Here is a 113784-nt window from a genome sequence, read left to right as displayed (position 1 = left end):
ATCGGGCCGATGCTGACATACACTTTCTGGCCGCCCAGACCGCCGGTTTCGCTGGATTTGGGCGCGCCTTCTCCGGGCTTGGCGACGGTCTTCTTTTTTTCGGCGGCAAAAGCCGGTTGCGCCAGCAACAGCACAAGCGCGCATGCGGCAATCCAGGCGAGCGTCTTATTTTTATCTTTTATCAACACGTTCGGCCCCGATGCCTGAATAAGGTTTATGCACTTTAACCGATCCGGTTGAAGGAATGCTTAACAGCCGCGCCAATCTCCATCGCAATCTTCTAACGCGTCCCCTTGACCCACATACCCCCATGGGGTATCATAGCGGCATGTATCCCACAGCAGACAAGAAGACCGTCACCCAGCTCCGCCGCATCGAGGGGCAAGTGCGCGGCATCCTCGGCATGGTCGAGGAAGGCCGTTACTGCATCGACGTGCTGACGCAGATTGCCGCTGTCCGAGCCTCCCTGCACCGGGTAGAGAAGGATATCCTGAAAAACCATATATCCTGCTGCGTCGGCGACGCTTTCCGGCATGGCAATGCCCGCGAGCAGCGCGGCAAGATCGACGAACTGGTGACAACCCTCGCGAAGCTGAGCAAATGACCGACATGACAAGCCACGCCTACAAGATCGAAGGCATGCATTGCGCGTCCTGCGCCGCGATCATTGAAAAGACTCTCGCGAAAATTCCCGGCGTCGCCCGCGCCGAGGTCAATTACGCGACCAGCGGTGCTAAAGTGGAATTCGACGGCGGCCAGACCGGCCCCAAAGCCATGGAGGCCGCCATCGCGCCGCTCGGCTATCATCTGGTCGTCGAGAAAACTGAAAAGACCGCAAACGACACAGCGGCGGAGCCGGACATGCCGCCGGAAGTCGCGGCGCTGCGCGGCAACGTGATTGCCGTCATGCCGCTTGCCGCCATCAGCATTTTCATCATGACGTGGGAAATGCTGGGGGAAGCAAATCCATCCTTCGCGATGTCAGCAACGATCAAATATTTTTTCCATCATCTGTTGCCGGTTATGGCGACCTACGCGCTGTTCGCGGTAGGGAAGCCCTATCTCGCCGGAGTTTACCGTTTCATTCGCTACGGCGCGGCCAATATGGATACGCTGATCGGCCTCGGCACCGGGGTCGCCTATATCTACAGCTTTATCGTTACCGCGTTCGAGGAATCGCTGCGTCCCTATATCAATGTCGAGCATAATTATTACGACGCCGCCATCGTGGTGATCGCCTTCATCACGCTGGGTAAATATCTCGAAGCCCGTGCCAGGCTGAAAACCGGCTATGCGATCCGGCAATTGCTCGATCTGCAAGCCAAGACCGCGCGTGTCCTGCGCCAGGGCGTGGAGACGGAAATCCCCGTCGAGCAAGTCCTCGTCGGCGACGTCATCGTCGTCAAGCCGGGCGCGAAGCTTCCGGTCGATGGAATTGTGCTCGAAGGATCATCACATATCGATGAATCGATGATAACCGGCGAACCCGATCCGGCCGCGAAGAAACCCGGAGACACCGTCACCGGCGGCACGATCAACGGCACGGGCAGCTTTACGTTCCGCGCGACGAAGGTCGGCGCCGATACCATGCTGGCCGCCATCGTGCGCATGGTCGAAAACGCGCAGAACAGCAAAGCGCCGATTCAGGCCTTAGCCGATAAGATTGCCGGCATATTCGTTCCGATCGTTCTGGTTCTGGCTCTGCTGTCTTTTGCGGGTTGGCTGATTTTCGGCATTCCCGCGCTGGGTTTCGCGCAGGCTTTCTCCTATGCCGTGACCGCCATGGTCAGCGTCCTGGTCATCGCCTGCCCCTGCGCGCTGGGACTCGCCACGCCCACGGCCATCATCGTCGGCGTCGGCAAGGGCGCACGCGAGGGCATTCTCATCAAAGACGCGGCAACGCTGGAGCGGCTGCAAAAGGCCGACATCATCGTCTTCGACAAGACCGGCACGATCACGAAGGGCAAGCCTGAGCTGGTCAACATTAAAAACTTCACGGCGCAGAAGGACGAAGCCTATCTGCTTGCCATCCTTGCCGCGCTGGAAAATAAATCGGAACACCCCTTGGCGCATGCGATCATGGTCTATGCCGCGGCGCACGGGATCACGCCCTCGACGGTCGAAGACTTTGCCGCCATCGAGGGCAAGGGCATTAAGGGCAAGATCGGCGGCGCGGAATATTTCGCCGGGAACGCGAAATTGATGGAGGATTTGCATCTTGCCGTCGAGGAAGACGCCATCGCCGCCGGAACGCGGCAGGGGAAAACGCCGGTTTTCCTTGCCACGCATGAAAAAATCCTCGGCGTTTTCCTGATCGCCGATACCGTCAGGCCGGAAGCGGCGGCGGCGATCGTCAATCTCAAGCGGCTGGGCATGACCCCGGTCATGCTGACGGGAGACGATGGCAATACCGCCCGGCATATCGCCTCGCAGGTCGGCATCAGCGAAGTCGTCGCCGAAGTTCTGCCGCAAGGCAAGCTGGCGAAGATTCAGGAATTGAAAAGCCAAGGCCATATCGTCGCCATGGCGGGCGACGGCATCAACGACGCGCCCGCGCTGGCCGAGGCCGATATCGGCATCGCCATGGGCACCGGCTCGGATATCGCCATCGAAACCGCCGGACTTACGCTGCTGAATGGCGATTTGACTAAGCTCGTCAAGGCGGCGCGGCTTTCCCGCATGGTAATGCGCGGCGTGAAGCAGAATTTATTCTGGGCCTTCATATATAATCTCGCCGGAATTCCGCTTGCCGCGGGCGTATTTTATCCGCTCTTCGGCTCGATGCTGTCGCCAGCCTTCGCCGGAATAGCCATGGCCTTTTCCAGTGTCTCGGTCGTCGCCAATTCCCTGCGGTTGAAGGCCATGCGGCTATGAGCAGCCCGGCCACCCATCTTTTCCACGTCACGGGCATGCATTGCAAAGCCTGCGTCATGCTGATCGAAAGCGATCTCGGCGATGCGCCCGGCGTCGAACGGGCCAAGGCGTCGCTGCGGCTGCATCAAATCGAAGTCACGGGAGATTTTCACGGCCATGAGCGCGCCGAACTTGTCCATTCATTAAACGCCTATATCGAGAAACACGGCTATCGCCTGTTCCTGGAAAAACAGAAGAAACACATCGCATGGCGCGAAGTCGCCATAGCCGCGCCGCTGGCCGCCGGATTTCTCGGCCTGTTCATCCTGCTGCAAAAATCTGGAATCATGAACCTAGCGGGAATGGAAAACGTCAATTACGCGAGCGCTTTCATTATCGGGATTATCGCGTCGCTTTCCACCTGCATGGCCGTGGTCGGCGGCCTGACGCTTTCGATCTCGGCCAATTTTGCCAAAACCGGCGACAAGATCGCGCCGCAATTGCTGTTCCATGCCGCCAGGCTTGCCGCGTTTTTCGCGCTCGGCGGCATCATCGGCGTCATCGGCGCGGAATTTCCGCTGGGACTGACCGGCATGATGGTCTTGAATATCATGACGGCGCTCGTAATGCTGATCCTCGGCGTCAATTTGCTCGACGTCATGCCGTGGGCCGATAAATTCCAGCCCGCGCTGCCGCGCTTCATCACCGGACATTTGCTGGAATGGAAACAGATCAACCACACGCTGACCCCTGCCCTACTCGGCGCGGCGACGTTTTTCCTGCCTTGCGGCTTCACGCAATCGATGCAGATTTACGCATTATCGACCGGCCATTTCTGGGCGGGAGCCGCGATCATGCTGAGTTTCGCGCTCGGCACGCTGCCGGTTCTCGGCTTGCTCAGCTTCGCTTCGCTAGGCATCCACGGCAAAAAGATGTCCGGCATATTCTTCAAAACCGCCGGATTGGTCGTGATCGGCTTCGCGGCCTACAATCTGGCGAACGCGCTGGCGGTCGCCGGACTCATCAAGCCTATAAGGATATGACGATGAAAAAAACGAAATGCGCGCTGCTTGCCCTTGCCCTCGCCGGAATGACGGCATTCCTTGTCGCGCCCTCCATAGCCTATAGTGAAAATATCCCGGCGGCTCCAGAGAAGCAGCAAACGATCACCATCAGCGCCAAGAACGGCTATGAGCCAGAAACCTCCACGGCCAAGGCGAATGAGCGGCTCAAACTGCGCGTCGTCACGGAGGCGACCTTCGATTGCTCGACCACGCTGGTCATTCCAAGTCTCGGTTACAAAGCGCGCCTGCCATCGACCGGTTTGACCGAGATCGACGTTCCGCCGCAGAAACCCGGCACGGAACTCACCGGCCTGTGCGGCATGGGAATGTATAGTTTTACGGTCAAGTTTGTGGAGTAGGAAGCGCCCGTCGCAGCCAATGGCGCAGGATCCGCCACGTGAAATGCGCCGCCACATACAAGTAGGAAAGCGGCGCGGCGCGGCACATAAAGCGGCGCTTGATCGCCATCCTGTGGGCGTCGGCGTCGCGCGCGGCTTTGATGGCGTCCGTGTAGAAAGAATTGATTTTCGCCGCTTCCATGCCCGGCGTTTTCAGCCAGTCGGAAACATGCTCGCGGAGTTGCACGACGTCGGACAAAGCGCAGCTCAGGCCCGTTCCCACCGACGGGCAGGAAATCCTAAAGGCGTCGCCGATGAGAACGACGCCATCGCGAACGGCATCGTCGTTCCTGGAAAGCTCGACGCCAAGCACAGCAGCCTTTCCGATCCATTCGCAGCCGTCCAGCCAACGCCGCAGGCCGGGCTGGATGTCGAGCAAGGCCGGCAATCCCCGGCCGCGCAAATCATCAAGGCGAGGATCGCGGATATCCGAGAACATGAAAAGATTCCCGCGCATCGTCCCGTCGTCTAGAGGAAACAGCGTCAAATAATCGACGCCGTCGCCGAAGCGTTCGCCGTAAGCGATGAGTCCGGGAAAGCGGAATCCCGCAGCCGGGGGCCGAAGTGAAAATCCGACGCAAATCGTATCTTGAGGATGCAGCTGGCGGCGCTGAAACCCAAGCTTGCGGCAAAGCGCCTCACCCTGTCCGGTCGCCAGCACCACCAGGCGCGCGCGGATCGTCTCGCCGTCCGTCAGAACGACTCGTTGCCTATCGCCGCTCAATTCGATATCCGCGATGCGTCCCTGCTTGAAAACCCCGGCAGGCATATGCGCGCGCAACAGGTCAATCATATCGGGATAGAGTAAGCCATATTCCTCGACCTTGCTGCGATCGATGACATGTCCGCCCCTGGTATTGATGAATTCCGGGATCCGCACGGACGCAGCCTTAAAGACGTCAAGCATGCCGAGCTTTTCGAGCAAATCGACCTGGTCGCCGGATAATTTTTCCGCGCGGAACAGCGTGCGGGGGCTTGCGGCGTGAATATCGACGAGCATGACCTTATGGCCCGCGCGTCCAAGCGCGATGGCGGCCAGAGACCCAGCGAAACCGGCGCCGACGATCAGAACGTCCACCGCATCCGTTTCCGCCGCCATGGCGTCATTCTGGACCTCAATTGAGTCGTGCCCCATACTTGGCTCCCTGGCAAAATGAAAGCGGCGCTATGCCGTTTCCGGCGCGCGCAAGCGCCAACGAGAGCCATCGCGCTGAAGATATTGCTTGGCCATCTTTTTGAGGCGCATATAACACGTCAGGGCCAGAGCGGCGGCCCAGCCGACCGCGTCAGCGGCTCGAAGGCGTAATAAAGATTGCTTGGCGCCGTGCCAAAATCCTTCTTATAGGCCTCGTCGCCTATCGTAATATCGAAAAAGCCGATCCCATGATCGAAGCAATATTTGACCGACTCTCGTATGACGAGGCTTCCCAGAGAATATCTCTGCCACTGGGTGCCCAGATATGTCGGCAGAATGACGTAAAACACGCCTCCATGAATAAGGGCGAGCATGGTGCCGATGACCGTGCCGCCGATCCTCACCGCGCCAAGATTGAGGAATTCTCTCGGAGCCTCGTCCACGACGGACTCGTAATACCGGCGATAGACGGGATCGGCCATAGTGTTGGACCAGCCGGTTACGTCGCAGCGCGCCTGTCTTTGTTGAGCCAGAATGTCGAATACGGCGCGCTTTTCGTCCTGGGTCTGCGCGGCGGCATATCCGATTTCGCCATGCTTCGCCAGGCGGCGTACTTTCTTTTCAAGGGATCGCATGAAATCGGGAGAGGCGACATGCGCGTCGTATTCGGCAAGCGTCGGAGGCAAAGGGGTGCCCCAGGCCGCGACATCCATGACCGTCGCGTTCATGCATTGAAGCAGCGGGTTCGGAAAACCGGCGATGAGATGCGGCATTTTTATAAGCCTTAGCATGGATCCTTGTCCAAGCGCCGCCTTGACGGCGCGCCAAAGCTCCCGCCATTCGGAAGCGCCAGGATCGAAGCCTTTGGCAATGAGGGGAGCGTTATAGTCGCTAATGCCGCCATCGGCGAATTCGATGACGGTGAGTCCATAAAGCCGCCGCGAGCATAACGGCAGCAGCATCACGGGAAGACCGCTGGATTTGTCGCGGACAAGCACGAAAACAGGCGTCGCATTCAGGTGCGGCGCCAGAATCTTGTAAAAGGGCAGCAACCACGCTCGCGTTTGAAACGCCGTCAACAAGCCTTTTGATTCAAGATGCTCCCAATCGCCTTGCACGGCGTCGATATCGCTGGACACCTCAATGCTGAAGTCGGCGGACGGCAATGAAATACCTGCGAGGATGGAAGAAGACCAGAACCGCGCAAAATAATAAAACTTATTCAAAAAGATATCGTTAATAAATGATCGCAAGCTAGGGTGCGGCACCTATTCAATATGCCGAAGCGGCGAGCCGGATTTTCCGTCATTGCAAAATATGCGCCTTCCACAAGAGGGAGAGCATCGCTCAGTCAACTTAACGGAAATGATTGGAAAGTCTTCTTGGTCGCGGGACAGCGCTGCCTCAACCAGTCCCCCTTCGCTCCGCTTCGCGGAGCTTCGGTGGGACACTCGGTTTTTCTAATCTCGCTATGCTCGATAAGAAAAACCGGTGGTGGAGCTGATGAGGATCGAACTCACGACCTCGTCATTGCGAACGACGCGCTCTCCCAGCTGAGCTACAGCCCCACCGCATGGAAGTGCATGAATTATGAGCCGACACCCCCTCTTGTCAAGCGGCAAAGCCGGGAAAATGCTTCATATCGACGCTTAATCAACGGCTTGCCAGTTTCCTTGCCTGGGGCTAACCTTGCCCGAACCCGAAACTGAGGCGCCGCCATGATATCCCTGTTTATCATTATCGATATGGTTATCGGCCTTTATATGTGGGTGCTGATCATCAGCGCCATCCTGAGCTGGCTGATCGCCTTCAATATCGTCAATACGCGCAACCAGTTCGTGCTTGGGATCGCGGATTTCCTCGCGCGCGTCACCGAACCGGCCCTGCGGCCAATCCGCAAGATGGTTCCGCTGATGAACGGGATCGATCTGTCGCCGCTGGTGCTGTATTTCGCGCTCATGTTCCTGCGGCTGCTGATCCGGAACAACCTTCCCATGATGGGCATTTATTGATGCCTGCCGCCATCATCGACGGCAAAGCGAAAGCCGCCGCCCTGCGCGGCGAGGTGGCGCAGGCGACCCTGAAATTGAAAGCGGCGCATGGTTTCGCACCAGGACTTGCCGTCGTTCTGGTGGGCGACGATGCCGCCAGCCAGGTCTATGTGCGCAACAAGGAAAAAGCGGTCGCCGAAGCGGGCATGAATTCATTCCCGCATTATCTGCCCGCCAACACTTCGCAAGCCGAACTGCTTAAGCTTATCGAGAAACTGAACGCCGATCCGCTGGTGCATGGCATTCTGGTGCAGCTGCCTCTGCCCGCCGCTATCGACGAACGCGCCGTCATCGAGGCCGTCGATCCGGCCAAGGACGTGGATGGCTTTCATCCGATCAATGCCGGGCGACTGATGGCGGGCATTCCCGGCCTCGTGCCGTGCACGCCGCTGGGATGCCTGATATTGCTGAAAGCAGTGCATGAAAAAATGGCCGGCCTTCACGCCGTGGTGGTCGGCAGATCGAATATCGTCGGCAAGCCGGTGGCGCAGTTGTTATTGCAGGCCGATTGCACCGTAACCGTGGCGCATTCGCGGACGAAAGACTTGCCTTCGCTGTGCCGCATGGCGGATGTTCTGGTCGCCGCCGCGGGAAAGCCGGAAATGATCCGCGGCGACTGGATCAAGCCGGGCGCGGCCGTGATCGATGTCGGGATCAACCGTATCATGCAGGATAATGGCAAGGTCAGGCTGGTTGGTGACGTGGCATATGAAGAGGCGCTCCAGCATGCCGGCGCGATTACCCCCGTGCCGGGCGGCGTCGGGCCGATGACGATCGCCTGCCTGCTGCGCAACACGTTACAGGCCGCCTGCGCACAACGGCATATCGATTTTCCGCGGAGCCTCGCCGCATGATTACCGCCTATTACCGCCAGGACGGCAAAATCGAAGCCCGGCAAATTGCGGCGGCCGATCCGCTGCCTCATGATTTATGCTGGCTCGACCTGCATACGCCCGACGACGAGGAACGCGCCGCCGTATCCCGCGCCCTTAACATCGACGTCCCGACGCGGGCGGACACGGAAGAAATCGAAGCGTCCAGCCGTCTTTACGTCGATAACGGCGTCATTTATCTAACCACGGCGGTTCTGGTCGGCACGGACACGTCCGATCATGAGATGGCCGACCTCACGCTGATCGTGACGAAACAGCATCTGGTCATCCTGCATTTCTCCGAGCCGAAATCGGTCGCCATTTTCGCGGCGCGCGCGCGGCGCGATCCGTCGCTGGTCGCCAATCCCAACAATGCCGTTCTGGCCTTCATGGACGCGCTCGCCGACCGTACCGCCGACATGCTGGAGCTGACCGGACGGCGCGTCGACGCGCTCTCGCGGCAGATTTTCAAGCGCCCGGCCGCGCGCGCCCATGGCACGGCGCGATTGATGCGGCGCCATAACGATAACAGTGGGCCGAGCGAACAGCTTTATGGCTCCAGCCTCAAGGAAATTCTGCACGGCGTGGGCGGCACCGGCGACATCCTGCATCTCAGCTACCATTCCATCAACGGCATGATCCGCATGTCGGCGTTCCTGGCGCAATCGCTCGTCGAGCATTTAAGTCCGGAACAGATGACGCTCATGCGCACGCTACAGGGCGATTTGAGGTCGCTGCACGACCATTCCCAGTTCCTGATTCAGGAGACAACCTTTCTGCTCGACGCCACGCTGGGTCATATCAATAACGAGCAGAACGACATCTTCCGCCTGCTGTCGATGGCCTCGGTGGTGCTCATGCCCTCCAATCTTCTGGCGGGCATCTATGGCATGAATTTCTCCAGCATCCCCGGCCTTCACGGCGAGGCCAGTGTCTGGATCGTGATTGGGATGATGGTCCTGTCGATCGTCACGGCGCTGGTTTATTTCAAGCGCCGCGGGTGGTGGTAACGCTTTCGGGATTCCGGATTCACGCCCGAGGGCACGATCCGGAATGACAGTCTTAACTGTGAGGTACGGCCATGCAGACTTTTGCTTATCCGTTGAGCGGGATCGTTTCTCTCTTCGCGCTCAGCGTCTACTTCGTCGTGACGCTCAACGTCGCGCGGGCGAGGGTGACGTATAACGTCCCCGCGCCGCAGACCAGCGGGCCCGACGAGTTCTTGCGCTATTTCCGGGTGCATATGAACACGCTCGAACAGATGGCCCTGTTCCTGCCGCTGCTGTGGCTCGCGGCGACGAGCGTCAATGACGGCTTGGCGGCGGCGGTCGGCATATGCTGGCCGGTCGGAAGGATCATCTACGCGCGGGCCTATTACCGCGATCCCGCCAAGCGCGCGCCGGGATTCATCGTCGGCATGGCGACGTGCTTCATCCTGGCCGCCCTCGCCGTGACGGGCGTCCTTAGCGCCTTTATCGGCAGTTTTTACTGAAACGCGGTTTCGACGAAGCTGCGGAGCTTGCGGCTGTGCAGGCTTTCGAGACCCTGGTCGCGCAGGATTTCCATCGCCCGGACGCCGATCTGCAAATGCTGGTCGACCTGCTGCCGGTAGAATTTATTCGCCATGCCGGGCAGCTTGATTTCGCCATGCAGCGGCTTGTCGGACACGCATAGCAAGGTGCCGTAGGGCACGCGGAAGCGGAATCCGTTCCCCGCCACCACCGAAGATTCCATATCGAGCGCGATGGCGCGGCTCTGGCTGAAGCGTTCGACCAGGCTGCGATAGCCATGCAGTTCCCAGTTGCGGTTGTCGGTCGTGACCACCGTGCCGGTGCGCATCAGCGATTTCATGTCATAGCCGCTCTTGCCGGTCACGTCGGCGACGGCGGATTCCAGGGCGCGCTGCACTTCGGCAAGCGCGGGCACCGGCACCCAGGGCGGCAAGTCGGCGTCCAGCACATGATCGTCGCGCACATAGGCGTGGGCCAGCACATAATCGCCGAGTTTCTGCGAATCCCGCAATCCCGCGCAATGGCCCAGCATGATCCATGCGTGAGGCCGCAATACGGCGAGGTGGTCGGTCATGGTCTTGGCATTCGCGGGGCCGACACCGATATTGATGATCGTGATGCCGCACGCATTCTCGCCGACAAGATGATAGGCGGGCATTTGCGGCAGGCGTGTCAGTCGCTCTCCGGATGGGGCGGCGTCGCCGAGATTGCGGTTCGGCGTGATGTAGTCGCCCGGCTCGACCAGATATTTGTACTGGCTGCGATAGGCCCGCTGCGCGGGATCGTCGGTCGGCTCCATGATCGCTTGGGCCAGGCGGACGAACTCTTCGACGTAGAACTGGTAGTTGGTCAGAATGACGAAATTCTGGAAATACCCCGGCGAGGTGCCGCTATAGTGCCGCAAGCGGTGCAGCGAATAATCGACGCGCGGCGCGGGGAACATGCCGAGCGGCATGATCCCGTCCGGCCCCGGCGTGAACGTGCCGTTGGCGATGGCGTCATCCATGTCCGCGAGATGCGGCAGGTGGAAATGCTCCGCGAGTCTGCCGATGCGTTCCGGCATCAGGTCGCCTTCGACGTGAACCCCGTCGGGAAAGGCGAAATGAATCGGGATCGGCGTATAGCTGACCCCGATTTCGATGGGCGCATTATGGTTCTTGAGCAGCAAGCGGAACTGCTCGCGGTAATAGCGCGCGAATAATTCCGGGCGCGTCAGGGTGATCTGATACCGCCCCGGCCCGGCGATAAATCCGTAAGCGAGCCGCTGATCGACATACGGCCTGTCCTCGATGGTCATGGCGGCATAAGGATAGGCGATCATGGGGCGGCGCGGCGTGTCTCCGCCCTTGGCATACACCGCGAAAAGCTCCCTTAAATAGGCAGTATTGGCGGCGTAAATCTCAGCCGCGCGCGCGACCGCCTTGTCTGGATCGGTGAAAAATTCGCGTTCGTTGGATGCTGGATTGGTCATGGCTATCGTGACTTCCCATAATCGGCCCCGAAGCTTAAAAGAGTGTTACTATCCTTCAAGACCCAGCAGCGCCCTGGCGAAATCGTCTGCCGAAAAGGGGCGCAGGTCGTCCGCGCCCTCGCCGACGCCGATGGCGTGAACCGGCAGCTTGGTCTTCTCCGCCAGCGCGACCAGCATGCCGCCCTTGGCCGAACCGTCGAGCTTAGTGACGATCAGGCCGGTGACATTCGCCATTTCCCGGAAAGTCCCGGCCTGCGCCAGCGCGTTCTGCCCCGTCGTCGCATCCAGCACCAGCAGCACCGCATGCGGCGCGTCCGGATCAAGCTTTTTGATCACGCGAATGACTTTCGCCAGCTCTTCCATCAGGCCGGTCTTGTTATGCAAGCGCCCCGCCGTGTCGATCAGCAGCAGATCGCTGCCTTCCGCCCGCGCCCGCTCGCAGGCGGTATAGGCCAGACTCGCGGCGTCGCTGCCCTCCGGCATGGTGACGACCGGACTATTGGTGCGCTCGCCCCAGATTTTCAGCTGGCCGACAGCAGCGGCGCGGAACGTATCACCGGCGGCCATCATGACCTTCAGCCCCTGCCCCGCATAATGCTGCGCCAACTTGCCGATGGTGGTGGTCTTGCCCGCGCCGTTGACGCCGATGACCAGCGCCACAAACGGCTTGCGGGTTCTGTCGATGGCAAGCGGCACGGCATAGGGCCGCAGAATTTCCGCGATCTGCGCCGCGAGCGCCTCGCGCACTTCCTGGTCGCCGACTTCCTTGCCGAAGCGCGTCTTGCCGAAATCCGCAGCGAGCCGCGCCGCGAGCTGCGGCCCAAGATCGGCGGCGATCAGCAATTCCTCAAGCTCCAGCAGCGCCGCGTCGTCCAGCTTGCGCTTGGTGAAGATGCCGGTGATGCCGTCCGACAGTTTGCCGGTGGATTGGCGCAGCCCGGACTTGAGACGGCCGAACCACCCCTCGCCCTGAGGGGCAGCTTTTTTTCCGAAGATATTCATGGAGAGCACAACCGGGTGAAGAATAGAACTGGCGGCAGGATTTTAGCCCGGCTTGGCCTGAAGCAAAATGCCTTTGATGGTGTTGTTGCTCTGCTGGAAAACATGGACAACATCCCAACCGGCCTGCCGCGCTTCATCAGTGACTCGACCTTCCGAGCATTTGACAGAAATGCCTCCCAGATAAGCTTGATCGGCCATAATTCTCTGAGGCTCATCCCGAGAAAGCCTTCCATTCAAAATGATCGCCTGGTTTACTTCCGTACGGTAAACATGGCCGACAGCGGAGAATTCCTCATTCCACGTGGCGCGATAGAACATCCTAGCCGGGTCGAACGTTCTGCCATTTTGCGGATTATTCGCAAGTTTGGCGGCCATATGCCAGACATTCTGCGTAAAATCCTCAACGAGCTGTCCGCGATAGGTTTCCACCGCGCGCCGGGGGTCTTTTTCGGTATCGACGGTAAACAGCATATAGCCGTCATGATCGACGCGCTCCTTCATATAGCCCAGCAATGTCTTCAAAGAAATACGCCCCTCCCTGTGGGGCGCTCCAATAATTGTCGATTTTGCTGGTCCATCCGTCGAAGTCGACAAAGGAAACTGGCCGGCCGTGATTCCATACATGACGATGAGGCTGCGGCCCCAATTATTCTTGCGGTTCGTGCGGTCTATGAATCTTCCCTGCTGAGCGAAATCGGCGGCTACCGGACCCGGCCGAACATGGCGTGGAAAATAGCTGCATACCGCGCTGGTGGCATGAAGGGCGATAGGCTGATGCATATCGACAGCCACGTAAGACATGCGATCTTTTTCGGGTATATCTAAAGCTAAATCTTTTTTCAAAAGCGCGCGCAATGTCGGCATGGTTTTCTGGCTTAGCGAATCCAGCAGACCCGGACCCGCGTCGATAAAGCAGCCTACATCTTCAACATAATTCGCAAGGTGCGGAGCAATCGTTTCCGTAATAAGCAGTTTTTCATTCTGCGATATTTTATACGTACTGGAAGCGCCAAGGGCAGCGAGCTTCTCCCATAGGGCGGAGCCGTCCGCCTCTCCTTCCGAAGAATTCGAAGGTGTGATGTAAGCATAGTCGATGACGTTAAGAGCACGCCTGGTTGCAAGCAATTCCTCGCACGCGCTCAAAAAATTCATCTCTACGGATGTCGGCTTCCATTTCATCAATTTCATCTCTCATGGAAATTAAATTACGATAATAGTTCGATGACGAAGTTCCCCGAAAATAAAATCAAGTTTTCCATCGGGCGGTTAGTAAAATACTCTTTCAAACTTCACTTTATACTTCTTAAAGAAGCATCCCGGCTCTGAGAAGGATTATCTCCAGCCATTTAAAATCTCAACCCAAGATAGTTTCGGTATAATAACGACACTTATTTGACATGCATAGCAGCATACTGGATAGTGACCTGCCTTATGAAAACTTTTCGTTTTATTAGAAGCCTCTGTAATCCATGCAAACTTGCTATATAAATCAACCACATGGCCAAATTCCAAAAAATAATGAGCTCACCCTCCGCTCCCGACCATGAGGCTTGGCCCGCGAGCCAGGGCCCGCTCGCAGCTTTGATCAGGGAGTATGATTGGGCCAATACCAGCCTCGGCCCCATCGACGGCTGGTCTGACACGATGAAATCAGCCATCGATCTGGCCTTATGCTCGCCCGTCCCCATCTCCACCCTATGGGGGCCGGAAAGCCTTAGAATTTACAATGACGCGTATGCGGCGTTCGCGGGAGAACGGCATCCTCGGCTGCTCGGCTCGCCGGTGCATGAGGGCTGGGAAGAAGTCGCCGATTTCAATACCAGCGTCGTGAACGCCGTCATGAGCGGACGCACGCTGACCTATCGCGATCAGCATCTCACGCTGTCGCGTCATGGAGTTCCGGAAGACGCGTGGCTCGATCTTTATTACAGCCCCATTCCCGACAAGCACGGCAAGCCGGAAGGCGTGCTCACCATCCTCGTGGAAACCACGCAGCGCATGCTCGCCAACCGGCAGCAGAAAGCGAGCGAAAAGCTGCTGGAGCGAGCGGTGGTCGAGGCGCATGAGGCCAATATGGCCAAGACGGAATTCCTGGCCAATATGAGCCATGAGATCCGCACGCCGATGAACGCCATCATCGGCCTGTCGCACATCCTGGCTACGAGTCCCCCCCTCACCCAGCGGCAGAAGGATTGCGTCAGCACCTTGCAATCGAGCGCGGATGCCCTGCTTGCGCTTATCAACGATCTTTTGGACATATCGAAGATAGAGGCGCGGGCGCTCGAAATCGAGAAAGTCCCCTTCGATCTGCTGCTCATCGTCCGGGAAGTCATCAACATGATGGACGTCCTGGCGAGGCAGAAGGGCCTGTATCTGACCATGAATGCGGATGGGATAGAGGGCAAAATTTTCCAGGGAGACCCCGCCCGCCTTCGGCAGATCCTGATCAACTTGTGCAGCAACGCGATTAAATTCACCCATACCGGCGGCGTGAATATATCCTTACAGGGCTTGCCCGGCGCTGCCGAGAATTCGCAGAAACTGCGCATCGCCATTCTCGACACCGGCATCGGCATTCCTGCCGACCAGGCGAAAAAGATTTTCGACAAATTCGTGCAGGCCGACAGTTCCATCAACCGCAAATATGGCGGCACCGGGCTTGGGCTGGCCATCACGCGCGCGCTGGTCACGGCCATGGGCGGCGCGATCAGCGTCACCAGCAAAGTCGGCGAAGGAACGACCTTTCTCCTGGACATGGAATTCCCCCTGGTCGAGCATCTGACCCCCAAGAGGATCATGTCCGACCAACAACAGGAAGCCGCTCTCGCGGCCCGGCGCTCGAAAGAACGCATACTCGTCGTGGACGACCAGATGTCGAATATTCTGGTGACCTGTTCGCTTCTCGATGAATTCGGCTATTCCTACGATGTCGCCCGGAACGGCAGGGAAGCGTTCGAGCGGATACAGGCCACCCGCTATGCCGCCATCGTCATGGATGTGCAGATGCATGGCATGAACGGCCTGGAAGCGACGCAGATGATCAGACAGCACGAAACGGCCAACGACATTAAGCGTCATCATATTATCGGCATGACCGCCTACGCTTTCGCGGGAGATCGCGAACGCTGTTTCTCTGCCGGCATGGACGATTATATCTCCAAACCTTTCAGTCCGCATGAATTGAAGGGCAAGCTTGCCGCTATCGGACTAAAGTCTTGATCTGCGGCTTGCGCCCCGCCATGCGGTCGGGACGGCGCGGCGCTTCTTCTTTGCCGTTGTCGTGTCCTCCGTTCCCGCTTTCATTCTTCTTGCCATTGCCGTTCTTTGCCAGCGATACCGCCGCCGCGCCATAGGCTTCCTGCGGCGACAGCCCCGCGATCGCGGCGATATGCAGAGCCGTCATCGGCAAATAGGGTTTCGCCATCATGTCTTTCTTGGCCGAGAAAAACGCCGACAGGATGGCGCCCGCGCTATTCAGATTTTTGGAATAGCCATGAGCGACCATTGCGTCGGTAAGATCTTTCTGCGTACGAATGCCCTTATTCGCCAGACGAATGGTAAGTTCGGCGGCAGCCTTTTTGAAGAAAGGAATATCGGTCAGGGGCTTGGTTCTACCAACTTTTGGCCCAGGCGCGGATTCATTCTTAGGCTTAGGCTGAGATTGAGGCTGGGGCTTATTTTTGAGAGGCGGCGTCTTGGGCGGCAAAGCTGCCGGTCGTTTCGCGATATAAGACGCGTAGGCGATTTCCGGCGCAATCCCGGCCATGGCCGCAATATTGGAAGCGGCATTATAAAAAGAGAGCGCTACGCTTCGCTTTTTGACAGGACCGGTTCTGTACAATGCGCAAATAATGGGCGCGGCGCTATCGATATCCTTATACACCCCTCGGCTAATCGCGGCTTTGGAAAGCTCGGATTGCGTCCGGATGCCCTGCCGTTCAAGTCCCTCGAGAAGCGCGGGGGCTTCTTTGAAGAAAGCCATATCGGCGAGCCGGCGCGAAGAACGTCTTGTCCTGTGCCGCTTGGCCGCCTCTTTCTCCATCCGCCGCGCCGTTCTGGCTTCTTGGCGTGCAGCCTTCTCTTGCGCCTTGGCCGCCTCGCGCTCCGCCTTGATCTTCGCCTTCGCCTCTGCGCGAGCGGCTTTGACCAGCATGAGAGCTTCTGCCTGCGCCGTCCTATCTTTCTCCTTGGCTTCCTTCCGCAGTTCATTTTCCTGCGCCTTGGCCGTTTCGCGCCCTGCCTTGATCTTCGCCTGCGCCTCTTTGCGCGCCGCCTTCTCCCGCGCTGCAATTTCTGCCCGCGCCGCCCTGGTTTCCTCGCGCGCCATCTGCTTTTGCGCCTTGGCCGCTTCGTGCTCCGCCTTGATCTTCGCCTTCGCCTCTGCGCGAGCGGCTTGAGCGAGCGCCTTAGCGGCCTCGTGCTCCGCCCTGGCCCCGGCTTTGGCTTTTTCTTTCTCCGCCGATGCTTCGCGCTCGGCCCTCTTTCTCTCATGAGAGGACAAGATTTCGGCAGGTTGCGTGATGCGCGAACTGTCTAATGTCCGGGAGGCCACGAGGGCTTCCATTTCCCGGGGCGTGGCTTTCCATAGTTTCTGCGGAATTCCCGAAGGGCTGGCAGGAGACGGCGGCGGCGCGTCGTTTTTAGCGGCAGGCATGGAGACGCGGGAAACTCCCGCGATATCCTCGATCATCGCCAATATCGCCGCCGGATAGGCCGCCGGCCGCGTTTGCAGCTTCATCAATTCTTGCGTGCAGATGCGCACGGCGTTAATGGCGGTGTCGTGCTTGATTCCCTTCGGAGAAAACTTCTCGGCCAGAGCGTATTCCGTATGGATGCCACGCTGCTGCAGGGCAGCGAGAAGGTCGGGTCTTTTCTGGGCCAGGAAGACGTTATCGCTTAAGGAAGGCGAACTGGCCGCGGAGACGCGGATGGTTTCCTTTTTCTCCTTCTTTATTTTCTCTTTCTTTATTCTTTCCTTCTTTATTTTTTCCTTCTTTACCGGCGCGATCTCGCCTCCTTCGAAGGCCGCGATCTGCCGCGCGTAGGCGACTTCCGGAGTGATGTCGGCAATGCCCGCGACATGACAGGCAATGAGCGTGGGGGACGACAAAGTCCGGCTAATAACATGTCCCGCCAGCAATCCATCAAGGAGGGGCCGGACCGTTTCGACATTTGGATAAAGCTCGCTTTCGACCAGGATGCTGATGAGATCGGCCTTGGTGCTGGCCGTGTTCTTCTGAAGCCCCTCAAGAAGTTCCGGAGCGTTGGCGAAAAACGGAATTTCACGCAGCGGCTGGCTCCTGCCGTCCTCCGCGCCCGTCGCTTTCTCGGACATAGACGGCTTCTCCTTTTGCTTTCCGGTCTCAGGACTCTGTTTCGCCTTGGCTGCATCATGCGCGGCGATTTGCGACGCATAGGCGACCTCGAGCGAAATTCCGGCAATGGCGGCAATATGCGCGGCGGCAGGACTTACGGGAGAATTCCGCCCGTCTATTATTCCTGTTTTAAGAGTCGAATCGATGCAGATTAAAGCGCTTCGGGCGTTTTTATAAAAACCCGCGGCGGTCAGAGCCCCAGTAAGCTTGGAGCGGGTATCGATCCCTTTTTCCTGCAACGCGGCGAGAAGTTCGAGGTTTCCGGCGAAGAACTTGGTCTCGGCCAGTAGGTGAGATGGGCGCTCTTTAGCGCCAATGATCGTCGGCTGGTTGCCCTTGATGGCCTTGAATGCGGCGATTTGCCGCGCATAGGCGGCTTCGACAGGCATTCCGGCAATCTCGGCAACGCGCGCCGCAACGACACTGACATGCGCGCGCGCGGCCTTATTTTTTCTGCGGAGAGGCCCATTTTCGTACAAACCGCGAAGAGCGGCACTAGCGTCGTAAATCGTCCCCTGTGGCGTCATGCCACCGAGGATTCTGGCGAGTTGAGAATCCATTTCGATGCCGCGCTCCGTGAGCGCGTTGCAAAGCTCGGGGTTCTCGCTGAAAAAGGGCATGGCCTGCAGCGGACGGTCTTGATGCCGGGTCTTATGCGCGCGCCGAGGATTATTATTGGTCAATTTTATAATTCTGGTTTCATAGGCCGCGATTTGTTTCGCGTAAGCCGTTTCCACCGGAATTCCCGCAATCTCGGCGATATGCGCGGCGATAAGATTTACGGGAGACGTCCTCGTACTGACAATCTCATCTTGCAGCATTCTATGAATATTGACGGCGGCGCTCTTTGCGTTTTTATAAAATCCGGCAGCAACCATGGTTTCAACAAGTTTAGGCCGGGTATCAATCCCCTTCGCCTTCAGCGCGGCGAGAAGTTCCTGTTTGTCTCTGAAGAAAACTGCGCTCTGGAGGGGGGCGCTATGCCCCTGCCGCCCGCGTTTTTGCGCGGTGCCGGAAGAATTTCTGGCCTCCTTGCGCGCGGCCTTCTCTCGGACTTTGGCCTCTTTACGGGCCGCCTCGGCTTGCGCTCTGGCCTCGGCGCGCGCCGCTTGGGTTTGCGCGCGCATGGCTATGGCCTGCTCGAAATCATCGGCCGACGGCACGAAAGCGCCGGGATCGGCAGGTTTCGAGACATGCATGCGGAAGGGCTTCGGCGCGTTGCCGGTTTTATTCTTCCCCGGCGCGGCCTCCGGCAAAGCGATGGGTTCCGGCTCATCCTTCAAACGGGCAAGAACGGTGTTCGGATCAATGCCAGCAATTGTAATGATTGCCGATGCCGTCGATGTTAATCGCGATTTTTTCGCTTGGTAAATTCGGCCCGCCGCAAATCGCTCTATCGAGGCATGCGCGGCCGGCAATGAGATATTTTGATGCCCCGTGAGTTTTTCGGCCAATGCGTGAGACGTAAGAATGCCCTGCCGCGCAAGGCCATCCAGAACTTCCGGCACTTTCTCGGTAAAGAAAGGAAGCGTATTGAGATCGACATCGGCGGCGATTTCTTTTTGCCGTCCTACGGCTTTATTGTCTTGAGCCTGTTTAAACGCTGCGATTTGCCGCGCATAGGCGGCTTCGACGGGCATTTCGGCAATGGCGGCGACGTGCCGGGCGACGGCAAAAAGCGAACCAGTGTGTTGATTGAGAACCTTCCCATTAGACATGGTATAAATCGCCCCATGGGCGATCATAATGTCTTTAATAAACCCACTTTTGAGCAATGCATTGGCAAGCTTAGGCTTAGTATCGATTTCTTTCTTTGCAAGCGCCTCAAGAAGCTCTGGCACCTCGTTGGCGAAAAACGGCGTGTCCTGCAAGATTTTCGTGGACTCGCGGGTTTTTGTTATGGATTCACTGGGCCTGGTTTCCTCATAATCCTTCAACCCAAGGGCTTTTGCCTGCTCCCTCAATTTTCTGAGGGCTTTGGCCTCGATCTGACGAATTCGCTCGCGGGTAAGGTCAAATTTGTCGCCGACCTCCTGCAAAGTCATTTCGTCGTCATCGTCCGGGCCCATCCCAAATCGCATGCGAAGCACGCGCTCTTCCTTCGAGGTAAGTGAAATAAGCGCCGCCGCAAGGCGTTCTTTCAGTTCGGTACTGATAACATGTTGCGAAGGTGTGGGGGTGGTTTGATCCACGACCGAATCGCCTAAGCGCTTATCTTGATCTGTTCCCGTCGGCGTTTCGAGACTGATGGGATCCTTGGCGAGGTTAAGAACCGTCTCGATCTTTTTAAGCGACGCTCCGGTTTTCATCGCCAGTTCTTCCGGAGTCGCTTCGCGACCGAATTCTTCCCGCAACTGTGAGGCGGCACGGTTAACCTGGCGCGCCGATTCAAACAGATGAACGGGCGTGCGTATCATATGCCCCTGCTCGATATCCGCACGACCCATATTTTGGCGCAGCCACCATGTGGCATAGGTGCTGAATTTAGTGCCGAGCCGGTGATCGAACTTCCCGGCGGCCTTCATCAAGCCCATATTACCTTCTTGAACCAGATCCTCCAGCTCCAGGCGGCTCCTTCCGACGCGCTTGAGAGCCCATGAAACAACCAGGCGCATATTGGCCTCGACCAGTTCTTCTTGCGCCTTGCGCAGATCGCGCGCTCCCTCCTGCGCCTCGCCGATGGCATGCTGCACATGAAGCGGCTCTCCGGCTTTCGTCTCGGCAAGCCGCATGACGAGGTTCCCGAGCCATAAATCCGGCGGCCTTGCGTCATTCACCAAATCGACGATTTCGGATTTTCTTTCCTGGAATTTTTTTTCTTCCGTTTCATCCGGAAATTTTCCGCCGGCTCCGGCTTCGAGACGCCGATTCAAATCCCGGGCATGATGGCCCATCAATTCGGCAATGCGGCGGAATACGCCAATATCGATATTCTCCGGCTGCCCATTATTTTGCATGGGCCTTTCGGCATCCGCCTCGCCTTCATTGGCGGGATCGGCGCTTTTCTCATCCATGCCGTCTTGCACAAAAACCGCGGAGGGGGATTGGCCCGCGGCGGCATCATAGGCCGCCCGGATCGTTTCAAAAGGGGAAGGAATTTCCAGCAGCGCGACGACGATTTTCTTGCGCCCATTCTCCATGCGCTCGCCCAGCCTGAACTCTTCCGCGCGGGACAGAATTTCGACGTCCGGCGCTATGCGGGCGGAAAAACGTCGGGGACTGTAAAACGATCGTCCAGCCATATATCTAACGCTTTAATTAATGGAAATATCACGATCGAAGTCTGGCAGCGGAACAATATAAGGTCAACGGACTTGTCGAGTTGACGTATATCCAATTGAGAAATCAAAAGAACATCATTATTAAGTTGCATTATCCGAGATAATCATTATACATTCCCGTCAAGTCTAGATGTAACTCTGCGCTTCTGCTTTGTGCTGTTAACCAGCATTCGTATCCAGGCGTCACTGCCTTGATACCGTATAAAGTGGCTTCCAGCCGTTTTTCCCTGCGTTTGTCAAAGAGTTTAATTGGGACTGGTCCGAAAGGCCCAGCCCCATCGCTATGCTCATAGCCCTGCCAGGTGGCAGGGAAATCAACGACAAACACAAGGACTAAAAACATGGCTACCGGTAAAGTAAAGTGGTTCAACGCCACCAAGGGTTTCGGCTTCATTCAACCCGACGCGGGCGGTTCGGACGTATTCGTTCATATCAGCGCCGTTGAAGCCGCGGGACTGCGCGACCTTAAAGAAGGCCAGGCAGTCAGCTACGAGCTGACCAGCAGCAAGGGCAAGACATCAGCGGGCGACTTGAAGCTCGTCGACGCTGCCTAAAAGCCGCTTAAGACATACATATAACTATAACTATCGCGGACAAGTAGGCAGGCCGCTTGGCGACTCGCGGCCCTTACGGGCTGAAGTTGCCGGGCGTGGCCTGCCGATCTTGAACGGCGATAGCACAACTTAACCTTTTTGTATCTGGCCGGTCATATGCACCCGCTAGAGCGGAGACATGACATGACAGATTTTACGACTTTTGGCCTTCCGGCTAAATTGCTGCAGGCCCTCGCCCGCATGCAGTTCACGACTCCGACCCCGATTCAGGCGCAGGCGATCCCGCTCGTGCTTGCGGGGCGCGACATTCTCGGTTCGGCGGAAACCGGCACCGGCAAGACCGGCGCGTTCGGCATTCCCGTGATGGCCAAACTCATGGAAAACCCGCAAGCTTTCGTGCTGGTTCTGACCCCGACGCGCGAACTGGCGACGCAAGTCCGCGCTACCTTGCAGCAATTGATCCCGATTCAGGAGATCAAGACCGCGCTGCTGATCGGCGGCGAATCCCTGCCCAAGCAATTCCAGCAATTGACGCAGCGGCCGCAAATCGTCGTCGGTACGCCGGGACGGGTCAACGACCATTTGCAGCGCGGCACGCTCAAGCTCAACAATACGAAATTCCTCATCCTGGACGAAACCGACCGCATGCTCGACATGGGCTTCGGCGTGCAGATCGACAGGATCGTGCAGAACCTGCCCAAGGATCGGCAGACGCTCATGTTCTCGGCGACCATGCCCGCGGATATCGTGCGGCTTTCCGCCAAATATCTGCGCGATCCGGAACGCATCGCCATCGGCTCGACGATCAAGCCCACGGCCCGCATCAAGCAGGAGATGATCCAGACCACCGTCATCGAAAAGCACCAGCGGCTGTTGCAGGAACTCGACCAGCGTTCCGGCTCGATCATCGTTTTCGTCAAGACCAAGCATGGCAGCAAGCGCCTCGCCGAAAAGCTGAACAGCGCCGATTACAAGGCCGACGCGATTCACGGCAATCTGCAGCAGAACAAGCGCGACAAGGTAATCCAGAATTTCCGCGACAAGAAATACCGCATTCTCGTGGCTACCGACGTGGCGGCGCGCGGACTCGACATTCCGCATATCGAGCATGTCATCAATTACGATCTTCCCCAATGCCCGGAAGATTACATTCACCGCATCGGGCGGACGGGACGCGCCGGAGCCGAAGGTTCCGCGATCAATCTCGTGACGCCGGACGATCAAGCGAAATGGGCGGCGATTCATAACCTGATGAATCCCCACAAGACGATCCCGGTTCCGCGCAAACCAGGCAGCAAGCCTAATGGCGGACAGAACCGGCATAAGCGCGGACGCTCCTTCGGCGGCAAAAGCCGGGGCGGCAGGCCGGAAGGCAGCGGCGGACGTCAGTTCGCGGCGGCGGGTCGGTAGGATCGTTTCCGCGTTCTAGAAGAGGCGCGCGGCTAGCCGGCCCTAGCCTTTGGATCGGCTAAAGAATGCCACGAGCCGGGGAATGACCTGGCCCGGCACTTCTTCCATCAGCCAATGGCCGGAATTGGGAATGACCACGCCATCGACATTCGTGTCGACAAGCTTCGCCTGTTCGATCAGGAACGTTCCCGAAGCCTTTTCTCCGGTCAGCACAAGCATCGGCGCCGACAAAGGGGTTTCGGCAAAACGGGCAAAGTCGTCGGCATCCTGCTGGAAAGCGCGGAAATATTCGAATCCCGCGCGCATGTGATTGGGCTGCGCATAAGCTTTGGCGTAAAATACGCGGTCGGCTTCGGGCACCGAATGAGCCGGATCGGCGGCGAAATCGTTCCAGAAATGCTCGAAATAAATGCGTTCGCGGCCCTTCACGAGCGCCAGCGGCGTCTTGCCGTAAAAATGGAAATGCCAAAGATCGCGCATCAGCCATACATTCTTCCAGTCGCCTATGCCCGGCAGGAATGCATCCATGAGCGCAATGCGATCGACTTCGGTGCGATATTGCGCGGCGTAAGCATAGGCAACCATCAACCCGATATCATGTCCGACAATGCCGATATGGTCGTAGCCCAGCTTCTGGACGAGGGCGTGAATATCCTGCGCCATCGCGGCTTTCGTATATCCGTCGGGCGGGGCGGAAGACTGGCCCGCGCCGCGCAAATCCGGGGCAATGACCGTATGGGTCTTGGCAAGTTCCGCCATAAGCGGCAGCCACATATGGCTCGTTTCCGCATAGCCATGCAAAAGCACGACCGGGTCGCCCTTGCCTTCGATCAGGTAATGCAACCGGACGCCGTTGACTTCGACGAAACGGCTTGCGGGATTAGCCGCAACAACCGGGCTAGAGAAGCCTAAGACGGCAAGCGCGACAGCGAAAAACGCCAATGACAGATGTTTCATGGGATGACCTTGCCGGAAATCAGGTGGGGTGACTACTAGAAAAGATCGGGACGGCGAAAGGGTGCATTCAGGCAGCCAGTCCGCCGTCGCTCTGCTACGCGGAGCTATGGCGGACACTCGGTTTTTCTAAGCTCGCTGCGCTCGCTAAGAAAAACCGGTGGTGGGTGCGACAGGGATTGAACCTGTGACCCCTACCGTGTGAAGGTAATGCTCTCCCGCTGAGCTACGCACCCGCTACCGAATGGCTCTTTTACCCGATTACAGGGGCAAGGCTCAAGGTTTTTTGCGTCCCGGCGACGATCTTGTTAAGAATAAGCCATGGAACCCTCTCTCGCCGCCAAACAGCCGCTTGGGCAAATGCCGCATATCCTGGTGGTGGATGACGATATCCGCCTGCGCGAATTGCTGCGCCGCTATCTGGCCGACCATGAATTCGTCGTGACGACCGCCGCCCATGCCGCCGAAGCGCGGTCGATGCTGGAACTGCTGGCTTTCGACCTGATGATCCTCGACGTCATGATGCCGGGCGAAAGCGGCCTCGATCTGGCGAAGCATCTGCGCGGCCGGGAAGACCCGGCCCGCGCCCTACCGATCCTGCTGCTGACGGCGCGCGGCGAGCCGAGCGACCGGATCACCGGCTTCGAGGTCGGCGCCGACGATTATCTCGGCAAGCCCTTCGAGCCCCGCGAACTGCTGCTGCGCATCCATGCGATCCTGCGGCGGGTGCCGAAGCCCGCGGCACGCGAAAATGCTCCGGAAATCCGCCTGGGCAAATGGCGATTCGACAGTTCGCGGGACGAGCTTCGCACCGACAATGAATTCGTGCGCCTCACCGAAATGGAAGCCAGCCTGCTGCGCATCATGGCGGCGGAGCCGGGCATCGCGATCAGCCGCGAACAGCTGGCGGAACGCAGCAAGACCACCGTGAACGACCGCACCATCGACGTGCAGATCACCCGCCTGCGCCGCAAGATCGAAGGCGACGCCAAGGCGCCCCGGTATATCGTCACCGTGCGCGGCGAGGGCTATATGTTGATTCCGGACGGTGGCGCATGATCGGGGCGAAGCTGCTGAAACGGATGATGCCGCGCACGCTGTTCGCGCGCACGCTCGTCATTATCGTGACGCCGGTCATCCTGGCGCAATCCTTGGCATTATTCGTTTTCTTCGACCGGCACTGGTCGACGATGACCCACCGACTCAGCTATGCCCTCGCGGGCGATGTCGGCATAGTGACGGAAATCGTGCAAGCCGATCACAGCCCGGCCCGCGTGAAAAAGCTCGCCGAACGCGTTCAGCGGCACATGGATTTATCCATCGAGTTTCTGCCGGGCAAAAAACTGCCGGAGAAAGGCCCGGAATGGTCGGGGCCGGTGCGGGTTTATCTGGAGCGCGCCCTCGACGACCGCCTGCAATATCCCTACCGGGTAAAAATGAAGGCGGGGCCGGAGCAAATCGGCATCGATGTCGCGCTACCGGACGGCGTGCTGGCGATCCGGTCGCCCGAGAGCCGCATCTATACGCCGACCACGGAAATCTTCATCGGCTGGATGATCGGCTCGTCCATCCTGCTGTCGGTCATCGCGCTCGTATTCATGCGCAACCAGATACGCCCGATCCGGCGGCTGGCTTCGGCTGCCGGAGAATTCGGCAAGGGCCGCGACGTATCGGGATTCAAGCCCGAGGGCGCAATCGAGGTGCGCCAGGCTGCCACAGCGCTGCTGGTCATGCGCGACCGGCTGCGCCGCCAGATCACCCAACGCACGACGATGCTGGCGGGGGTATCGCATGATCTACGCACCCCCCTCACCCGCATGAAACTGCAATTGGCGCTGATGCCGGAAAACGCGGCCAGCATCGAGCTGAAAATGGACATCGCCGAGATGGAGTCGATGGTCGAAGCCTATCTCGCTTTCGCGCGCGGCGAGGAAGGCGAAGCGGTGGAGCATGTGGAGCTTATCCCGCTGCTGCAGGAAGTCGTGGCGGGAGCGCGCAGGCTCAACCCCACGGTGACGCTGCAGGCCGACCGGCCCATCCTGCTCCCCATGCGGCGGCAGGCGATGAAGCGCTGCCTCGCCAATCTGGTCAACAACGCCGCGCGCTATGGCACGCAGGCCGTGGTGACGGCGACGCAGTCGGACAGGATCGTGAATGTCTATGTGGATGACGACGGCCCCGGCATTCCGACCGAGCAGCGGGAAGACGTATTCCGCCCCTTCGTCCGGCTCGACGAAGCCCGCGACACGACATCAGGAAGCGTCGGCCTTGGTCTGACCATCGCCCGCGATATCGCCCGCCTGCATGGCGGCGACGTCATGTTGTCGAAAAGCCCGCTGGGCGGACTCAGGGCGAATTTATGGTTGCCGGTCTAGAAGGATAAAGCCGTTATTCGCCTTTGGCGCGTGCCGACTTGGCAACGGCGGTGCTGCCGCTCTTCATGATGCCGCGCAGCTCTTCCAGGCCTTCACCGACGCGATTGCTGATGACCTCAAGGGCTTCGTAATTGACCTTGGTCATCAATTCGGTGATTTCCTTGGCATTGCCGATCGCCCGGTCAAAAACCGACTTGGTCAGCTCTGCATGCTTGGTGACTTTTTCTTCCGGCGACGATGAAGCCATGACCTGATTCAGCAGCTCGCTGCTTTCCTGCATGGTCTGGCGCAGGATTTCATTCTGCCGGCGCACGACGGTCTGTATGCCTTCGACCGCCGCCTGATTGGCGGAAGCGATAGCCTGGAAATTCTTGCGCTGGGCGCTGAGCATAGCCTCCATATCGAAGCCGGGGATTTTCATATCCTGAAACAGCTTCGGCATATCCGCGAACTTGGACATATCCATATATTTCGAGAAGTCGTTTTGAAGAAACGGGTTCGAAGGAAACGGGTTCGCTGCGGTTTTGGGAGGCATGGTCGTCCTCGCTGATCAGGGGAATAGGTTGATCCTATATGCTCTTTTCGAGCGTAATTGTCACGTTCTTTTTTAGCGGCGAGAACGGATGAGAATAGCGCAACAAATCCAGCAAAAACAATAACTTTGCTATGTGTGCTTCATATTCTGCATGATGTTTTCCGCCTGCCTTAAACGGCGGTCGAGAGATCCCATCGTGCGGGCGAGGTCCGGCGTATCGTCGCGACGCCATGCCATGAAGGCGGCGAGATAGACGATTCCCATGCCCGCGAGTTTGAATTCTCCGGCAGCCGATGAGACATCGATCCTGGCGGCATGCATCATATTTTTGAGGGCGGGACGCAACGCGCGCAGGATGGCGCAGGACAGCCGGGGCTGCCGCATCGCCGCCGAGAACAACGCCGAAATCCCGGCGCGATAGCGCTGCAGCATATCGAAGCGCAGCATGGTCACATCGAACAAGGCTTCGCGCGGCGCATTGCCGTTATCGTGCCTGTAGTCTTTGAGAGTTTCATCTGTGATGAAATCCGCGATACCCGCCATGGTCTTTGCAGGTTCGGCCAGGAATTCGGCGGCGGCTTTTACCGGCGCTTTGGCCGCCTTCGCCAATTTCTCCGGGGTTACGGAATCCCAGCCGCCTTTGCCCGCCAGCGTCAGCGCGGCGGCGGCAAGAAAGTGGACGGGATTGGGTTTTCTTTTCATGATGATTGACCGATCTCCGCGGCGCAGGCGGCGGCGCGCTGCATGGCTTCGAGAATCATCGGTGTCATGCCGTCCGCGGCAAGCAGGCGCGTGAACGCCGCTTCGGTCGTACCGCCGGGCAGCTGCATGGCGCGCCAAAGCTCATCCGCCGCCTGGTCGCCTTGTACCATATAAGCGGCTGCTCCATAAACCGTCTGCCGCGCCAGCCGCCCCGCGACCGGCTGCGGCAGCCCAAGCTTGATCCCGGCCTCCTCCATCGCCGCCGCGAGCAGAAAGGCATAGGCCGGGCCGCTGCCGGAAAGAGCCGTCACGGCATCCATCTGTCTCTCGTCGTCGAGCCATGCGACCTCTCCCGTCGCATGAAGTAAATTCTCGGCCAAATCCTTCGTGGCTTGATCGCACCGATCATTCGCGACCGCCGCCGTCACGCCAAGCCCGATTTGCGCAGGCAGATTCGGCATGGTGCGGATGATCGCCGCGTCGCCAAGATACTGAGCCAGCTTTTTAAGCGTCCAGCCCGCCGCAACGGAAATATTAGGGCAGGTTCGCGCCAGATCACGATAAGCGGGCAGGATCGCGGCAAGCTGCTGCGGTCTTACGGCATAGATGATGGCGGCTGCTTCGGCGGCATTAGGCGGTTCCGCCACCCACGTCACGCGAGCATGACTTGCCAAATCATCCGGCAAGGGAGAAGGCTTGACGACGGTGAAATGATAATCTTCGTTATGATCGAGCCATCGGCGCAGCATCGCCTGGCCGAGATGGCCGCATCCGACGAGGATGATCGGCTTCAAGCCTGCCCGACGGTGTCGATCATCGCCGAGGCAATGGCTTCGGCGGGCTGCTTGCCTCCCCAGATCACGAACTGGAACGCGGGGTAGAAGCGTTCGCTTTCGGTCAGCGCGATCTCGACGAGGTCTTCCAGCGTCTCCACCGTATCGCCGCGCGCGCCGCGCATCAGCAAAGTATGGCGGAACATCGGCGTGGCGTCGTCGGGGCAAATCTCGAAATGGCCGAGCCACATCTTGCCGTTCATGGCGGCGAGCAAATCATGCACGCTGCTCTTGCGCGCGGCGGGAACCTTCAGATCGAACTGGCACGAGAACTGCAGCGCGGAGATTTGCCGCTGCCACACGAAAAACAGCCGGTAATGGCACCAGCGGCCCGAAAGCTCGACGATCAATTCATCATTGGCGTTGCGCTCGAACAGCCATTCATTGGCGACGACGATCTCTTCGATGATGTCGAGCGGATTGTGCGCGACACCGCTATGAGCCACCGAAACATTATATGACATGATTCCCCCGACGAGAGCGCGATGACAATCACTTATCAACGGATGAATCCGGCGGCAAGCCCTTGTGAATCATTGGATTCACGCGGAATCCCCTGCGTGCTCTTTGAGTCACAGTAGCAGCGGCGCGGAATATGCCCGCCAAACGATTCAAGTGATTCAAACTTTGAGTCTTTTCAGAATCCTAGGGCGCTACCGCCGGGCTTTATTCCGCTTGCGCGACGACTTGCCGGGAGAATTTTTTCCGGTTTTTAATTTTCTGTTAATCGGAGCCTTGACTGTTGCCGGGCCGCCCTTGTTCTCGCTTTTGCCTTCCAACGCCGCGACTCTCGCCTTCAATGATTCTTGCTCCGACCGCGCGGCTTTCAGCATGTCGTGCAGCGCGTCGAAATCCTCGCGTCCGGCGAGCTGCAGCCGCTGCAAAAGCAGCCCCAGCTTTTGTTTGGCCTTCCCTCTCGCCTGGCCGCGCGCCGAAACCGCCGTACCGAGCAAGGCAGCCAGCACATGCCCCATATCCTCCAGAAATTGCGTCGAAGCCTTGGGCATAGGGTCCTCTCATTCTTCATGTGGCATAATTGTCGGAAGGTTCTATAACATTCACGGATAAATATACATGGTGTTTTTGAGATGGCCCTTCCCTTTCCTTCCATCGACCCGGTAGCATTTCATATCGGCCCCGTGGCCGTCCGCTGGTACGCGCTGGCCTATCTCGGCGCTTTCCTGTTCGGATGGCGCTATTGCATGAGTCTGGTGCGCAACCGGCTGACGGTGCCTTTGCCGAAAAACTACGACGATTACGTCACCTGGTCGGTGGCTGGCGTCGTGCTGGGCGGACGGCTCGGTTATGTGCTGGTCTATAACCTCGATCATTATATCAAAGACCCGATGGATATCCTCGCCACCTGGCATGGCGGCATGTCGTTTCATGGCGGCCTGGCGGGCGTCTTGCTATCGGCGTGGCTCTATGCGCGCAAGCACAAGATCGGATTCTGGCGTTTCATGGACCCGCTGGCCGCCGCGACGCCGATCGGATTGTTCCTCGGACGCCTCGCCAATTTCGTCAATGGCGAACTGTTCGGACGCGCGACCGACATTCCCTGGGGCATGGTCTTTCCGCATGGCGGCGATCAGCCACGCCATCCCAGCCAGCTTTATCAGGCCGGCATGGAAGGACTGCTGCTATTCCTGGTGCTTTTCATCATCACCAAGAAAACCAGATGGCAGGAGCATCCCGGCCTTTTGAGCGGCGTCTTTCTAATCGGCTACGGCATCGCGAGAATCGTCGGCGAGTTTTTCCGCCAGCCCGACGCTCAAATCGGCTTCCTGTGGGGCGGAATCACCATGGGGCAGTTGCTATCGCTGCCCATGGTCGCGTTCGGCCTGTGGCTAATCCGGCGCGCGATGCGCCCCACGGCGCAATGAAGAGCATGGAAAGCGCTGCGCTGCGCGATATCATTTTGCGCGTGGCGGAGAAGAATCCGCTGACGATCGCGCAATATATGGAACTGGCGCTGCAGCATCCGGAATACGGCTATTACCGCCACAGCGATCCGCTGGGTGCGGACGGCGATTTTGTCACCGCGCCGGAAATCAGCCAGATGTTCGGCGAGACGATAGCCCTGTGGTGCCTGAAGACCTGGCGGCAAATGGGCGAGCCGCCGGAATTTATTTTGTGCGAATTAGGGCCGGGACGCGGCACGATGATGGCGGATATCATGCGCCTGAGCGTCCAAGCCGAAGGATTCCGGAAAGCATGCCGCGTTATCCTCGTTGAGAGCAACGCAAGCTTGCGGGAACGGCAGGATAAGGCGCTCGTGGAGCATCATCCGCGATGGGTCGATCATTTAAGCGCTTTGCCGGAACTTCCGGCCATTATTCTCGCCAATGAATTTTTCGACGCGCTGCCGGTGCGGCAGTTCATCCATCATGAGACGGGCTGGAGCGAAATCCGCGTCGGCGTTCAGGACGGCGCGCTGGCTTGGGTCATGGGCAGGCCCGCCCCCAGCGCGGCGATGCTATTGAGCGAGACACAGCGAAAGCTGCCAGTGGGAGCCATCGCCGAAATCTCGCCTCAGGCGCAGGATGTCATGCGCCAAGCCGCCGCGCATATTGCCGAACATAGCGGCGCCGTTTTGGCGATCGATTACGGCTATGAAACGCCGGGCGGAAATCCAACATTCCAGGCACTGGAAAAACACCGCGCTGCCGATCCTCTGGGCGATCCGGGCCATGCAGACCTGACCGCCCATGTCGATTTCAGCGCGCTGGCCGCTATCGCGGCGCAAGCGGGATTGCGCCCATGGCCGCTGCTGGAACAAGGGGAATTTCTGCGCCGCCTGGGCCTCGCGCAGCGCCGCGAACAATTGGGGGAGCAGGCGACGCCGGAACAAAAGCAGGATATCGCCGCCGCTTATCATCGCTTGACGGCCCCCGAGGCAATGGGCACCCTCTTTAAAGTATTTTGCGCGGTTTCGGACGCAAAGATAACGCCGGCGGGATGGGAATGATGTTCACGACATCACGGGAACTTGCCGCTTTGGAACATGTTCGCCACGGATTCTTCACCCGCCACGGCGGCGTGAGCGAAGGCGAATATGGCTCGCTCAACACCGCATGGAGCAATGGCGATAGCCGCGAGAATATCGTGGAAAATCGGCGCAGGGTTGCTTCCGCCATCGGCGCCGAAGCCGAAAGTCTGCTGACCTGCCATCAAATCCATTCGCCCGATGCGGTCACGGTGACGGAAATCTGGAATCCGGCCGAGAACCCTAAAGCCGACGCGATGGTGACGAACCGTCCCGGCATCGCGCTGGGAGTTCTGTCCGCCGACTGCGTTCCGCTGCTGCTTGCGGATCCCGCCGCCGGAATCATCGGCGCGGCTCACGCAGGCTGGCGCGGCGCGCTCTCCGGCGTGATCGAAAACACGATTGCGGCGATGAGCGCCCTGGGCGCGAAGCCGGAGAATATCGTCGCCGCCATCGGCCCCTGCATCTGGCAGAATTCCTATGAAGTCGGGCCGGAATTTCCCGCGCCTTTCTTGGTTCAGCACTCCGACTATGCGCGCTATTTCAGGCCGTCCACGCGTGCAGGCCATTATATGTTCGACCTGCCCGGCCTGACGGAAGAGAAGCTGCGCCTGCTCGGCATCCGGCAGATAACGCCGTCGCCCGCCGATACGCTGTCCAGTCCCGATCTTTATTTCAGTTACCGGCGCAACACGTTGCAGAATAAGGCCAAGAACGGCAGCCTGATCGCGGCGATCATGCTGACATGACGCCCGCGCAAACAGATATAGAATCCATTCGCCCGGTCGATTTAACGAGCATCGATCAAACGGCCTTTGTCCGCTGTTTCGCCGATTGCGTCGTGCTGACCAAGGATGGAAAAATTCTGTTGCAGCAGCGCCCGCCTGATTGGGGCAGAAGCGCGGGCTGTCTGACCATGTTCGGCGGGCATATAGAACCTGGCGAAAGCCCGATGCAGGCCATAGTGCGCGAAACGAAGGAAGAGCTTGGCGCGGACGTGCTGCCGTCCGACGTCGTCAGCCTCGGCGCGGTCACCGAAGACTTCACCGATCATACCGAACTGGTTTACGGCTATTTCTGGCATGACAAGCGCGGCACGATCACCGGCTGCTATGAATGCGAGGCCGTATATTACGACCGCATCGAGGGCGCGCTCGCCCATCCCAAGATCATGGATTACGTGCGCTGGTTCCTGCGGGAATGCGCAAACCGGGGATTGCTTAAGACCACAGCCCCACGATCTCCTTGACGTCGCGCATATGCTTGTCGGCCAGTTCATTGGCGCGTTCCGCGCCGCGCCGCAGAATTTTATCGATGGCGGCGTGATCGGCCTGTAGTTCGCGCATCCGCGCCGTGATCGGGGATAGCTTGGCCACCGCGAGATCGGTGAGAGGCTTCTTGAATTCCGAAAACTGCTTGCCGGAGAATTCAGCCAGGATATCCGTCCGTTTCTTGTCCGCCAGCGCGGCGTAGATCGTGATGAGATTATCCGCTTCCGGGCGTTTTTCGAGCGCGGCGAGATTGTCCGGCAGCGGCTCGGTATCGGTTTTCGCTTTCCTGATTTTCAGCGCGATCATATCCGCGTCGTCGGTGAGATTGATGCGCGAATAATCGGATTCGTCCGATTTGCTCATTTTCTTGGTGCCGTCGCGCAGCGACATGACCCGCGTGGCCTCGCCCAGAATCTGCGGTTCCGGCAGCGGGAAATAATCCGTGTTGAACTGGCGGTTGAACGCTCCCGCGACATCGCGCGCAAGTTCCAGATGCTGCTTTTGATCCTCGCCGACCGGCACATGCGTCGCCTTATAGATCAGAATATCGGCGGCCATCAGCACGGGATAGGCATAGAGACCGAGCAATTCGAGATCGCGGCTTTTCGCCGATTTATCCTTGAACTGCGTCATGCGATTGAGCCAGCCGAGCGGCGTCAGCGTCGCGAAAATCCAGTTCAGTTCGGCATGGGCGGGCACGGCGCTCTGCGCGAACAGGACGCTCTTGTCCGGATCGACTCCCGCAGCGATGTAAGCCGCCGCCGTATCGCGAATCGCGGCGCGCAAGGCGGCAGGCTCCTGCGGCAGCGTGATCGCGTGCAGATCGACGACGCAATAGAAGCATTCGGCTCCGTCCTGCATCTTCACCCAATTGCGCAGCGCCCCGAGATAATTGCCGAGATGAAGATTGCCGGTGGGCTGCATGCCCGAAAGAATGCGCTTCATGTGATGATCCTGCTGCCTATTCCTCGGGAGAGATTTCCGCCGCGGCCGGATCCGTCTCCGGCGAGCGTTTGAGCATTCCGGGCAGTTCCTGCCAGCGCCAGGCTCCCGTGACCTGTACCAACGCGGCATAAACGAGAAGCGCCACGGCCAACAATATGCTCAGGCCCGTTAACTCCATCAGCATGCTGCCGGTGACGAAAAATCCCGCAAGCTCTTTGTTGAGCAAACCGATTAAACCAGCCATAAGCGCGCTGCACAAGAGCAAACGCGGAATCCGCCGCCGCGCCGTATCGTCGAACAGCACCCTGCCCTGCCGCCGAAGGAACCAGAGCAGGAGGATGGCATTGATCCATGTCGCCACGCCGCTCGCCAGCGCGATGCCGACATGCTGGAGCGGCCCGATCATCAGCAGTGATCCGGCCATATTGGCCGCCAGCGCGACAAGAGCGACCTTGACCGGCGTGCGCGTGTCGTAGCGGGCGAAGAAACCGGCGGCGAACACTTTGACCAGAAGAAAGGCGGGAACGCCCACCGCATAGGCGGCAAGCGCCGCCGCCGTGCCCTCAGTCTCACTGGGGCCGAACTGGCCATGCTCGAACAAGGTTTTGATGATGGGCGATGCCGCCATGATCAGCCCTGCCGTGGCGGGCAGTCCGATAGCCAGCACGACCTCGACCGCGCGGCTGAAATAATGGCGGATTTTGTCTTCGTCGCCGGTCTGCACCAGCCGGGACATAATCGGCAGCAGCGTGGTCGAAATCGCGATGCCGATGACGCCGAGCGGCAGCTGATACAGGCGATCCGCGTAAAACAGATAAGACACCGCGCCGGTCGGCAATGTGGAGGCAAGAATGGTCGACATCAAAAGATTGATCTGCGCCGCGCCCGCGCCTATGGCGCCCGGGCCGATCTGCTTGAACAGATGCTTCACGCGCGGAGTCATTCTCGGCCGCCGCAGCGGAATCGGCACGCCATGCTTGCGGCAGCTTAAGACCAGCCAGCCGCATTGGACGACGCCCGCCAGCGTCACCGCCCAGGCCAGCGTGTAGCCGATATCGAATCCGCCCCAATAGGCCGCCAGCAGCATGACGACCATCACGCAGTTATACAGGATCGGCGCGGCGGCGGCGGGCACGAATTTATGCCTCGCGTTCAATATGCTGCCCTGCAAAGCGGCAATCGATATCAGCAGCAGATAGGGAAAAGCGATCTGGCTGAAGCCGACCGCAAGATGATATTTCTCCGGCTCGTCGGAGAAACCTGGCGCCAAGGCGTGCATGAGCCAGGGCATGGCGAGAATGACGAGCGCGCTGAACGGAACGAGAATGGCGATCATGACCGCAAGCGCCTCGCCCGCGAATTCCTGCGCGTCTTTATCGCCATGGCGATGCCTCTCGTCGCTGTAAAGCGGCACGAAGGAAGAATTGAACGCGCCCTCGGCGAACAGGCTGCGAAACAGGTTGGGAAAACGCTGCGCGACGAAGAACGCGTCGGCGACCGGCCCCGCGCCGACGACGAACGCCATGATCGTGTCGCGCGCGAAACCGGCGAGACGGCTGACGATCGTAAGGCCGCTAACGGCGAACAGGGCGCGCGCGAAAGACATATTCACCTCGCCTGATAAAGCAGGCAGCCTAACAGGCTAAGACATAAAGCGGGAGCAAAAGGGGATTGCTCGCCGCCGATCATGCGTTTCCAGAACAGGCCGCTTACCGCCCCCATCAGGCCCGCCGCGACCATGAACCACGGCATGACGGCCGGCTGCAGCCATAATCCCGCCGCCGCGAAAAATTTGACGTCGCCGAGGCCGAGCATCTCCTTGCGCCGCAGCGCGCTGTACCCATAGGCCAGGAACAGGCCGAACAACAGCATCATGCCGCTGAGCATCAGCCCGACCGTCAGCTCGCCGCCGCCGGAAAGCAGCCAGCCCAATCCCAGCACCGCGAGCAGCGCATTGAAAACATCCGGGATGATGCCGAACAGAAGATCGACAACGGCAATGGCAGGCAAGAGGCCGCATGCAAGGCACATCCATAGGGTGCTCCCATGCATTCCCCCTATCCAAGCCGCCGTCACCGCGGCGACAGCGCCCAGAATCTCCGCCGCCGGAACGGCCCATTGCTTTTGCTGCTGTCCGCAAGGGCAAGGCAGGCGAAAAGCATCCGGGCGCAGCAGCCAGCCGAAAACCGGCAGTATTTCATGACTCCGGGCCGGACGCTGGCAATAGAGGCATTCGGGCCAGAACTTCTCGCCCGGCATGCGGTCGGCAAGGCGCAAACCCAAATGGGTCGCCGCGCCCGCAGCCACAAGCCCCAATATCCCGCCCGCAAGAACTGACCAGAATTCGCTCACATAGCCCCGCTAAAAATTTCGCGGATCATCCATAAAACATATCCAGGTGTTTGTCCGCGAAACATTGGTTAAGACGCCATAAAAAGATGTGCAAAAAATATGTTGGCATTTTGCCTGCTTCCGCCTAATACTAGCCACCACAGTCGGAATGAGCAGAGGTGGCACAAATGTAACGCCTCTGGCTTTGGGAAAGATTTAATAATACGCCGGGAATTGACAAGATAAGGGCGTCTCCCACATGCTGGCTTTTTGATTAACAACATTAGAGATATGGGTAAGATATGAGACAGGGTCCGAATGGCCGTCGCGGCCGCGGTCGTCCTCATCCCGGTGGCAGCGGGAGCAGCGGCAATAACGGCAATGGTAGCGGCAACAGCAATGGACATGGCAACGGCGGTCCTCCCGCGCGCCGTTCGGCGGCATCGCTCCGCAATCAGAACTTCGACAGCAATGGCCCGGAAGTCCGCGTACGCGGCAATGCCTGGCAAGTGCATGAGAAATACCAGTCGCTGGCGCGCGATGCGTCGTCGTCGGGCGACCGGGTCGCCGCCGAGAATTACCTTCAGCATGCGGAACATTATTATCGAATCATCGAAGCCATCAACGAAGCCACCGCCGCCGAGCAACAGGTGCGGGGCTATAGCCAGCAGCCTGACACGCGCAATTTCCATCCGCCGTCGGGCGCCGGTCCCGCTCCTGCAACAGGCGAAGGTCAAGTGGAATTCCACGGCAACACGCCTTTTGTAAGCCCGGGCAACGCCCAGCCGACTCCCGCGCAGACGCAGACCGTCAACCCATTCTTCACGCCGGAATCATCGGACGAAGATGAACAAGACGCTCCCGTCGTCATGGTCGCCAATAGATAAAGCGGCAGGGGCGGCGTCTACAACAAAAGCCGCCCGGCTATAGCTTCAGACCGAATGCCGGTCTATAAGACGGCCATGCAGATTCCATTCAACATCTTCGACACGCTTCCGCGCGATTGCTGGGTCGATATCGACGCTTCGCAATTAGCCGATAATATCCGAATCCTGCAGGCTCATGCGGGATGCCCGGCCTTGGCCGTCATCAAAGCGAACGGATATGGCCATGGATATCAAAATGCCGCCCGCGCCTTCCTGGTGGGAGGCGCGAGCTATCTTGGCGTTGCCAGCCTTTCGGAGGGAATGCTTCTCCGGCAAATGGGAATCACCGCCCCTGTCCTGATTATTTGCGGCATGCTGCCCGCGGAAATGGCGACGGCCGCGCAAGCCGGTTTGGAATTTTTTGTTTGGCGCAGCGATCATGTCACGGCCTTGCGCGAAATGCCGAAAGGCCGGAAACCGATACGAGTGCATCTCGAAATCGATACCGGCATGGGGCGCGGCGGCTGCTGGCCGGAAGAAGCGGTTCAAATCGCACAGGAGTTGCGACAGATCGAGGGCATCGAGCTGGCGGGCTTATGTACGCATTTCGCTTCCGCCGATATTCTCGATATCGACGATACGCCGCGCCAGATCGACCGGTTCAATCAGGCGATTGCGGCATTGGCGGCAGTGGGCATCCGGCCTGAAATCATCCATGCCGCGAACTCGCCCGGATCGCTTTATTTTCCCCAGGCGCGTTACGACATGGTCAGGCTGGGCGTCGTCGCCTACGGCGTTCCTCCCGACGAAGGCCTGGCGATCCCCGACGGCGTCAAGACGGCCCTGACCTGGCGCGCGCGAATTACGTCGACAAAAATTCTTCCGGCGGATCACGGCGTCGGCTACGGCAGCGAATACACAATGCCGTCATCGAGCCGCATCGGCGTTCTGCCGGTCGGTTATGCCGACGGATTCCGCCGCGTTCCGAAAAACATCAACACAGTTCTGATCGAAGGACAGGAAAGAAAAGTTCTCGGCCGCGTCTGCATGGATCAATGCATGATCGATCTAAGCGGTCTCGGCGATATAACCGGCGCCGAAGCCATCCTCATTGGGCGGCAGGGCGATCGGCAAATTTCAGTCGAAGATGTCGCGCGCCGGTGGAACACCAATCCCTATGACGTCTATACCGGCATCGCCACGCGCGTACCCAGGCATGCGGCGGGAGCATAGGCAGCCTTCGCCCAGCCCCATCCGCCTACACATTCATTCGCGTGATTTCCTGATAGGCGCTGATCATGCGGTCGCGCAGCGTGACCATCATCTGCACCGTCGTTTCCGCGCCGGAAATCGCCGTGGCGATTTCGACGGGATTGGCCTTGCCTAGCGCGCCGAGTCTGCTGACCTGCTCGGCGGATTTCAACTGCTCGACCGAATCGCCGATCACCTGCTGCAGCATGTCGCCGAAACTGTTGCCGCTTTTAGCCCCGACGGCTCCGATGGAGGCCACTTCCTTGGGTATCTCGGTGGCCTTGCGATAGGCCGAAACCGCATCGATGATATTCGCAACCATTCAAGCCGAGCCTCCCAACTCTATTTAAGCAGATCAAGCGTCCGCGCCATCATGGTGCGCGACGCCTCGATGACGGTCAGATTGGCTTCGTAATTGCGCTGCGCCGCCCGCATGTCCATGGTTTCGACCAGTACCGCCACATTCGGCGTCTGCACGTAACCGGACTTGTCCGCCGCCGGATTGGTCGGCTCGTAACGCTTGCCGAACGGACTCTTGTCCTTCGTCACGCCGGCAACGGCGACCTTGTGGGCGCCTTCCACCCTGTCGAACACATTACGGAAAGTCACGATCTGCCGCTGATAAGGCTTCTCGGTCGGCGACGAAGGCGTCGTATTCGCATTGGCCAAATTCTGGGCGATCACGCGCATCCGCGCGGTCTGCGCCGTGAGGCCGGACGCCGAGATATCCATCACCGTGTTAAATTCGTTAGCCACTTACGCCTCTTCTCTCTTTACTTACTGCCTGCCTACGGCGGTTCGCATCATGGTCTGCCACCGTTTCAGGACGTTGATCATTTCCTGAAAATCCGCTCCCGTCGACGACACTTTCATCATTTCTTCTTCGATATTGACCGCATTGCCCGAAGGAAGGGTCTCGAAACTTTTGGCGGTGACGACGTTGATGCCCGGCTTCATCTTGTGCGCCGTCGCGATATGATTGGCTTGCGTGATCGTCGGCGTGACCATGGTCTGCTGCAGGGTCGACTTAAAATCGAACGGCGCAAGGTCTTTTGGCTTGTAGCGCGGCGTATCGACATTGGCGACATTCTGCGCCAGCACGCGCTGCCGTTCGGAGAGCCAGCTCATTTTATCGGTAATAAGCTTGACGAGTTCGGTTTTGCCCGTATCCATGCCGACTCCGGATGCTGGCAACCGCCATGGCCGCCATTCCTGGATTCTCCGCCCGGCAGCTTTAAAAAAAAGTGAAGATGGGCGTGATTTTAGACGAATCTCGCCCTATTGCTGGAATCTGCCGCCGTAAAGACCTATACTGGCCGAGGCAGTTTACGAACTGCTTATCTTTTCCAATAAAAACAGGCTTGTACCTCACCATTCTGCGTTACGGTAGCAATTCCCTTCATGCGCATTCCCCACCCGTTCTGGCTCTGGCTTTGGCTGCTTGGCTTCGTCCTCGCGGCCCTGATCGGGGTATTGCTTTATGCCGAAAACAAGACTTCCGTGCTGCAAGCGCGGTTTCTGTCGCGCTACGCGGCGACGATGAATTACGCCCTTGAGCCGGGCGAAAATACCGATCTCGCCTACCCGGAAACCGGCCCTTACAATCAAAGGTTGGGCTATACCCACCTGCCTTTCTTCATCAAATCGCTGAAAAGCGACGGTTTCGACGTCGAATGGCAGATGCGTCCGTCGAAGAATTTCAACGATTTCGTCAAGCATGGCGGCTTTCCGATCTATCGTTCCAAGACCAGCGCCGGGCTGACGATCTTCGACCGCCAGGGCCAAGTCATGCATCGCGCGACTTTTCCGGCGCGAACTTTCGCCTCGTTCGACGATATTCCCCCCGTGCTGACGAACGCGCTGCTGTTCATCGAAAATCGCGAGTTGCTGTCCTCGCCCTACGCGACGCATAATCCCGCCGTGGCCTGGGGACGGTTCGCCGCGGCCGCGTTCGGCCAGGTGGCCGCGATGTTCGTGGGCGATCTCAATCTCGGCGGCGGCAGCACGCTGGCGACGCAGATCGAAAAATTCCGCCATTCGCCCAACGGGCAAACGACGGGCATCATGGATAAGCTGCGGCAAATGATCTCGGCCAGCGTACGCGCCTATCTCGACGGCCCGGACACGCGAAAAACCAGCCGCAGGATCGTGCTCGATTATCTCAACGCCACGCCGCTCGCGGCGCGTCCGGGATGGGGAGAAATCAATGGCGTGGGCGACGGGCTGTGGGCGTGGTTCGGCATCGACATCAACATCGCGGCGCGGGCGCTGCAGAACGACGATAGCGACGCCTACTTGCCGCGCAAGGCCGAGATATTCAAACATTGCCTGGCGCTGATTCTGGCCGAACGGCGGCCTTCCTATTACCTGCTCGGCAATCATGCCGCGCTCGAGCAATTGACGTCGGTGACGCTCGACCGGCTGCTGGACCATGGCGTGATTTCGAAAAGCTTGCGCGACGCCGCGCGCAAGACTCCGCTGCATTTCCTGACCGTCCCCCCGGCGCAGGAGCAGAATTCATTCATCGCCCAGAAAGCGTCGAACGCCATCAGGCGCTATCTGCTGAACAGCTTCGGCATGGCCAATCTATATGAGTTGGATAGATTCGACCTCTCCGTAGGCAGCACGCTCGACATGCCGGTTCAGGAGAAAGTCACCGAATTCCTGCAAAAACTGCATGATCCCGCCTTCGTCGAATCGATCGGCCTGACGGGCTTCCGCCTGCTCGACGAAGAGGGCGACCCGACCAAGATCAACTGGAGCATCCTGATGTTCGAGCGCACCGCGGCGGGCAACATGCTGCGGATACAGGCGGACAATCTCGACAAGCCGCTCGACCTCAATGACGGCGCCAAGCTCGATCTCGGCTCGACCGCGAAATTCCGCACGCTGGTCACCTACCTTGAAATCATCGCCGATCTTCGCGCGCGATACAGCGCTCTCGATTCCGACGAACTGAAAGCCATGGCGGAAGACGCGCCGGACAACCTGACCCGCTGGGTCACGACATGGCTCGCGGCGCATGAGGATCGCAACCTGCCCGCCATTCTTGCCGATGCCATGCAGCGCCAGTATTCGGCGAACGCGGATGAGGGTTTCTTCACCGGCGGCGGGCTGCATTACTTCCATAATTTCGAGCCGAAGGATAACGGGCGCACCGTCACCGTCGCCGAGGCCGTGCGCAAATCCATCAACCTGCCCTTCATCCGCCTGATGAGGGATGTCGCGAATTACATCATGACCCAGGGGCCGAATCCGAAACAGGATATCCTGGGCGATCCCGATCATCCCGCCCGCCGCGCCTTCCTCGAACGCTTTGCCGACAATGAAGGCGCCGTCTACCTGAACCGTTTCTATACGGCCTATAAGGATTTATCGCCGGACGAGGCGCTGGCGAAGCTGACGAAAAACGGCCAAAGACGCCCGGCGCCGATGGCAGTTATTTTCCGTTCGGTGCGGCCCGCCGCCAATGCCGGAGATTTCGTTGCTTTCGTGCGCAAACTGCGCGCCGATTATCCGTCGACCGACCAGCAATTGCAGAAGATTTTCGCGAGCTATCCCAAAGAACGCTACAATCTGGCCGACCGGGCTTATATCGCGGGAACCCATCCGCTCGAATTGTGGCTCGCCTCGTATCTGGCGCAATATCCGGGCGCGGCGCGCAAGGATGCGCTGATCGCCAGCCAGGCGGAACGGCAAGCCACCTATAACTGGCTGTTCAAAACCTCGACCCCGGCGCAAGACACGCGCATCCGCATCATGCTGGAGCAGGACGCCTTCGTGACCATCCAGCAGGATTGGGCGAAATTCGGCTATCCGTTCGATCATCTGGTGCCGAGTCTGGCGACCGCCATCGGGAGTTCCGCCGACCGGCCCGGCGCGCTGGCCGAGCTTATCGGCATCATCCTGAATGACGGGATACGCATGCCGATGGTCCGCGCCAACTACGTCAATTTCGCGTTGAACACGCCGTTCCAGACCATGATGAAGCGGCAGGACACGCCCGGCCAGCGGGTGCTGGTGCCGGAAATCGCGCGCGAAGTCCGCAAGGCGCTTCTCGACGTGGTGGAGAACGGCACCGCAAGGCGGGTGAGTGGCGCGTTCGCGAATGCCAAGGGCGAAAAAATAGCGATAGGCGGCAAGACCGGAACCGGCGACCAGCGTTTCGATGAATTCGGCGCGAGCGGAAAACTTATTTCATCGCGCGTCGTGAATCGCACCGCGACATTCGTGTTCTTCATCGGCGACCGGCATTTCGGCTCGATCACCGCCTATGTCGCGGGCGAAGAAGCCGCCAACTACAAATTCACCAGCGCCCTGCCCGCGCAAATGCTCAAGATGCTCGCGCCGACGCTGATGCCGCTGATCGAGGGCAGCCGTTAGACGCAGGTCTGCGGCCAGGAATAGCAAACCCCAGGCACCATCTTCAAAGAGCGCATCGCACGCGGAACATTTTCAGCCGTGACTTGCAAAACATTCAGTCTTGATTCGACAATTTGAGGAATATCCCCCTCTTGGGGAAGCGTCACCGACATGATCCCCACGGACGTATCGCGGAAAAGCGCTTGAATTCCTTCAACGGTCGCATCGGGCTTATATTCCCTCACCCCCATAAGGCCCCTCAAAACAGGTCCGGCGGATTTATTAAGAACGACAAGAATATTATGTTCGGTCATGGCGCTTTCCTCAGTCTTTGCGTTTAGGCAACGGCATATTGCTGCTGCGCTCCAGTCAGGCGCACCAGGTTTCCCACCCTCGGCACCCGATAATTCGGCCTGGTCTCAGCGGGCGCCAAACGCATCGTCGCGATGATGGGAACATCGCCTCCGCTCGGCAGCGTGGAACTCGAACGCAAGGCGACCAGATCGGTTCCCAAGGGAGCGGCGAATAGTGTTTCCGTGGCAGAAGCCTTGAATTCGCTGCCGATGTCGCATGTATTTCCGCTATTTTGCGTAACTTCCAGCTTGGCGTCGCTGAATTGAACCGTCAGGCCGCCGCCGAGCCGCGATCCATTCACCTGACCGGCAAGCTTCTGGATGAGTCTGCGGTCTGAATCCGACACATAAAGCTTCACATTGCGGAAATTGTCGACCTCGTAAACATGCGTGACGTCGGGAACAGAGGGAACGGCTTTGTCGATATCCTTGACTTCGACCAGTTCTCCGCTCTTGAGAAGATCTTCGCGCAATTTTTCGTTGGGAAAAGCAAGAAGATATTGCGGCAGGATTTCCAGAGAGCGGAATTGCGATTTCTTCTTATTGGTCGTCGTGAGCCGGAAAAGGGATTGGATTTTCGGCTTGACGTAAGACAGTTCATAACCGTTATTCGTTCCGCCGATGAAAGCCTTATTGCCAAGATCGGCGAAATAGAAATCATTGCGGGCATTGTCTTTCGTGCCGTTGGGATTGTCCGGCGGCGCGTAATTGACGGCGACGAACAAATATTCTGGCCTCTCCCTGTTAGTCAGCAATTCGGCGGCCGCGGTGCCGATTTTCACGTCATTCTTCGCCCCCCTGACTTCGATATCGCCGTGAAGGCCGAGACGGGCGGCATGATTGACATAGGCATGCCGCACCTTGCCCTTCGCGCGGGAGTCCGTCGTATCGGTAATTTGGGTGATGCCGAGGCCCGGATAGGGCTTTCCGTAAAGTTCCTGCGTCATGATAATCCTCTCAATCTTGAATGTCGGTTAAGCTAAGCTGCGTTCAAAGCGGTGAATTTATTGCTGGGCATTCGGCGGGCTACAGGCAGGGACACGCGATTGCGCTGCGCCAGCGCATCCACGGCAGCCGCACGCCATGAACGATAGAGTTTGTCTTCGTTGACAGCGTAAGGACGAACCGCAATGAGTCGTTCCAATGGATTGGTCAAATCGACTCTGCCAACCTTGCGTTCTTTTTCGTAGGACAAAAGAACCAGGAATGTGCGGCATGCCTGCTCGTTCATTACGGGCGTGCGGTGCGTGGTGGTTTCGTCGAATTCGGCGATTTTACCGTCCGGCAAGGAAACTTCTTTCCCGGCAATCTTGAACTGCGTGCTGGCAATATCAGACGCCGCCAGGATGCGGCATGAGCCTTGAGCGATATGATCATGCCAGCCGGGGATATGTTTTTGATGCGGTTCGCCCTTTTTGGCGGTATGGCGGGATGCGCGCAGTATAAAAGACCTATTCTTTGCATCCGGCCAAGAATAAGCATGATCGATCATGCGCTGAATAGTGGGCAATAAGGGGGTATATTCCCCATGGCGGCCCTGCGGAAGCAGACAGCGATCCTGTCCAGGTGATTTCAGAAGGAAGCCGCCATCCGTTATGTCGGAACCGATGGAAAAAGCCTGCAGATTAGGGATATCACCGACAAGGCGCGGCACGCTGATATCTTGCTTCTTGGCCGCCGCTATAGAAATGCGCCCCACACGATTAGGAAGCAGAATAAATCCGGCATCATGTAAATCGATATCTGTTGATTCTTCTACCCTGTTCACCGTCAAACCCCATACCGCAAATGCGGAAACGCTGCGCCATAAGCCGAACATTCGGCTTACAGGTGACGGTTAAATGACGGAGGGAGATTTAAGGTCACCCCACGCGCTGCGAACCGTCGAATTGGGCCCACAGCGCCAGGGTTGTCTGTGACGGTCTGACGAATGAAATCAGGCCGCCCCTTGGCTGTGGCGCTTTAGCTTTGGTAACGCGGTGCAAGCTGCCCCTCAAATCCCGCGTCCGGCAAAGAGTACCGGATGAGCAATCAGGATATAAAAATCCCGCCGCTCCTGTCAACCCGTTTTTGGCAAGTTATTATTTTCATCTGGCGCTAGCTCCCCAATAAAGCATAGACCTGCCGCAGCCAAAGGGCGGTTTCGGGACGAAGCAGGGAAATGCCGAACGGGGCCAGGAAGGCCGCCAATGCGGCAATGATCGCCATATGACCGCCATGATGCGCATTAGGAACGATATCCGGGAATTTCCGGCGCAGGATGATCATGGCGGCTTTTTCCGTGGCGATATACGCCAGCGCCGCGCCTATCAGCGGCAGCGCCAGTTCCGCCGTCAATGCCAGGGACGATGGAGACAAACTGCCGTGAACCGGGGTGAGATAAAGCGCCGCCCCAAGCCCCGCCGCAATTGCCACCGCGCTGCCCGCGGCGGCATAACGCGCCAGCATCGTCGCCCGGCGCAGCGCCAGCCGTATCTTCCGGATGATCGTATCCGCGGCATTCTTGCTCAACCCGTAGGGATATTGGCGGCGCAGATTCTTTCCGCTGCCCTGTCCCGAAAGAACCAGACGGCAGGCATCGTTCAAAGCGCGGAACTTGAGGGCCTGATCGAGATCGGCCTGCCCTTTGGCGGCATCCTTGAGAAGCTTGATGCCTTCCGCCAGCGATTTATCCAGGAACGGCGGCACTTCCAGCATCGCGCGCTTCTTGCCGAAAATCACAATCTGCTTTTTTTCTTTTCCGAAATTCACCACCATATCGGAGCAAGCCATCGTCGCGATGTAATGTAGCATCACCATGCCGAGAGTATGCCCGTCTTCCGGCCTGCCGTAATCGATGTCGGCATGGCCGTTAATGATGAATTTGATGCCGTATTTGTCCAGCGCGCGCCGCAAGGCGGCGGGCAAATCCGCATTCCCGGCGACGGAGAAGGCCAAATCCGCGCCGAACTTCATGCCGGCGGATTCGACCATTTTTCCCGTGGCCTCGCATGGCGGACAAGGCACGCTGCCGCTGCCCCGGCAATTGGCGCAGCCGGTGGTGCCCCGGCCCTGGCAGGTGCGGCAGACGGCATAGCCGGTGCCGTTGCAGGTATAGCAAACCTGTTCCTGATCGCTGGGGTTCCGCCCCTGGCCGAAACAGGTGTAGCAGACCTCATGCCCCCGCTGGCCACAAATCTGGCATGGGACGACGCCATGCCCGACGCAGTAATCGCATAGCACGGCGGTTTGGCCATGGCATTGGGGACAGCGCTCAACGACATAAGCGACCATGTCCCCCATTTTGCCGTGGCTGATGTGGGTCTGATCCAATCCCCACCCCTTGCCGGGCTTGGCATCGATGTCGGTTTTAATATCGCTGAACCATTCCCGGCTTTTGCTGTATTTTTCCTGCTCATGCGATACATAGGCTATAAGCTCCGCCATGGTGGCGAATTCCTTGGCGTCCTTGGAAATCGTGAACTGCCTGAAGGACTGGCGGTGCTGGTGCACTTCCACGGTAGGGGTCAGCCGCATGAGGCCGTTAATGCCGAGGTCTTTTTCATCGGCCCGGCCTATCGTGATTTCGGACGGCTCGATGCCGTTGCCCTTCGCCAATTGGCGCAGGCGTTTCAAGGCATAAGCGGTCAATGGTTTTTCTTCGGGTTCAGACATCGTCACAAGATATAGCATCACAAGAATGAATTATGGTAAACAAAGTCATGCAAAAATCCATCCAAATACGCGGCGCCCGCGAGCATAATCTTAAAAATATCGATGTCGATTTGCCGCGCGACGCGCTGATCGTCATGACCGGCCTCAGCGGCTCGGGCAAATCCTCGCTCGCCTTCGACACGATCTATGCCGAGGGGCAGCGGCGCTATGTCGAAAGCCTGTCCGCCTATGCGCGGCAGTTCCTGGAACTGCAGCAGAAGCCCGACGTGGACAGCATCGACGGCCTGTCGCCCGCCATTTCCATCGAGCAGAAGACCACCTCGCGCAATCCGCGCTCCACCGTCGGCACGGTGACGGAAATCTATGACTATATGCGCTTGCTCTATGCCCGCGTCGGCGTGCCCTATTCGCCCGCGACGGGACTTCCCATCGAAAGCCAGACCGTGAGCCAGATGGTGGATCGCATCATGGCGCTGCCGGAGGGAACGAAGCTTCTGCTGCTCGCGCCTATCGTACGCGGCCGCAAGGGCGAATACCGAAAGGAATTGCAGGAGCTGCGGCAAAAAGGATTCCAGCGCGTCAAGATCGACGGTAAGATGACGGAAATCGCCGACGCGCCCGCGCTCAACAAAAAACTGAAACATGATATCGACGTGGTGGTGGATCGCATCGTCGTACGTCCCGACCTCGGCAACCGGCTGGCGGATTCGGTCGAGACCGCGCTCAAGCTTTCGGACGGGCTGCTCTTCGCCGAAGACACCGCGAACGGCGCGATCACGACCTTCTCGGCCAAATTCGCCTGCCCGGTCAGCGGCTTTACGATCAACGAGATCGAGCCGCGCCTGTTCTCTTTCAACAATCCGCACGGCGCATGCCCCGTCTGCGACGGGCTGGGCGAAATGCTGGTTTTCGATCAGGCGCTGGTGGTGCCGGACGAAAACCTGTCCTTGAAAGACGGCGCGATCGCGCCGTGGAAGGCCGTGACATCCGCTTTTTATACGCAAACCCTCGAAGCCCTGTGCCGCGCTTATAAGGCCAGGATGGACGTGCCGTGGCGCGGGCTGTCTCCGGCTTTCCGCGACGCGGTCCTGCACGGCAGCGGCGACACGGAAATTACCTTCAATTACGCCGACGGCAAACGCAGTTATCGCAACACCAAGCCTTTCGAGGGCGTCATTCCCAATCTCGAACGGCGCTGGAAGGAAACCGAGAGCAATTTCAGGCGCGAGGATTTGAGCCGCTTTCAGTCTTCGCATCCCTGCGAGTCCTGCCATGGCGCGCGGCTGAAGCCGGAAGCCCTCGCGGTCAAGATCGCCGGAAAAAATATCAGCGAAGTGACGGCGCTTTCGATTAAAGCCGCCGCCGGATGGTTCACCGGCCTGAACAAAACATTGAAGCCGAAACAGCAGGAAATCGCCGCGCGGATTTTGAAGGAAATCAATGAAAGACTGAGATTCCTCAACGATGTCGGCCTTGAATATCTGGCGCTGGCGCGCAATTCCGGCACGCTGTCCGGCGGCGAGAGCCAGCGGATTCGCCTTGCTTCGCAAATCGGCTCCGGCCTGACCGGCGTTCTGTATGTGCTCGACGAGCCGTCCATCGGCCTGCATCAGCGCGACAACGACCGCCTGCTCGACACGCTGCGCAGGCTGCGCGATCTCGGCAATACCGTGGTCGTCGTCGAGCATGACGAAGATGCCATTCGCGCGGCGGATTACGTCATCGATATGGGGCCGGGCGCGGGCATCCATGGCGGCGAGGTGATCGCGGCGGGAACGCCGGACGATATCGAGCGCGACAAAAAAAGCCTGACCGGGCAATATCTGTCCGGCGCGCGATCGATTGCGGTGCCGGAAACGCGGCGGCCCGGCAACAAGCAATGGCTGGACATCATCGGCGCGAGCGCCAACAACCTCAAAGACGTCACGGCGAAATTCCCGCTCGGCATGCTGACCTGCGTCACCGGCGTTTCCGGAGGCGGCAAATCGACGCTGGTGATCGAAACTTTATACAAGGCGCTGGCGCGGCATCTGCACAATGCGCGGGAAATTCCCGGCGCCTATCGGCAAATCAAGGGAATGGAGCTTATCGACAAGATCGTCGATATCGACCAGTCGCCCATCGGGAGGACGCCGCGCTCCAACCCTGCCACCTATACCGGAGCCTTCACCCCCATCCGCGACTGGTATGCCGGGCTGCCGGAGGCCAAGACGCGCGGCTATGGGCCGGGGCGGTTTTCCTTCAACGTCAAGGGCGGGCGCTGCGAGGCTTGCGAAGGCGACGGGGTCATCAAGATCGAGATGCATTTCCTGCCGGATGTCTATGTCACCTGCGACACCTGCGACGGCAAGCGCTATAACCGCGAAACGCTGCAAATACTCTGGCGCGATAAATCCATCGCCGACATCCTCGACATGACGGTGGAAGAAGGCGCGGAATTTTTCGCGAGCGTGCCGTCCGTCCGCGACAAGCTGCAGACTCTCGCCAGGGTCGGCCTCGACTATATCAAGATCGGGCAATCGGCCACCACCCTGTCCGGCGGCGAGGCGCAGCGCATCAAGCTGTCGAAGGAGCTATCGCGCCGCGCCACGGGCAAGACGCTCTATATTCTCGACGAGCCGACCACGGGACTGCATTTCGAGGATGTGCGGCGGCTGCTTGAGGTGCTGCAGGCGCTGGTGGATCAGGGCAACAGCATCGTCGTCATCGAGCATAACCTCGAAGTCATCAAGACGGCGGACTGGATCATCGATCTCGGCCCGGAAGGCGGCGACGGCGGCGGCGAAATCGTCGCGGCGGGAACGCCGGAAACCGTCGCGAGGGAAAAGCGCAGCTATACCGGCCAGTATCTGGCGCGGTATTTGGTCGCGCAAAACAAGGCAAAGAAGCGAGCGTGAATTATACCGGCGTTGGCCCGGAATTGCCCTCGCTCGGGCCGCTGCGATTTGGCTGCCGGGGCATCCTTTGCCCCCGCATCGCTTCCCGCGCGCATTGGAACGCCAGCACCAGATCGTAAACCACGCCCCTTGCCATCGCTTTGGCCTCGTCGGCCTTGGGCGGCGCGCTATTGCTGTACATTTCCACCCCCCGGCTCTTCAGCTTGTCGTCGGTGGCGATAATGGGGTATTTCGCGACAAGCGTGCGAATAATGCCGCAAGCGTGCGACCGCAATTCCGATTCCGGCGCGGCGGCTTCGGCGTGGCTGAAAAGCCTGGCGGCCAGCGCGCCGGCCTGCAGGACCCCTATGTCGGTGCGAAGAACCGCTCCATGCAAATCCCTGAAAAAGGGCGCCGGAAGGCTGCGATCGACACCCTCGCCGCGCGCGAAATCGAGAATTATCGCAAGATTTTGTCCGCTCATTTTTCTGCCCCGTAAATTCGCCATTGCATAATAGGCGCGACTATACCCAGCCGAATTGCCGGAAGGCAATCGCCGTAATACTTTCATTTCTTGGTTAACGGCGCGGAGATACCGGATTCGGCTTGAACAGCACCGGCTCCGGCGGGATTTTTATCGGCGAAAAACTCACGAGCTTCGCCAGCCGTTCCACCGTCAGGAATCTGTTCTGCTTTTGCGCCTTGGGATTATCGCGCAGCACCTGGCGCGGCGGCAGCTCATGGAACGGCAGAACGGCAAGGCGCAGTTCGATCCCCTGCCCTCTTGCATACCGGCTTTGCGTTTCGATAAAAGCCTCATGCCACGCCGAGGCGCGGATGGGTGCGGCGAACAACGGAAAATCCACGACCCAATCGCCGGGAAAATCCAGCAGGCACGCCGAGCAGTGATAACGCCATCGGGCCGCGCGGCTTTTATGCGCGGCATCCTTCAGCGGCTTTCCCTTCATGTCGTAAAGCGGCGCGTAAAAATTCACGCGCTCGAACATCGGCAAAATCCATGCCCGCCCGACGCGCAAGCCGCGCTGATGCAGCAGCGATCCGACGATCTGCGCCCGCGCGATGCATCCCATGCGCGGATCAGTGCTAACGAGCTGCGGAACTTTTTCCAGCAGCCCGTATAATTCGCGGAGATTGGGGATCATAGATAGCGGCTCACCCCGCCATCGCCTTCAATGCATCCGCCGCGCGGATTTGCGCATCGACCGTCGCCGGATCGTTGGTCGCATGCCCGCCGAGAGGAATGGTGATCAATTCCGATTTTGGCAGCGCCTGATGCAGCTTCCATGCATTGTCATAGGTGCAGTTCATGTCGTAACGGCCATGAACGATCTTCACGGGGATGTGGGCGATTTTATGCGCATTCTTTAGAATATGGCCTTCTTCGACAAAGCCCCCTCGACTCAAATAATGATGCTCAAGCCTGGCCAGGGAAAGCACCGCATTGTCGGCTGCGAAATCGGCCACGAAACCGGGGTCAGGCAAGACGCTGCAGGTATGGCCTTCCCATATGCTCCAGGCGCGAGCGGCCTTAAGCGCTATTTCCTGATTCTCGCCGAGCAGCATGTCACCATAGGCTTTCATGATGTCGCCGCGCTTCTCCGGCGGCACAAGAGCGACATATTCCTCCCACGCCTGGGAATAAATGCGGCTCGCGCCATCCTGAAACAGCCAGCGAATGGATTGGGTGTCGCACAGAAATATGGCCGCGAGGAAAAGCGCCGTGACGCGCTCCGGATGCGCCTGAGCATAGAGCAGCGCAAGCGTGGCGCCCCATGACCGCCCGGCGACCAGCCAGCGGGAAATTCCAAAATATTCGCGGATTTTCTCGATATCGGCGATCAAATCCCGCGTCGTGTTCTCCCTGACGTCCGCATAGGGCGTGCTTTGCCCCGAGCCGCGCTGATCAAAGAGAATGATACGGTAAAATTCCGGATCGAATTGCCGCCCGTGATTTCTATAAAGACCGCTTCCCGGTCCGCCATGCAGCCATATGACCGCCTCGCCTTTCGGATTGCCGCATTCCTCGATATGAAGCTCATGCAGGGACGATACTTTCAGCCGATGCGTCGCATAGGGCTTGCGCTCGGGATACCAGTCTCTCATCTCTTCCCCTCGATCATTCCAAATTAAACGCCGCCGACATGAGCGCCTTGGTGTAATTCTGCTCCGGCGCGGCGAAGATTTTCTCGCTGCTGCCGCTTTCGATCACCTTGCCGTCCTTCAGCACGATCACCTGATGCGCGAGCGCCTTGACGACGCGAAGATCGTGGCTGATGAACAAATAGCCGAGGCCGTGCTTGCGCTGCAGATCGCGCAGCAAATCCACGATCTGCGCCTGCACCGACATATCCAGCGCCGAAGTCGGCTCATCCAGCACGATGAATTTCGGATGCAGGATCATGGCGCGGGCGATGGCGATGCGCTGCCGCTGGCCGCCGGAAAATTCGTGCGGATAACGCCCACTCATTTCAGGCGACAGGCCGACCTCGCGCAGAATATCATCCACCCGCGCGGCGCGCTCGGCGGGCGTGCCGATAGTGTGAATCTTCAGCCCCTCCGCCACGCTTTCACCAATGGTCAGGCGCGGGCTGAGGCTGCCGTACGGGTCCTGGAACACCACCTGCATGTCGCGGCGCAATCTGCGAAGCTCGTGACGCGGCAGCGCCGTCATCTCGCGCCCGAGGAAAACCACCTTCCCCTGGAGCGGCAGCAAGCGCAGCAGCGCCAGCCCTAGCGTGGTCTTGCCGGAACCGGACTCGCCGACGACCCCCAGCGTCTCGCCCGCGCGAAGGCGCAGCGAAACATCATCGACGGCGCGGATGTAATCGACCGTGCGGCGAAGCACGCCGCGCTTAATCGGGAAATAGACTTTGACATGATCGGCGGCGAGGATCTCCGGCGCATCCGGGGCGACCGTCACCGCTTCTCCCTTAGGCTCGGCGGCGAGAAGCTGTCTGGTATAGGGGTGCCGCGGCGCGGTGAACACCTGCTCGATATCGCCCTGCTCGACAATCTCACCATGCCGCATGACGCAGACGCGCTTCGCCATTTTACGCACGATGTTGAGGTCGTGAGTAATGAGCAGCAAGGCGAGGCCAAGCTTTTGCTGAAGGTCTTTTAACAAGCGCAAAATCTGCGCCTGGATCGTCACGTCGAGCGCCGTGGTCGGCTCGTCGGCGATCAGGATATCCGGCTCGTTCGCCAAGGCCATCGCGATCATCACCCGCTGCCTCTGCCCGCCGGAAAGCTCATGGGGATAGGATGCGAGCCGCGTCACCGGCTGCGGAATGCCGACGAGGCTGAGAAGCTCGATCACCCGCGCCCGCGCCGCGATCCGCGACATTTTTTTATGCAGGAACAGGACTTCGGCGACCTGCCGCTCGACCGTGTGCAGCGGGTTGAGCGACGTCATCGGCTCCTGGAACACCATCGCGATTCTGTTGCCGCGAATTTTTTCCAGCATTTTTCTGGGAGCGCCGCATAATTCCTGGCCCTGGAATTTTATGCTGCCGCTCGGATGTTCGGCGCTGGGATAGGGCAGCAATTGCATGATCGACAAGGCAGTGACCGATTTCCCGGAACCGGATTCGCCGACGATCCCCAGCGTCTCGCCGCGATCGAGCGCAAACGAAACCCCACGCACGGCGGCGACGATTTTGTTGCCGCCGGTGAAATTCACCGCGAGGTTGTCGACTTCGAGCAGGCTCATGCTTTCCTGCGCGGATCAAAGGCGTTGCGCACCGCTTCGCTGACGAAAACCAGCAGGCTGAGCAGAAGGGCGATCACGCAGAATGAGGTCAAGCCGAGCCACGGCGCCTGCAGGTTATTCTTGCCCTGATTGAGCAGTTCTCCAAGGGAAGGCGATCCGGGCGGCAGGCCGAAGCCGATGAAATCCAGCGCCGTCAGCGTCGTGATGGCGCCGTTCAGCACGAAGGGCATATAGGTCAGTGCCGCCGTCATGGCATTGGGCAGAATATGCCGCGTCATCACGGCGATATCGCCCGCTCCCATCGCCTTGGCGGCGCGGACATAATCGAAATTCCTGGTGCGGAGAAATTCGGCGCGCACCACGCCGACCAGATGCATCCAGGAGAAAATCAGCATGAGCAGAAGCAGCCACCAGAAATTCGGCTGCACCATGCTCGCCATGATGATCAGCAGGTAAAGCACCGGCATGCCCGACCAGATTTCGATGAAACGCTGGAGCAGCAGGTCGGTCAGCCCGCCGAAATAGCCCTGCACCGCGCCGGCCATGATGCCGATGATCGAGGACAAAATGGTCAGCGTAAGCCCGAACAGCACGGAAATGCGAAAACCGTAGATCGCCCGCGCCAGCACGTCGCGCCCCTGGTCGTCCGTGCCCAGCCAATTCTCGGCAGACGGCGGCGAAGGCGCTGGAACCTGGAGATTATAATTGATGGTATCGTAGCTGTATCGAATCAGAGGCCACAGCATCCATCCCTGCTTATTGATTTTATCCGCCACATAGGCGTCGCGGTAATTGGCGTTGGTGCCGAATTCGCCGCCGAATTTGGTTTCGGGATAGTCCACCAGTACCGGGACATACAGCGAGCCGCCGTAATAGACCAGCAAAGGCCGGTCGTTGGCGATGAATTCCGCGAACAGCGTCACCGTGAACAGGAACAGAAAAATCCACAGCGACCAGAATCCGCGCCGATGGGCGCAGAATTTCCTCCAGCGTTCGCGATTGACGGGAGACAGCGCGATCATGACTGCCGCTCCTCGAAATCGATGCGCGGATCGACCAGCATATACATAATGTCGCCGATCAAATTCAGCACCAGCCCGAACAGCGTGAAAAAGAACAGCGTGCCGAACATCACGGGATAGTCGCGATTCACGGCGGACTCGAATCCGAGCAATCCCAGCCCATCGAGCGAGAAAATCACCTCGATCAGCAGAGCGCCGGTGAACAGCACGCCGATCAAAGCCTGGGGAAAGCCCGCGATCACGATCAGCATGGCGTTGCGGAAAACATGACCGTACAGCACGCGCTTTTCCTCAAGTCCCTTGGCGCGGGCGGTGATGACATATTGCTTGCCGATTTCGTCGAGGAACGAGTTTTTGGTCAGCATCGTGAGCGAAGCGAAGCCGCCGATCACCATCGATATGACCGGCAAGGCAATATGCCACAGATAGTCCAGAATCCGCTGCGGCCATGACAGATCGTGCCAATTCTCCGACACCAGGCCGCGCAGCGGAAACCAGTCGAGATACCGCCCGCCCGCGAATATCACGATCAGCAGCACGGCGAACAGGAATTCCGGAATCGCGTAGCCTATGATGATCGCCATGCTGGTCCATGCGTCGAAGGGGGTGCCGTCCTTGACCGCCTTCCTGATGCCGAGCGGAATGGAGATGAGGTAGACGATCAGCGTCGTCCACAGGCCGAGCGAAATCGATACCGGCATTTTGCTGATGACCAGATCGGCCACCTTTTCGTTGCGGAAATATGACTCGCCAAAATCGAGGCGCAGATAATTGCCCATCATATGCAGGAAGCGCTCATGCAGCGGCTTGTCGAAGCCGAATTGCTTTTCCAGTTCCTTGATGAATTCCGGATCGACGCCGCGCGCGCCGGAATAACGGCTGTTGGCGTAATCGGCCTGACCCTGCATCGTCGTCTGCGATCCCGTCTGCGCGCCGTCGCCGCCACCGCCGCTGAAACGCGCCGTGGCGTCGGCTGCGTTGCCGTGCAGCTGCGCGATCACCTGCTCCACCGGCCCGCCGGGCGCGGCCTGCACGATCAGGAAATTCAGCACCATGATCCCGAACAAGGTCGGGATGATGAACAGCAAGCGGCGGATGATGTAATGCAGCATGGCTCGCGGAAAGGGCGGAAAGGATTGGTAAACCTTACTTAAACATATTTTGGCTACAATTGGGTGGTAAACACAATAGTGTTATCATGACACACGCTACCGCTCACCATGCGCCGAACCTTCTGGTGCCCAAGCTATTCACCATCTTGCGCCAGGGATATCATTTTGACGATTTTCGTCACGACGCCCTTGCCGGCCTGACGGTCGCCATCGTCGCCCTGCCGCTGGCGATGGCACTGGCAATCGCGTCGGGCACGACGCCGGACAAGGGGCTTATCACCGCCATCGTCGCCGGGCTGATTATCTCCGCCCTGGGCGGAAGCCGGGTGCAAATCGGCGGCCCGACGGGAGCCTTCGTCGTGGTGGTGTTCAACATCATCCAGCAGTTCGGCTATAACGGCATGATCGTGGCGACGCTGATGGCGGGATTCATGCTGGTCGCCGCCGGGCTTCTTGGCCTTGGCACTTACGTCAAATATATCCCTCAATCCGTCATCAAGGGATTCACCGCCGGCATCGCCATCATCATTGCCACGAGCCAGGTCGGCACGTTTATGGGGCTGACCGTCGCCCATGAGCCGGGAGACCCCATCGGCAAATGGCAGGCCTATTTCGCCGCGATAGGGACGATGCAGCCCATGGCCGTCGCGCTAGGAGTTCTGACCTTCGGCGTCATTGTCGGTTATGCGAAATATCTTCCTAAATGGCCGGGATTTCTTCTGGCCGTCAGCATGAGCTCTCTGTTCGCGCTCGCGCTGCATCTGCAAATTCCGACGATAGGTTCGCGCTTCGGCGGCATTCCTCACGAACTTCCCATGCCGTCCCTGCCCCATGCGACATGGGAACAGATGCGGCTGCTGTTTCCGAGCGCGCTCACCATCGCCGTGCTGGCGGGGATCGAATCCCTGCTTTCCGCCGTCGTCGCCGACGGCATGATCGGCCGTCAGCACCGCTCCAATTGCGAACTGGTGGCGCAAGGCGTCGCCAACGCCGCTTCGGCGCTGTTCGGCGGCCTGCCCGCCACGGGAGCCATCGCCCGCACCGCCGCCAACATCCGCTCCGGCGCGCGCTCGCCGGTCGCGGGCATCATGCACGCCGTCTGGCTGCTGGCGATCATGCTGGCGGCCGCACCGCTGGCCTCATACGTGCCGCTGACCAGCCTCGCGGCGGTATTGTTCATCGTCGCCTGGAATATGAGCGAGGCCAGGCATCTGCCCGGCTATCTGCGCCATGCCTCGCACCGGGATCGCATCGTGCTGGCCGTCACCTTCGCGCTGACGGTACTGATCGATCTTTCGGTAGCAATCGGAGTCGGCATCGCGCTGTCGGCGGTGATGGGGCGGGGGCGAAAGCAGCGGCATATCTGATTATTCTCAGACATGCGGGGAGAATTACTCCCCTTTTCCTGATTTAACGACGAATATCTTGCGCACCGTCTTGCCGACTGCATAGTCGCTGTTCGGGCCTTCCTCGCGCGCATGGAGGTCCAGCTTCTTCGATACCGTGTACATCGCATAAACGATCAGCAGCGCGGTAATCAGGCCCGCATAGGGCAGATATTTTTCGGAGATGTCTTCCGGCGTTTTGATGCCCAGCGCGACCAGCATGCAGGTCAGCCACACGGCCAGGCCGAACAGGCCCAAGACCTGATTGACGGCGAAAGTGGAAACGGGGCGCGCGGTCAGCGCGAACCCCTCCAGAAAATCCCAGGACTCCACATCTTTGCCATAGCGGGTCTTGCTGAGCGGGCCGGTGACGTGATCCTCCAGCAGATCGATGTGCGCCTGCCAGTTCTCCTGCATATACTGGCTGTTGCGGTTGGTCAGGAACCACGAATAGGAAAAGACCAGTCCCACGCAGCTTATGATGAAGCCCAGATTCTTCTGCACGCCATCGTCTTGGGCGGCAGGCGTCATCATCACGGCGCAGTATCCGGCAAGAGCCAGCACCGTCACGATCCAGAAATGGAAAAATCTTTTCCAATATAAATTGGTTTCGGATTTCCAGGCACGCCATGCGTAGCGTAGCGCCCGTTCTTCCTTACCCATGTCTTCGCCGCCATCGATCATGGCGCGGGCGCTTTCGCGGGTTCGGCGGCTTGCCCTTTCGCCTTGGCCGGATCGATCCACCAGGTATCCATGAAGCCGAGACCGTATTTCGGCGCAACCTTAGGCTGGCCGAATTTATCCCAATAAGCGAGACGGTGAATCCCCGTGTTCCAGTGCGGAATCACGTAATGTCCCCACAGCAGGACACGATCGAGCGCGCGGCAATGATTGATCAGCGATTCACGGTCTGGCGCGCGGATCAATTTCTCGACCAGATCATCGACCACGGGGCTGTGAATGCCGGCGAGATTTCTGCTGCCGAACACATCGGCTTTCGCGGACGTCCAGTAATCCCGCTGCTCGTTGCCGGGCGACAGGGATTGCGGAAACACATCGATGATCACGTCGAAATCGAAATGATCCTTGCGATTTTGCAGCTGCGCCGGATCGACGACGCGATACTCGACCCTGATGCCGAGCCGTTCGAGATTGCGCAGCCATGGCTGAATCCAGCGCTCGAAACGCGTGTCGCTGTCCAGGAGGGTAAAACGGAATGTCGTGCCTCGTTTATCAGTCAAAAAACCGCCGGTATCCGTGACCCAGCCTGCCTCCCGCAGCAAGTCCGTCGCGCGGCGTAAATTGTCGCGGTTATCGCCGCTACCGTCGGTGACCGGCTCTTTATATTCCTTGAGGAAAAGATCATCGGGAATTTTTCCGCGATAAGGCGTCAGAATATCCAGCTCTTCCCGTCCCGGCAGTCCCGTGGACGCCAGTTCCGAATTGGCGAAATAGCTTTGCGTGCGCTTATAGGCTCCGTAGGCGACGTTTTTATTCGACCATTCGAAATCGAAAGCGAGATCGAGCGCCTCGCGCACCCGCACGTCCTGAAAAATCTCGCGGCGAAGATTGAGGACGAAGCCCTGCATCCCCGACGGCAGCTGGTTCGGAATTTCCTGCTTGATGATGGCGCCGGACTTCACGGCGGGCGAGGTATAGGCCGTCGCCCAGTATTTGGCGGTGTTCTCCGTGCGCAGATCATAGCGGCCCGCGAACAGGGCTTCGAGCTCCACGGTCGAATCGCGGTAATAGTCATAGCTGATGCGGTCGAAGTTATAGCGCCCGCGGTTAATCGGCAAATCTTTCGCCCACCAGTCCTTGACGCGCTCATAGACGATGCGGTGGCCGGGATCGATGCTGGCGATCTTGTAAGGCCCGCTGCCGAGGATCGGCTGCACGGTCGTCATGGCGAAATTTTTTCCTTCCCAGAAATGCTTCGGCAAGACCGGCAAATGCCCCATGATCAGCGGCAGTTCCGTATTGCCTCCGTCCTTGAAGGTGAATTTTACATTGTGATCGTCCAGCTTTTTGGCGCTCACGACATCCTTGTAATAGCTGCGATATTGCGGGTGGCCGATTTCCTTCAGCATCGTGAAAGAGAAAATAACGTCGTCGGCGGTGATGGGGTGGCCGTCATGAAACCGCGCTTCGGGGCGCAGTTCATAGCTCACCCAGCTGCGATCCGGCGCGATCGTCACGGTTTTCGCGACCAGCCCATATTGGCTGAACGGCTCGTCGGCGGTGGCGTCCATCAAAGAATCGAAAGGAAGCGCCGATCCCACCGCCGTCACCCCTTTCAGGATGAACGGATTGACGGTATCGAAAGTGCCTTGCGCGCCGAGCCGCAGTTCGCCGCCTTTCGGCGCGTCCGGATCGACGTAATCGAGATGCTGGAAATCCGGGGCGTATTTCGGCTCGCCGCGCAGGGCGACGCCGTAATGAGGAACCGGCTCCGCGGCAGCGGATTCCGCGGCCTTCGCCTGCCCCATCGCGACGCCAAGGATCAGCAGCAGGATCGATATTATCCGCATGATCATGCCGACGCGATATCCGCCAGCGTCTGCCAGCGCAAGCCCGATATGAAATGCGCATAGACCAGGTCGAGCCACTGCCGCTTATGCCAGTCGGCGATCACGGCGGCGGGCAGCGCCATGAAACGCTGGCGGTCGATGGTCAGAAAGCCGTCCATATGCACTTTGGCGCCGCCTCCCGCCATGACTTCGACATTGGCCGGCTGCAGCAACTCCTGCGCCTGCAATGCCTGAACGAAGGCGTCGGTGGCCGTGCCCTGCTCGCGCAGCGCCATGCAGAAATCGAGCGCCAGCTTGACCGTTTCCGACGGCTCGCCATTTTCAAACATCGGCAATTCGCCCTGCGGCGACAAATGCGGCGCGTTCTCTTCGTAACACAGCACCAGTTTTTGGTTATCCGGGTCTTCGACCAGAATGAAAGGATAACGCCGTACATAGGCGGGGATATAGCTGCGCCGCATCCATTGGCCGGCGGCATCCACCATCAGGTTCTTGTCGCGCTCCAGACCGACGACCGCCACCGGCACCGGCGTGGGCGCGGGAGAAAAGACGATCGGATAATCGCTGGCCGCGAACGGGAATTCCTCGCCCACCAGCGGAATGGCGTTGGTGGTGGCGGTGAAGCGCAAATCCGCTCCCCGGCGAATGCGCAGATCGGCATCCTGAACCCGGTCGAGCGGACGAACCTGAGTGTAGAATAACGGCAAAGCGGGCTGAGGGGCGGGCGTGGTGTTCATGCGGGGACTTTCCTTGCGGATGAGGGACGAGAGGCAGTGTGAAAGGCGGCTTGCGGCATGTCAAGTTACCCGCTTCCCCGGAAACCAGTGCCGTCCCTGACGGTCTTCGATCTCTATCAGCCATAAATCCGGATCGAATTCGCCCTGACGGCGCATCAGGCTGTCGGCATCGGCTTCCGGCATGGGGTCTAGCGCCTGCAGCGGCGACCAGACCAGTTCGCTGTCGGCGCGCACCTGCGTCAAAAGATGAGCCGTGCCGTCCAACCGGTTGATCTTGAGCAGAATAGCGCCGCCTTGCGGATCGCCCTTGCGAACGACGACGATGGGCACACCCTGCTGCGCGGCTAGCCGGATATGAGCGCTGACGACAAGCTCGGCCGGCAATCGCGTGTCGAATTCAGGTTCCGGCATATTCGTCCGCTTCGGGATCGAGCGGCATGATCCGGCGGCCGGGATCGATGCTGCGGTCGAGGCCCATGCAGCTTACCGAAATCCGCTTGCGGCGCAGCGCCGCGACATCGCTGAGGGAATCCGGCTCGGCGGGCTTGCGGTCGAGCGCCATCCAGAAATAAGCGTCGCCGCGCAAATCGCTGCGCGCATCGACTCTCATGCCGGCGATGGTCTTCTGCGCCTGCCGCGTCCAGGCGATTTCGCGGATTTGCTCGGGAGGCGCGTCGGGGATGTTCACCGACAGGCAGGTATCGCGCCGCCAGCCCTGCCCCAGCAGGATCTGCAGCAGCCCCGGCAGATGCGTTCTCGCGGTTTCCCACTTCACCGGCTGATCGCGCACGCATTCCTGGCTGATGGCGATCGACGGAATGCCGAGCATCAGCCCGGCCAGCGCCGCGCCGAGCGTGCCCGAGAGATTGGCTTCATCGCCCAGGTTCGATCCCGCATTGATGCCGGAAAGCAGCAATTGCGGCGGTTTGTCTTTCATCAGATGATGCAACGCGATCACCACGCAATCGCCCGGCGTGCCGCGCACGATATAACGGCGTTCGCCCCTGGCCGCGACGCGGATCGAGTCGCGCAGCGCCATCATCATGCTGGTGCCGCTGCAATCGCGCTCGGGCGCGACGACCCAGACTTCCTCCGCCAAGCCTGAAGCGATTTCGGCCAGCAGCGCGAGTCCCGGCGCGTCGGCGCCGTCGTCGTTCGTCACAAGAATGCGCGGCAAGCGGATTTTTTCGGTCATGGCGTCACTTAACCCTTTTTCTTCGCCGCGGTCATGCCGGATTGCTCGAGCATCGCGGCGGCGGCCAGCTTCTCGGCCTCGCGCTTCGACGGGCCTTCCGCCCTAGCCGAAGGCTGGCCCTGCACCGTGACCTCGATCACGAAACGCGGCGCATGGGCGGGGCCGTCGCGCTCCGCGACCTTATAGGCAGGCAGCGGCAATCCGCGCGCCTGCGCCCATTCCTGCAGCGTGGTTTTGGGATCGGCGGGCGGCTCGGCCTTGTCCTGGCGGTCGAGCGTCACCTGCCAATGGCGGCGGATGAAGCCCTGCGCGGCCTCCATGCCGCCGTCGAGATAAAGCGCCCCGATCACCGCCTCGATGGCATCGGATAATACAGTTTGGCTACGCTGCGCCGCCGCCTGCTCGCCGCGCGCCACGCGCAGGAATCGCGGCAGTTCGATGACGACGGCGATTTTCTTGAGCGTCACCCGGTTGACCAGTTCGGCATGGCGCTTGGAAAGCTCGCCTTCGCTGGCGTCGGGAAATAATTCATAGAGCCATGAGGCGACGCTAAGGCCCAGCACCCGGTCGCCCAGGAATTCGAGCCGCTCATAGGCGGTCGCGGCATTCTTGCGCCGCGTTTTCCCCGCCAGCGACGGATGCGTCAAGGCGTCCTGCAGCACCTGCGGCTGGTTGAACCGGTGCCCCAGACGCTCGGTGAACTCGGCACTGTCTTGCGCCATTATCGTGGTTTTGCTTTCGCCCATGGGGGCATTCTAGTGCGCCCGGGCCTGGAATCGCAAGCGGCAGCGTAAAAAAGGCTATTTTCTTGAAGGGGTTGGGACTTTTTCCTATGGAAACCCTGGAAGATGCGCCTTAAGCCCTACCCTATAATGCGGGCCATCAAACGATCTTCTTGAACATCCGCTCCCACCGGATGGCAAACGGCCATTTCCAAAATTGCCAGAAGCTGGCGTCGGAGGTCAGCGAGAAAAAAGTGACCTGCGCGCGGCCGACGAGATTTTCCTCCGGCACGAAGCCGACTTTGCTGGCGACGCGGCTGTCCTGCGAGTTGTTGCGGTTGTCGCCCATCATGAAGTATTTGCCGGGGGGAACCTGGATCGGGCCGAAATTATCGAGCGGGCCGTTATCGTATTCCTGCACCGTCTTATAGCTTTTGCCTTCGGCGGTGCTCTCGCGATACTCGGTCGCGGGGCGTATCAGCAGCCCTTCCCTGTCCTCGAGCATGATCGGGCCGATGCGTTCGCGCGCGAGCGGCTTGTCATTGATATAGACAACGCCGGATTTTACCTCGATCTTCTCGCCGGGCAGCCCGATCAGCCGCTTGATGTAATCGGTACGCGTGTCGGTGGGAAGCTTGAACACCACCACGTCGCCGCGCTCCGGCGGATGGCCGCCGATCCGCCCTTTGAGCGGCAGCAAGCCCCAGGCCGTCGAAAGACTGCTGTAGCCATACGAAAATTTCGAGACGAACAGGTAATCCCCCACCTGCAGCCCCGGCACCATCGAGCTTGAGGGAATATTGAACGGCTCGAACGCCAGCGCGCGGATCACCAGCGCGATCATGACCGCGTAGAGAATGGTGCGGAACGTATCGGGCACGCTTTCGCGGGAACGCATGTCTTGTCCTGTGGAAGGTTGCTTCAGGGCGCTGTCGGCCATGGTTTAAATATCGCTGCAAAAGTGGTGAAATGATGGCGCAACCTGCGCTGAACCGCCGCGCGGCGTCAAGGGCTTACCGCCTCGATCATGACCAGCGCCTCGGCCAGCGGATGCTCGTCGGTGATCGTCAGGTGAATCCGCGCCGTCATGCCGGGCGGGGTCATGGCCCGAAGCCGCGCAAGCGCGCCGCCGGTCAGCTGCATCGTCGGCTGGCCGGTCGGCAAATTGACCACGCCCATGTCGCGGAAAAACACCCCCGCGCTGATGCCGGTGCCGAGCGCCTTGGAACAGGCCTCCTTGGCCGCGAAGCGTTTGGCGTATGTGGGGACCGGATTGGCGCGCATGTTCGCCTTGGCGATTTCCGTCTCGGTGAAGAGCCGCCGCATGAATCGTTCGCCATAACGCACCATGATTTTCTCAACGCGCCGTATGTCGATAAGGTCTGAGCCGATGCCGAGGATCATGGTTACGACATTACAGATAAACCGGCCTTCCGCCAAGATCGCTTGTGATCATGCCTGCGAGATTTTCGGCCGTCTGGCGAATTGCCGCCTCCGGCATGCCGTCATGACCCTGGACGATGAAAAATATGTCTTTCGATTCATGCGTGACTTTGGTTTTTTCGACCTGCCGCACCTCCATGCGGCAAATGACTTCATTGTCATCGTCGCAATAAGCGTATTCTCCGGCGCTGACTTTTTCAGTTTCCTTCGCGCCTATAGGCCAGAATTTTTCAGACCCGGTCGTTAATCTTAAAGTCACGCCTCCCGCGATGCTGGCGATATCATGCGCGCCCAGCGCAAGCCCGGTTTCCAGAGAGACGACATTGTAGATATCGACTACCGGGTTGATTTTCGGAAAATCTTCAAGTTCGAGCAATAACCGGCGGAGATTTTCCGGCGACGATGTCCATCGTTTTCCGGTTTTGCCTATCTTTTCATGCAATTGCCTGAACCCTTTAAGAATCGGGTCTTCGGCATAGGTTGCCCGTTCCCATTTAGATTTTAGTTCGCCGAGCCTGCTTTTCCGGAAAGATTCGAACGCCGGGCCATAGGCCGCGTTGTCCAATCCATAAACCGCAAAACATGCAACCTTCACGCCCAGAGCCGTCACTTCAGGCGTCACGGAAAAACGGATGGGAACAATGGTGGACATTTACCCCGGCTCCTGATTAATTCCTGTTCGCATATTGATGAACCATTATGGATGATCCGCCGCCGATGTCCACCGCCCTCCATCTCATACCGCCCGACGCGCCGGAAGCGACGCCGGTCATGGCGCAGTATATGGCGCTGAAGGCCCAGCATCCGGGAACGCTGCTGTTCTTCCGGATGGGCGATTTCTATGAATTGTTTTTCGACGACGCGGTGCAGGCGTCGCAGGCGCTCGACATCGCGCTGACGCGGCGCGGCCAGCATCAGGGGCAGGACATTCCGATGTGCGGCGTTCCCGCGCATTCTTATGAATCCTATCTCGCCAAGCTGATCCGCAAAGGCTTTCGCGTCGCCATCGCCGAACAGACGGAAAGCCCCGCCGAGGCGCGCAAGCGCGGCGCGAAATCCATCGTCGGGCGTTCGGTCGTCCGCATCGTCACGCCCGGCACGCTGACCGAAGATACGCTGCTCGATACGCGGCAGCATAATCATCTGCTTGCCATCGCCGAAATCGGCGGCGAGACGGCGGCGGCATGGTTCGACCTGACCGCGGGCCGGCCCGCGGTCCAGTTATTGCGCACGGAAGACATCGGCGCGCTGGCCGAGCGGCTGCAGCCCGGAGAAATCCTGCTGCCCGACGACATGGCCGAGCGCGAGATGCATGCGAGCCTCGCGCCGTTCAAAGCGGCGCTGACCCCCCTGCCCCGTAGCCGCTTCGACAGCGCCAACGCGGCCAAGAGATTGCATGCCTTATATAATGTCGGCACGCTGACGGCCTTCGGCGATTTTCGCCGCGCCGAGATCGCCGCGCTGGGCGCGCTGATCGACTATGCCGAACTGACGCAGAAACATGAACTGCGCCATCTGTCTCCCCCGCAGCAGGTGCGCCAGGGCAGCGTCATGGCCATCGACGCCGCGACGTCGCGCAATCTCGAACTCACGCGCAATATGAAAGGCGAGCGCAAGGAGTCGCTGCTCGCCGCCATCGACCGCACCGTAACCGGCGCGGGCGCGCGGATGCTGGCGTCGTGGCTCGCCGCGCCGCTGAACGAGGTCGCGGCGATCGATGCGAGGCTCAATACCGTCGAATATTTCATCGCCCGCCGGGAAAGCGCCGAGCGTCTCCGCCTGAATCTGCGGCAGAGTCCCGATCTCGAACGCTCCCTGGCACGCATCGCGCTTCAGCGCGGCGGGCCGCGCGATCTTGCCGCGCTGCGCGACGCGCTGGCTCAAGCCGCCGCGATGCGCAGCCATTTGCTCGCCATGCCGCGCGGCGAAATGCCGTCCTTGCTGGCCGAAGCGATGGAAGGGCTTGGCGATCACGCCGCGCTGGCCGATCATCTGTCCCGGGCGCTGAAGGACGATCTGCCGCTGCTCGCCCGCGACGGCGGATTCATCGCGCCCGGTTATACCGCGGCGCTCGACGAGCTTATGAGCCTGCGCGACGACGGCCAGAAACTCGTCATCGGCCTGCAGCAGCGTTACGCCCATGAAAGCGGCGTGACTGGCCTGAAGATCAAATATAATCAGGTGATCGGCTATCATATCGAAGTCACCGCGTTGCATGCCGACAAGCTGCACGACCGCAAGGAACTGTTCATCCACCGCCAGTCGCTTGCCAACGCCGCGCGCTTTACGACGGTGGAGCTTAGCGAACTGGAAAAGAAAATCGCCGAAGCGGCGGCGCGGGCGCTTTCACTCGAATTGCAGATTTTCGCCGATCTCGCCGAGATGGTCATGGAACGCATCGCGGCCATCCGCATGGCGGCGGCGTCCATGGCGCTGCTCGACGTGACGGCGGGCCTCGCGGTTCTGGCGCAGGATCATCGTTATTGCCGTCCGGTTTTAACGGACGGCGCGGATTTCTCCATCCGGGGCGGGCGGCATCCGGTGGTGGAGCAGGCGCTCGCGCAAACCAGCGCCGCGAGCTTCATCGCCAATGACTGCGATCTGCAGGATGCGCAGCGCCTGTGGCTGCTCACCGGGCCGAACATGGCGGGCAAGTCGACCTTCCTGCGCCAGAACGCGCTGATCGCCGTGCTGGCGCATGTCGGATCGTTCGTCCCGGCGGCGGAAGCGAAAATCGGAATCATCGACCGGCTGTTCAGCCGCGTGGGAGCCGCCGACGATCTGGCGCGCGGGCATTCGACCTTCATGGTGGAGATGGTGGAAACCGCCGCCATCCTGAACCAGGCCACCGAACGCAGCTTCGTCATCCTGGACGAAATCGGGCGCGGCACGGCGACCTATGACGGCATGGCCATCGCCGCTTCGGTGATCGAGCATCTGCATGACCAGAACCGCTCACGGGCCTTGTTCGCGACGCATTATCACGAATTGACGACGCTGGCCGAACGGCTGCCGCACCTTTCCTGCCACACCATGAAAATCAAGGAGTGGCAGAACGACATTATCTTCATGCATGAAGTCGTGCCCGGAACCGCCGACCGTTCCTACGGCATCCATGTCGCCAAGCTTGCCGGTCTGCCCCCCGCGGTCATCGCCCGCGCCGAAAGTTTTCTTGCCGCGCTGGAACAGAAAGAATCGGCGAAAGACCTGCCGCTTTTTACCGCGTCCACGGCCCCGGCGGTGCTGCGGGAATCGGTATCGCCCGCGCTGGATCGTCTCAAAAACCTCGATCCGGACGACTTAACCCCAAAAGACGCGTTACGGGAAATTTATGAGTTAAAATCGCTAGTTAAATGATTTTATTAAAGAAATTCCCCAACCCACCCAAAGCCCACCGGACATGCCCCTGTATTATCTGTGGATTATTTTATCGATAAGACCTGAATCTATGTAAATTGCTTTTATTCACAGCTTCGCGCGGCTAAGGTCGAAAACTCGTTTCGATGGCGATGCATTTCAGGAGATGAATATGGCTGAGCAAGAACCCTTGCCAATGGCGAAGCCCGCCACGACGAAAACAGTCAAAACCTACAAAATCTCCGTGCCTCCGGCGGCGGATCGCAATTTTTCCGCCATCCCGTTCTGGATCGGCCTCGCGCTATCGGTCGTATGGATCGTGCTGGTGGCAACCGCCCTTCTTACCGGCGGCGAAACCAAAAGCTTCGGCGGCGTGCCGCTGGTCAACTGGGCGCTCGGCCTATCCGCGCTGGCGTCGCCGATCGCGCTTATATGGATGGTCACCGCCTATCTGCAGCGCGCGAACGATATCCAGGTCGCGACCGACCCGCTGCGCAAACAGCTCAACCTGATCTTCGGCGAACACAGCATCGCGGAAAACCGCGTGCAGAAATTCAACGCCGCGCTCCGCGATCAGCTCGAACTGCTGCGGCAGGGCAGCACGGCGGGCGAAGAGGAAATCACCCGTCTTCTCCATCGCCTCGAACTCGAAAAAGCCGCCGTCAAGGACATCACCCGCCACAGCCTGGATCAGGTCGACGAAGCCGGGAAAATCACCGAAGCCGCCGAGAAATTCGATTCCATGCTGTCCACCCGGCTGAGGCTGCTTGAAGAAGTTGTCGAAAAACTGCGCGGCGCCAACAGGAGCATCGCCGACACCGCCGATACCACGCGCCTGACGCTGAACGAAACGCTTCAGGAGCTCGACAGCGGCAGCAAGAGCCTGACGCAGAGCCTCGCTGCCGCCAAGGCTGACGGCGTGGAACTCCGCGACCATCTGAAGTCGCAGGAAATCGATATCCTCAGCGCCGCCGGTTCCGTCAAAGCCGTGCTCGCGGAATCCGAACAGAGCCTCGAATCCCTTCTTGATCGTTTCGCCGCCGAAGCCGAAACCGCAAGCATCGCGCTCGACCGAACCGGCAAAGACGCCGCCGCGCAGACGCAGGCGCTGTTCGCGCAATCGGGACAGGCGCTTGAAACCGCCCTGGCGCGTTTCACCGCCGAAGTCGAGATCGCCAACGCCACGCTGGCGGGAACTGGGAAGGACGCCATCGCGCAAACGCAAGCATTGCTCGCCCAATCGGGACAAGCTCTTGAAACCGCTCTGGCCCGTTTCGCCGCCGAAGCCGAAGCCGCTAATGCCAAGCTCGCCGGAACCGGAGAAAACGCCATCGCGCAAACGCAAGCATTGCTCGCCCAATCGGGACAAGCTCTTGAAACCACTCTGGCCCGCTTCGCTGCCGAAGCCGAGTCCGCCAACGCCAAGCTCGCCGGAACCGGCAACAACGCCGTCGCGCGGACGCAGGCGCTGCTCGCGCAATCCGGGCAGGCTTTTGAAACCACCCTGGCCCGTTTCGAAGCCGAAGCCGAAGCCGCGAGCGCCGCGCTGACAAGCAGCGGCAAAAACCTTGCCGGCCGGACGAACGAATTGCAGCAGATCGGTAATGTCCTGCCCGGACAGTTGGCGAAGACCGCGGAACAGCTTCACGAAGGCATCGAACGCTACAGCGTCGTCGAGCGGGAACTCAAGACGGCGACCGAGCATGCCGCCGAACTGTTCGCGGGCCACGCCAAGAGCATCGAGCGTCATGTCGACGAATTCGGCAACCGCCTAGAAGCCAGCGACATTCGCATGACGCAGCAGCGGGAAACGCTCGCGGGATTGCTTGCCAAGGCCGTCGGCGCCGCCGGCGATGTCCAGGAGACGCTCCGCGCGGCCACGAACGGCCTCGCGGACACGGCGGAAGGCAGCATGGAGCGTTGCCACGCCGTCACGCAGCAATTGCAGGACGATGCGCAGAATTTAATCCAGCGCCTTGCCGAATCCGCGCGCCATTACGAAAGCGCCGTCGCGCAGGCAAGCTCTCATACCGGCAGCCATCGCGCCCAGATCGACGAGACGCAGCAGCGGCTCGGCGAGCTTCTCGAACAGCTCGAGACGGTCAGCGGACGCATCGGCGTCTCGGCGGCGCAAAGCGACGGAGCGATATCCTCCATGATATCGCGCCTGACGAACGCGCATCAGCAACAGGCATCGCTGGCACGCGACACGGAGAAAAATCTGGCCGCCGCATCCGGCCTGCTCGAGCGCAATGTCGACAGCCTCGGCGCGCGCGCAGCACGCGTCTTCGGCGATCTGGAACGCATCGGCGGCGATATGGAAGCGACCGCCGAGCAGCTGGTTGCGACGGCGCGGCAATCCGCCGGACAATTGCAAGAGTCGGGCATCGCGACGCAAAACGCCGCCGCGCAGAGCCAGGCCAGCCTGCAGCAATATCTCGATTCCATGGCGCGGCAATTGGCGCAATTGCAAAGCCAGTTCGCTTCGGCGAGCGAGGCGATCAAGGATCGCGCCGACGCCGCCTATGCGCAAATGGACGGCGCGGGCGGACGGTTCCATGAACTTGCCTCCGGCCTGACCGGCGAACTGGAAGGCGAAGCCGCCAAGCTTCAGGAACTGGTGCTGCGCTCCCTCAACGACATGGGAAGCTTCGACAAGATCATGCGCGACCGCCTGACCGTCATCAGTCACGGCAACGATCAATTGCAGACCACCGCATGGCAGATTTCCGGCGTAGGAGCCAAGATCACCGGCCAGTTGAAGCAGCTATGCGAAGACAGCGGCCGCCTGACGTCCGAAGTGCAGGACAATATCGCGCAGAATCTCGCGCGCATCGAAACGGCCGGCATGGCGCTGCAGCAGCATCAGAACGTGCTGCATGCCAGCGCGGATACCGCCGTGCTGGCGCTGGAGCGCACCGGCCAGGCGGTCGGAGAACAGACCGCGAGGCTCGACGAGCTGACCCGGCAGAACGACCGGCAGGTGAACACGCTGACCGCGCAAATCATGACGCTCGGCGAGAAGAGTTCCGAGACCGGCGACGCGCTGGAACAGCAAAGCGCGAACCTGGCCTCTCAATTGCAGCAGAATGTCGACCGCCTGCAGCACATGAGCGAGCAGCTGCGTCAGCACGCCGCCGCCGCTCTCGGCAATGTCGAGGAAGCGCATGGCCGCTTCGGCGCGTTGACCGAAGCCAGCGCCCTGCAAATTCAGGATCGCGCCGGGCAAATGGAAACCCTGGCGCAAGTCGCCGGAGAAATGGCGCGCGAGCTCGAACAGACTCTCGAACTGCCGCTGAACGCGCTGAGCGCCGCCGCGCGGCAGATCGCCGACGAGCAGCAGGCGGCCAAATCCGCCATCGAGAAACAAACCGACGATCTCATGGCCCTGTTCGGCAACCTCGCCGGAGCGCACGGCCATTCCGCCGTCACGGCGGAATCCGCCGCCGACCGCCTGCAAAACGCGCTGCAAACGATCACCGAAACTCTCGCCAGCTTCGACAAGAAAGCCGAAACCACGCTGGCGGACGTCCGCGACGCGGGCGTGAGCTTCGCCGGCGAAGCGCAGGCCGTCGCATCCGAGACGCAGCGCGCCGAACAGCAAATCCGCTCCGTCATCGCCGTCACCGGCGAACTCGCCGGCAACGCCCGCGCCCTGCGCGAGCAGGTGCAGGAAGAAACTGCCGGGATCGCCGACAGCATGGCGCAAATTACCGGCCATATCGACGGCAGCCATGCGCGGCTCAGAACCGGCGCTGCGGAAATCCTCGACGCCATCAGCCAAAGCGCGTCCATGGTGCAGCAGCAAACCGCCGCCGCGCTCGACCAAATCGGCCAGGGCGGCGCACAAATCCGCGAAGAGCTTCTGTCGCATGTCAGAACCTTGCGCGATCAGGCCCGGACGGAAGCCGCCTTGTTCGCCGAAAGCCTCGCTCAATTGCTCGGCCAATTCGACGGCGGCAGCGAGCGGCTGCGCAGCCAAAGCTCGGACATTCTGGAGCAGATCGAACGCAGCGGCGCGCTTGCCCAAGAGGAACTGGGCGGCGTACTCGACCAGATCCGGCAAAACACCGCGCAGATCCGCAGCGATCTCAGCGATCATGCATCGCAGCTGCGCGAACAGGCGCAGGAAGAAACCGGACTCGCGGCGGAGAGCCTCGTCAGGCTCCTCGCCCGGTTCGAGGAAAGCGGCGCGCGGCTTAAAAACCAGGCCGAGGGCGTCATGGGCGCCATCGACCGTAGCGGCGGCGCGATTCAGGAGCAGATCGCGGGCGTGCTTGGCCAGATCGACCGGGATACCGCGAAAATCCACGACCAATTCGGCACTTTCGCGCAAAAACTGCGCGGGCAGACGCATACCGAAGCATCGGCTTTCGCGGACACTCTTGCGCAGTTGCTCGGACAGATCGACAGGGGCGGAGAATATCTGCGCGGCCGGAATGCCGAAATTCTCGGGCAGATCGAGGAAAGCGGCAATCTGACGGAACAACGTCTTGCCGATATTCTCGAACAGCTTCAGCACAGCAATGCCGAAGCGCAAAAGAGCTTCACCGGCCATGCCGAAGAAATGCGCGGCCGGGCTGCGGCGGAAACGTCGGCCTTCACCGAAACTCTTGTGCAGTTGCTCGAAAAAATCGACAGGGGCGCGGAATATATGCGCGACGAGAGCACCGACATCCTCAGGCAGGTCGAGCATAGCGGCGCCCAGGTGGGGCAGCGTTTCGCCGACATTCTCGAGCAGATTCAGCAAAGCAATACCGACGTGCAGAACCGCTTCACATCGCACGCCGAAGAACTGCGCAACCGGACGCAAGCCGAAGCTTCGGCTCTCGCCGACGGCTTGGCGCGGATATTGGAACAGGCCGATCAGGGCGGGAAGCGCCTGCATGATCAGAATCTCAGCGTTCTCAGTCAAATCGAACAAAGCGGCGCCGAAGCCGCCCGGCAATTCGCCGGGGTTCTGGAGCAAATCCGCCAGAGCGACACGGAGATTCGCGGAGAATTGTCGGACCACAATCAGGCGTTGCGCGAACAGACCCAAGGCGAAATGCGCCAGGGACTGCGGGAAGTTCTGGAGCAGATCGACGGCGCGGAAGCCCGCCTGCGGACTCAGGCCGCCGACATCCTCGGCGCGCTCGACAAGAGTTCGCTGCAATTCGGCATCTCGACGGAAAGCACCGTGCAGACGATCCTCGACCAGATCGGCAGGCTCGACGAAACCGGCCTGCGCATGCATGCCCGGCTGCAAAATCTCGGCCAGCAGCTGCGCGAGGAGCAAACCTCGCTCGACGCCGCCGGCGCCACGATCGAACGGCAGACCGCGCAAATGGCCGAACAGACCACGACGGCGGCGCTGCAGCTCAAGAACATTCTCGAAGCCATGCAGGGCGCGGAAGACAGGGCGCAGAATCTCGGCGGCCAGGTCGCCGGGCAATTGCAGGGCGTCATCATCCATCTGCGCGAAGAGCTAGAGCGGCTGGGCGAACACAGCACGGCAGCCGTGCAGGCGGCGCAGACCATCGCGGCGAAAGTCGACGGTCATACCGATGATCTTCTCGCCGCCGCCGCGCAAATTCACGCGCAGGGCGACCAGCTGCCCGGCGTCATCGCCGAGGCGAGCCAGCAGATTTCCAACGCGGGAACCCTGCTGCGCGAGCAGACAGCGGAAACCCTGCGGCTCCTGGACGGCAGCGCCGGGAAATTCACCGACACGGCGGCGGCGAGCCAAGCCGGATTCGACCGGCAGATGCAGGCGCTGGACGCCACCGTCGAACAGGCGACGGGCGTCTTGCGGCAATTCGGCGAGCAACTGAGCGAACAGACGGCGAAGGTGCAGCTTGGCGGCGATTCCGTCGCGGCGGAGCAGCGCAAGCTGGCCGCGGAAACGGCGGCTTCCATGACGCAACTGGCCGAGGCCGCTGACCGGCTCGCCCATCTCCGCTCGGGCGCGGAAGCGGCGCATGAGCAATTCATGGGCAAGATCGTGTATCTCGACGGCCAGGCGCAAGCGACCGGCAAGGTGCTGGCGGTCGGCAGCCAGGCTCTCGCGCAAAACATCACGCAGCTTGGCGATCTCGGCCAGAAGGCGGAAGACCGCCTGCTGGAAGCCAGTCAGGGATACAAGGCGCGGCTCGACGCGATGCAGCAGACTCTGCAAACCCAGCTCGCGGCCATCGACGGCGGCGTCGCCTCGACCGCCGAACGTCTGGAGCAGCAAGCGAACGCACTGCGCCATGTCACGCTCGACGCCCATGCCGATATCGAGCGCCTGCTGGAGCGTTTTGGCGCGGCGACGGCGGTCGGCAGTTCCAATCTCGCGGACAAAACCCAGACTCTGCGCACGCTGGTCGAGGAAGCGGCGCAATTGCTGCTCGGCTTCGGCGCGACCTTCGACGCGCAGCTTAAGCACCTCACCCATGCGGGCGAGGCGCTCGGCCAATCGCAGGATTATCTGACCGGCACGCTGGAGCACAGCATCGGCCAGGTGGACACGCTGCAGGAAAAACTGGAAGACAGCCGCCGCTCCGCGCGCGACACCACCGAGCAGGTCGGCGCTCAACTGCAGAAACTCGGCGAAACCCTGCAGCAGCATATCGACCGGCTGTCGACGGATACGCGGCAAGCGGTGGGGCTGGTGCAGAATGCCGGCGCGAGCTGGCAGGATCAGGCCGAAGGGCTGGCCCATGTCGCGCAGCAGGCTCGCGGCGAGCTTGCGGCGATCTCCTACGCGATGGACGCATTACGCCAGAAAGCTGACGCGATGCGCACATCCATACGCGGCCAGGGCCAGGAACTGGTCAGTTCGCTCACCAGCGTCATCGAGCATATCGACGCCGACGATGAATTCGACAGCGACGACCCCATGGTCGGCCGCATCGAACGGGGGCTGAAGAAGATTAGCTAATCAGGCTCTATCTGATATCGGAGAAAAGAATGACCGGCATCCCCAAACAAGCGGACGAAGAAACCGGCCATGAATCGACCGGATGGTTCAGAGACGATGCGGCGATTATGGTTGTACGCCCGCTTCGATTGAGCCCTGAACTGGCCAGGGAGTCGGTCGAAGACGCGCACACAATTCTGCGGCGCATAAAATCCGGACAAAAACTCGAACTGTAATTTGCATGGCCCCGGCGCCGCCCCCGCATACTCGCCTCCTCATCCAGAACGATGCCGCCGCGATAGAGGCTTTCCTCGCGCCGCATACGCCCTTCGCCTATTTCATGCGGACCGAGAATTGAGCGCCAATACCCGCTCTCCAAATCTCTAATTTTTCTTCATATCGCAACGAGGCATGAGCGGGACTGGTGGATGGCAGCCGCCGGTACTCTAGCGTGGGGAACTCATCGGCGAGAGACGGCAGAATATAGCGGCGATAGCATTCTTCCGCTTTCGCGCCGTTGAAGAACACGCGCCCGATGTCCGGGTGCGAGCGGAAAAAACTCCGGAAGTCGTTCGGCTTTTCCGAGGCGCGGTCGATGGCGGAATCGAGGCTGCTTATGCGGATGCAGGATTCCAGGACATCCCATAGCGCGATTCCTCTCGTCTTGAGAGCCTGCACCCGCGCGTCATAAGGCAGAGACGGCGCGACGCCCATGATCTCGCTGATGATAGGCCAGAACAAATTGCGCGGATGGGCATAATATTGCTGTTCGCGCAACGACGCTTCGCCGGGCATGCTGCCCAAGATCAACAGGCGCGCGCTCGGGTCCGCGATCGGCAGGAAGCAATTGATGGCGGACGTATCGGGCATTTATTTTTGCCTCACAGGGCAAAAGAAAGTCGACCGTCCGCTCTGCACGATGCGCGTGATCGCGGGCTTACCGCAATGGCAACCGGGACATTGTTTATCCTCGCGGTCATAGACGGCGAAATTATGCTGAAAATAACCAAGCTCGCCGCCGCTTTGCACATAATCGCGCAGACTGCTGCCGCCCGCCTTGATCGCAGCCTTCAGCACCTTGCGGATCGCGGGAACGAGCGCGGCGATCTCCGCCGGTTTCAGGCTGCCCGCAAGGCGCAAGGGAGAAATTCCGGCATGGAACAGCGCCTCGCAGACATAGATATTGCCAAGCCCGGCGATGATCCGCTGGTCGAGCAGCGCGGCCTTGATGGGCGTTTTCTTGCCCTTGAATTTTTGCGCGAGAAACTTTGCCGTCAAATCTTTTTCCAAAGGCTCGACGCCAAGCCCGCGCAGCAATCGATGTTCCGGCAAATCTTTCAGCGCGCAGAGATCGAGCATCCCGAAACGGCGCGGATCGTTGAAGCGCAGCGTGCCCTTGTCGCAATGGATCACGACATGATCGTGCTTCTCCGCCGCCTTGTCCGCCGCGCCGACCACCAGCCGCCCCGACATGCCGAGATGCAGCAGCAGCGCGTCGCCGCCGCTAAGCTCGATCACGATATATTTCGCCCGCCGCCGCACATGCGCGATCCGCCGCCCGCGCAGCCGCGCCTCCAGCCCCTTGGGCATCGGAAAGCGCAGATCGGCGCGGTGCAGCACGGCGTCCTTGATTTTCGCGCCCGCCAGCTTGGCCTCAAGCCCGCGGCAAACGGTTTCGACTTCAGGTAATTCGGGCATTTGCGACCGCGCCGTTAAATTGCTAGAAAGCCATTATGACAAAATCACGCCACCGCACCAACCCCGAAGCCGAATGGTTCGGATTCGAGCATATAACCGCCGGAAACAAAGCCGAGCGCGTGCGGGGCGTATTCGATAAAGTTGCGGCGCGTTACGACGTGATGAACGATCTGATGTCGCTGGGCGTCCACCGCTTATGGAAAGACCGGTTCGCCGCGATGATCGCGCCGCGCGCCGGAGAAAGCATCCTCGACCTCGCGGGCGGCACCGGCGATATCGCCCGGCGGCTCCATCGGCGCAGCCACGGACAAAGCAAAATCACCATTTGCGATTATAACGCCGCAATGCTCGAACAAGGCCGCAACCGAATGCTCGATGACGGCTTGTTGCCGGACGCTTTCACCTGGACGACGGGCGATGCCGCCGATCTCCCCTTCCCCGCCGCTAGCTTCGACAAAATCTGTATATCCTTCGGCTTGCGCAATGTCGCGCTGATCGATACCGCCTTAAAGGAAGTCGTTCGCGTGCTGAAACCAGGCGGGCGGTTTTTCTGCCTGGAGTTCAGCCCCGGCGTCGCCGCGCCGCTCAAAGATATCTATGACCGCTATTCTTTCTCCGTCTTGCCCTGGCTTGGCGAGAAAGTCGCGAACGACCGCGCCGCCTATCAATATCTCGCCGAAAGCATTCGGCAATTCCCCGATCAGCAGGCTTTGGCCGCGCGTATGGAGCAGGCCGGGCTTGCCCGCGTCCGCTGGCTTGATGTAAGTTTCGGTATTGCCGCTATTCATTCAGGCTGGAAATTTTAACGAATACAGTGACTTATCGGTATTTGTAATCTTGTTGCGCTTTCCGCAACTTTTCCCCTATAACTGCTGCTCTATCAGGCGCGTCCGGGCGTTGCGGGGCCATTTTTTGAGCCGCCGCAGGGCATTGCCCGGCCGCCATTGTTAACGAAAGGAAAAAACATGCCCAAGATCAAGACCCATTCCGGGTCGAAGAAGCGTTTTCGCGTGACCGCGACCGGCAAAGTTAAAGCTGGCGCATCCAACAAGCGCCATTTGCTCCGCAACAAATCGCAAAAGATGAAGCGCGAAGGCCGCGCCGGTCAGATTTTGTTCAAGGCGGACGGCGATAACATCATCGCTCATTATCTGCGCAATTCATAAGGAGATAAGATATGGCACGCGTCAAACGGGGCGTCACTTCGCACGCCCGTCACAAAAAAGTCGTCAAACTGGCCAAGGGCTATCGCGGCCGCGGCGGCACCAATTTCCGCATCGCTATCGAAAAAGTCGAAAAGGCGCTGCGTTACGCCTATCGCGACCGGCGCAACCGCAAGCGTGATTTCCGCGCTCTGTGGATTCAGCGCATCAACGCCGCCGTCCGCGAATACGGCCTGACCTACGCGAAATTCATCGGCGGCCTCAAGCTGACCGGCATCGAAATCGACCGCAAACAGCTCTCCGAGCTGGCGGCGACGGAACCCGCGTCGTTCAAGGCGGTTGTCGATCAAGTTCAAGCGGCGCTCAAGAAGGCGGCGTAAGCCTCCATCATGGCCGAAGCGGCGCTCAAAGAAACCGATAGCCTGACGCGATTGCAGGACGAGCTCGCGGCGCGGATCGCCGCCGCCGCCAGCGTCGCGCAGCTTGAAGAGCTTCGGGTCGCCGCGCTGGGCAAAAAAGGCCAGATCACCGAGCAGATGAAAATGCTCGGTGCCCTGCCCCCCGAGACGCGCAAGGAACGCGGCGCGGAACTCAACCGCGTCAAAGACGCTCTCACCGCGCTGATCGAAACCCGCAAAGCCGCCCTCGCCGAATCCGAACTCAACGAGCGCCTGAAAACCGAGCGCGTCGATATCACCCTGTCGCCGCGCCCCGCGCAAAGCCCGATGACCGACGGGCGGGTCCATCCCGTCAGCCAGACCATCGACGAAATCACCGCCATCTTCGCGGCGATGGGATTCGCGGTCGCCGAAGGGCCGGATATCGAAAGCGACGATCTGAATTTCACCAAGATGAACATTCCGCCCGATCATCCGGCGCGGCAGATGCAGGATACGTTCTATTTGCCCTCGCAAGGCAGCGAGCCGACCATCCTGCGCACCCACACCTCGCCGGTGCAGGCGCGGACGATGCTGAACCAGAAGCCTCCCATCCGCATCATCGCGCCGGGACGCACCTATCGTCTCGATTATGACGCGACGCATACGCCTATGTTCCATCAGGTCGAAGGCCTGGTGATCGACAAGACGACGACGATGGCGCACCTTAAAGGCTGCATCATGGATTTCGCGCGCGAATTTTTCGGCATCGCCGATTTGCCCACGCGCTTCCGCCCCTCCTATTTCCCCTTCGTCGAGCCGGGCGCGGAAATCGATATCGGCTGCAAGCGCGAAGGCGGCGCGCTGAAGCTCGGCAATTATGATGACTGGCTGGAGCTCGGCGGCTGCGGCATGGTGCATCCGCAAGTTCTGCGCAATTGCGGCATCGACCCCGACGAATACCAGGGCTTCGCCTTCGGCATGGGCATCGACCGCATGGCGATGCTGAAATACGGCATTCCCGATTTGCGCACCTTCTTCGAGAGCGATGCGCGCTGGCTGAAGCATTACGGCTTCATGGCGCTCGACATGCCCGGAGTGCCGCGATGAAATTCACGCTCTCATGGCTCAAGGAGCATCTCGACACGGCCGCGACGCTCGGAGAAATCTCGGCGAAACTGACCGCCATCGGCCTCGAAGTCGAAAGCATCGCCGACCGCGGGCAGGAACTCGCGCCCTTCATCATCGCGCACGTGCTGACGGCGGAAAAACATCCCAACGCCGACAAGCTGCAAGTCACGACCGTCGACACCGGTACGGAAAAAACTGCAAGTGGTCTGCGGCGCCTCCCAATTGCCGCGCGGGCATGAAAGCCGTGCTGGCGCGTCCTGGCGATTATATTCCGGCGCAGAAGGCCAAACTCGGCAAGGGGCGTCATTCGCGGCGTCGAAAGTCAGGGCATGCTGTGCGGCGCGGGCGAAATCGGCGCGGGCGAGGATAAAGGCGAGCGTTTCATTATCGATTTGCCCGCCGATGCGCCGGTCGGCGCGAGCTTCGCCGAATGGGCCGGGCTGAACGATCCGGTGATCGAGATCAAGCTGACCCCCAACCGTCCCGACTGCGCGGGCGTGCGCGGCATCGCCCGCGATCTGGCGGCAGCCGGTTTCGGCAAGCTGAAAGCCCCTCAATGACGCGCCGGTCGCGGGGACGTTTCAAAACTCCTATTGAGCTTTCCATCGATCTGCCGCCGGGCGAAAAAGACGCCTGCCCGCTTATCATTGGGCGGCACATCAAGGGCATCAAGAACGGCGAGAGCCCGGCATGGCTGAAAAAGACGGCTCGAATCGATAGGCTTGCGTCCGATTTCCGCCGTGGTCGATATCACAAATTTCGTTTCCTTTGATCTGGCGCGCCCGTTGCATGCGTTCGACGCCGCGAAGCTGCGCGGCAAATTGCGCGTGCATCTCGCCAAGGGCGGCGAGGAGCTTAAGCTTCTCAACGGCAAGGTTTATACGCTGCAGCCCGGCATGACGATCATCAGCGACGACTCCGGACCGCTGGAACTGAGCGCGATCATGGGCGGCGAAAGCACCAGTTGCGAATCCGGAACCACGGAAATTCTTCTGATCTCCGCCTATTTCGACCCGATACGCACGGCGCGCGGCGGACGGGCGCTCGGCATCACCAGCGACGCGCGTTACCGCTTTGAGCGCGGCATCGATCCCGCCTTTTGCAAGCCCGGCGCGGAAATTTCCACCCCGGCTGGTTATGGAACTTTGCGGCGGCGAAGCCTCCGAACTCGCCATCGTGGGCGAAGAGCCTTCATGGCAGCGCGCGCTCGCCCTGCGCAAGACGCGCGGCGCTACCCTGGTCGGCGTCGATGTCCGGCCCGAAGAGCAAAGGCGCATTCCTGACCGCGCTCGGCTGCACGGTCGCCGACGAAGGCAGCCGCTTCGCCGTGCAGGCCCCCCAGCTGGCGTCCGGACATTCACGGCGAAGCCGATCTGGTCGAGGAAGTCATCCGCATTCACGGCTACGATCACATTCCCGCCGAGCCGCTGCAATTCCCGCGCAACATGGCAGCGGAAATCCTGACGGCGCTGCAGCGCCGGGGCGGATCGTCACGCCGCGCCCTTGCCGCGCAAGGACTGCTGGAGGCCGTGACCTGGTCGTTCATGCCGTCGCCGCTCGCCGCGCATTTCGCCGCGCCCGATGAGAGCCTGCGCCTCGTCAATCCGATTTCGTCCGATCTCGACATGATGCGTCCCAGCACTCTCGGCAATCTCATGCAGGCCGCGAAGCGCAACGCCGATCACGGCTATCCCGACGTGGGATTGTTCGAGGTCGGCCCGGTCTATCACGGCGCACGCGAACAGGATCAAAAGCTGGCCGCGACCACCCTGCGCGCCGGGCATACGCCGCGCCATTGGGCCGCGCCGGTTCGCGCCGTCGATGTCTATGACGCCAAGGCCGACGCCATTGCCGCGCTGGCCGCTTGCGGCGTGAAGACCGATGCCTTGCAGATCACGGCGGACGCACCGGACTATTACCATCCGGGCCGCTCCGGCTGCCTGCGGCAAGGCCAGAATATTCTGGCGAGCTTCGGCGAAATGCATCCGCGCCTGCTGGCCGCGATCGACACGACACAGCCGATGGCCGGATGCGAGATTTGGCTCGGCAATATTCCTTCGCCGAAAGCCTCGGCGACCGCGCGGCCCGCCTTGCATCTCGCCGCGCTGCAGCCGGTGCAGCGCGATTTCGCCTTCGTGGTGGACGCGGAGATAAGCGCCGACAAGATCGGCAAATGCATTCGCCAGGTCGACAAGAATATGATCGTGGACGTGAATGTGTTCGACGTTTACGCCGGAAAGAACCTAGGCGAAGGCAAGAAATCCCTGGCGCTTTCGGTGACGTTCCAGCCGCGCGAACAAAGCATGACCGACGAGCAGCTTGAACAGCTCTCCGCCGCCATCGTCGCCGCCGTCGCCAAAGGCGCGGGCGGGACACTGCGAAGCTAGGGCGGCATTAACCAAGGCTATTTCCACCCGCCGCCCGCATTTCTTGACGAAAGTAATGCCATGGGTTTTACTCGCGCCATGTCGCAAGCCAATCATATCGCCCCTCCCGGCCAGCACGTAACACCGGCGTATAACCGGCAGTATGTCATCTATGGCCATGCCGATGCCACGGAGCAGGCCAAGGAACGCGCGCTGCTCGAAGAAAAACTTGGCGAAGCCAAGACGACGCAGGACGGTTTCGCGGTTCAGAAAATAGAATTCAAACTCAGCAATCTCGGCCGCCTCGTCTCGCTGGAAACATTCCAAAGACTCGAAGGCAGCCTGAGCAAACGATGGCAGGTCAAGCCGACCTGCCAGGCTTGCGGCGAAGAAGTTTTCGTGCGCGGCACGACGTCGCTGAAAGTCAAACGAGCCTACTTCCATGCGGCAGAGGATAAGAAGACCCAGCCGAAAGAACGCTGCCCCTTGCGCGCCAATCTCGACGTGCGTCATTTCGTGGATGGCGGTCCCAGCGTTGATATGTCGGAGCAAAACCGCAGGCAATTTTACCAGCCCGAAGTCGTTGCGAAATTTCTCCAGGTGGCGAAAAATATTCTCGGCCGGGATTACAAACCCTATATTCCCGAGAAAATTCTGGAACGCGCCGACGAGCTTAAAATCTGGGGTCAGATTCACGACCCCCTGACCGCCCCCTTCCAGCTTCTGGCACTCGACGGCAATGTTTTCAACGTGACACTTCCGGGCGGCACGCGCAGCCAGATTTCCTTCATGCTGAATCAGCGATATACGGCGGACGACCGGAATAACGGCAATCCCGATCCGGGCGATATCCGGATGTACGCGCATTTCTCTCAGCCCATACGGCAGGGTTCTTCTAAACTGTACAAAATCCCCGGCCTCAGGCGGGAATGGCTCTCCGCCCGCAGGGAAATCACCAACCAGATTGACTTATTCGAGGGGCCGTCGCCCGCGAATCCTTCCGGCCATTACGGCAAAACCGCCGGGCAGGAATATATAGTCGTCAGCCGGGATACGGCCGAGAAATTATCGCGCCTGAATTACGCCGGTGTCAGCGCCGCCATGAGCCATAACGAAAACGTGCCTGAAATCATGCGCAGCCTCGTGACGCATACCGACGCCATCATCGCTAAATACGGGAACCCGGAACCCACGCCCCCGCGGCGCAAGAATAATCGGGCGGCGGCAACAAACTCCTTGCCTTCGAACAGCTGATTATTAAAATAGCACCCATTGCTCAATCGCCGGATTATTTGAAAGGAAAATGCCATGATCGTATCGCCAGAAAAATCAGTGAGAATTCATCCCCTAAAGACCGGCAGCTACATTAAGACGGAAAGCGATATGATCGCGGGCTTCCACATCGGCAGAAACGCGGTGACAATGATACCGCGCCCTGGATTCGGACTCCCGGCAAAAGGAATACCCTTAAAAAGCCTGCGTGAGTGCGAGCAATACAAAGATGCGCTTGAAGAGCAACGTCTGCTGCCTGACGTTTTCAACGTCGCGATCTCAGCCGCGACATGGGACAGGAAAAGCTTTCTTGCCGCCTTAAAAAGCGCGTCCGGGTCTGCCACGCCCAGCCCGTAATAACGTCAAGGCCACTTCACTTCCGGCGGCAGCGACATGAGGATCGCCTCGGTATTGCCGCCGGTTTTCAGGCCGAACGCCGTGCCACGATCATATAGTAAATTGAATTCCACATAGCGCCCGCGCCGGACCAGCTGGGCCTCGCGCTGCTCTGGCGTCCACGGCTCGGCCATGCACTTGCGGACGATAGCGGGATAAACGGCAAGAAACGTCTCGCCCACATCGCGCGTGAAACCGAAATCCGCCGCGAAATCTCCACTGTTGAGATTGTCGTAGAAAATCCCGCCAAGGCCCCTCGCCTCGCCGCGATGCGGCAGATAAAAATACTCGTCGCACCATTTTTTGAAGCGCGGATAGTAGTCCGCGCCGTGCTTGTCGCAGGCGGCCTTCAGCGCGGCATGGAATTGCGCGGCATCATCTTGCGCCGAGGCGCTTTCGGGAAACATCGGCGTCAAATCCGCGCCGCCGCCGAACCAGCTTTTGCCGGTCACGATCATCCGGGTGTTCATATGCACGGCGGGCGCCAAAGGCGAGCGCATATGCGCGACGAGGCTGATGCCGCCCGCCCAGAATTTTCCGTCTCCCGCCGCGCCGGGAATTTGCGCGCGGAACGCCTCGGAGAATTCGCCATGCACGGTGGAGATATTCACGCCGACTTTTTCAAATACGCGCCCGCGCATGATCGACATTTCGCCGCCGCCGCCATCGCCCGCCGCCGGATCGGGACGCCGCCATAGTTTGCGCTCGAAGCGGCCAACGGGCGCATCGCCGCCCAATTCGTCTTCCAGCCGCTCGAACGCGGCGCAAATCCGGTCGCGCAGCACGGCAAACCATGCGGCGGCTTCGGCGCGTTGCCGTTCAGTGGCCTGATATTCCGGATTAGCCATGGTTCCCCAATTGCCTGATCGCCTCTCCCGCCACCATCGCCGCCGCCATCGCCACATTGAGCGATCTTGCGCCGGACGCCAGCGGCACCGTCACGCGCAGATGCGCCGCCTGATGAACGGCCTCCGGCACGCCCGCGCTTTCCTGCCCGACCAGAAAAACATCATCGGGGCGGTAGGCGCAACCGGTATAGGCCATGCCGGCCTTCGTCGTCAGCAAAATCAGCCGCCGCGCACCCAGCTGTCCATGGAAATCATCCCAGCCGCGATGCCGGACGGGCGCGGCAAGCTGCGCATAATCCATCGCCACCCGCTTAAGCCGCGCGTCGTCCAGCACGAAGCCGCAGGGCTCGATGATATCCATCCCCAGCCCCAGGCAAGCGCAAAGCCGCAGCATCGCGCCCGTATTCTGCGGCATGTCGGGCTGGTACAAAGCGAGGCGGAGCCGGTGGGCTGAAATATCAGGCAGTTGCATAGCGCCGGATTGCCACAGCCTTGCCGGAATGTCCAATATTCAGGCGCAACCCCTTGACGAAACAAGGGAAACAGCGCAAAAGACTGGCAGGTTATTAGCCTTGAAGGTCCTTTATAATGTCCGATAGCGACAGCAAACTTGCCGGTCACTCGCCTTGTTGCGACCATGCCGCCGAATGCCCCGTCCAGACGCGCCGGGATTTCATGATCCTTGCCGGGGCGGCCATGGGAGGCGTCGGAGCGGCCATAACCGCCCTGCCCTTGATCGACACCATGAATCCCGCCGCCGACGCCTTGGCGCTCGCCTCGATCGAGGTCGATCTCAGCAAGGTCGAGGTCGGCCAGTCGATGAACGTGACCTGGCGCGGCAAGCAGGTCTTCATCCGCCGCCGCACCGCCGCCGAAATCGAAGAAGCGCGCGCGGTGAACGTGAAAGAGCTGCGCGATCCGCAAACCGACCAGGAACGGGTCAAAAGCTCCGTATTCGGCGGCAAAGACATGCCGGAATGGCTGATCGTCATCGGCATCTGCACCCATTTCGGCTGCATCCCCATGGGCCAGAAGCCGACCGACAATCGCGGCGAATATCACGGCTGGTTCTGTCCCTGCCACGGTTCGGTCTATGATACCGCCGGACGCATCCGCAAGGGACCGGCGCCGCGCAATCTCGATATACCGCCCTATGCCTTCATCGCCGACCAACGCATCAAGATCGGCTGATTCCGGAGTCTTAAAATTATGTCGCACCAAGAGCGCACGCCCTTTCAAAATCCGGTGATCGAATGGATCGATCTGCGGCTGCCCGTCTTCACCATGCTGGTGAAGGAATACGGCACCTTCCCGACGCCCCGGAATTTCAATTATCTGTGGAGTTTCGGCGGCCTGGCGCTGTTCATGCTGGTGTCCATGATCGTGACCGGCGTCGTGCTGGCCATGCAATATACCGCCTCCACGACGCTCGCCTTCGACTCCGTCGAGCGCATCATGCGCGACGTGAATTGGGGATGGCTCGTCCGCTACATCCATATGAACGGCGCGTCGATGTTCTTCATCGTCGTCTATATTCACATGTTCCGCGGGCTTTATTACGGATCATACAAGCAGCCGCGCGAACTGCTGTGGATTCTGGGCGTGCTGATTTTCCTGCTGATGATGGCCACCGCCTTCATGGGCTATGTGCTGCCTTGGGGACAGATGAGCTTCTGGGGTGCGACCGTCATCACCAATATTTTCTCGGCGGTTCCCTTGGTCGGCGACAAGATCGTCACCTGGCTATGGGGCGGCTTCTCGGTCGACAATCCGACTCTGACTCGGTTCTTCGCGCTGCACTACCTGCTGCCGTTCGTGATTTTCGGCGTGGCGTTCCTGCATGTCGCCGCGCTACATATCAGCGGCTCCGGCAATCCGCTCGGCATCGAGCCGAAAGGCCCGCAGGATACGATCCCGTTCCATCCCTATTACACGGCCAAAGACCTTTTCGCGCTGACGGTGTTCCTGGTTTTCTTCGCGGCGATGGTATTCTTCGCACCCAATTATCTGGGCCATCCCGACAATTACATCCCCGCCAATCCGGCGCAGACGCCGCCACATATCGTGCCGGAATGGTACTTCCTGCCCTTCTACGCGATGCTGCGCGCGGTGACGATCGACATCACCATTCCGTTCACCAGCATCATCATCATCTCATCCAAGCTCGGCGGCGCGATCTGCATGTTCGGCTCGATCGCGATCCTGTTCCTGCTGCCATGGATCGATCGCTCGCCGGTGCGCAGCGCCGTGTTCCGCCCGATATACCGCAAGCTGTTCTGGGTTTTCGTGATCGATTGCTTCCTGCTCGGCTATGTCGGCTCGCAGCCGGCGGACGGCACGCTAGGCCCCATCGAGCTTAAATATCTCGGCGTGCTGGGGCTGGTTTATTATTTCGGGTTTTTCGTCATTCTGTTTTTCCTGCCGAAATTCGAAAAGACCGAACCATTGCCGGACAGCATCGCCGCGTCCGTGTTACACTCTCCCACAGCATCGGAAACCAGCCGATGAAAAATTATCGTTATGCCTTGCTCCTCGCCGCCGCTCTCTTGTATGCGCCCGCGCTCATGGCCTCGGAAGACACCGCGCCGCTGCGCGAACCGGCGGGCGGATGGCATCATGCAGGCATCACCGGCACCTTCGACCGCGCGTCGTTGCAGCGCGGCTTTCAGGTCTATAAGGAAGTCTGCGCGACATGCCATGGCCTTCACCTTCTCTCCTACCGCAATCTCGTCGATATCGGTTTCACCGCCGATGAAGTGAAGGCGATTGCCTCCGGCTATCAAGTCGCGGACGGCCCCAACGACGAAGGAGAAATGTTCCAGCGGCCCGGCCTTCCCTCCGATCGTTTCGTCAAGCCCTTCCCCAACGACATGGCGGCGCGTGCGGCGAATAACGGCGCTCTGCCGCCCGATCTGTCCTTGATCGTCAAGGCACGCCACGGCGGAGAAAACTACATCTATTCGCTTCTGACCGGCTATGAGGAAAAACCGCCCGAAGGCGTGACGCTGATGGCGGGCATGTATTACAATGCCAGCTTCTCAGGCCACCAGATCGCCATGCCGCCGCCCCTGACTAACGACCAGGTCACCTATGCCGACGGCACCAAAGCCACCGTCGCGCAGATGTCCAAGGATGTCGCGACCTTCCTGACCTGGGCCGCGGAGCCGAAGCTGGAAATCCGCAAACAGACCGGCATCAAGGTCATTTTGTTCCTGATCGTCTTTGCCGGGATCATGTATGTCGTGAAGCGCCGCGTATGGCATAAGCTGCATTGAGCGATTCGGCTACTGGCCGCCGTTGCCTTCTCGCATCACATGGGCATATTTTTCATTTATATTACAATACCTTCATATGGCAGTTGACAATAATTCTTACTATCACTAGTAAGAATTTCCTTCTTCCTCATGATGAAGACCTGCCCTCCGCTCATGCAGTCCGCCGCTCATTCCCAGTTTGCCGAAACGCAGCTTCGACCGGTTTTCGAGAACGGCCGGAAAGCCTTCGCCGCGACCCGGCAGGAAGCATGCGCGGATACGCATAATCCCCCGCCGCAGAAAACCGTCGACGCGGTTCTGGCCTTCTCCGAATCCCTGCTGGGCCTGGAGCCGCAGCAGGATTTGCCGCCCGCCCGGCAAGCCAAAATCGGCGATTTCGTCAAATGGACGGTCTCGCTTCCCGAAACCTCTGCCCGCCGCCTGCTGGCTTCGGAACCAGTCGGAAGGGCGGTGCCGAGTCTGCGCTATCATTACCTGCGCGCCGAATCCATTATCGACCGGCAGGCGGTTAATGCCTACTTCACGCATGGATCGAGCCCATCCGCCTTCCAGGACTGGATGGATCGCAGCAGGGATTCCGTCCTGCTCGATCACTACCGCAGCCTCGTCGATTCGGAGATGAAGCTGCTCGGGATGCCGCGCATCATGCCGGGCATGAACGCGCATCAAAGCGTCGTTTATGTCAGTTCTGGCTCGGTGCCCCTGACGGCCATTCTGCTTCACCAAAAGACCGGCCTACGCATCACCTGCATCGATCCGTGCGAAAAAACCTACGACGTCACGCGTCGCCTTCTCGACCATCTCGGCCATCATCAGCCGCAGAAGCAGCAGAACAATCACGGCATCAGCCTGCTGTGCATGCAGCCGACGAAGTTCGATTATGTCACCAACCCGCTTATCATCATCGACGCTTCGGTCCCCAATCGTGAAGCCGTGCTGAGCCAGATATGCGCCAGCAGCAACACCTGCACCTCGATCCTGATCCGCAGCGCCGAGGGCGGCAACGAACTGCTGTTCCAGCCGTTCGACGCGGCCAACCAGCAGGCCTATGAGATATATCTGGTCAAGAAAACCAGCGGAAAATCCGGGGACGGCCGATCGCCTTACAACACCAGCCTGCTGTTCAGGCTGCCGCAGAAAAAATGCGATCCGAACGCCAAGGCCAATTGGGATTTCGGCCCCGAGAATCTGGAAGATATCAGCTTGTATCGCCAACGCCGGCTTTGGAGAAGCCAGGCGGATCAATCTCCGATTTAGAAAATTCATTTTACGGAAAGCAAATCACATGAAAAACAGCCCAACCGCCGCCGCGCAATCGATCGCAACATGGTACCGCGACTCCGCCGAAGAGAACGGCATGGAGGATGAGCATGATTATTTATGGCAGCGCATGATCGAAAAGCTCGGCGACCTTGATTTGACGCAGGCCGCCGTTCTCGATTTCGGCTGCAATCAGGGCGGCTTCCTGAGGCGGCTCTATCAGTCGCATCCCTACCGCCTCGCGGTCGGCGTCGACATCGCTCTCGAATCCCTGGCGCGCGCCGCCGAGAACAAAAGCGCGGCGCCGATCCGCTATCACCACGCCAGCGCTCCCGATCCCTGGCAGGAACGCTACGACTGCGCGTTCAGCCATGAGGTCGTCTATCTGCTGCCCGATCTCGCGGCCCATGCCCGGCAAATCCATCAAGTCCTGAAGCCGGGCGGCGTCTATTACTATGCCATCGGCTGCCATACCGAAAACCCGCTATGGCCGGCATGGACGAAGCTGATCGCGGAAACCAGTAATCTGCCGGTTCAGGATTACGCTCTGGACGACTATGCCCGCGCGTTCTGGAGCGCCGGTTTTGAAGTCAGCGCGCAAAAATACCTGATCGACGATTTTATCAAATTAAAGCCGGACAATACCTATTTTCCGCGCGTGATCGACAGCCTGAACTATCACGTCGATCATAAAATTTTATTCCGATGCAGGAAGACATAACGCCCGCCAATCGAACAGCACCCGTAACCGTTCTTTGAAAGACAAACGATGCGTAATATTTATGAATCCGCCGACCAGACCAAAGTCAAACATGTCATCGCAGCTTACCGGCGCGCGCGCGATACCGTGACGAACGCCTCCGATTTATCGCCGAACAATCCCCTCATCAGCCGCGACCTTTCCGCGCTGGTCGGCGCCGTTTCGATGCCGTTTAATCCCGCGGAAACCCGCGCTATTCTTCAGCATGACGATATCGCCGCCAACCAGAGCCGCATGTGGGAAAGACTATCGCAGGCGGAATCGGCCATGGAACTGTATGACAGCGCCGTCCTCAGCGGACGCCGCCTGCAGGATTTCCGCTATTTTGAAAACTATGACGGCCTGGTCGATGCCGAGCTGGAACAGCTCGGACGTCCCCGCCTTGCGAAACATGAAAGCATCGCTTTCGTCGGCGCGGGTCCCTTGCCGCTTAGCGCGATCCTCATGCATCAAAAAACCGGCAGCCGCATCGTTTGCCTCGACAACGACCCTGAAGCGGCGGCATTGGGCCGCGATTTCATCAAAAAATCGGGCCTTTCCTCCGATGCGGTTCAATATCGCTGCACCGCCGGCGAACATTATGATTATTCGGCCAACCCGATTGTTTTTATCGCCAGCCTGGTCGGCGATAAAAATAGCGTCATGCGGCAAATTCATGCCAGTCCGGGAAATAAAACCCTGGCCATTCGCAGTTCCGAAGGGGTTCATAAGCTGCTCTACAGCCCGCTCGAACCGCAAGCGGGCAATGGCCTCAATCTTCGCTTCAGGCGCGGCACGAAAGCGACGCCCCAGATCATCAATACGACCCTATTCTTCACCATGCCTGGAAAGCAGGAGACATCGCCCTCGCGGCCTGATCATAAGGCTCTATGGCAACCCGCGGGCTTGGTAGCAGGGTAATTTGGAAGCAGGGTAATAAGGACAACCCTTTAACAAGACTTGATGCCCGGTAAGCTTTCAGTAACTTTCTTGAACTAGGATTTCCCGGCTAACTCCCTTCCTAATCCTTTTGACCCGGGTTCCTTCCTTATGAGCACTGCGCCCGAAGAAGTTCTTGATTACTGGTTTAACGAGGTTGGCGCGGACAATTGGTTCGCCAGCAGCCCCGAACGCGACCAGGAGATCACCAAACGCTTCCTGGAAGATCACGAACGCGCGGCAGGCGGCGGAATGTCGGCCTGGGAAGACACGCCCACCGGCATGCTCTCGCTGATGCTGCTGCTTGACCAGTTTCCGCGCCATATGTTCCGGAACACGCCGCGCGCTTTCGCCACCGACGACGCCGCGCTCGAGTTGGCGCGAACCGGCATCATCAAGCATTTCGACGACCGGATCGGCACGTCTTACAAATTATGCTTCTATCTGCCCTTCGCGCATTCCGAAAATATGGGCGATCAGCGGCTCGCATTGTTCTACATCCGCGAACGCACCAAGCATCCGGTCTGGCTCGGCCATGCCGAACATAACTATAATACGGTTCTGCGTTTCGGCCATTTCCCGGAAAGAAACAAGATTCTCGGCCGTCCCTCCACGGCGGCGGAAGAAGAATATCTCAAGCAGCCGCTCGTGGAATTTTAGCGCTTCCCATCAGCCATTCGCGCTGACCGCCATAATTCTTGCCAGTTCATTGGCCAGAAGTTTGGCGATTTTCTCGCGTTGCGCGGGCTGACGCAGGATGGCCTCGTCCTTCTTGTTGGACAGAAAGCCCGTCTCGACCAAAATGGAAGGTATGTCGGGCGCGCGCAATACGGCAAAATTGGCGGCGCGCAAGGGGTTATTGAGCAAACGCCATTCCTTGCCCACGCCGCGCACCAAATCGACTTTCGCCCGCTGGGCGACATCGCGCGAACGCCGCGCCTCCAAATCCAGAAGAATGCCCGCCACTTCCTGATCGGTGCCGTCGAGATTGACGCCGCCGATTCTGTCGGCAAGATTTTCTTGTTGCGCCAGAGCCTTGGAAAAATCGTCGGTCGCCTGGTCGGAGAGCGTATAGGCCGAGAAACCGCGCGCTTCCCGATTGGAGGCGCTATCGGCATGCACGGAGACGAAAAAATCAGCCTTGGTCTGCCGTCCTTTTTCCACCCTATCGGCCAAGGGCATGAATTCGTCCATGTCGCGCGTCAGCGAAGCGTTCAGGCGGGGCTTCCCGGCCAGATGCTGCGCCATTCGCCGCGATATATCGAGGGTAATATCCTTTTCATAAGTGCCCGCCGCGCCGATAGCCCCAGGATCGCGGCCTCCGTGGCCAGGATCGATCATCAGAAGCTTAGGGGGCGAGGCCGCGGCCCCTGACTGCATGGGAAAACGCTTTTTGCGGCCCGGCTTCTTGATTTCGGCGGAAAATAAGGAAGTCGGCACCGAAACCGAGATTCCAAGCGCAGCGCAGCCCAAAGCGCAGCGCAAAAACAGTCTACGGTTGGGCAAAAGAGGTTTTTCGGTCATATAAAAAACGTAATTTTCAGCGAATCACTCGAGGGTCGAGACTCATAAATAGCATGAGGTTCTGTTTGATAAAAGAAGCCCAAGGGCCAGGAAACGAGCGAAGCCGTAGACACCTACGGCGAGCGAAGTTGACGCCGCCCTTGGGCTTCTTTTGCAAACCCGAAGGGCGCGGCATAAAAGCCGACCGGCGTTCTCAACGGCCTTGCAGGTAAGCACCGCTACCTGCTACGGCCTTTTCGTAGCCGGATCGGCTTTTCTGCTCGCGCAGAACCCATGTTATTTATGAGTCTCGCCTCTAATACTTTGACATAAGGCGCGATTAAGGAAAACATGCTTTCCTCTTGGGGACTTGCCTTTAACGCCTTGAAAGAATTATCAGTTGAAAAACCAGCCTGAAGCGTTAATGTCCATAAGAACGTAACGGAACCTTCCTTTGTCATGAAAAAAATCCTCCATATCACAGAGTCGCTGGGCGGCGGCGTCGCCACCGCCATGCAAGGCTATTTGCAGAGCACGCCGCAGCACTGGCATTTTCTGCTCGCTGCCGCGCGCGAGGGGACCCATGACAAGATGGGCTGGCTGCAAGGTTTTGCCGGACATTACGAGTTGCCCCGCAGTCTCAGCCCGGCCGTCAAAACAATTCGGAAAGTTTATGACGACATCAAGCCGGATTGGGTGCATTTGCATTCTTCCTATGCCGGAGCCTATGGCCGCATGGCGATGCTGCCCCGCAATCGCGTTGTCTATACTCCGCATTGCTATGCTTTCGAACGCCGCGATGTAAGCAAGCTTAAGCGGTGGTATTACATGCTTGCCGAACAGCTTCTCTGCATTGGCGGCGGCGCGACGGCAGCCGTCAGCCCTCGCGAACTCGAGCTGGCGCAGAAAATGCTCATTGCGCAGCACACTATATTGCTGCCCAACTCCCCGGTCATACCGGAAAATATCAGGGAACTGCGGCGCGGCCATAAGCGTGGCGAGAAATTGCGGATTGCCATGGTCGGACGGCTCTCCCCCCAGAAAGACCCCACCTTCTTCCTCGAGACGGTCAATCTCGCCAAAGAGCGCGATGTTCCGGCGGAGTTCGTATGGCTCGGCGGCGGCGATGCCGCATGGGAGAAAAAAATGCGCGCGGCGGGAGTCGAAGTCAGCGGATGGATGCCGCATGAACAGCTTCTCGCCAAACTTGCCGGATGCGATATCTATTACCATACCGCCGCGTGGGAATCCTGTCCCATGTCGATATTAGAGGCTTCGCATCTCGGGCTTCTGCTGGTCTGCCGCGATACGCCCGCCATCGCCAGCCTGCCGGTGCAGCCTATCGTGCCCTCGGTCAAGGCGGCGGTCGACAGTTTCACCCAGATGGCATGGGGCGAAAGCCTGGACACCTCGCCATTCGCGGCGATCAACGATGTGCTCAACAAGAATTATAACGAGACGACGCAAAGAGACGCGCTGCTCGATCTGTATGGCGATTAGACCAGCAAGCCGGGACTAGAGCTCTCGTCTTCCAGCACCTTGGGACGGTCATGGCGCAAGCGCCATAGAAAGATCGCCTGGAACACGCTGAGAAATATAGCCGTGACGACCTGCGCCAGCGCCGCGCCCCACAGCCCCCACAGCCATACGAATAGTATATTGGTCGCGCTGGCCACCACGAGATTGAGCCAGTAAGCCAGCGTAAGCGTCCGGTCCTGGTGCCGGGCATAGAGCGCCGCATTGCTGGCGCCGGCCTGGAACCTGATCCAGAACGCCAGCAATATTAGATAGAAACTGCCGACATTCTCCATCGCCAGCGGTTTATTGATGAAAGACAGAACGGGGTGGATTAATGCCGCCGCGACCAAGGAGAACCCCGCCCCGGCAAGCGCCATCATCGCCGACAAGTCCCGGAAACGCCGCCAGAATTCCGATTCATCGCCGGATTTATAGCTGGCGACCAGTTTCGGCATGCCGCCCGCGAGCAGGCCGGTCTCCACCAGAACCTGCACGGCATAGGCGAACGACCAAAACATCACGAAAACGCCGCCATATTCCAGCCCGACGAATCCCGAGACGACATAACGGTCGACATAATTGCTGCCGTGCTGCGCCAGGCTGGCGGCGTAAAGCGGAAATCCACGCCACAGGCCGCGCTTGATCCAGTTCCAATTCGGTTTCTGTTTGACGGCTTCGGCGAACGGCAGCCGCGCGATCAGCCAAAGCCCCATCAGGAACGCCGCGACCGTGCCGGCCAGCCACCCGATGATGACGGCGTCGAGCGTGCGAAATTCCGCGAACGCCAGGCCCAAAGGAATCATCACGAAAGCCCACAGGCCGTTATTGAGGGCGAAAATGGTATTCCCCGCGAGCACGCGATGCATGCCGTATAATATATTTCCCAGTTCCAGAACCTGATGCCCGACGATCAGAAGGATGATGGAATACATCATATACAATCGGTATTGATCTGGAATCCAAGGATAAACCAGCAAGGACAGCAGAATCATCACCGCGTAACCGATGACGTAAACGATCTGCTGATCGCGGATAATGCGCGCCTGCTGAGGCGGCGGCGCGTCGACGATCGCCCGGTTGGCGACAAAGGAAAAGCCGCAGCCCGCAGCCTTGGTGCCTATGACATTCGCCGCCTGCAGAAGACCGAAAATGCCTACCGCCTCAAGGCCGATAAAGCGCGTGATGTATACCATCAGCGCAAATTTCGCGAGCAAGGAGCCCCCGCGTAATCCCAAGCTGGCGCCGACCCGAACCGTTTTCTCTACCCAATTGACTCTCATATAATCATCGCAACTCAAAAGTTGGCAGGTGGCTTAGCGGTAAGGATGGATGGCAAAAAAGGATTTCGAAAAAGGTTATAGAGCCAGCCTCCCAAAACCCATTAAGAAAAATTCTGACAACATGCGAATGACCGCACTGCAGCATATGCTGTCCATACAAAGGTAGTCTATTAACCATACTTATCCACAGATTCAGCATCTTATTAACCATTGTGGATAATCATCTTGCCGTGCACAATGGTTAACTTCATGCTCTTATTGATTTTTTTGCAACGCACAACAAAAAATTCGTTAACAAAAATGATATTTTCCTGGCTGAAAGTATTACTGGATGTTTAATATGACACATATCGATTTTACATGTTGCAATGCACTTATCGCATTGCATCATGGTACGAGATAACGATTTTGCACGGGGATGATTATGATATCACAAGCCGCACGTAAAATTAAGCAATCCGAATCGCAAAAGAATTTCGATGCAACCGAAACGCTGCAAACTCTCCGGCTCGCTCCTTTTGCCGAACCGCAGCCCCTTAACAACACCCGCAAGGCTCTTCAGTTCTTCATTCTCAGCGACGCGCTGGCGGTCATTGTCGGCGTCACCCTGTCATGGCTGGCGACGCTGGTCGTCAACAACTACCTCGGCCGCGAAGTGCAAAGCATGCTCGAGGGCGAATTGCTGTCCCGCACGATCAATGTCGTGGCCATCGGCGCCGGCCTGATCCTGTGGTTCAATCATCGGAGCCACTACCGCACCCGGATGCCTTTCTGGACCTCGACGCAGCAGATCTTCTGCGGCGCCGGTTTCTGCCTTCTGCTCGACAGCTTCCTGCAATTCGCCGCGAAGCAGGACCTGTCCCGCCTGTGGCTGGTCGGCGGCTGGGCGTTGACCGGCGGCATGATCGTGGCGCTGCGCATCGCGACCCGTAGAATCCTGCAAAGCAAGGGCCTGTGGAACGTGCGGACGCTCGTGATCGGCGGCGGCAGCGTCGCGGACGACGCCAAGGCGGCAATCCAGTCCGAACAGCTCGGCTATCAGATCGTCGGCGAAGTCGCCGACCTCGATGAGCTGCGCGAAGACGCGCAGGGATCGTGGACCCGCCTGTGCAACTGGTACAAGGCCGATTTCGTGCTGATCGCGCTCGACGGCGCGGAACTGCATGCCGCCGAAGACGCCATCGCCAATCTGACTCGCGAGCACATCCCCTTCGCCATCTGCCCGCCGCTGCGCGGCGTGCCGGTGCTGGGCATGGAGAGCCAGCACTTCTTCAATCACGACGTCATGCTGCTAACCCGCTGCAACCGGCTGGAGGAGCCGCTGCCGCGCTTCATCAAGCGCGCGTTCGACATCGCGGTGTCGGGCACGGCGCTGCTGGCCCTGGCGCCGGTGTTCGCGGTGGTCGCGCTGTTCATCAAGCGCGACGGCGGCCCGGTTTTTTATTCCGACCGGCGCGTCGGCACCGGCGGGCTGTCCTTCGGCTGCCTGAAATTCCGCTCGATGGTCATGAACAGCAATCAGGTCATGAAAGAGCATCTGGCGAATAACCCGGAAGCCGCCAAGGAATGGAACGAATTCCAGAAGCTGCGCAACGATCCGCGCGTGACCGCCATCGGCACCTTCATCCGCAAGACCAGCATCGACGAGCTGCCGCAGCTCATCAACGTGCTGAAGGGCGACATGAGCCTCGTCGGCCCGCGCCCGATGATGATCGACCAGGCGGAAATCTACGGCCCCGACGTCAGCTTCTATCACCAGATGCAGCCCGGCATTACCGGCCTGTGGCAGGTGAGCGGACGCAATCACGTCTCGTTCGAGAAGCGCGTGCAGTTCGACCGCTGGTATGTCAGCAACTGGTCGCTGTGGCACGACATCGCCATTCTCTGCAAAACTCCGGCGGTGCTGCTGTTCCGCAAAGGCGCGTATTAAGATCAGAAGCAGGGTTAGGTCAGGATATTATTCCTGACCAGCTCCGCCTCCAGCCGCCCGGTCAGCCAAAACCACGCCATCTGAAAGTCCGCCCGCAGCGACCATGCCGGATAGCTGAAACTCGCGGGGCGGTTCTTTTCAATGAACAGATGCGCCAGCCATGCATAGCCGTACCCCGCCGCCAGCGCCATCAGCAGAATATCAAACCGGCACGCCGCCACCGCCACGATAAACAGCGCCACGCCTACGCCCGTCCCGGCGACATGAACCAGCCGTGTCGCGCGCTTGCGGTGCTCGCCCAGGTAAAACGGCCAGAATTCGGCGTAAGTCTCGATCTTTCCGGTCATAAGCCGATTTTAATTGGTGAAGCGTGAAAGAACGGTATAAATTCCCCCTCCAAGATTTGGGAGGTCTTTTATGTCACGCGAATACAAAGTCGCCATTGTCGGCGCGACCGGCGCCGTAGGGCGCGAACTGCTCAATACGCTTTATGAGCGCAAATTCCCGGTATCCGACGTGGTCGCCCTCGCCTCCAGCCGCTCGGCGGGCGGCGAGGTCAGTTTCGGCGAGGACGACATCCTGAAAATTCAGGATCTGGAAAAATACGACTTCAAGGGCACCGACATCTGCCTGTCCGCCGTGAGCTCGAAAATCACCGCCGATTTCGCGCCCAAGGCAGGAAAGATCGGCTGCGTCGTGGTCGATAAATCCTCGCATTTTCGCATGGACCCCGACGTGCCGCTGGTGGTGCCGGAGGTCAATCCCGGCGCGCTCAAGGATTTCCACAAGCGCAATATCGTCGCCAGCCCGAACTGCTCGACGATCCAGATGGTCGTGGCGCTCAAGCCGCTGCACGACCTCGCGACCATCACCCGCGTGGTGGTCAGCACCTATCAGTCGGTATCCGGCGCGGGCAAGGAAGCGATGGACGAACTGTTCACGCAGACGCGCGCGATCTTCGTCAACGACGCCCTCAAGAAAGAAGTCTTCACCAAGCAGATCGCCTTCAACGCCATTCCGCAAATCGACGTGTTCATGGAAGACGGCGGCACGCAGGAAGAATGGAAAATGATGGTCGAGACCAAAAAGATTCTCGACCCCAAGATCAAGGTCACGGCCACCTGCGTGCGAGTGCCGGTCTTCATCGGCCACAGCGAGGCGGTCAATGTCGAATTCGCCAATCCCATCAGCGCGGCGGAAGCGCGCGCGGCGCTGAAGAAAGCCCGCGGCGTCACCGTGATCGACCACAGGCATGATGACGGCTTCGTCACGCCGGTCGAATGCGTGGGCGAAGACGCCGTGTATGTCAGCCGCATCCGGGAAGACATGACGGTCGAGAACGGCCTCAATTTATGGATCGTCAGCGACAATCTGCGCAAGGGCGCGGCGCTGAACGCCGTGCAAATCGCCGAGATGCTGGTGAAGGAGTATTTGCGGTGACGCTCAAGATCGGCATCCTGGGTTTCGGCGGGCGGATGGGGCAATTGCTGGCCGCCGAGGCGCAGCGCCATCCCGGCTGCACGCTCGCCGCGCTATACTGGCGGCAGAAGAAAGACGATACGCCCATACCGGAAGGCTGCCTGGTCAGCAACGATCTCGACGCCGTGATCGCCGCCAGCGACGCGCTGATCGAATTCACCACCGCCGAAGCCTCGCCGATTTTCGCTGCCCATGCCGCGAAGCTGGGCAAGCCCCTGGTCACCGGCACCACCGGCCTGAGCGATGCGCAGCAGGAGGCGATCAAAGCGGCGGCGCAACGCATCCCGCTGCTGCAAGCGCCGAATACCAGCCTGTCATTGGCCGTGACGAAACAGCTTACGACGCTGGCGGCAAAGCTGCTGCGCGGGCGCGATTACGATATCGGCATCACCGACATTCATCACCGGCATAAGAAAGACGCGCCGTCCGGCACCGCCAAAGCCCTCGGCGCGGCGGTTCTGGCGGGCAATCCCGACGCCAAGCCCTCCTATGCCGCGCACCGGCTCGGCAACATCGTCGGAGAGCATGAAGTGATTTTCGCCGGGACAGGCGAAGTTCTAACCATTCACCACAGCGTCACCGACCGCGCCATCTTCGCCCGCGGCGCCATCGCCGCCGCGCTCTGGCTGCACGGCCAGAAGCCTGGGTTATACGGCATGAATGACATGCTGGGGGTTTAGTGGTGTCGTCATTCCCGACGCCGCGCCTCAGCGCGGCGAGCGGGAATCCCGTTTGTTTTATAGAAGAAAGAAGAAAACGGGATTCCCGTTCGGCTTCGCCCGCTTTGGCGGTCAAAGCCGCCGGGAATGACGGCTCTACACCAACCCCGCATACCTCATCGCGTTTTCGAGCGCCGTCTGCGTCGCTTTGCCCACCGGCACCAGCGGCAGGCGCAATTCGTTTTGGCACAGGCCGAGCAGCGAGGCGGCATATTTCACCGGCCCCGGCGAGGTTTCCAGGAACAGCGCGTCATGCAGCGGCGATAATTTATCGTGAATCGCCTGGGCTTTTTTCACGTCGCCCTTTTTCCAGGCTTCATGGAATTGCGCGCATAATTTCGGCGCGACATTCGACGTGACGGAAATGATCCCATGCCCGCCATGCGCCAGGAAAGCCAGCACGAGCGCGTCCTCGCCCGAAAGCTGGATGAAATCCTTGCCGCAGGTCTGGCGCGTCTTGACCGGGCGCGCGAGATCGCCCGTCGCGTCCTTGACGCCGACGATGCGCGGCAGTTCGGCGAGGCGCGCCATGGTATCGACATTCATGTTCACCACGCTGCGGCCCGGAATATTGTAGATGAAAATCGGCAGCGTCGAATTGTCGTGGATTGCCTTGAAATGCGCGTAAAGCCCGCCCTGGGTCGGCTTGTTGTAATAGGGCGTGACATGCAGCGCGGCGTCGGCTCCGGCTTTTTCCGCGTGCTGGGTCAGCGAGATCGCCTCGCGGGTGGAATTCGAGCCGCAGCCCGCGATCACGGGAGCCTTGCCCTTCGCCGCCTCGATGCACAGTTCGACGACCAGATGATGCTCGTCATGGCTCAGCGTCGGAGACTCGCCGGTCGTGCCGCAGGGAACCAGGCCATGCGTGCCCTGCGCGATCTGCCACGCGACGAATTTCTGGAACGCCTTGGCATCCAGTTTATCGTCCTTGAAAGGCGTAATCAGCGCCGTATTGGAACCCCAGAATGCCGGTTTCTTGGCCATGGATTCTTTCTCCCCATAAAATCAGGTCACGACACTATCACGGCGGGCAGCGGCGGCAAAAGCCGGAAACAACACTCGCGCACAATTTATACCGTTGAAATCTTTGGTTATTGCCCAAATCCGCTCAGGGGGTTATCGTGCGCAGGTTGGAATCAATGTCCCCCGCCGGAGCTTTCCCATGAGCGCGCCCGCGCCCAAAGCCGCTTCCCGCCCGCTGTCGCCGCATTTGTCGATCTATAAGCCGCAATTGACCACCGGCATGTCGATCTTCCATCGCGTCACCGGCGTGGGGCTGTGCTTTGCCCTGCCGGTGCTGGTCGGCTGGCTGCTGGCGCTGAGCGCCGGGCCGGAGACTTACGGCCAATTCATGAAATGCCTGCTGTCGCCGGTCGGGAAACTGTTCCTGACGGGATGGAGCTGGGCCTTTTGCTATCACCTCTGCACCGGCATCCGCCATATGCTGTGGGATGCGGGATATCTGCTCGAGCTGCCCCAGGTTTATGCCAGCGGGCGGATCGCGCTCGGCGTTTCGACGATCCTGACCGTCTTTCTGTGGCTCTATGTCTGGGGGATTGCATGAGCGATATGCGTTCTCCGCTCGGCCGCGTGCGCGGCCTCGGTTCCGCCGGACACGGCTCCGCCCACTGGTGGGGATTGCGCCTCACCTCGCTGGCGCTGGTCTTCCTGTGCAGCTGGTTCGTGGCGAAGCTGTTGATCTGCATCGGCGGCGGCGATTACCAGACGGCGCATGCATGGCTCCAGCGCCCCTTCCCCCGCCGTCATGATGAGCCTGCTGATCGCCGTCGGTTTTCATCATGCAGCCAATGGGTTGCAGGTGGTTATTGAGGATTACGTTCACCGCGAATTCTGCAAAATGGGCAGCATCGTCGCGATCAAGTTTCTGGCCGTCGTCATGGCCGCGCTCGGCATTTTCGCCGTCGTCAAAATCGCCCTGGGATAACATATGGCTGCTTATCAATTCGTCGATCATACCTATGACGTCATCGTCGTCGGCGCGGGCGGCGCGGGGTTGCGCGCCACCTTCGGCATGGCGGAAAAGGGGTTGAAGACCGCCTGCATCACCAAGGTCTTCCCGACTCGCAGCCATACCGTCGCGGCGCAGGGCGGAATCTCCGCCGCAACTCGGCAATATGGGCGAGGATGACTGGCGCTGGCACATGTACGACACGATCAAAGGCTCGGACTGGCTCGGCGATCAGGACGCCATCGAATATATGTGCCGCGAAGCCGCGCCCGCCGTGATCGAGCTTGAGCATTACGGCGTGCCCTTCAGCCGCACGGCGGAAGGCAAAATCTATCAGCGCGCCTTCGGCGGCATGACGACGAAATTCGGCGAAGGCATCGCCTATCGCACCTGCGCCGCCGCCGACCGCACCGGCCACGCCATTCTGCATACGTTGTACCAGCAATCGCTCAAGCATGAGGCGGAATTCTTCGTCGAATATTTCGCGCTCGATTTAATCATGGACGATAAGGGCGTCTGCCGCGGCGTCGTGGCGTGGAACCTGGACGACGGCACGATCCATCGTTTCCGGGCGCAGATCGTCGTCATGGCGACCGGCGGCTATGGCCGCGCCTATTTCTCCTGCACCTCCGCCCATACCTGCACGGGGGACGGCAACGCGATGGCGCTGCGCGCCGGATTACCCTTGCAGGACATGGAGTTCGTGCAGTTTCATCCCACGGGAGTTTATGGCGCGGGATGCCTGATTACCGGGGCGTGCGCGGCGAAGGCGGCTATTTGACCAACGGCAATGGCGAGCGTTTCATGGAACGCTACGCGCCCAGCGCGAAAGACCTCGCCAGCCGCGACGTGGTCAGCCGCTCGATGACCATCGAAATCCGCGAAGGGCGCGGCTGCGGCCCGCTCAAGGATCACATTCACCTGCACCTCGAACATCTTGATCCGAAAATCATTCATGAGCGCCTGCCCGGCATTTCGGAGACGGCGCGGGTGTTCTCCCGGCGTGGACGTGACCAAGGACCCGATCCCGGTCTTGCCCACCGTGCATTACAATATGGGCGGCATCCCGACGAACTATAAGGGCGAGGTCATCCGCCCCGTTCCGGGCAATCCCGACGCAGTCGTACCCGGCCTGATGGCGATCGGCGAAGCGGCCTGCGTATCGGTGCATGGCGCAAACCGGCTCGGCTCGAACTCGCTGCTCGATCTCGTGGTGTTCGGGCGCGCGGCAGCGATACGCGCGGCGGAGCTTATCAAATCGGGCGAGCGCCAGCGCGACCTGCCCAAAGGCGCGGGCGATTTCGCCATGGAACGGTTCGACAGAGTGCGCCACGCCAGCGGCGACATCCGCGTCGCCGATCTGCGGCTGGAAATGCAAAAGACCATGCAGAATTACTGCGCCGTCTTCCGTACCGGCGAGGTTCTTGCCGAAGGGCAGCAGAAACTGCGCGAAGTCTGGGCCAAGCGCGAACGGGTCCGGATTTCCGACCGCTCGATGGTGTGGAATTCCGATCTGGCCGAGGCGCTGGAGCTCGACAATCTGCTTTATCAGGCCGTCGTCACGCTCGACGGCGCGGCCAATCGCCAGGAAAGCCGCGGCGCGCATGCCCGCGAGGACTTCTCCAAGCGCGACGACGAAAACTGGCTGAAACACACCGTCGCCTGGGTCGATGACAAAGGCGCGACGAAGATCGATTACCGCCCGGTTCACATCTACACGCTGACCGACGAGGTCGAAGCGGTAAAGCCGAAGGCTCGGGTTTATTAGGAGGAAGCGTCATGGCCGAATTCACACTCCCCGCGAATTCCAAGGTCGAGCCCGGGATCAAACATTCCGCGCCCGAGGGCGCGAAGCGCACCAAGACCTTTAAGGTCTATCGCTGGACGCCCGATGACGGCAAGAATCCGCGCCTCGACGAATATACCATCGATCTCGACAAGTGCGGGCCGATGGTTCTCGACGCCATCATCCATATCAAGAACGATATCGACAGCACGCTGACCTTCCGCCGTTCCTGCCGCGAGGGCATCTGCGGCTCATGCGCGATGAATATCGACGGCACGAACACGCTCGCCTGCCTCAAACATACCGGCGATGTCGAAGGCGACGTGAAAATCTATCCCCTGCCCCACATGCCCGTGGTCAAGGATTTGGTGCCGGATTTGAATCAGGTTTACGCGCAATACGCCTCGATCAAGCCATGGCTGCAAAGCCAGTCGCCGCCGCCGCCCGACCGCGAGCGCCTGCAATCGCCGGAGGAACGCGCCAAGCTCGACGGCCTCTATGAATGCATCCTGTGCTTCTGCTGCTCGACGGCCTGTCCCAGCTATTGGTGGAACGGCGACAAGTTCCTGGGGCCGGCGGTGCTGCTGCAATCATACCGCTGGATCGCCGACAGCCGCGACGAAATGACGGGAGAGCGGCTTGACGCGCTGGACGATCCGTTCCGGCTCTATCGCTGCCACACGATCATGAACTGCACGAACACCTGCCCTAAGGGCTTGAATCCGGCCAAGGCCATCGCGGAAACCAAAAAGCTTATGGTCGAACGGAAATAGGCGGCTACTCGCTCGCCGTCTGTCCTTCGTTTTCCGCCGGGCCTTCCCAATCGGTTGGCGGGCCGATGACTTTGATCGCCGTGCCGAAGACATGGGTTTCGTAAACCGGCATGAAAACCATCTGCCGTCGCTGCACGGCATAGCGCACCAGATGATACTGCGCGTGAATAATGGCATCGGCGCCAAGACGGAAAGCTTGTTCCTGCATATGCGTAATGGCCAGGCGGGTCGATTCATGCGGATCGATGATATCACCCGGAGCTTCGTAGAAACCCACGGCGCGGATCGTGTCGATAATCGCATAACGGTATTTGACGTCGCCGGTAATCACGCGAATGGTATGCATCCGGCGCACGCGGTCTTCATCCATCGCCTTGGCGCGCGCGGTTTCTTCTTCGCGTATTCGCTCCGCGCGATCGCGCGCCATTCTGGCCTTATCGCGCGCTTCTTTCGCGCGGCGCAATTTTTCTCTCATGTCATTGAGCATGGCGCTCTCCCGATTCTCGGAATCCTAGCCAAAAACCGGCCAGCCGCCAACCATGTTCATTACCTCGCTGGGAGACGCGCCATTTTCACGAAGCGCCCGCAAAGTCATGGCCTTGTCGCGCTTGGCATAGCGGCGTCCGGCGACATCCGTCAGCAGCCTGTGGTGATGATAGAATGGCGCCGGCAGTTCCAGCAGCGCCTGCAACAGCCGGTGAACATCCGTCGCGCGCAATAAGTCTTCGCCGCGCGTGACGCAAGTGACGCCTTGCAGCGCGTCGTCGACCGTGACCGCCAGATGATAGGAAGCCGGGGTTTCTTTCCGCGCCAGAACGATATCGCCGAAATCCTGGGGATTTGCGGCCATCGCTCCCCGTCCCTCGTCGAGCCAGTTCAACTCGCCGACGGATTTCATGGCGCGCTCCATGTCCAGCCGCCAGCAATAGGGCATGCCGCTTTCCATGCGCCGCTCGCGCTCGGCGGAAGACAGATGGCGGCAAATGCCGGGATAAACGACGCCCTCCGGCCCCTGGGATGCAGGATGCGGGGCATGGCCGGAATCGGCGATTTCGGCCATGATGTCCTTGCGCGAGCAGAAGCAGGGATAGAGCAGGTTTTTGCCGCGCAACTTATCCAGCGCCGCCTGATAATCGCCGAAATGCCGCGATTGAAGCCGGACCGGCCGCTCCCATGCCAGGCCCAGCCACGCCAGGTCTTCTTCAATCGCAGTTATGTATTCGTCGCGGCACCGGGTGGGATCGATATCCTCGATCCGCAGCAGAAATTTCCCGCCGCCATGCCGGGCTTTCTGCCACGCGAAGGCCGCCGAATAGGCATGGCCGAGATGCAGAAATCCCGTCGGACTCGGCGCGAAACGCGTGACGATCATTTTTGCTCGGGCGGAGGCGGCAATTTCACCGCGACGGCGGAAGCGAGATCATGTTTCGGCTTGAGCGCCAAGGCGGCCTGGCTGTCGCTGCGCGCCTTCGCGTCTTGTCCCAGCTTGAGCCAGCAATCGGCGCGGAAGGCCAGGGCGTCCGCCGCCGTGGGATCGCGCTTGATGACGTAATCGAGTTCCCTGACGGCATCCCAATAACGCTCCAGGCTCATCAGGGCGGCGGCATGATCCTGCCAATACTGCATATTGCCGGGATCGCGATGAACCGCGAGCGCAAGCTCCTGTTCCGCCACCTTGGCATTGCCCGCGCGCAGGAAAGCCCATCCGGCCTTGGCCAGCATGCCGGCGACAATTTTGTTGTCCTGTCCCGCCGCGCGCGCCAGATCATGGAAGTGCCTGCCCGCCGCCGGAAAATCGCCGATATTGAATTCCGCCGTGGCGCGGCACAACATCGCATCCCGGTCGCCCGGATTTTGCCGCAAAGCGATGCCGGAATCGACCATCGCGCGATCGGGATCGTTTTCGGCGACCGCCAGGCATTTCTCGCGCTCGGCAGCGGCATATACAGGCGAGTTAAGCGACAGAAGCGCGACCGCCAGCGCAATATGAAGTCCCAGAATTTTGGCGGGCTTCATCCGGCGCGATTGTTTATGGGTGAAAATTAACGAAAACACGGGCATTCGGAACACGCCTCCCAGGTCATTCCGGATAGTAAAACACCGATTGGCTGCATGCGCAACGTGCGATTATCCATGGAAATTCCGCGACAGGCGGATTATAAATGCATGGAGTGGCTGATATTATAAAAGGACTAGGTATATGCCAAAGACGTATGAAAAGCTGGAGCTCGATACGCTGCTGAACATATGCCTCGTTCCCGACGAAGAGGCCCCGCCCACTTTGAGCTTCCGGCGGGCGGCGATCAAACTGTCGCGGCGCCTGAACCAAAGAGCTCCGTCTTATTACGAATTATCGGAAATACCGGGAAACGACATGCGGCTTTCGCTGCCGCACTGCACGCTGATGCATGTGCGCGTCGCCCAGGAAACGGTTCGCGAAGTGCAATACCAGCTCACGCATCTTGTCGGAACGACTTTCCCCATCGAGACGCGCGGCATCGCCAGCCTTTCCTGCGTGCCGAAATTCGACAGCGCCGCCCTCCTTTCGCGCGGCAAAAGCCACGGCATGAATCGCGATGAACTGCATCATATGGATTGGATCGAGGTGCGCGCGAAAACCCCCTTGCTGCGTCTGCAGGAACGGATCGTGAATTCCCTGGCCGGCGTCGTTCCGCCGGAAGACTTCCTGACGAGGCGCGGCGACGATTACATGCCGCACATCGCCGTGCGGATCGATCACGATACATCGGAAATGGCGCGAAGGATACTCGTGGTCGACCGCAGTGACATTCCGCAAAATCAAGTCGTTGCCTGCCGCGTCGCGATAGGAAATTGCGGCCCGCAGGGACAAGTCGGACGCCTGCTCAAGCCCGTGCTGGCGGCATGACCGGGATATGGTGAATGCGATTCCACCATTCAAAAGATGGACGCGGCGTGCTATAGAAACAGCATTACATCATCAGTAATCGAGGAGATCGATATGTCCGCCATTGCCACGCAAACGCTATTTTCCAGATGCGCGAACGGCTTGACCCGCCATGCCGCGGACATGACCAGGATTATGAACAGACATTTCAAGAAGATTATGGCGGCATCAGCCGTCAGCGGCGGCATAGGCGGCGCGCTCGCCTCCCATGCCGTCAATCCCAATCCGTTCGTTGCCATCGCGCAGGGGGGACTCGGAGCCGCTGTTGGAGCGATGAGCACCGCTATCACGGCGATCGCCACTCTTATGACGGCGGCTGGAAACGGGTATCTGAGCGCCCGATCTCTCCACTATCAGGCCCCGTCCCGGCTCGCGCGCGTGACTGCGTTTGTCGTTCCGGCCGCCGCGGGCTTTATTCTTTCAGGAGCCGTTTCATACATTTCGACGCCGCCCCACGCGCCCGCAAACCATAACGACAATAGCGCCCTGACGCAGCCTACCCCGCCGCAGCCCAGGCCCGCCGCCGCTGCTATCTATCGTCCATCTTCAGCGCCGCGATGAAGGCCGATTGCGGGATTTCGACTTCGCCGAACTGGCGCATCCGCTTTTTGCCTTCCTTCTGCTTGTCGAGAAGTTTGCGCTTGCGGGAAATGTCGCCGCCATAGCATTTGGCCGTGACGTCCTTGCGCAGCGCCGAAATCGTCTCGCGCGCGACGATCTTGCCACCGATGGCGGCCTGCACCGCGATCTTGAACAATTGCTGCGGGATAAGCTCCTTGAGCCGCTCGCATAGCTGCCGCCCACGCTTCTCCGCCGCGCCGCGGTGCACGATGATCGCCAGCGCATCGACCGGATCGCCATTGACCATGATCGACATATTGACCAATTCGCCGGTGCGATATTCGGCCAGCACGTAATCGAAGCTGGCATAGCCCCGGCTGATCGATTTCAGCCGGTCGTAAAAATCGAACACCACTTCGCCGAGCGGCAGAAGATAGACCAGCATCGCCCGCGATCCGACATAGGTCAGCTCCACCTGCTCGCCGCGCCTATCGTTGCAAAGCGCCAGGATGCTTCCCAGATGCTCGTCAGGCGTGAAGATCGTCGCCTTGATCCATGGCTCCTCGATATGATCGACGCGCACCGGATCGGGCATGTCGGCGGGATTGTGAAGCTCCTTCACCGTGCCGTTGGTGAGGTGAACCTTGTAGATCACCGACGGCGCGGTGGTGATGAGATCGAGATTGAATTCGCGCTCCAGCCGCTCCTGGATAATCTCCAGATGCAACAGCCCCAGAAATCCGCAACGAAATCCGAAGCCCAGCGCGGCGGAGCTTTCCGCCTCGAACTGAAAGCTCGCGTCGTTCAGTGCTAATTTGCCCAGCGACTCCCGCAGATGCTCGAATTCTGCGGCATCGGCGGGGAACAACCCGCAGAACACCACCGGCACCGAAGGCTTGAACCCCGGCAGCGGCGCGGCGGCGAGCCGCTTTTCCTCGGTGATCGTGTCGCCGACCTTGGTATCGCTGATCTGCTTGATGCCCGCCGTGATAAAGCCCATCTCGCCGGGGCCAAGCTCGCCGGTCTCTAATTTCTTCGGCGTGAAAATGCCGACATGATCGATGTCGCGCGTCGCCGCCGTCGCCATGAAGCGCACCTTCTGCCCCTTGCGGATCGTGCCGTCCACCACGCGCACCAGGATGACGACGCCGAGATAGGAGTCATACCAGCTATCCACCAGCAGCGCCTTGAGCGGCGCGTCGGGATCGCCCTTCGGCGCGGGCAGGCGCGTCACCACGGCTTCCAGCACATCGCCGATGCCGATGCCGGTCTTGGCGGAAATCAGCACCGCGTCGCTGGCGTCGAGGCCGATCACGTCCTCGATCTGTTGTTTCACCCGATCCGGCTCGGCGGCGGGCAGGTCGATTTTGTTCAGCACCGGCACGATTTCATGGTGATTGTCGAGCGCCTGATACACATTCGCCAGCGTCTGCGCCTCCACGCCCTGAGAGGCGTCGACCACCAGGATCGAGCCTTCACAGGCGGCGAGCGAACGGCTGACCTCATAGGCGAAATCGACATGGCCGGGCGTGTCCATCAGATTGAGCTGATATTCCTCGCCGTCCTTGGCCTTATAGAGCAAGCGAACGGTCTGCGCCTTGATGGTGATGCCGCGCTCGCGCTCGATATCCATGCTGTCGAGCATCTGCGCCTTCATGTCGCGCAGTTCGACCGCGCCGCATTTTTCTATGAGCCGGTCGGCGAGCGTCGACTTCCCATGATCGATATGGGCGATGATCGAGAAATTCCGGATGCGGGAAAGGGGGAACATTTTTAGGTCAAAACTTTCTATAGGTCGCAAAACATAAGCCGCAATTGTCATTCTCCGGAATGACAGGCCGAAAAGCTATAAATCAATCCGCATCTTCACGCAATCATAGTGGACGCCGGAATTCGACACATGATGGCTTTTGGACAATGCTCGAAAGCCATGATCCAGGTAAAATTTTTCGGCATTGAGCGAGGACGACATTTCAAGCCAGGCGCAGCCCTGCTGCCGGCAAAGATCGAACAAAGCGGCCAGGATGGATGATCCGACGCCGCCATGCGGGTTGGGGCGGCTGTAAAGCGCTCTCAATTCATTGGCGCTTGGGATGACGATACCGAAACCTATAATCTCCCCGTCCGCCTCCGCCACCAGATATATCCAATCGCGGTTGGCGATTTCCCCTCTCCTGCGGCTTCTTTCGATCTCATCGGGAATCCGCGCCCAATCCGCAATGATTTCCTCGCTGTAAAATCCCGCCGCGCGTTTCCGGATGGCTTCTCTATGGCACTCGCCGATAGCTTCGGCGTCGGCTGCTGAAGCCCGTCTTATCGTAAAGGACGCCATTTTCTTTGATGATCCTCGCAATTGCTCAGCCGTTAACTTATAGAATACCCCCTTGCGGCAAATCCCACAAACCCCCTTGCCCGCCGCCGGGCGGTTTTGTACATATAGTCGTGTGGGCCGCCCTGGCCCAACCTATGTTTCGCTCCCTGATTTCCTTTTCCTGGTTTTCCTCAACAAGCCCAACAAAAGGCGCGCCCCATGAAAAAGCCGTACCTGATCCTTCTGGCCTCCGCTCTCGCCCTCACCTTTGCCCCGCCCGCGATGGCGAAGAAACCGAAACTCCATAAGCCAGCGGAACCCGCCCCGGCTGTCGCCCCCACTCCGGTCGAGACGCCCCCAGCGGTGGAAAAAGACCTGTGGTCGCACCTTAACCTGACCTTCCATGTCGGTACGGCGCTGAAGCGGCTGGACGGCGAAGTCACCTACGCCGGAAACAAAACCAGCGGCGATCTGAACTCCGAAAGCTTCAACTATGGCGGCGGCGTCCGCTATTACGGCGAATTCTCCGGCCTGCCTTGGGGCGGCGAGCGGCGCGTTCCCTATTTCTTCAATGCCGAGTTTCAGGGACACGCCTTCGACTCCAGCCGCAACGCTTTCGCCCATTATCACTTCGGCATGAGCAACGATACCGGCATCCGGACCGGCACCAGCTGGTCGGGCCGTTTCGGCGGCGGCCTTCAGGTCGCGAACCTGCAGGAAGTCGAATTCTACGGTGTCGGCGGCCTGGAACTGGACGACGAATGCTACAGCGGCTTCACCGATGAAACCAGCGGCAGCGGCATCGTAAACCGTTTCAGGGAAAGCGAACTGAAGGTCGGCGGCTATATCGGCGTGGAAGCGCGCGCGCCGCTTCGTTTTCGCTATCTGCCCGTGGGCACGCAGATTTACGGCAATGCCACCGCCACCTATCTGCCCGGCACGAGCTTTAGCGGCCAGTCGACTCTCGGCAACAGCTATGAGTTCAATGTCGACGGCGGCTTCCGCCCCGACATCCGCGTCGGCGTCACGATTCCCTTGGATGCCGTCTTTCCTGATCGCTTCCGCTTCTAAGGGGTATCGCCATACGGCTTCCCTTTCTCCTGCTGCTGGCGTCGCTTACTTCCTGCGCCATGCCGCTGCAGCAAGCTAATGTCGAAGACAGAGTGCGCGCCGATGCCGGTGCGCACTCTTTTCTTTTCTGCCATGGCTATGGCTGCCGCTATAGCGATCAAGTGTCTTTTTCCGGCGCGGAATGGGCCGGGATCGCCGCCATGATGCCGCGCGCGCCGGACGCCGCCGCCGAGCGCGGGAATCTTGCCAAAACCATCGGCCATATGCGCGTCATGGCGGCGAAGAAAACCGGCACGGAGCATGATTTGCCCGCCGCGCCGATGCTGCGGTTCGTCGATCCGAGCCAGCTCGATTGCGTCGATGAGACCCATAACGCTTTTGCCTATCTGCGCCTGCTCGAAGGCGCGGGACTGCTGCGTTTTCACAAGACCGCCGCGCCGGTCGCGCGCGGCTATACGCCGATGCTGACAGCAGGCCATCACAGCGCTTCGGTGGCCGAAACGGCGAGCGGCACGGTCTATGCGGTCGATCCCACGGCGCGCAAACTGGGCGACGACGCCGAGATCACCGCCTTTCCCGACTGGATCGACAAAGACCCGATGCCGACTTTCGTATTTTAGGCGTTCACATCCATCGTGAATTTGATCTCTCTGCGCCACCAGCGGCGCGATCCGCGCCAGCCACGGCGGCGGTAAAACTGCTCCGCGCCGGTTCCCGGCGCCGTCCGAAGCCAAGCCCGCTTGACGCCGTTTTGCCGCAGCCACGCCACGCAGCGATCGAGCAGCCGCGTGCCGATGCCGCGCCTTTCATGGCCCGGCCTGACCAAAAGCGCCCATATGAATCCATCATTTTCGGCGAAAGCGAAACCCAGCATGACGCCCCCATCATCCTCGCAAACCCATCCTTTGCCGAGGGATTCAAGATGCGCGATGCTGTCCTTGTAGGTGGCGGCGGCGGAATCGGGAAAACCGTTTTCCCGGACCGCAAATCTTATCTCGTACATGGCGAAAATATCGCCGACGGCCGCCTCGCGGATATTCATGCCGCCTGGAGTTCTTTCAGAACCGCATCGCCCATTTGCGTCGTCGACAATGCCGCTGCCCCAGGCGCGGCAAGATCGGCGGTGCGCGCGCCTGAATCCAGAACCCGCTTGACGGCGGCAAGCAGAAAATCCGCCAGCGCGGCATCCCGCAAAGAATGACGCAGCCATATTTCGACGCATAGAATGGCAGCCAGCGGATTGGCGACGCCCTTGCCCGCGATATCGGGCGCGGAGCCGTGGATCGGCTCATACAGCGCGGCGCGCTTGCCGTCGATTTCAGCGCCGAACGAGGCGGACGGCAGCATCCCTATCGATCCGGTAAGCATCGAGGCTTCGTCCGACAGCATGTCGCCGAACAGATTGTCGGTCAGGATGACATCGAACTGCCGAGGATCGCGCAGCAGTTGCATCGCGCAATTATCGGCATACATATGGCTCAAATCGACATCGGCATAATCGGCCTTATGCAGCTCCGTCACGACCTCGCGCCACAGCACGCCGCTTTCCATGACATTGGCCTTTTCCACCGAGCAGACCGCGTTGCGCCGCGCGCGCGCCAGATTGAACGCCACCCGCGCCACGCGCTGGATTTCGCTGGTCGTATAGCTTTGCGTATTGAAGCCGCGCTTTTGCCCGTCGGGAAGAATTTCGATGCCGCGCGGCTGGCCGAAATAAACCCCGCCGACCAATTCGCGCACGATCATCACGTCGAGGCCGCGCACCACGTCCGGCTTGAGGGTGGACGCGTCGAGCAACGCGTCGAAAATCACGGCGGGGCGGAGATTGGCGAAAAGATCGAGCGCCTTGCGGATGGCGAGCAATCCCGCTTCCGGGCGCTTGTCATAGGTCACGCCCGCCCATTTCGGCCCGCCGACCGCGCCGAGGAACACCGCGTCGGCTTGCTTCGCCGCCGCGACGGTTTCATCGGTGAGCGGCACGCCGTAAAGATCGACCGACGCGCCGCCGATCAGCATTTCCGTGACGTCGATTTTGAGGCCCTTGCGCGCCGCGAACCAATCCAGCACGCGCCGCGCTTCGCGCATCACTTCGGGGCCGATGCCGTCGCCGGAAAGGAAAAGGAGATTCACGATCCTGCCTTCTGCCATAACCATGGCTGCTGTTCGCGCTGCTTGGCCTCGAAGGCGGTAATTTCGGCCTCATGCTGCAAGGTCAGGCCGATTTCGTCCAGGCCCTTCAACAGGCAGTCGCGCCGGAATGAATCCACGCCGAACGAAATCGTTCTGCCGTCCGGCGCGGTGATGGTCTGGGTTTCGAGATCGATGGACAACGGCGCGCCGTTCGCCTGGCGCGTTTCCACGCCGCTGATCTGCCGTATCAGATCGTCGATCTCTTCCTGCGGCAGGACGATGGGCAAAATGCCGTTCTTGAAGCAATTGCCGTGGAAAATATCGGCGAAACTCGGCGCGATGACGCAGCTTATGCCGTAATCCAGCAGCGCCCAGGGCGCATGCTCGCGGCTCGACCCGCAGCCGAAATTCGCGCCCGCAATCAGGATTTTCGCGTCGCGGTACGGCGCGCGATTCAGCACGAAATCGGGCCGCTCCGAGCCGTCGGGCGCGCGGCGCATGTCGTTGAACAGATATTTCCCCAGCCCGGTTCTTTCGATGGTCTTGAGGAACTGCTTCGGGATGATCATGTCGGTATCGACATTGACCATGGGCAAAGGCGCCGCCGCCGCCGTCAGTTTGGTGAAAGGCGTCATGCGCGCGCTATCCCCCCGTTCCTGATCCGGTCGACCTGCTGGCTGACCTGCTTGCGGAATTCCAGAGGATTGTCGATCGATTTGACCGGGGAAAAGCTGAGGCCGCTGCCGCGCACGATGATGGTGCCCGCGTTGAGCAAGCGGTCGGTGACGGTCTGATCGACCGAGATGCTGTCGATTCCTTCCAGGAATTGCTCGACCGTGTCGCGCTTGACGAATCCGGTCTTGAGAATGACGCGCTTATTGGTCACGGCGATTTCCGTGGCGAAGCGCTTGACCCACGCGACAAGAAAGCTGAAAACGGCGACGACGGCGGCGATGATCCAGAAAACCGTCCCCGCCACGAACGCGATGGCGAAGAAAAACAAAGCCACGATCACAGGCAAGATAAAGACGGCCCACGAGACCTTGGCTTCGTAGATGACTTGCTCGCCGGTCAGAAGATTGTTCTGCACATAACGGCCCATGATTACCTCGCCTCCGGTAGATTGCGCACGTCGGTAAGATGGCCGGTTACGGCCGCCGCGACGGCCATGGCGGGAGAAAGCAGATGCGTGCGCCCGCCCCTGCCCTGCCGTCCCTCGAAATTGCGGTTGGACGTCGAAGCGCAGCGTTCGCCGGGCTGCAGCCGGTCTTCATTCATGGCGAGGCACATGGAGCATCCCGGCTCGCGCCAGTCGAAGCCCGCCTCCTTGAAAATGCGATCCAGCCCCTCTTGTTCGGCCTGCTTTTTGACGAGGCCGGAGCCGGGCACGACCATGGCGTAGATATTGGCCGCCACTTTATGCCCACGCGCCACGGCGGCGGCGGCGCGCAAATCCTCGATCCGGGCATTGGTGCAGGAGCCGATAAAGACTTTGTCGATGGCAATATCCTCGAGCTTCATGCCGGGCTTGAGTCCCATATAATCGAGCGATCTTTGCATCGCCGCGCGCCTGCCCGCATCGTTGGCGGTGGCGGGATCGGGCACGGCGCCGGTAATCGGCAGCGCATCTTCCGGCGACGTGCCCCAGGTCACATAAGGCGCGATGGCCGAGGCATCCAGAACGACTTCTTTGTCATAGACCGCGCCCGCGTCGCTCGGCAGGCTGCGCCAATAAGCGACGGCGCGATCCCAGTCCTCTCCTTGGGGCGCATAGGGGCGGCCTTTGAGATAGGCAAAAGTGGTTTCGTCGGGCGCGACCATGCCCGCCCGCGCTCCGGCCTCGATCGACATGTTGCAGACCGTCATCCGGCCTTCCATGCTGAGCGCGCGCACGGCATCGCCCGAGAATTCGATGACGTGGCCGTTGCCGCCCGCGGTGCCGATTTTTCCGACGATGGCGAGCACCATATCCTTGGCCGTGACGCCGGGCGGAAGCTTGCCGTTGACCATCACGCACATATTTTTCGCGGGACGCAGCAATAAAGTCTGCGTCGCCAGCACATGCTCGACCTCGGACGTGCCGATACCGAAAGCCAGCGCGCCGAACGCGCCATGGGTGGACGTATGGCTGTCGCCGCAGACAATGGTGGTTCCGGGCTGCGTGAATCCCTGCTCCGGCCCGATGATATGCACGATGCCCTGGCGCGTATCGTGAATATCGAAATAGGTGATGCCCGCCTCGGCCACGTTTTGGCCGAGCGTTTCGACCTGGAGCCGGGATTCGGGATCGCGGATCGCCTGCTGCCGCGCGCTGTCGGTCGGCACGTTATGATCCACGACCGCCAGGGCCGCGTTCGTCCGCCGGGGCTTCCTGCCCGCCGCGCGCAGGCCGGCGAAGGCCTGCGGGCTGGTTACTTCATGCACCAGATGCCGGTCGATATAGAGGATCGCCGTGCCGTCCTGCTGCCGCATGACGACATGGCTATCCCAAATCTTGTCATAAAGCGTTCTTGGCTTTTCTGACATCGCTTCAGATCACTCGATGACGGCAGCGGCGGCGGCTTCTTCGCCCATGGCCGGAGCGGCGCCCATGCCGTGACCGGTGGTGCGCTCGGCGATGCGGGCGGATTTGCCGCGGCGGTCGCGCAGATAATACAGCTTGGCGCGGCTCACATCGCCCTTGCGGACGAGTTCGACCGACTCAAGCCGGGGGCTGTAAAGCGGAAACACGCGCTCGACGCCTTCGCCGTACGAAATCTTGCGCACGGTGAAGGACGAGTTCACGCCCGCGTTCCGCCGCGCGATGCAGATGCCTTCATAGGCCTGGATACGCTCGCGCGTGCCTTCGACCACCTTGACATTGACCTTGAGGAGGTCGCCGACGCTGAAGGCCGGGACCTTGGTGATCGCGGCGAGCTTGTCGAGCTGCTCCTGTTCGATTGTCTGCAGTAAGTTCATGATGCCTTCTCCTTTGTT

Annotated in this window: 109 protein-coding genes, 2 tRNA genes and 4 pseudogenes (2 of these 115 only partly in view); 55 read left to right on the top strand and 60 right to left on the bottom strand. The window is 59.8% G+C overall.

All coding sequences use genetic code 11. From position 1 onward, the window contains the following. Nucleotides 1-188, bottom strand: partial view of a hypothetical protein gene (locus WDO70_11675; GenBank protein MEJ0063820.1) — the 5' end (the start) only. The gene continues 292 nt to the left of window position 1, outside the view; 188 of the gene's 480 nt are visible here — the first part of the coding sequence; the start codon lies at nt 186-188; its stop codon lies beyond the left edge, outside the window. 140 nt (nt 189-328) lie between these two features. Here WDO70_11675 and WDO70_11670 point away from each other — a divergent pair, with 140 nt between their 5' ends. The 4 genes from WDO70_11670 to WDO70_11655 are packed head-to-tail and all read left to right on the top strand — an operon-like array spanning nt 329 to nt 4276. After that, nucleotides 329-604 carry a metal-sensitive transcriptional regulator gene (locus tag WDO70_11670; GenBank protein ID MEJ0063819.1) on the top strand — a complete coding sequence of 92 codons (276 nt, stop codon included), beginning with the start codon at nt 329-331 and terminating at the stop codon, nt 602-604. Further along, a complete protein-coding gene (locus WDO70_11665; protein ID MEJ0063818.1) occupies nt 601-2874 on the top strand; it encodes a heavy metal translocating P-type ATPase in 2274 nt (757 codons plus the stop codon). Before WDO70_11670 ends, WDO70_11665 begins: the two co-directional genes overlap by 4 nt. Continuing rightward, nucleotides 2871-3896 carry a sulfite exporter TauE/SafE family protein gene (locus tag WDO70_11660; protein MEJ0063817.1) on the top strand — a complete coding sequence of 342 codons (1026 nt, stop codon included), beginning with the start codon at nt 2871-2873 and terminating at the stop codon, nt 3894-3896. Before WDO70_11665 ends, WDO70_11660 begins: the two co-directional genes overlap by 4 nt. Before the next feature lie 2 nt (nt 3897-3898). Continuing rightward, nucleotides 3899-4276 (top strand): cupredoxin domain-containing protein, encoded by a 378-nt coding sequence (locus WDO70_11655; protein MEJ0063816.1) that lies wholly within the window; start codon nt 3899-3901, stop codon nt 4274-4276. On the opposite strand, the gene WDO70_11650 is transcribed toward WDO70_11655, so the two are convergent. From WDO70_11650 to WDO70_11640, 3 genes are all read right to left on the bottom strand, one after another. Continuing rightward, entirely contained in the window at nt 4260-5414 is a 1155-nt protein-coding gene (locus WDO70_11650) for an NAD(P)/FAD-dependent oxidoreductase (protein ID MEJ0063815.1), read from the bottom strand. The genes WDO70_11655 and WDO70_11650 overlap by 17 nt on opposite strands. A 155-nt stretch (nt 5415-5569) precedes the next feature. Next, the gene (locus WDO70_11645; protein MEJ0063814.1) at nt 5570-6589 is read right to left on the bottom strand and encodes a GNAT family N-acetyltransferase; all 1020 of its coding nucleotides are present in this window, start codon (nt 6587-6589) and stop codon (nt 5570-5572) included. A gap of 353 nt (nt 6590-6942) precedes the next feature. Further along, a tRNA-Ala gene (locus WDO70_11640) sits at nt 6943-7018 on the bottom strand. A gap of 150 nt (nt 7019-7168) precedes the next feature. Between WDO70_11640 and WDO70_11635 the strand changes: the two genes are divergently transcribed. From WDO70_11635 to WDO70_11620, 4 genes are all read left to right on the top strand, one after another. Continuing rightward, nucleotides 7169-7462, top strand: coding sequence for a YggT family protein (locus WDO70_11635; protein MEJ0063813.1), 294 nt, complete (start codon nt 7169-7171; stop codon nt 7460-7462). Continuing rightward, nucleotides 7462-8355 carry a bifunctional methylenetetrahydrofolate dehydrogenase/methenyltetrahydrofolate cyclohydrolase FolD gene (gene folD, locus WDO70_11630; protein ID MEJ0063812.1) on the top strand — a complete coding sequence of 298 codons (894 nt, stop codon included), beginning with the start codon at nt 7462-7464 and terminating at the stop codon, nt 8353-8355. The genes WDO70_11635 and folD overlap by 1 nt, the downstream gene beginning before the upstream one ends. Continuing rightward, the gene (locus WDO70_11625; protein ID MEJ0063811.1) at nt 8352-9383 is read left to right on the top strand and encodes a CorA family divalent cation transporter; all 1032 of its coding nucleotides are present in this window, start codon (nt 8352-8354) and stop codon (nt 9381-9383) included. The genes folD and WDO70_11625 overlap by 4 nt, the downstream gene beginning before the upstream one ends. 71 nt (nt 9384-9454) lie before the next feature. Continuing rightward, nucleotides 9455-9865 carry an MAPEG family protein gene (locus WDO70_11620; GenBank protein MEJ0063810.1) on the top strand — a complete coding sequence of 137 codons (411 nt, stop codon included), beginning with the start codon at nt 9455-9457 and terminating at the stop codon, nt 9863-9865. On the opposite strand, the gene WDO70_11615 is transcribed toward WDO70_11620, so the two are convergent. Genes WDO70_11615 through WDO70_11605 form a run of 3 tightly spaced genes read right to left on the bottom strand, consistent with a single transcriptional unit; the run spans nt 9859 to nt 13536 of the window. Beyond that, complete coding sequence (locus WDO70_11615) at nt 9859-11355, bottom strand: AMP nucleosidase (GenBank protein ID MEJ0063809.1); 1497 nt, start codon at nt 11353-11355, stop codon at nt 9859-9861. The genes WDO70_11620 and WDO70_11615 overlap by 7 nt on opposite strands. Before the next feature lie 48 nt (nt 11356-11403). Beyond that, the gene (gene ftsY, locus WDO70_11610; GenBank protein MEJ0063808.1) at nt 11404-12357 is read right to left on the bottom strand and encodes a signal recognition particle-docking protein FtsY; all 954 of its coding nucleotides are present in this window, start codon (nt 12355-12357) and stop codon (nt 11404-11406) included. A gap of 42 nt (nt 12358-12399) precedes the next feature. After that, nucleotides 12400-13536 (bottom strand): L-histidine N(alpha)-methyltransferase, encoded by a 1137-nt coding sequence (locus tag WDO70_11605; GenBank protein ID MEJ0063807.1) that lies wholly within the window; start codon nt 13534-13536, stop codon nt 12400-12402. 339 nt (nt 13537-13875) lie between these two features. Here WDO70_11605 and WDO70_11600 point away from each other — a divergent pair, with 339 nt between their 5' ends. Further along, entirely contained in the window at nt 13876-15576 is a 1701-nt protein-coding gene (locus WDO70_11600; GenBank protein MEJ0063806.1) for an ATP-binding protein, read from the top strand. On the opposite strand, the gene WDO70_11595 is transcribed toward WDO70_11600, so the two are convergent. Beyond that, nucleotides 15557-20974, bottom strand: a complete 5418-nt coding sequence (locus WDO70_11595; protein ID MEJ0063805.1) for a sigma-70 family RNA polymerase sigma factor — start codon at nt 20972-20974, stop codon at nt 15557-15559. The two genes, WDO70_11600 and WDO70_11595, sit on opposite strands and share 20 nt — an antisense overlap. A gap of 380 nt (nt 20975-21354) precedes the next feature. On the opposite strand from WDO70_11595, the gene WDO70_11590 reads away from it, so the two are divergent. Together WDO70_11590 and WDO70_11585 are read left to right on the top strand one after the other, a co-directional pair. Further along, nucleotides 21355-21567 carry a cold-shock protein gene (locus tag WDO70_11590; protein MEJ0063804.1) on the top strand — a complete coding sequence of 71 codons (213 nt, stop codon included), beginning with the start codon at nt 21355-21357 and terminating at the stop codon, nt 21565-21567. A gap of 183 nt (nt 21568-21750) precedes the next feature. Beyond that, on the top strand, nt 21751-22977 hold the full coding sequence (locus WDO70_11585) for a DEAD/DEAH box helicase (GenBank protein ID MEJ0063803.1): 1227 nt from the start codon (nt 21751-21753) through the stop codon (nt 22975-22977). A 42-nt stretch (nt 22978-23019) separates the two neighbouring features. Here the strand turns inward: WDO70_11585 and WDO70_11580 are convergent, their stop codons facing one another. Further along, the gene (locus WDO70_11580; protein ID MEJ0063802.1) at nt 23020-23934 is read right to left on the bottom strand and encodes an alpha/beta hydrolase; all 915 of its coding nucleotides are present in this window, start codon (nt 23932-23934) and stop codon (nt 23020-23022) included. Between the two features lie 158 nt (nt 23935-24092). Then, nucleotides 24093-24167, bottom strand: a tRNA-Val gene (locus WDO70_11575). Between the two features lie 85 nt (nt 24168-24252). On the opposite strand from WDO70_11575, the gene WDO70_11570 reads away from it, so the two are divergent. Continuing rightward, nucleotides 24253-24990: a response regulator gene (locus WDO70_11570; protein MEJ0063801.1), complete on the top strand. Its 738-nt coding sequence runs from the start codon at nt 24253-24255 to the stop codon at nt 24988-24990. Continuing rightward, nucleotides 24987-26306: an ATP-binding protein gene (locus WDO70_11565; GenBank protein ID MEJ0063800.1), complete on the top strand. Its 1320-nt coding sequence runs from the start codon at nt 24987-24989 to the stop codon at nt 26304-26306. Before WDO70_11570 ends, WDO70_11565 begins: the two co-directional genes overlap by 4 nt. 13 nt (nt 26307-26319) lie before the next feature. Here the strand turns inward: WDO70_11565 and phaP are convergent, their stop codons facing one another. The 5 genes from phaP to WDO70_11540 form a co-directional block, all read right to left on the bottom strand. Further along, entirely contained in the window at nt 26320-26766 is a 447-nt protein-coding gene (gene phaP, locus WDO70_11560; protein ID MEJ0063799.1) for a TIGR01841 family phasin, read from the bottom strand. Nucleotides 26767-26970: 204 nt separating this feature from the next. Beyond that, nucleotides 26971-27543, bottom strand: a complete 573-nt coding sequence (locus tag WDO70_11555) for a hypothetical protein (protein MEJ0063798.1) — start codon at nt 27541-27543, stop codon at nt 26971-26973. Then, entirely contained in the window at nt 27540-28337 is a 798-nt protein-coding gene (proC, locus tag WDO70_11550) for a pyrroline-5-carboxylate reductase (protein MEJ0063797.1), read from the bottom strand. The genes WDO70_11555 and proC overlap by 4 nt, the downstream gene beginning before the upstream one ends. Next, on the bottom strand, nt 28334-28840 hold the full coding sequence (locus WDO70_11545; GenBank protein ID MEJ0063796.1) for a YbjN domain-containing protein: 507 nt from the start codon (nt 28838-28840) through the stop codon (nt 28334-28336). The genes proC and WDO70_11545 overlap by 4 nt, the downstream gene beginning before the upstream one ends. A gap of 189 nt (nt 28841-29029) precedes the next feature. Then, nucleotides 29030-29383, bottom strand: coding sequence for an accessory factor UbiK family protein (locus WDO70_11540; protein MEJ0063795.1), 354 nt, complete (start codon nt 29381-29383; stop codon nt 29030-29032). An 81-nt stretch (nt 29384-29464) separates the two neighbouring features. Here WDO70_11540 and lgt point away from each other — a divergent pair, with 81 nt between their 5' ends. The 4 genes from lgt to WDO70_11520 are packed head-to-tail and all read left to right on the top strand — an operon-like array spanning nt 29465 to nt 32611. Further along, nucleotides 29465-30259: a prolipoprotein diacylglyceryl transferase gene (gene lgt / locus WDO70_11535; protein ID MEJ0063794.1), complete on the top strand. Its 795-nt coding sequence runs from the start codon at nt 29465-29467 to the stop codon at nt 30257-30259. A gap of 5 nt (nt 30260-30264) precedes the next feature. Next, nucleotides 30265-31344, top strand: a complete 1080-nt coding sequence (locus WDO70_11530; protein MEJ0063793.1) for an SAM-dependent methyltransferase — start codon at nt 30265-30267, stop codon at nt 31342-31344. Further along, nucleotides 31341-32111: a peptidoglycan editing factor PgeF gene (gene pgeF, locus WDO70_11525; GenBank protein ID MEJ0063792.1), complete on the top strand. Its 771-nt coding sequence runs from the start codon at nt 31341-31343 to the stop codon at nt 32109-32111. The genes WDO70_11530 and pgeF overlap by 4 nt, the downstream gene beginning before the upstream one ends. Next, nucleotides 32108-32611 (top strand): NUDIX hydrolase, encoded by a 504-nt coding sequence (locus WDO70_11520; GenBank protein MEJ0063791.1) that lies wholly within the window; start codon nt 32108-32110, stop codon nt 32609-32611. Before pgeF ends, WDO70_11520 begins: the two co-directional genes overlap by 4 nt. Here WDO70_11520 and trpS read toward each other — a convergent pair. Genes trpS through WDO70_11505 form a run of 3 tightly spaced genes read right to left on the bottom strand, consistent with a single transcriptional unit; the run spans nt 32583 to nt 35930 of the window. Continuing rightward, nucleotides 32583-33578: a tryptophan--tRNA ligase gene (gene trpS / locus WDO70_11515; protein ID MEJ0063790.1), complete on the bottom strand. Its 996-nt coding sequence runs from the start codon at nt 33576-33578 to the stop codon at nt 32583-32585. The two genes, WDO70_11520 and trpS, sit on opposite strands and share 29 nt — an antisense overlap. 16 nt (nt 33579-33594) lie before the next feature. Next, entirely contained in the window at nt 33595-35184 is a 1590-nt protein-coding gene (murJ, locus tag WDO70_11510; GenBank protein MEJ0063789.1) for a murein biosynthesis integral membrane protein MurJ, read from the bottom strand. Nucleotides 35185-35186: 2 nt separating this feature from the next. After that, nucleotides 35187-35930 (bottom strand): A24 family peptidase, encoded by a 744-nt coding sequence (locus WDO70_11505; protein MEJ0063788.1) that lies wholly within the window; start codon nt 35928-35930, stop codon nt 35187-35189. 281 nt (nt 35931-36211) lie between these two features. Between WDO70_11505 and WDO70_11500 the strand changes: the two genes are divergently transcribed. Together WDO70_11500 and alr are read left to right on the top strand one after the other, a co-directional pair. Further along, a complete protein-coding gene (locus WDO70_11500) occupies nt 36212-36796 on the top strand; it encodes a DUF4167 domain-containing protein (protein ID MEJ0063787.1) in 585 nt (194 codons plus the stop codon). Nucleotides 36797-36871: 75 nt separating this feature from the next. Then, nucleotides 36872-38008, top strand: coding sequence for an alanine racemase (gene alr / locus WDO70_11495; protein MEJ0063786.1), 1137 nt, complete (start codon nt 36872-36874; stop codon nt 38006-38008). Between the two features lie 25 nt (nt 38009-38033). Here alr and WDO70_11490 read toward each other — a convergent pair whose 3' ends face one another. Genes WDO70_11490 through flgB form a run of 3 tightly spaced genes read right to left on the bottom strand, consistent with a single transcriptional unit; the run spans nt 38034 to nt 39199 of the window. Further along, nucleotides 38034-38348 carry a flagellar hook-basal body complex protein FliE gene (locus WDO70_11490; GenBank protein ID MEJ0063785.1) on the bottom strand — a complete coding sequence of 105 codons (315 nt, stop codon included), beginning with the start codon at nt 38346-38348 and terminating at the stop codon, nt 38034-38036. A 20-nt stretch (nt 38349-38368) separates the two neighbouring features. After that, the gene (gene flgC / locus WDO70_11485; protein MEJ0063784.1) at nt 38369-38758 is read right to left on the bottom strand and encodes a flagellar basal body rod protein FlgC; all 390 of its coding nucleotides are present in this window, start codon (nt 38756-38758) and stop codon (nt 38369-38371) included. A 45-nt stretch (nt 38759-38803) separates the two neighbouring features. Further along, a complete protein-coding gene (flgB, locus tag WDO70_11480; protein ID MEJ0063783.1) occupies nt 38804-39199 on the bottom strand; it encodes a flagellar basal body rod protein FlgB in 396 nt (131 codons plus the stop codon). A 228-nt stretch (nt 39200-39427) separates the two neighbouring features. On the opposite strand from flgB, the gene WDO70_11475 reads away from it, so the two are divergent. Continuing rightward, on the top strand, nt 39428-42409 hold the full coding sequence (locus WDO70_11475; protein MEJ0063782.1) for a transglycosylase domain-containing protein: 2982 nt from the start codon (nt 39428-39430) through the stop codon (nt 42407-42409). Here the strand turns inward: WDO70_11475 and WDO70_11470 are convergent. From WDO70_11470 to WDO70_11455, 4 genes are all read right to left on the bottom strand, one after another. Continuing rightward, on the bottom strand, nt 42406-42702 hold the full coding sequence (locus tag WDO70_11470; protein MEJ0063781.1) for a hypothetical protein: 297 nt from the start codon (nt 42700-42702) through the stop codon (nt 42406-42408). The genes WDO70_11475 and WDO70_11470 overlap by 4 nt on opposite strands. 23 nt (nt 42703-42725) lie before the next feature. Then, complete coding sequence (locus WDO70_11465; protein MEJ0063780.1) at nt 42726-43688, bottom strand: hypothetical protein; 963 nt, start codon at nt 43686-43688, stop codon at nt 42726-42728. 32 nt (nt 43689-43720) lie between these two features. Further along, the gene (locus tag WDO70_11460; protein MEJ0063779.1) at nt 43721-44560 is read right to left on the bottom strand and encodes a hypothetical protein; all 840 of its coding nucleotides are present in this window, start codon (nt 44558-44560) and stop codon (nt 43721-43723) included. 278 nt (nt 44561-44838) lie between these two features. After that, on the bottom strand, nt 44839-46401 hold the full coding sequence (locus WDO70_11455; GenBank protein MEJ0063778.1) for a hypothetical protein: 1563 nt from the start codon (nt 46399-46401) through the stop codon (nt 44839-44841). A 41-nt stretch (nt 46402-46442) separates the two neighbouring features. Between WDO70_11455 and uvrA the strand changes: the two genes are divergently transcribed. Beyond that, nucleotides 46443-49292 (top strand): excinuclease ABC subunit UvrA, encoded by a 2850-nt coding sequence (gene uvrA / locus WDO70_11450; protein MEJ0063777.1) that lies wholly within the window; start codon nt 46443-46445, stop codon nt 49290-49292. A 1-nt stretch (nt 49293) separates the two neighbouring features. Here uvrA and WDO70_11445 read toward each other — a convergent pair whose 3' ends face one another. From WDO70_11445 to WDO70_11420, 6 genes are all read right to left on the bottom strand, one after another. Further along, nucleotides 49294-49755, bottom strand: a complete 462-nt coding sequence (locus WDO70_11445) for a hypothetical protein (protein ID MEJ0063776.1) — start codon at nt 49753-49755, stop codon at nt 49294-49296. A 94-nt stretch (nt 49756-49849) separates the two neighbouring features. Continuing rightward, nucleotides 49850-50434 carry a protein-glutamine glutaminase family protein gene (locus WDO70_11440; protein ID MEJ0063775.1) on the bottom strand — a complete coding sequence of 195 codons (585 nt, stop codon included), beginning with the start codon at nt 50432-50434 and terminating at the stop codon, nt 49850-49852. A 10-nt stretch (nt 50435-50444) separates the two neighbouring features. Further along, on the bottom strand, nt 50445-51395 hold the full coding sequence (pip, locus tag WDO70_11435; protein MEJ0063774.1) for a prolyl aminopeptidase: 951 nt from the start codon (nt 51393-51395) through the stop codon (nt 50445-50447). Nucleotides 51396-51408: 13 nt separating this feature from the next. Beyond that, nucleotides 51409-53001: an ABC transporter ATP-binding protein gene (locus WDO70_11430; GenBank protein ID MEJ0063773.1), complete on the bottom strand. Its 1593-nt coding sequence runs from the start codon at nt 52999-53001 to the stop codon at nt 51409-51411. Then, on the bottom strand, nt 52998-54023 hold the full coding sequence (locus tag WDO70_11425; GenBank protein MEJ0063772.1) for an ABC transporter permease: 1026 nt from the start codon (nt 54021-54023) through the stop codon (nt 52998-53000). Before WDO70_11425 ends, WDO70_11430 begins: the two co-directional genes overlap by 4 nt. Further along, entirely contained in the window at nt 54020-55135 is a 1116-nt protein-coding gene (locus WDO70_11420; GenBank protein MEJ0063771.1) for a microcin C ABC transporter permease YejB, read from the bottom strand. Before WDO70_11420 ends, WDO70_11425 begins: the two co-directional genes overlap by 4 nt. A gap of 86 nt (nt 55136-55221) precedes the next feature. Here WDO70_11420 and WDO70_11415 point away from each other — a divergent pair, with 86 nt between their 5' ends. Continuing rightward, on the top strand, nt 55222-56502 hold the full coding sequence (locus WDO70_11415; protein ID MEJ0063770.1) for a SulP family inorganic anion transporter: 1281 nt from the start codon (nt 55222-55224) through the stop codon (nt 56500-56502). Nucleotides 56503-56526: 24 nt separating this feature from the next. On the opposite strand, the gene WDO70_11410 is transcribed toward WDO70_11415, so the two are convergent. The 9 genes from WDO70_11410 to WDO70_11370 all read right to left on the bottom strand — a co-directional run bounded on the left by WDO70_11410 (nt 56527) and on the right by WDO70_11370 (nt 63800). Further along, nucleotides 56527-57204, bottom strand: coding sequence for a hypothetical protein (locus tag WDO70_11410; protein ID MEJ0063769.1), 678 nt, complete (start codon nt 57202-57204; stop codon nt 56527-56529). After that, nucleotides 57201-59057 carry an extracellular solute-binding protein gene (locus WDO70_11405; GenBank protein ID MEJ0063768.1) on the bottom strand — a complete coding sequence of 619 codons (1857 nt, stop codon included), beginning with the start codon at nt 59055-59057 and terminating at the stop codon, nt 57201-57203. Before WDO70_11405 ends, WDO70_11410 begins: the two co-directional genes overlap by 4 nt. Beyond that, a complete protein-coding gene (locus WDO70_11400) occupies nt 59054-59788 on the bottom strand; it encodes a SapC family protein (GenBank protein MEJ0063767.1) in 735 nt (244 codons plus the stop codon). Before WDO70_11400 ends, WDO70_11405 begins: the two co-directional genes overlap by 4 nt. 60 nt (nt 59789-59848) lie before the next feature. Then, on the bottom strand, nt 59849-60199 hold the full coding sequence (locus tag WDO70_11395) for a DUF1491 family protein (protein MEJ0063766.1): 351 nt from the start codon (nt 60197-60199) through the stop codon (nt 59849-59851). After that, entirely contained in the window at nt 60186-60983 is a 798-nt protein-coding gene (gene surE / locus WDO70_11390; protein ID MEJ0063765.1) for a 5'/3'-nucleotidase SurE, read from the bottom strand. Before surE ends, WDO70_11395 begins: the two co-directional genes overlap by 14 nt. Before the next feature lie 8 nt (nt 60984-60991). Then, the gene (rnc, locus tag WDO70_11385) at nt 60992-61729 is read right to left on the bottom strand and encodes a ribonuclease III (protein ID MEJ0063764.1); all 738 of its coding nucleotides are present in this window, start codon (nt 61727-61729) and stop codon (nt 60992-60994) included. 136 nt (nt 61730-61865) lie between these two features. Further along, nucleotides 61866-62603: a signal peptidase I gene (gene lepB / locus WDO70_11380; protein ID MEJ0063763.1), complete on the bottom strand. Its 738-nt coding sequence runs from the start codon at nt 62601-62603 to the stop codon at nt 61866-61868. A gap of 107 nt (nt 62604-62710) precedes the next feature. Then, nucleotides 62711-63109 (bottom strand): holo-ACP synthase, encoded by a 399-nt coding sequence (gene acpS / locus WDO70_11375; GenBank protein MEJ0063762.1) that lies wholly within the window; start codon nt 63107-63109, stop codon nt 62711-62713. A gap of 10 nt (nt 63110-63119) precedes the next feature. Then, nucleotides 63120-63800, bottom strand: coding sequence for a phenylalanine--tRNA ligase beta subunit-related protein (locus WDO70_11370; protein ID MEJ0063761.1), 681 nt, complete (start codon nt 63798-63800; stop codon nt 63120-63122). A 65-nt stretch (nt 63801-63865) separates the two neighbouring features. Between WDO70_11370 and mutS the strand changes: the two genes are divergently transcribed. From mutS to WDO70_11355, 3 genes are all read left to right on the top strand, one after another. Beyond that, the gene (gene mutS, locus WDO70_11365; GenBank protein MEJ0063760.1) at nt 63866-66505 is read left to right on the top strand and encodes a DNA mismatch repair protein MutS; all 2640 of its coding nucleotides are present in this window, start codon (nt 63866-63868) and stop codon (nt 66503-66505) included. 172 nt (nt 66506-66677) lie between these two features. Further along, nucleotides 66678-73409, top strand: coding sequence for a hypothetical protein (locus tag WDO70_11360; GenBank protein ID MEJ0063759.1), 6732 nt, complete (start codon nt 66678-66680; stop codon nt 73407-73409). 29 nt (nt 73410-73438) lie between these two features. Continuing rightward, complete coding sequence (locus WDO70_11355) at nt 73439-73624, top strand: hypothetical protein (protein MEJ0063758.1); 186 nt, start codon at nt 73439-73441, stop codon at nt 73622-73624. Nucleotides 73625-73721: 97 nt separating this feature from the next. Here WDO70_11355 and WDO70_11350 read toward each other — a convergent pair whose 3' ends face one another. Beyond that, nucleotides 73722-74258: a DNA-deoxyinosine glycosylase gene (locus WDO70_11350; protein ID MEJ0063757.1), complete on the bottom strand. Its 537-nt coding sequence runs from the start codon at nt 74256-74258 to the stop codon at nt 73722-73724. Next, nucleotides 74259-75086, bottom strand: a complete 828-nt coding sequence (mutM, locus tag WDO70_11345; GenBank protein MEJ0063756.1) for a bifunctional DNA-formamidopyrimidine glycosylase/DNA-(apurinic or apyrimidinic site) lyase — start codon at nt 75084-75086, stop codon at nt 74259-74261. A gap of 35 nt (nt 75087-75121) precedes the next feature. Between mutM and ubiE the strand changes: the two genes are divergently transcribed. The 10 genes and pseudogenes from ubiE (at nt 75122) to WDO70_11295 (ending at nt 81752) form a co-directional block, all read left to right on the top strand. Then, nucleotides 75122-75892 carry a bifunctional demethylmenaquinone methyltransferase/2-methoxy-6-polyprenyl-1,4-benzoquinol methylase UbiE gene (ubiE, locus tag WDO70_11340; protein ID MEJ0063755.1) on the top strand — a complete coding sequence of 257 codons (771 nt, stop codon included), beginning with the start codon at nt 75122-75124 and terminating at the stop codon, nt 75890-75892. Nucleotides 75893-76051: 159 nt separating this feature from the next. Further along, nucleotides 76052-76252: a 50S ribosomal protein L35 gene (gene rpmI / locus WDO70_11335; protein MEJ0063754.1), complete on the top strand. Its 201-nt coding sequence runs from the start codon at nt 76052-76054 to the stop codon at nt 76250-76252. 11 nt (nt 76253-76263) lie between these two features. Continuing rightward, on the top strand, nt 76264-76629 hold the full coding sequence (gene rplT / locus WDO70_11330; GenBank protein ID MEJ0063753.1) for a 50S ribosomal protein L20: 366 nt from the start codon (nt 76264-76266) through the stop codon (nt 76627-76629). A 9-nt stretch (nt 76630-76638) separates the two neighbouring features. Then, a complete protein-coding gene (gene pheS, locus WDO70_11325) occupies nt 76639-77736 on the top strand; it encodes a phenylalanine--tRNA ligase subunit alpha (protein ID MEJ0063752.1) in 1098 nt (365 codons plus the stop codon). Beyond that, nucleotides 77733-78317, top strand: a pseudogene (locus WDO70_11320) (hypothetical protein). The gene pheS and the pseudogene WDO70_11320 overlap by 4 nt, the downstream one beginning before the upstream one ends. 150 nt (nt 78318-78467) lie before the next feature. Beyond that, nucleotides 78468-79040: pseudogene (locus WDO70_11315) on the top strand (B3/4 domain-containing protein). 57 nt (nt 79041-79097) lie between these two features. After that, nucleotides 79098-79151, top strand: a pseudogene (locus WDO70_11310) (hypothetical protein). Between the two features lie 51 nt (nt 79152-79202). Then, on the top strand, nt 79203-80144 hold the full coding sequence (locus tag WDO70_11305) for a hypothetical protein (protein ID MEJ0063751.1): 942 nt from the start codon (nt 79203-79205) through the stop codon (nt 80142-80144). A gap of 60 nt (nt 80145-80204) precedes the next feature. Next, nucleotides 80205-81377: a hypothetical protein gene (locus tag WDO70_11300; GenBank protein ID MEJ0063750.1), complete on the top strand. Its 1173-nt coding sequence runs from the start codon at nt 80205-80207 to the stop codon at nt 81375-81377. Nucleotides 81378-81431: 54 nt separating this feature from the next. Continuing rightward, the gene (locus tag WDO70_11295) at nt 81432-81752 is read left to right on the top strand and encodes a hypothetical protein (GenBank protein MEJ0063749.1); all 321 of its coding nucleotides are present in this window, start codon (nt 81432-81434) and stop codon (nt 81750-81752) included. 5 nt (nt 81753-81757) lie between these two features. Here WDO70_11295 and hemF read toward each other — a convergent pair whose 3' ends face one another. After that, complete coding sequence (hemF, locus tag WDO70_11290; protein ID MEJ0063748.1) at nt 81758-82639, bottom strand: oxygen-dependent coproporphyrinogen oxidase; 882 nt, start codon at nt 82637-82639, stop codon at nt 81758-81760. Beyond that, a complete protein-coding gene (locus tag WDO70_11285) occupies nt 82632-83111 on the bottom strand; it encodes a TrmH family RNA methyltransferase (protein ID MEJ0063747.1) in 480 nt (159 codons plus the stop codon). The genes hemF and WDO70_11285 overlap by 8 nt, the downstream gene beginning before the upstream one ends. A 116-nt stretch (nt 83112-83227) precedes the next feature. On the opposite strand from WDO70_11285, the gene petA reads away from it, so the two are divergent. The 7 genes from petA (at nt 83228) to WDO70_11250 (ending at nt 89512) form a co-directional block, all read left to right on the top strand. Continuing rightward, nucleotides 83228-83830 carry a ubiquinol-cytochrome c reductase iron-sulfur subunit gene (gene petA, locus WDO70_11280; GenBank protein MEJ0063746.1) on the top strand — a complete coding sequence of 201 codons (603 nt, stop codon included), beginning with the start codon at nt 83228-83230 and terminating at the stop codon, nt 83828-83830. An 18-nt stretch (nt 83831-83848) separates the two neighbouring features. Next, the gene (locus tag WDO70_11275; protein ID MEJ0063745.1) at nt 83849-85147 is read left to right on the top strand and encodes a cytochrome b/b6; all 1299 of its coding nucleotides are present in this window, start codon (nt 83849-83851) and stop codon (nt 85145-85147) included. Then, nucleotides 85144-85914 carry a cytochrome c1 gene (locus WDO70_11270; protein MEJ0063744.1) on the top strand — a complete coding sequence of 257 codons (771 nt, stop codon included), beginning with the start codon at nt 85144-85146 and terminating at the stop codon, nt 85912-85914. Before WDO70_11275 ends, WDO70_11270 begins: the two co-directional genes overlap by 4 nt. A 129-nt stretch (nt 85915-86043) precedes the next feature. Continuing rightward, nucleotides 86044-87171 (top strand): hypothetical protein, encoded by a 1128-nt coding sequence (locus WDO70_11265; protein ID MEJ0063743.1) that lies wholly within the window; start codon nt 86044-86046, stop codon nt 87169-87171. A gap of 28 nt (nt 87172-87199) precedes the next feature. Then, nucleotides 87200-87895 (top strand): class I SAM-dependent methyltransferase, encoded by a 696-nt coding sequence (locus WDO70_11260; GenBank protein ID MEJ0063742.1) that lies wholly within the window; start codon nt 87200-87202, stop codon nt 87893-87895. Between the two features lie 48 nt (nt 87896-87943). Beyond that, nucleotides 87944-88834: a nicotianamine synthase family protein gene (locus tag WDO70_11255; GenBank protein MEJ0063741.1), complete on the top strand. Its 891-nt coding sequence runs from the start codon at nt 87944-87946 to the stop codon at nt 88832-88834. A gap of 129 nt (nt 88835-88963) precedes the next feature. Beyond that, the gene (locus tag WDO70_11250; GenBank protein MEJ0063740.1) at nt 88964-89512 is read left to right on the top strand and encodes a DUF924 family protein; all 549 of its coding nucleotides are present in this window, start codon (nt 88964-88966) and stop codon (nt 89510-89512) included. Nucleotides 89513-89521: 9 nt separating this feature from the next. Here the strand turns inward: WDO70_11250 and WDO70_11245 are convergent, their stop codons facing one another. After that, nucleotides 89522-90376 carry an N-acetylmuramoyl-L-alanine amidase gene (locus WDO70_11245; protein MEJ0063739.1) on the bottom strand — a complete coding sequence of 285 codons (855 nt, stop codon included), beginning with the start codon at nt 90374-90376 and terminating at the stop codon, nt 89522-89524. A 438-nt stretch (nt 90377-90814) separates the two neighbouring features. Between WDO70_11245 and WDO70_11240 the strand changes: the two genes are divergently transcribed. After that, nucleotides 90815-91855: a glycosyltransferase gene (locus WDO70_11240; protein MEJ0063738.1), complete on the top strand. Its 1041-nt coding sequence runs from the start codon at nt 90815-90817 to the stop codon at nt 91853-91855. Here WDO70_11240 and WDO70_11235 read toward each other — a convergent pair. Continuing rightward, nucleotides 91852-93087: a lipopolysaccharide biosynthesis protein gene (locus tag WDO70_11235; protein MEJ0063737.1), complete on the bottom strand. Its 1236-nt coding sequence runs from the start codon at nt 93085-93087 to the stop codon at nt 91852-91854. The genes WDO70_11240 and WDO70_11235 overlap by 4 nt on opposite strands. Before the next feature lie 490 nt (nt 93088-93577). On the opposite strand from WDO70_11235, the gene wbaP reads away from it, so the two are divergent. Next, the gene (gene wbaP / locus WDO70_11230) at nt 93578-95083 is read left to right on the top strand and encodes an undecaprenyl-phosphate galactose phosphotransferase WbaP (protein MEJ0063736.1); all 1506 of its coding nucleotides are present in this window, start codon (nt 93578-93580) and stop codon (nt 95081-95083) included. Between the two features lie 14 nt (nt 95084-95097). Here the strand turns inward: wbaP and WDO70_11225 are convergent, their stop codons facing one another. After that, nucleotides 95098-95430 (bottom strand): DUF962 domain-containing protein, encoded by a 333-nt coding sequence (locus WDO70_11225; protein MEJ0063735.1) that lies wholly within the window; start codon nt 95428-95430, stop codon nt 95098-95100. Between the two features lie 70 nt (nt 95431-95500). Between WDO70_11225 and WDO70_11220 the strand changes: the two genes are divergently transcribed. Continuing rightward, nucleotides 95501-96523, top strand: coding sequence for an aspartate-semialdehyde dehydrogenase (locus WDO70_11220; protein ID MEJ0063734.1), 1023 nt, complete (start codon nt 95501-95503; stop codon nt 96521-96523). Next, nucleotides 96520-97242, top strand: a complete 723-nt coding sequence (locus WDO70_11215; protein MEJ0063733.1) for a dihydrodipicolinate reductase C-terminal domain-containing protein — start codon at nt 96520-96522, stop codon at nt 97240-97242. The genes WDO70_11220 and WDO70_11215 overlap by 4 nt, the downstream gene beginning before the upstream one ends. A gap of 135 nt (nt 97243-97377) precedes the next feature. Here the strand turns inward: WDO70_11215 and dapA are convergent, their stop codons facing one another. Further along, nucleotides 97378-98265: a 4-hydroxy-tetrahydrodipicolinate synthase gene (dapA, locus tag WDO70_11210; protein ID MEJ0063732.1), complete on the bottom strand. Its 888-nt coding sequence runs from the start codon at nt 98263-98265 to the stop codon at nt 97378-97380. 178 nt (nt 98266-98443) lie between these two features. Between dapA and sdhC the strand changes: the two genes are divergently transcribed. The 5 genes and pseudogenes from sdhC (at nt 98444) to WDO70_11185 (ending at nt 101809) form a co-directional block, all read left to right on the top strand. Beyond that, nucleotides 98444-98845: a succinate dehydrogenase, cytochrome b556 subunit gene (gene sdhC / locus WDO70_11205; GenBank protein ID MEJ0063731.1), complete on the top strand. Its 402-nt coding sequence runs from the start codon at nt 98444-98446 to the stop codon at nt 98843-98845. Beyond that, complete coding sequence (locus tag WDO70_11200; GenBank protein MEJ0063730.1) at nt 98842-99111, top strand: hypothetical protein; 270 nt, start codon at nt 98842-98844, stop codon at nt 99109-99111. Before sdhC ends, WDO70_11200 begins: the two co-directional genes overlap by 4 nt. Continuing rightward, nucleotides 99014-99226, top strand: coding sequence for a hypothetical protein (locus tag WDO70_11195; protein ID MEJ0063729.1), 213 nt, complete (start codon nt 99014-99016; stop codon nt 99224-99226). Before WDO70_11200 ends, WDO70_11195 begins: the two co-directional genes overlap by 98 nt. A gap of 3 nt (nt 99227-99229) precedes the next feature. Further along, a pseudogene (gene sdhA, locus WDO70_11190) lies at nt 99230-101018 on the top strand (succinate dehydrogenase flavoprotein subunit). 11 nt (nt 101019-101029) lie between these two features. After that, on the top strand, nt 101030-101809 hold the full coding sequence (locus tag WDO70_11185) for a succinate dehydrogenase iron-sulfur subunit (protein ID MEJ0063728.1): 780 nt from the start codon (nt 101030-101032) through the stop codon (nt 101807-101809). A 4-nt stretch (nt 101810-101813) separates the two neighbouring features. On the opposite strand, the gene WDO70_11180 is transcribed toward WDO70_11185, so the two are convergent. From WDO70_11180 to WDO70_11170, 3 genes are read right to left on the bottom strand one after another with little or no spacing between them, the layout of a single operon-like run. After that, nucleotides 101814-102296: a hypothetical protein gene (locus tag WDO70_11180; GenBank protein ID MEJ0063727.1), complete on the bottom strand. Its 483-nt coding sequence runs from the start codon at nt 102294-102296 to the stop codon at nt 101814-101816. Between the two features lie 24 nt (nt 102297-102320). Further along, nucleotides 102321-103181 carry a tRNA glutamyl-Q(34) synthetase GluQRS gene (gene gluQRS, locus WDO70_11175; GenBank protein MEJ0063726.1) on the bottom strand — a complete coding sequence of 287 codons (861 nt, stop codon included), beginning with the start codon at nt 103179-103181 and terminating at the stop codon, nt 102321-102323. After that, nucleotides 103178-103870, bottom strand: a complete 693-nt coding sequence (locus WDO70_11170; protein ID MEJ0063725.1) for a hypothetical protein — start codon at nt 103868-103870, stop codon at nt 103178-103180. The genes gluQRS and WDO70_11170 overlap by 4 nt, the downstream gene beginning before the upstream one ends. Before the next feature lie 139 nt (nt 103871-104009). Here WDO70_11170 and WDO70_11165 point away from each other — a divergent pair, with 139 nt between their 5' ends. Both WDO70_11165 and WDO70_11160 read left to right on the top strand, forming a co-directional pair. Continuing rightward, the gene (locus WDO70_11165) at nt 104010-104696 is read left to right on the top strand and encodes a hypothetical protein (protein ID MEJ0063724.1); all 687 of its coding nucleotides are present in this window, start codon (nt 104010-104012) and stop codon (nt 104694-104696) included. 93 nt (nt 104697-104789) lie between these two features. Next, nucleotides 104790-105296, top strand: coding sequence for a hypothetical protein (locus WDO70_11160; GenBank protein MEJ0063723.1), 507 nt, complete (start codon nt 104790-104792; stop codon nt 105294-105296). Here WDO70_11160 and lepA read toward each other — a convergent pair. Together lepA and WDO70_11150 are read right to left on the bottom strand one after the other, a co-directional pair. Then, nucleotides 105265-107067, bottom strand: a complete 1803-nt coding sequence (gene lepA, locus WDO70_11155; protein MEJ0063722.1) for a translation elongation factor 4 — start codon at nt 107065-107067, stop codon at nt 105265-105267. The two genes, WDO70_11160 and lepA, sit on opposite strands and share 32 nt — an antisense overlap. 75 nt (nt 107068-107142) lie before the next feature. Next, a complete protein-coding gene (locus WDO70_11150; protein MEJ0063721.1) occupies nt 107143-107628 on the bottom strand; it encodes a GNAT family N-acetyltransferase in 486 nt (161 codons plus the stop codon). 198 nt (nt 107629-107826) lie between these two features. Between WDO70_11150 and WDO70_11145 the strand changes: the two genes are divergently transcribed. Further along, nucleotides 107827-108678, top strand: a complete 852-nt coding sequence (locus tag WDO70_11145; protein ID MEJ0063720.1) for a hypothetical protein — start codon at nt 107827-107829, stop codon at nt 108676-108678. A 59-nt stretch (nt 108679-108737) separates the two neighbouring features. After that, nucleotides 108738-109298, top strand: a complete 561-nt coding sequence (locus tag WDO70_11140) for a hypothetical protein (GenBank protein MEJ0063719.1) — start codon at nt 108738-108740, stop codon at nt 109296-109298. Here the strand turns inward: WDO70_11140 and WDO70_11135 are convergent. The 7 genes in view from WDO70_11135 to trmD are tightly spaced (at most 9 nt apart) and all read right to left on the bottom strand, a layout consistent with a single transcriptional unit that may run on beyond the window. Continuing rightward, nucleotides 109295-109720: a GNAT family N-acetyltransferase gene (locus tag WDO70_11135; GenBank protein ID MEJ0063718.1), complete on the bottom strand. Its 426-nt coding sequence runs from the start codon at nt 109718-109720 to the stop codon at nt 109295-109297. The two genes, WDO70_11140 and WDO70_11135, sit on opposite strands and share 4 nt — an antisense overlap. Beyond that, the gene (gene leuB / locus WDO70_11130) at nt 109717-110832 is read right to left on the bottom strand and encodes a 3-isopropylmalate dehydrogenase (protein MEJ0063717.1); all 1116 of its coding nucleotides are present in this window, start codon (nt 110830-110832) and stop codon (nt 109717-109719) included. Before leuB ends, WDO70_11135 begins: the two co-directional genes overlap by 4 nt. Next, nucleotides 110805-111443, bottom strand: a complete 639-nt coding sequence (gene leuD, locus WDO70_11125) for a 3-isopropylmalate dehydratase small subunit (GenBank protein ID MEJ0063716.1) — start codon at nt 111441-111443, stop codon at nt 110805-110807. Before leuD ends, leuB begins: the two co-directional genes overlap by 28 nt. Then, on the bottom strand, nt 111440-111910 hold the full coding sequence (locus WDO70_11120; protein ID MEJ0063715.1) for a PH domain-containing protein: 471 nt from the start codon (nt 111908-111910) through the stop codon (nt 111440-111442). The genes leuD and WDO70_11120 overlap by 4 nt, the downstream gene beginning before the upstream one ends. A 2-nt stretch (nt 111911-111912) precedes the next feature. Next, nucleotides 111913-113334: a 3-isopropylmalate dehydratase large subunit gene (gene leuC / locus WDO70_11115; protein ID MEJ0063714.1), complete on the bottom strand. Its 1422-nt coding sequence runs from the start codon at nt 113332-113334 to the stop codon at nt 111913-111915. Between the two features lie 9 nt (nt 113335-113343). Continuing rightward, a complete protein-coding gene (rplS, locus tag WDO70_11110; protein ID MEJ0063713.1) occupies nt 113344-113766 on the bottom strand; it encodes a 50S ribosomal protein L19 in 423 nt (140 codons plus the stop codon). Next, nucleotides 113763-113784: the 3' end of a tRNA (guanosine(37)-N1)-methyltransferase TrmD gene (trmD, locus tag WDO70_11105; protein ID MEJ0063712.1), read on the bottom strand. 725 nt of this gene lie beyond the right edge of the window; the window shows 22 of its 747 coding nt (coding positions 726-747); its start codon lies beyond the right edge, outside the window; its stop codon occupies nt 113763-113765. The genes rplS and trmD overlap by 4 nt, the downstream gene beginning before the upstream one ends.

The sequence above is a fragment of the Alphaproteobacteria bacterium genome, assembly GCA_037200005.1.
Lineage (GTDB): Bacteria > Pseudomonadota > Alphaproteobacteria > UBA9219 > RFNS01 > JBBCGY01.
The sequence above is the reverse complement of the archived record's forward strand: the minus strand, read 5'-3'. Positions and strand labels throughout refer to the sequence as shown.

Bases quoted from the DNA above. Each gene is read 5' to 3' on its own strand.
- uvrA (MEJ0063777.1), top strand. From the start codon at position 46,443: ATGCAAAAATCCATCCAAATACGCGGCGCCCGCGAGCATAATCTTAAA.
- WDO70_11650 (MEJ0063815.1), bottom strand. From the start codon at position 5,414: ATGGCGGCGGAAACGGATGCGGTGGACGTTCTGATCGTCGGCGCCGGT.
- petA (MEJ0063746.1), top strand. From the start codon at position 83,228: ATGTCCGATAGCGACAGCAAACTTGCCGGTCACTCGCCTTGTTGCGAC.
- leuD (MEJ0063716.1), bottom strand. From the start codon at position 111,443: ATGACGCCTTTCACCAAACTGACGGCGGCGGCGGCGCCTTTGCCCATG.
- WDO70_11370 (MEJ0063761.1), bottom strand. From the start codon at position 63,800: ATGTCCACCATTGTTCCCATCCGTTTTTCCGTGACGCCTGAAGTGACG.
- lgt (MEJ0063794.1), top strand. From the start codon at position 29,465: ATGGCCCTTCCCTTTCCTTCCATCGACCCGGTAGCATTTCATATCGGC.
- WDO70_11425 (MEJ0063772.1), bottom strand. From the start codon at position 54,023: ATGATCGCGCTGTCTCCCGTCAATCGCGAACGCTGGAGGAAATTCTGC.
- gluQRS (MEJ0063726.1), bottom strand. From the start codon at position 103,181: ATGATCGTCACGCGTTTCGCGCCGAGTCCGACGGGATTTCTGCATCTC.
- WDO70_11135 (MEJ0063718.1), bottom strand. From the start codon at position 109,720: ATGAATATCCGCGAGGCGGCCGTCGGCGATATTTTCGCCATGTACGAG.
- WDO70_11500 (MEJ0063787.1), top strand. From the start codon at position 36,212: ATGAGACAGGGTCCGAATGGCCGTCGCGGCCGCGGTCGTCCTCATCCC.
- dapA (MEJ0063732.1), bottom strand. From the start codon at position 98,265: ATGGCCAAGAAACCGGCATTCTGGGGTTCCAATACGGCGCTGATTACG.
- WDO70_11580 (MEJ0063802.1), bottom strand. From the start codon at position 23,934: ATGAAACATCTGTCATTGGCGTTTTTCGCTGTCGCGCTTGCCGTCTTA.
- lepA (MEJ0063722.1), bottom strand. From the start codon at position 107,067: ATGTTCCCCCTTTCCCGCATCCGGAATTTCTCGATCATCGCCCATATC.
- murJ (MEJ0063789.1), bottom strand. From the start codon at position 35,184: ATGTCTTTCGCGCGCGCCCTGTTCGCCGTTAGCGGCCTTACGATCGTC.
- WDO70_11660 (MEJ0063817.1), top strand. From the start codon at position 2,871: ATGAGCAGCCCGGCCACCCATCTTTTCCACGTCACGGGCATGCATTGC.
- WDO70_11460 (MEJ0063779.1), bottom strand. From the start codon at position 44,560: ATGTTCGGCTTATGGCGCAGCGTTTCCGCATTTGCGGTATGGGGTTTG.
- WDO70_11585 (MEJ0063803.1), top strand. From the start codon at position 21,751: ATGACAGATTTTACGACTTTTGGCCTTCCGGCTAAATTGCTGCAGGCC.
- WDO70_11180 (MEJ0063727.1), bottom strand. From the start codon at position 102,296: ATGCTCAATGACATGAGAGAAAAATTGCGCCGCGCGAAAGAAGCGCGC.
- WDO70_11170 (MEJ0063725.1), bottom strand. From the start codon at position 103,870: ATGCCCGTGTTTTCGTTAATTTTCACCCATAAACAATCGCGCCGGATG.
- WDO70_11140 (MEJ0063719.1), top strand. From the start codon at position 108,738: ATGCCGCTGCAGCAAGCTAATGTCGAAGACAGAGTGCGCGCCGATGCC.
- WDO70_11225 (MEJ0063735.1), bottom strand. From the start codon at position 95,430: ATGACCGGAAAGATCGAGACTTACGCCGAATTCTGGCCGTTTTACCTG.
- WDO70_11165 (MEJ0063724.1), top strand. From the start codon at position 104,010: ATGCCAAAGACGTATGAAAAGCTGGAGCTCGATACGCTGCTGAACATA.
- WDO70_11665 (MEJ0063818.1), top strand. From the start codon at position 601: ATGACCGACATGACAAGCCACGCCTACAAGATCGAAGGCATGCATTGC.
- WDO70_11655 (MEJ0063816.1), top strand. From the start codon at position 3,899: ATGAAAAAAACGAAATGCGCGCTGCTTGCCCTTGCCCTCGCCGGAATG.
- WDO70_11615 (MEJ0063809.1), bottom strand. From the start codon at position 11,355: ATGACCAATCCAGCATCCAACGAACGCGAATTTTTCACCGATCCAGAC.
- WDO70_11570 (MEJ0063801.1), top strand. From the start codon at position 24,253: ATGGAACCCTCTCTCGCCGCCAAACAGCCGCTTGGGCAAATGCCGCAT.
- alr (MEJ0063786.1), top strand. From the start codon at position 36,872: ATGCAGATTCCATTCAACATCTTCGACACGCTTCCGCGCGATTGCTGG.
- pgeF (MEJ0063792.1), top strand. From the start codon at position 31,341: ATGATGTTCACGACATCACGGGAACTTGCCGCTTTGGAACATGTTCGC.
- WDO70_11620 (MEJ0063810.1), top strand. From the start codon at position 9,455: ATGCAGACTTTTGCTTATCCGTTGAGCGGGATCGTTTCTCTCTTCGCG.
- WDO70_11470 (MEJ0063781.1), bottom strand. From the start codon at position 42,702: ATGACCGAACATAATATTCTTGTCGTTCTTAATAAATCCGCCGGACCT.
- flgB (MEJ0063783.1), bottom strand. From the start codon at position 39,199: ATGGATACGGGCAAAACCGAACTCGTCAAGCTTATTACCGATAAAATG.
- WDO70_11635 (MEJ0063813.1), top strand. From the start codon at position 7,169: ATGATATCCCTGTTTATCATTATCGATATGGTTATCGGCCTTTATATG.
- rpmI (MEJ0063754.1), top strand. From the start codon at position 76,052: ATGCCCAAGATCAAGACCCATTCCGGGTCGAAGAAGCGTTTTCGCGTG.
- WDO70_11625 (MEJ0063811.1), top strand. From the start codon at position 8,352: ATGATTACCGCCTATTACCGCCAGGACGGCAAAATCGAAGCCCGGCAA.
- WDO70_11160 (MEJ0063723.1), top strand. From the start codon at position 104,790: ATGTCCGCCATTGCCACGCAAACGCTATTTTCCAGATGCGCGAACGGC.
- WDO70_11120 (MEJ0063715.1), bottom strand. From the start codon at position 111,910: ATGGGCCGTTATGTGCAGAACAATCTTCTGACCGGCGAGCAAGTCATC.
- WDO70_11415 (MEJ0063770.1), top strand. From the start codon at position 55,222: ATGACACACGCTACCGCTCACCATGCGCCGAACCTTCTGGTGCCCAAG.
- WDO70_11195 (MEJ0063729.1), top strand. From the start codon at position 99,014: ATGCATGGCTCCAGCGCCCCTTCCCCCGCCGTCATGATGAGCCTGCTG.
- pip (MEJ0063774.1), bottom strand. From the start codon at position 51,395: ATGAGAGACTGGTATCCCGAGCGCAAGCCCTATGCGACGCATCGGCTG.
- WDO70_11400 (MEJ0063767.1), bottom strand. From the start codon at position 59,788: ATGAACACCACGCCCGCCCCTCAGCCCGCTTTGCCGTTATTCTACACT.
- lepB (MEJ0063763.1), bottom strand. From the start codon at position 62,603: ATGCGTTCCCGCGAAAGCGTGCCCGATACGTTCCGCACCATTCTCTAC.
- rplT (MEJ0063753.1), top strand. From the start codon at position 76,264: ATGGCACGCGTCAAACGGGGCGTCACTTCGCACGCCCGTCACAAAAAA.
- WDO70_11670 (MEJ0063819.1), top strand. From the start codon at position 329: ATGTATCCCACAGCAGACAAGAAGACCGTCACCCAGCTCCGCCGCATC.
- WDO70_11260 (MEJ0063742.1), top strand. From the start codon at position 87,200: ATGAAAAACAGCCCAACCGCCGCCGCGCAATCGATCGCAACATGGTAC.
- WDO70_11600 (MEJ0063806.1), top strand. From the start codon at position 13,876: ATGAGCTCACCCTCCGCTCCCGACCATGAGGCTTGGCCCGCGAGCCAG.
- WDO70_11295 (MEJ0063749.1), top strand. From the start codon at position 81,432: ATGATCGTATCGCCAGAAAAATCAGTGAGAATTCATCCCCTAAAGACC.
- WDO70_11555 (MEJ0063798.1), bottom strand. From the start codon at position 27,543: ATGAAAAGAAAACCCAATCCCGTCCACTTTCTTGCCGCCGCCGCGCTG.
- WDO70_11395 (MEJ0063766.1), bottom strand. From the start codon at position 60,199: ATGCCGGAACCTGAATTCGACACGCGATTGCCGGCCGAGCTTGTCGTC.
- WDO70_11300 (MEJ0063750.1), top strand. From the start codon at position 80,205: ATGGGTTTTACTCGCGCCATGTCGCAAGCCAATCATATCGCCCCTCCC.
- ubiE (MEJ0063755.1), top strand. From the start codon at position 75,122: ATGACAAAATCACGCCACCGCACCAACCCCGAAGCCGAATGGTTCGGA.
- acpS (MEJ0063762.1), bottom strand. From the start codon at position 63,109: ATGATCCTCGGCATCGGCTCAGACCTTATCGACATACGGCGCGTTGAG.
- mutS (MEJ0063760.1), top strand. From the start codon at position 63,866: ATGTCCACCGCCCTCCATCTCATACCGCCCGACGCGCCGGAAGCGACG.
- WDO70_11285 (MEJ0063747.1), bottom strand. From the start codon at position 83,111: ATGCAACTGCCTGATATTTCAGCCCACCGGCTCCGCCTCGCTTTGTAC.
- WDO70_11530 (MEJ0063793.1), top strand. From the start codon at position 30,265: ATGGAAAGCGCTGCGCTGCGCGATATCATTTTGCGCGTGGCGGAGAAG.
- sdhC (MEJ0063731.1), top strand. From the start codon at position 98,444: ATGAGCGCGCCCGCGCCCAAAGCCGCTTCCCGCCCGCTGTCGCCGCAT.
- WDO70_11220 (MEJ0063734.1), top strand. From the start codon at position 95,501: ATGTCACGCGAATACAAAGTCGCCATTGTCGGCGCGACCGGCGCCGTA.
- WDO70_11200 (MEJ0063730.1), top strand. From the start codon at position 98,842: ATGAGCGATATGCGTTCTCCGCTCGGCCGCGTGCGCGGCCTCGGTTCC.
- flgC (MEJ0063784.1), bottom strand. From the start codon at position 38,758: ATGGATATCTCGGCGTCCGGCCTCACGGCGCAGACCGCGCGGATGCGC.
- WDO70_11445 (MEJ0063776.1), bottom strand. From the start codon at position 49,755: ATGAGCGGACAAAATCTTGCGATAATTCTCGATTTCGCGCGCGGCGAG.
- WDO70_11545 (MEJ0063796.1), bottom strand. From the start codon at position 28,840: ATGTCATATAATGTTTCGGTGGCTCATAGCGGTGTCGCGCACAATCCG.
- rnc (MEJ0063764.1), bottom strand. From the start codon at position 61,729: ATGGGCGAAAGCAAAACCACGATAATGGCGCAAGACAGTGCCGAGTTC.
- pheS (MEJ0063752.1), top strand. From the start codon at position 76,639: ATGGCCGAAGCGGCGCTCAAAGAAACCGATAGCCTGACGCGATTGCAG.
- ftsY (MEJ0063808.1), bottom strand. From the start codon at position 12,357: ATGAATATCTTCGGAAAAAAAGCTGCCCCTCAGGGCGAGGGGTGGTTC.
- WDO70_11605 (MEJ0063807.1), bottom strand. From the start codon at position 13,536: ATGAAATGGAAGCCGACATCCGTAGAGATGAATTTTTTGAGCGCGTGC.
- WDO70_11595 (MEJ0063805.1), bottom strand. From the start codon at position 20,974: ATGGCTGGACGATCGTTTTACAGTCCCCGACGTTTTTCCGCCCGCATA.
- WDO70_11440 (MEJ0063775.1), bottom strand. From the start codon at position 50,434: ATGATCCCCAATCTCCGCGAATTATACGGGCTGCTGGAAAAAGTTCCG.
- rplS (MEJ0063713.1), bottom strand. From the start codon at position 113,766: ATGAACTTACTGCAGACAATCGAACAGGAGCAGCTCGACAAGCTCGCC.
- WDO70_11145 (MEJ0063720.1), top strand. From the start codon at position 107,827: ATGAAAAAGCCGTACCTGATCCTTCTGGCCTCCGCTCTCGCCCTCACC.
- mutM (MEJ0063756.1), bottom strand. From the start codon at position 75,086: ATGCCCGAATTACCTGAAGTCGAAACCGTTTGCCGCGGGCTTGAGGCC.
- WDO70_11465 (MEJ0063780.1), bottom strand. From the start codon at position 43,688: ATGACGCAGGAACTTTACGGAAAGCCCTATCCGGGCCTCGGCATCACC.
- WDO70_11420 (MEJ0063771.1), bottom strand. From the start codon at position 55,135: ATGCTGCATTACATCATCCGCCGCTTGCTGTTCATCATCCCGACCTTG.
- WDO70_11430 (MEJ0063773.1), bottom strand. From the start codon at position 53,001: ATGAGCCTGCTCGAAGTCGACAACCTCGCGGTGAATTTCACCGGCGGC.
- trpS (MEJ0063790.1), bottom strand. From the start codon at position 33,578: ATGAAGCGCATTCTTTCGGGCATGCAGCCCACCGGCAATCTTCATCTC.
- WDO70_11245 (MEJ0063739.1), bottom strand. From the start codon at position 90,376: ATGACCGAAAAACCTCTTTTGCCCAACCGTAGACTGTTTTTGCGCTGC.
- WDO70_11250 (MEJ0063740.1), top strand. From the start codon at position 88,964: ATGAGCACTGCGCCCGAAGAAGTTCTTGATTACTGGTTTAACGAGGTT.
- WDO70_11590 (MEJ0063804.1), top strand. From the start codon at position 21,355: ATGGCTACCGGTAAAGTAAAGTGGTTCAACGCCACCAAGGGTTTCGGC.
- WDO70_11410 (MEJ0063769.1), bottom strand. From the start codon at position 57,204: ATGATCGATGGCGGCGAAGACATGGGTAAGGAAGAACGGGCGCTACGC.
- folD (MEJ0063812.1), top strand. From the start codon at position 7,462: ATGCCTGCCGCCATCATCGACGGCAAAGCGAAAGCCGCCGCCCTGCGC.
- surE (MEJ0063765.1), bottom strand. From the start codon at position 60,983: ATGACCGAAAAAATCCGCTTGCCGCGCATTCTTGTGACGAACGACGAC.
- WDO70_11360 (MEJ0063759.1), top strand. From the start codon at position 66,678: ATGGCTGAGCAAGAACCCTTGCCAATGGCGAAGCCCGCCACGACGAAA.
- WDO70_11350 (MEJ0063757.1), bottom strand. From the start codon at position 74,258: ATGCCCGATACGTCCGCCATCAATTGCTTCCTGCCGATCGCGGACCCG.
- WDO70_11565 (MEJ0063800.1), top strand. From the start codon at position 24,987: ATGATCGGGGCGAAGCTGCTGAAACGGATGATGCCGCGCACGCTGTTC.
- WDO70_11265 (MEJ0063743.1), top strand. From the start codon at position 86,044: ATGATGAAGACCTGCCCTCCGCTCATGCAGTCCGCCGCTCATTCCCAG.
- WDO70_11255 (MEJ0063741.1), top strand. From the start codon at position 87,944: ATGCGTAATATTTATGAATCCGCCGACCAGACCAAAGTCAAACATGTC.
- leuC (MEJ0063714.1), bottom strand. From the start codon at position 113,334: ATGTCAGAAAAGCCAAGAACGCTTTATGACAAGATTTGGGATAGCCAT.
- WDO70_11405 (MEJ0063768.1), bottom strand. From the start codon at position 59,057: ATGATCATGCGGATAATATCGATCCTGCTGCTGATCCTTGGCGTCGCG.
- WDO70_11150 (MEJ0063721.1), bottom strand. From the start codon at position 107,628: ATGGCGTCCTTTACGATAAGACGGGCTTCAGCAGCCGACGCCGAAGCT.
- hemF (MEJ0063748.1), bottom strand. From the start codon at position 82,639: ATGGCTAATCCGGAATATCAGGCCACTGAACGGCAACGCGCCGAAGCC.
- WDO70_11475 (MEJ0063782.1), top strand. From the start codon at position 39,428: ATGCGCATTCCCCACCCGTTCTGGCTCTGGCTTTGGCTGCTTGGCTTC.
- WDO70_11185 (MEJ0063728.1), top strand. From the start codon at position 101,030: ATGGCCGAATTCACACTCCCCGCGAATTCCAAGGTCGAGCCCGGGATC.
- WDO70_11520 (MEJ0063791.1), top strand. From the start codon at position 32,108: ATGACGCCCGCGCAAACAGATATAGAATCCATTCGCCCGGTCGATTTA.
- WDO70_11355 (MEJ0063758.1), top strand. From the start codon at position 73,439: ATGACCGGCATCCCCAAACAAGCGGACGAAGAAACCGGCCATGAATCG.
- WDO70_11270 (MEJ0063744.1), top strand. From the start codon at position 85,144: ATGAAAAATTATCGTTATGCCTTGCTCCTCGCCGCCGCTCTCTTGTAT.
- wbaP (MEJ0063736.1), top strand. From the start codon at position 93,578: ATGATATCACAAGCCGCACGTAAAATTAAGCAATCCGAATCGCAAAAG.
- leuB (MEJ0063717.1), bottom strand. From the start codon at position 110,832: ATGGTTATGGCAGAAGGCAGGATCGTGAATCTCCTTTTCCTTTCCGGC.
- WDO70_11275 (MEJ0063745.1), top strand. From the start codon at position 83,849: ATGTCGCACCAAGAGCGCACGCCCTTTCAAAATCCGGTGATCGAATGG.
- WDO70_11240 (MEJ0063738.1), top strand. From the start codon at position 90,815: ATGAAAAAAATCCTCCATATCACAGAGTCGCTGGGCGGCGGCGTCGCC.
- WDO70_11490 (MEJ0063785.1), bottom strand. From the start codon at position 38,348: ATGGTTGCGAATATCATCGATGCGGTTTCGGCCTATCGCAAGGCCACC.
- WDO70_11305 (MEJ0063751.1), top strand. From the start codon at position 79,203: ATGGCAGCGGAAATCCTGACGGCGCTGCAGCGCCGGGGCGGATCGTCA.
- WDO70_11540 (MEJ0063795.1), bottom strand. From the start codon at position 29,383: ATGCCCAAGGCTTCGACGCAATTTCTGGAGGATATGGGGCATGTGCTG.
- phaP (MEJ0063799.1), bottom strand. From the start codon at position 26,766: ATGTCCAAGTTCGCGGATATGCCGAAGCTGTTTCAGGATATGAAAATC.